The 115,343-nt window shown below is 31.3% G+C and carries 83 protein-coding genes and 1 pseudogene; 61 read left to right on the top strand and 23 right to left on the bottom strand.

The features are described 5' to 3' along the window. Positions 1 to 26: 26 nt before the first annotated feature. The 4 genes from Q0662_RS00420 to Q0662_RS00405 form a co-directional block, all read right to left on the bottom strand. Entirely contained in the window at positions 27 to 2,402 is a 2,376-nt protein-coding gene (locus Q0662_RS00420) for an outer membrane beta-barrel protein (RefSeq protein ID WP_298945929.1), read from the bottom strand. A gap of 174 nt (positions 2,403 to 2,576) precedes the next feature. Beyond that, positions 2,577 to 2,999 carry a hypothetical protein gene (locus Q0662_RS00415; RefSeq protein WP_298945927.1) on the bottom strand — a complete coding sequence of 141 codons (423 nt, stop codon included), beginning with the start codon at positions 2,997 to 2,999 and terminating at the stop codon, positions 2,577 to 2,579. A gap of 4 nt (positions 3,000 to 3,003) precedes the next feature. Then, the gene (locus Q0662_RS00410) at positions 3,004 to 3,366 is read right to left on the bottom strand and encodes a DUF2237 domain-containing protein (protein ID WP_298945925.1); all 363 of its coding nucleotides are present in this window, start codon (positions 3,364 to 3,366) and stop codon (positions 3,004 to 3,006) included. 122 nt (positions 3,367 to 3,488) lie between these two features. Next, positions 3,489 to 4,187, bottom strand: a complete 699-nt coding sequence (locus Q0662_RS00405; protein WP_298945923.1) for a zinc metallopeptidase — start codon at positions 4,185 to 4,187, stop codon at positions 3,489 to 3,491. Positions 4,188 to 4,334: 147 nt separating this feature from the next. On the opposite strand from Q0662_RS00405, the gene Q0662_RS00400 reads away from it, so the two are divergent. From Q0662_RS00400 to Q0662_RS00375, 6 genes are all read left to right on the top strand, one after another. Beyond that, a complete protein-coding gene (locus Q0662_RS00400) occupies positions 4,335 to 5,372 on the top strand; it encodes an asparaginase (RefSeq protein ID WP_298945921.1) in 1,038 nt (345 codons plus the stop codon). Between the two features lie 207 nt (positions 5,373 to 5,579). After that, positions 5,580 to 6,302: a MotA/TolQ/ExbB proton channel family protein gene (locus Q0662_RS00395; protein WP_298945919.1), complete on the top strand. Its 723-nt coding sequence runs from the start codon at positions 5,580 to 5,582 to the stop codon at positions 6,300 to 6,302. A 9-nt stretch (positions 6,303 to 6,311) separates the two neighbouring features. Beyond that, the gene (locus Q0662_RS00390; protein ID WP_298945918.1) at positions 6,312 to 6,773 is read left to right on the top strand and encodes a hypothetical protein; all 462 of its coding nucleotides are present in this window, start codon (positions 6,312 to 6,314) and stop codon (positions 6,771 to 6,773) included. Between the two features lie 4 nt (positions 6,774 to 6,777). Beyond that, entirely contained in the window at positions 6,778 to 7,404 is a 627-nt protein-coding gene (locus tag Q0662_RS00385) for a biopolymer transporter ExbD (RefSeq protein ID WP_298945916.1), read from the top strand. Between the two features lie 17 nt (positions 7,405 to 7,421). After that, the gene (locus Q0662_RS00380) at positions 7,422 to 7,886 is read left to right on the top strand and encodes a biopolymer transporter ExbD (protein WP_298945914.1); all 465 of its coding nucleotides are present in this window, start codon (positions 7,422 to 7,424) and stop codon (positions 7,884 to 7,886) included. 118 nt (positions 7,887 to 8,004) lie between these two features. Then, a complete protein-coding gene (locus tag Q0662_RS00375; protein ID WP_298945912.1) occupies positions 8,005 to 8,682 on the top strand; it encodes a porin family protein in 678 nt (225 codons plus the stop codon). Here Q0662_RS00375 and Q0662_RS00370 read toward each other — a convergent pair. From Q0662_RS00370 to rplM, 10 genes are all read right to left on the bottom strand, one after another. Then, entirely contained in the window at positions 8,677 to 9,279 is a 603-nt protein-coding gene (locus Q0662_RS00370; protein ID WP_298945910.1) for a hypothetical protein, read from the bottom strand. The genes Q0662_RS00375 and Q0662_RS00370 overlap by 6 nt on opposite strands. Next, positions 9,279 to 10,736 carry an RNA polymerase factor sigma-54 gene (gene rpoN / locus Q0662_RS00365; protein WP_298945908.1) on the bottom strand — a complete coding sequence of 486 codons (1,458 nt, stop codon included), beginning with the start codon at positions 10,734 to 10,736 and terminating at the stop codon, positions 9,279 to 9,281. Before rpoN ends, Q0662_RS00370 begins: the two co-directional genes overlap by 1 nt. Positions 10,737 to 10,818: 82 nt before the next feature. After that, positions 10,819 to 12,252: an asparagine--tRNA ligase gene (asnS, locus tag Q0662_RS00360; RefSeq protein ID WP_298946343.1), complete on the bottom strand. Its 1,434-nt coding sequence runs from the start codon at positions 12,250 to 12,252 to the stop codon at positions 10,819 to 10,821. Between the two features lie 106 nt (positions 12,253 to 12,358). Continuing rightward, positions 12,359 to 14,731, bottom strand: coding sequence for an efflux RND transporter permease subunit (locus tag Q0662_RS00355; RefSeq protein ID WP_298945905.1), 2,373 nt, complete (start codon positions 14,729 to 14,731; stop codon positions 12,359 to 12,361). Between the two features lie 92 nt (positions 14,732 to 14,823). Continuing rightward, on the bottom strand, positions 14,824 to 15,378 hold the full coding sequence (gene frr / locus Q0662_RS00350; protein ID WP_298945902.1) for a ribosome recycling factor: 555 nt from the start codon (positions 15,376 to 15,378) through the stop codon (positions 14,824 to 14,826). 24 nt (positions 15,379 to 15,402) lie between these two features. Further along, the gene (gene pyrH, locus Q0662_RS00345) at positions 15,403 to 16,113 is read right to left on the bottom strand and encodes a UMP kinase (protein ID WP_298945900.1); all 711 of its coding nucleotides are present in this window, start codon (positions 16,111 to 16,113) and stop codon (positions 15,403 to 15,405) included. A gap of 143 nt (positions 16,114 to 16,256) precedes the next feature. Beyond that, positions 16,257 to 17,222 (bottom strand): translation elongation factor Ts, encoded by a 966-nt coding sequence (gene tsf, locus Q0662_RS00340; RefSeq protein WP_298945898.1) that lies wholly within the window; start codon positions 17,220 to 17,222, stop codon positions 16,257 to 16,259. Between the two features lie 46 nt (positions 17,223 to 17,268). Continuing rightward, positions 17,269 to 18,051 carry a 30S ribosomal protein S2 gene (gene rpsB, locus Q0662_RS00335; protein ID WP_298945896.1) on the bottom strand — a complete coding sequence of 261 codons (783 nt, stop codon included), beginning with the start codon at positions 18,049 to 18,051 and terminating at the stop codon, positions 17,269 to 17,271. 156 nt (positions 18,052 to 18,207) lie between these two features. Then, positions 18,208 to 18,594: a 30S ribosomal protein S9 gene (gene rpsI / locus Q0662_RS00330; RefSeq protein ID WP_298945895.1), complete on the bottom strand. Its 387-nt coding sequence runs from the start codon at positions 18,592 to 18,594 to the stop codon at positions 18,208 to 18,210. Further along, entirely contained in the window at positions 18,594 to 19,049 is a 456-nt protein-coding gene (rplM, locus tag Q0662_RS00325) for a 50S ribosomal protein L13 (protein WP_298945892.1), read from the bottom strand. The genes rpsI and rplM overlap by 1 nt, the downstream gene beginning before the upstream one ends. 394 nt (positions 19,050 to 19,443) lie before the next feature. On the opposite strand from rplM, the gene Q0662_RS00320 reads away from it, so the two are divergent. Next, positions 19,444 to 19,656 carry a hypothetical protein gene (locus tag Q0662_RS00320; protein WP_298945890.1) on the top strand — a complete coding sequence of 71 codons (213 nt, stop codon included), beginning with the start codon at positions 19,444 to 19,446 and terminating at the stop codon, positions 19,654 to 19,656. 2 nt (positions 19,657 to 19,658) lie between these two features. Here Q0662_RS00320 and Q0662_RS00315 read toward each other — a convergent pair whose 3' ends face one another. After that, complete coding sequence (locus Q0662_RS00315; RefSeq protein WP_298945888.1) at positions 19,659 to 20,615, bottom strand: L-threonylcarbamoyladenylate synthase; 957 nt, start codon at positions 20,613 to 20,615, stop codon at positions 19,659 to 19,661. Between the two features lie 75 nt (positions 20,616 to 20,690). On the opposite strand from Q0662_RS00315, the gene Q0662_RS00310 reads away from it, so the two are divergent. Next, on the top strand, positions 20,691 to 21,230 hold the full coding sequence (locus Q0662_RS00310; RefSeq protein WP_298945886.1) for a hypothetical protein: 540 nt from the start codon (positions 20,691 to 20,693) through the stop codon (positions 21,228 to 21,230). 118 nt (positions 21,231 to 21,348) lie between these two features. On the opposite strand, the gene Q0662_RS00305 is transcribed toward Q0662_RS00310, so the two are convergent. Beyond that, positions 21,349 to 21,720, bottom strand: a complete 372-nt coding sequence (locus tag Q0662_RS00305) for a response regulator (RefSeq protein ID WP_298945884.1) — start codon at positions 21,718 to 21,720, stop codon at positions 21,349 to 21,351. Positions 21,721 to 21,789: 69 nt separating this feature from the next. Between Q0662_RS00305 and tnpA the strand changes: the two are divergent. The 3 genes and pseudogenes from tnpA (at position 21,790) to Q0662_RS00290 (ending at position 27,017) form a co-directional block, all read left to right on the top strand. Next, positions 21,790 to 22,212, top strand: a pseudogene (gene tnpA / locus Q0662_RS00300) (IS200/IS605 family transposase). A gap of 168 nt (positions 22,213 to 22,380) precedes the next feature. Further along, positions 22,381 to 25,431 (top strand): TonB-dependent receptor, encoded by a 3,051-nt coding sequence (locus Q0662_RS00295; RefSeq protein ID WP_298945883.1) that lies wholly within the window; start codon positions 22,381 to 22,383, stop codon positions 25,429 to 25,431. Between the two features lie 11 nt (positions 25,432 to 25,442). Beyond that, positions 25,443 to 27,017, top strand: a complete 1,575-nt coding sequence (locus tag Q0662_RS00290) for a RagB/SusD family nutrient uptake outer membrane protein (RefSeq protein ID WP_298945881.1) — start codon at positions 25,443 to 25,445, stop codon at positions 27,015 to 27,017. Positions 27,018 to 27,457: 440 nt separating this feature from the next. On the opposite strand, the gene Q0662_RS00285 is transcribed toward Q0662_RS00290, so the two are convergent. The 3 genes from Q0662_RS00285 to Q0662_RS00275 form a co-directional block, all read right to left on the bottom strand. Beyond that, positions 27,458 to 29,044, bottom strand: a complete 1,587-nt coding sequence (locus Q0662_RS00285) for a solute:sodium symporter family transporter (RefSeq protein ID WP_298945879.1) — start codon at positions 29,042 to 29,044, stop codon at positions 27,458 to 27,460. A gap of 69 nt (positions 29,045 to 29,113) precedes the next feature. Continuing rightward, positions 29,114 to 30,430, bottom strand: a complete 1,317-nt coding sequence (gene xylA, locus Q0662_RS00280) for a xylose isomerase (protein ID WP_298945877.1) — start codon at positions 30,428 to 30,430, stop codon at positions 29,114 to 29,116. An 8-nt stretch (positions 30,431 to 30,438) separates the two neighbouring features. After that, complete coding sequence (locus Q0662_RS00275; protein ID WP_298945875.1) at positions 30,439 to 31,929, bottom strand: FGGY family carbohydrate kinase; 1,491 nt, start codon at positions 31,927 to 31,929, stop codon at positions 30,439 to 30,441. A gap of 178 nt (positions 31,930 to 32,107) precedes the next feature. On the opposite strand from Q0662_RS00275, the gene Q0662_RS00270 reads away from it, so the two are divergent. The 29 genes from Q0662_RS00270 (at position 32,108) to Q0662_RS00130 (ending at position 86,324) form a co-directional block, all read left to right on the top strand. After that, on the top strand, positions 32,108 to 33,502 hold the full coding sequence (locus tag Q0662_RS00270; protein ID WP_298945873.1) for a cellulase family glycosylhydrolase: 1,395 nt from the start codon (positions 32,108 to 32,110) through the stop codon (positions 33,500 to 33,502). An 18-nt stretch (positions 33,503 to 33,520) separates the two neighbouring features. Beyond that, positions 33,521 to 36,121 carry a glycoside hydrolase family 2 TIM barrel-domain containing protein gene (locus Q0662_RS00265; protein WP_298945871.1) on the top strand — a complete coding sequence of 867 codons (2,601 nt, stop codon included), beginning with the start codon at positions 33,521 to 33,523 and terminating at the stop codon, positions 36,119 to 36,121. 206 nt (positions 36,122 to 36,327) lie between these two features. Then, a complete protein-coding gene (locus tag Q0662_RS00260; protein WP_298945869.1) occupies positions 36,328 to 37,233 on the top strand; it encodes a T9SS type A sorting domain-containing protein in 906 nt (301 codons plus the stop codon). A gap of 258 nt (positions 37,234 to 37,491) precedes the next feature. Then, positions 37,492 to 39,672, top strand: a complete 2,181-nt coding sequence (locus Q0662_RS00255; protein WP_298945867.1) for a BNR-4 repeat-containing protein — start codon at positions 37,492 to 37,494, stop codon at positions 39,670 to 39,672. A 1-nt stretch (position 39,673) separates the two neighbouring features. Next, positions 39,674 to 40,381: a fibronectin type III domain-containing protein gene (locus Q0662_RS00250; RefSeq protein WP_298945865.1), complete on the top strand. Its 708-nt coding sequence runs from the start codon at positions 39,674 to 39,676 to the stop codon at positions 40,379 to 40,381. 120 nt (positions 40,382 to 40,501) lie between these two features. Beyond that, the gene (gene rhaM / locus Q0662_RS00245; RefSeq protein ID WP_298945864.1) at positions 40,502 to 40,816 is read left to right on the top strand and encodes an L-rhamnose mutarotase; all 315 of its coding nucleotides are present in this window, start codon (positions 40,502 to 40,504) and stop codon (positions 40,814 to 40,816) included. A gap of 265 nt (positions 40,817 to 41,081) precedes the next feature. After that, positions 41,082 to 43,823 carry a family 78 glycoside hydrolase catalytic domain gene (locus Q0662_RS00240; RefSeq protein ID WP_298945862.1) on the top strand — a complete coding sequence of 914 codons (2,742 nt, stop codon included), beginning with the start codon at positions 41,082 to 41,084 and terminating at the stop codon, positions 43,821 to 43,823. Next, entirely contained in the window at positions 43,816 to 46,566 is a 2,751-nt protein-coding gene (locus Q0662_RS00235) for a family 78 glycoside hydrolase catalytic domain (RefSeq protein ID WP_298945859.1), read from the top strand. The genes Q0662_RS00240 and Q0662_RS00235 overlap by 8 nt, the downstream gene beginning before the upstream one ends. A 4-nt stretch (positions 46,567 to 46,570) precedes the next feature. Continuing rightward, a complete protein-coding gene (locus Q0662_RS00230) occupies positions 46,571 to 47,554 on the top strand; it encodes a family 43 glycosylhydrolase (RefSeq protein WP_298945857.1) in 984 nt (327 codons plus the stop codon). Positions 47,555 to 47,577: 23 nt separating this feature from the next. Continuing rightward, positions 47,578 to 49,056, top strand: coding sequence for a sulfatase (locus Q0662_RS00225; protein WP_298945855.1), 1,479 nt, complete (start codon positions 47,578 to 47,580; stop codon positions 49,054 to 49,056). A 14-nt stretch (positions 49,057 to 49,070) separates the two neighbouring features. Next, positions 49,071 to 50,516: a sulfatase gene (locus Q0662_RS00220; RefSeq protein ID WP_298945853.1), complete on the top strand. Its 1,446-nt coding sequence runs from the start codon at positions 49,071 to 49,073 to the stop codon at positions 50,514 to 50,516. Between the two features lie 121 nt (positions 50,517 to 50,637). Continuing rightward, entirely contained in the window at positions 50,638 to 51,678 is a 1,041-nt protein-coding gene (locus tag Q0662_RS00215) for a GntR family transcriptional regulator (protein WP_298945851.1), read from the top strand. Between the two features lie 139 nt (positions 51,679 to 51,817). Further along, positions 51,818 to 55,867: a two-component regulator propeller domain-containing protein gene (locus Q0662_RS00210; RefSeq protein WP_298945849.1), complete on the top strand. Its 4,050-nt coding sequence runs from the start codon at positions 51,818 to 51,820 to the stop codon at positions 55,865 to 55,867. A gap of 94 nt (positions 55,868 to 55,961) precedes the next feature. After that, positions 55,962 to 58,991 carry a sugar-binding domain-containing protein gene (locus Q0662_RS00205; RefSeq protein ID WP_298945848.1) on the top strand — a complete coding sequence of 1,010 codons (3,030 nt, stop codon included), beginning with the start codon at positions 55,962 to 55,964 and terminating at the stop codon, positions 58,989 to 58,991. A gap of 36 nt (positions 58,992 to 59,027) precedes the next feature. Beyond that, positions 59,028 to 59,417, top strand: a complete 390-nt coding sequence (locus Q0662_RS00200; protein ID WP_298945845.1) for a hypothetical protein — start codon at positions 59,028 to 59,030, stop codon at positions 59,415 to 59,417. A gap of 88 nt (positions 59,418 to 59,505) precedes the next feature. After that, positions 59,506 to 60,696, top strand: coding sequence for an alginate lyase family protein (locus Q0662_RS00195; protein WP_298945843.1), 1,191 nt, complete (start codon positions 59,506 to 59,508; stop codon positions 60,694 to 60,696). Then, entirely contained in the window at positions 60,696 to 64,073 is a 3,378-nt protein-coding gene (locus Q0662_RS00190; protein ID WP_298945841.1) for a glycosyl hydrolase, read from the top strand. The genes Q0662_RS00195 and Q0662_RS00190 overlap by 1 nt, the downstream gene beginning before the upstream one ends. Positions 64,074 to 64,076: 3 nt before the next feature. Continuing rightward, a complete protein-coding gene (locus Q0662_RS00185) occupies positions 64,077 to 67,559 on the top strand; it encodes a glycosyl hydrolase (RefSeq protein ID WP_298945839.1) in 3,483 nt (1,160 codons plus the stop codon). A 47-nt stretch (positions 67,560 to 67,606) separates the two neighbouring features. Next, positions 67,607 to 68,977, top strand: coding sequence for a BNR-4 repeat-containing protein (locus Q0662_RS00180; protein WP_298945837.1), 1,371 nt, complete (start codon positions 67,607 to 67,609; stop codon positions 68,975 to 68,977). A 23-nt stretch (positions 68,978 to 69,000) separates the two neighbouring features. Beyond that, positions 69,001 to 72,156 carry a T9SS type A sorting domain-containing protein gene (locus Q0662_RS00175; protein ID WP_298945835.1) on the top strand — a complete coding sequence of 1,052 codons (3,156 nt, stop codon included), beginning with the start codon at positions 69,001 to 69,003 and terminating at the stop codon, positions 72,154 to 72,156. A gap of 23 nt (positions 72,157 to 72,179) precedes the next feature. Next, complete coding sequence (locus Q0662_RS00170) at positions 72,180 to 73,508, top strand: sulfatase-like hydrolase/transferase (RefSeq protein WP_298945833.1); 1,329 nt, start codon at positions 72,180 to 72,182, stop codon at positions 73,506 to 73,508. Positions 73,509 to 73,560: 52 nt separating this feature from the next. Then, positions 73,561 to 75,402, top strand: coding sequence for a glycoside hydrolase family 2 protein (locus tag Q0662_RS00165; RefSeq protein WP_298945831.1), 1,842 nt, complete (start codon positions 73,561 to 73,563; stop codon positions 75,400 to 75,402). Between the two features lie 6 nt (positions 75,403 to 75,408). After that, positions 75,409 to 76,893: a sulfatase gene (locus Q0662_RS00160; RefSeq protein ID WP_298945829.1), complete on the top strand. Its 1,485-nt coding sequence runs from the start codon at positions 75,409 to 75,411 to the stop codon at positions 76,891 to 76,893. A gap of 45 nt (positions 76,894 to 76,938) precedes the next feature. Continuing rightward, the gene (locus tag Q0662_RS00155; protein ID WP_298945827.1) at positions 76,939 to 78,264 is read left to right on the top strand and encodes a family 43 glycosylhydrolase; all 1,326 of its coding nucleotides are present in this window, start codon (positions 76,939 to 76,941) and stop codon (positions 78,262 to 78,264) included. 68 nt (positions 78,265 to 78,332) lie between these two features. Further along, positions 78,333 to 79,751 (top strand): sulfatase, encoded by a 1,419-nt coding sequence (locus Q0662_RS00150; protein ID WP_298945825.1) that lies wholly within the window; start codon positions 78,333 to 78,335, stop codon positions 79,749 to 79,751. Between the two features lie 6 nt (positions 79,752 to 79,757). Continuing rightward, positions 79,758 to 81,224, top strand: a complete 1,467-nt coding sequence (locus Q0662_RS00145; protein WP_298945823.1) for a sulfatase — start codon at positions 79,758 to 79,760, stop codon at positions 81,222 to 81,224. Between the two features lie 12 nt (positions 81,225 to 81,236). Beyond that, positions 81,237 to 82,679, top strand: a complete 1,443-nt coding sequence (locus Q0662_RS00140; RefSeq protein WP_298945821.1) for a sulfatase — start codon at positions 81,237 to 81,239, stop codon at positions 82,677 to 82,679. A 15-nt stretch (positions 82,680 to 82,694) separates the two neighbouring features. Then, positions 82,695 to 83,765, top strand: coding sequence for an alkaline phosphatase family protein (locus Q0662_RS00135; protein WP_298945819.1), 1,071 nt, complete (start codon positions 82,695 to 82,697; stop codon positions 83,763 to 83,765). A 108-nt stretch (positions 83,766 to 83,873) separates the two neighbouring features. Further along, complete coding sequence (locus Q0662_RS00130; RefSeq protein WP_298945817.1) at positions 83,874 to 86,324, top strand: heparinase II/III family protein; 2,451 nt, start codon at positions 83,874 to 83,876, stop codon at positions 86,322 to 86,324. Between the two features lie 42 nt (positions 86,325 to 86,366). Here Q0662_RS00130 and Q0662_RS00125 read toward each other — a convergent pair whose 3' ends face one another. Continuing rightward, positions 86,367 to 87,413, bottom strand: a complete 1,047-nt coding sequence (locus Q0662_RS00125; protein ID WP_298945815.1) for a GntR family transcriptional regulator — start codon at positions 87,411 to 87,413, stop codon at positions 86,367 to 86,369. 318 nt (positions 87,414 to 87,731) lie between these two features. Here Q0662_RS00125 and Q0662_RS00120 point away from each other — a divergent pair, with 318 nt between their 5' ends. The 6 genes from Q0662_RS00120 to Q0662_RS00095 all read left to right on the top strand — a co-directional run bounded on the left by Q0662_RS00120 (position 87,732) and on the right by Q0662_RS00095 (position 96,911). After that, complete coding sequence (locus Q0662_RS00120; protein WP_298946341.1) at positions 87,732 to 89,828, top strand: bifunctional aldolase/short-chain dehydrogenase; 2,097 nt, start codon at positions 87,732 to 87,734, stop codon at positions 89,826 to 89,828. A 90-nt stretch (positions 89,829 to 89,918) separates the two neighbouring features. Further along, on the top strand, positions 89,919 to 91,199 hold the full coding sequence (locus tag Q0662_RS00115) for a sugar isomerase (RefSeq protein WP_298945813.1): 1,281 nt from the start codon (positions 89,919 to 89,921) through the stop codon (positions 91,197 to 91,199). A 10-nt stretch (positions 91,200 to 91,209) separates the two neighbouring features. Continuing rightward, positions 91,210 to 92,589 carry an FGGY family carbohydrate kinase gene (locus Q0662_RS00110; protein WP_298945811.1) on the top strand — a complete coding sequence of 460 codons (1,380 nt, stop codon included), beginning with the start codon at positions 91,210 to 91,212 and terminating at the stop codon, positions 92,587 to 92,589. 277 nt (positions 92,590 to 92,866) lie between these two features. After that, the gene (locus tag Q0662_RS00105) at positions 92,867 to 94,015 is read left to right on the top strand and encodes an alpha-hydroxy acid oxidase (RefSeq protein ID WP_298945808.1); all 1,149 of its coding nucleotides are present in this window, start codon (positions 92,867 to 92,869) and stop codon (positions 94,013 to 94,015) included. A gap of 709 nt (positions 94,016 to 94,724) precedes the next feature. Continuing rightward, positions 94,725 to 96,122, top strand: coding sequence for a hypothetical protein (locus tag Q0662_RS00100; protein WP_298945806.1), 1,398 nt, complete (start codon positions 94,725 to 94,727; stop codon positions 96,120 to 96,122). Positions 96,123 to 96,758: 636 nt separating this feature from the next. Continuing rightward, a complete protein-coding gene (locus Q0662_RS00095) occupies positions 96,759 to 96,911 on the top strand; it encodes a hypothetical protein (protein ID WP_298945804.1) in 153 nt (50 codons plus the stop codon). Positions 96,912 to 97,134: 223 nt separating this feature from the next. Here Q0662_RS00095 and Q0662_RS00090 read toward each other — a convergent pair whose 3' ends face one another. Continuing rightward, a complete protein-coding gene (locus Q0662_RS00090; RefSeq protein WP_298945802.1) occupies positions 97,135 to 97,722 on the bottom strand; it encodes a riboflavin synthase in 588 nt (195 codons plus the stop codon). A gap of 56 nt (positions 97,723 to 97,778) precedes the next feature. Between Q0662_RS00090 and pdxA the strand changes: the two genes are divergently transcribed. The 14 genes from pdxA to Q0662_RS00020 all read left to right on the top strand — a co-directional run bounded on the left by pdxA (position 97,779) and on the right by Q0662_RS00020 (position 112,097). Beyond that, positions 97,779 to 98,816 (top strand): 4-hydroxythreonine-4-phosphate dehydrogenase PdxA, encoded by a 1,038-nt coding sequence (gene pdxA, locus Q0662_RS00085; RefSeq protein ID WP_298945800.1) that lies wholly within the window; start codon positions 97,779 to 97,781, stop codon positions 98,814 to 98,816. Between the two features lie 84 nt (positions 98,817 to 98,900). Next, positions 98,901 to 99,437, top strand: a complete 537-nt coding sequence (locus Q0662_RS00080) for a DUF177 domain-containing protein (protein ID WP_298945798.1) — start codon at positions 98,901 to 98,903, stop codon at positions 99,435 to 99,437. A 1-nt stretch (position 99,438) separates the two neighbouring features. Further along, a complete protein-coding gene (gene rpmF / locus Q0662_RS00075; protein WP_298945797.1) occupies positions 99,439 to 99,633 on the top strand; it encodes a 50S ribosomal protein L32 in 195 nt (64 codons plus the stop codon). 151 nt (positions 99,634 to 99,784) lie between these two features. Further along, positions 99,785 to 100,780 carry a beta-ketoacyl-ACP synthase III gene (locus tag Q0662_RS00070; RefSeq protein ID WP_298945795.1) on the top strand — a complete coding sequence of 332 codons (996 nt, stop codon included), beginning with the start codon at positions 99,785 to 99,787 and terminating at the stop codon, positions 100,778 to 100,780. A 28-nt stretch (positions 100,781 to 100,808) separates the two neighbouring features. Continuing rightward, a complete protein-coding gene (accB, locus tag Q0662_RS00065) occupies positions 100,809 to 101,291 on the top strand; it encodes an acetyl-CoA carboxylase biotin carboxyl carrier protein (protein ID WP_298945793.1) in 483 nt (160 codons plus the stop codon). 81 nt (positions 101,292 to 101,372) lie between these two features. Further along, on the top strand, positions 101,373 to 102,710 hold the full coding sequence (gene accC, locus Q0662_RS00060; RefSeq protein ID WP_298945792.1) for an acetyl-CoA carboxylase biotin carboxylase subunit: 1,338 nt from the start codon (positions 101,373 to 101,375) through the stop codon (positions 102,708 to 102,710). A 179-nt stretch (positions 102,711 to 102,889) separates the two neighbouring features. Then, the gene (locus Q0662_RS00055; protein ID WP_298945790.1) at positions 102,890 to 103,210 is read left to right on the top strand and encodes an Hpt domain-containing protein; all 321 of its coding nucleotides are present in this window, start codon (positions 102,890 to 102,892) and stop codon (positions 103,208 to 103,210) included. Between the two features lie 15 nt (positions 103,211 to 103,225). After that, on the top strand, positions 103,226 to 103,921 hold the full coding sequence (locus Q0662_RS00050) for a LytTR family DNA-binding domain-containing protein (RefSeq protein WP_298945789.1): 696 nt from the start codon (positions 103,226 to 103,228) through the stop codon (positions 103,919 to 103,921). A gap of 427 nt (positions 103,922 to 104,348) precedes the next feature. After that, the gene (locus tag Q0662_RS00045) at positions 104,349 to 105,962 is read left to right on the top strand and encodes a T9SS type A sorting domain-containing protein (RefSeq protein ID WP_298945787.1); all 1,614 of its coding nucleotides are present in this window, start codon (positions 104,349 to 104,351) and stop codon (positions 105,960 to 105,962) included. A gap of 29 nt (positions 105,963 to 105,991) precedes the next feature. Further along, on the top strand, positions 105,992 to 106,174 hold the full coding sequence (locus tag Q0662_RS00040) for a hypothetical protein (protein WP_298945785.1): 183 nt from the start codon (positions 105,992 to 105,994) through the stop codon (positions 106,172 to 106,174). A gap of 222 nt (positions 106,175 to 106,396) precedes the next feature. After that, positions 106,397 to 107,557: an FISUMP domain-containing protein gene (locus Q0662_RS00035; protein WP_298945783.1), complete on the top strand. Its 1,161-nt coding sequence runs from the start codon at positions 106,397 to 106,399 to the stop codon at positions 107,555 to 107,557. Between the two features lie 359 nt (positions 107,558 to 107,916). Then, positions 107,917 to 109,206 carry an FISUMP domain-containing protein gene (locus tag Q0662_RS00030; RefSeq protein WP_298945782.1) on the top strand — a complete coding sequence of 430 codons (1,290 nt, stop codon included), beginning with the start codon at positions 107,917 to 107,919 and terminating at the stop codon, positions 109,204 to 109,206. 54 nt (positions 109,207 to 109,260) lie between these two features. After that, the gene (locus tag Q0662_RS00025) at positions 109,261 to 110,328 is read left to right on the top strand and encodes an FISUMP domain-containing protein (RefSeq protein ID WP_298945780.1); all 1,068 of its coding nucleotides are present in this window, start codon (positions 109,261 to 109,263) and stop codon (positions 110,326 to 110,328) included. A gap of 401 nt (positions 110,329 to 110,729) precedes the next feature. Next, positions 110,730 to 112,097, top strand: coding sequence for a peroxiredoxin (locus tag Q0662_RS00020; protein WP_298945776.1), 1,368 nt, complete (start codon positions 110,730 to 110,732; stop codon positions 112,095 to 112,097). A 163-nt stretch (positions 112,098 to 112,260) separates the two neighbouring features. On the opposite strand, the gene Q0662_RS00015 is transcribed toward Q0662_RS00020, so the two are convergent. Then, positions 112,261 to 113,544 carry a HAMP domain-containing sensor histidine kinase gene (locus Q0662_RS00015; protein ID WP_298945774.1) on the bottom strand — a complete coding sequence of 428 codons (1,284 nt, stop codon included), beginning with the start codon at positions 113,542 to 113,544 and terminating at the stop codon, positions 112,261 to 112,263. Positions 113,545 to 114,112: 568 nt separating this feature from the next. On the opposite strand from Q0662_RS00015, the gene Q0662_RS00010 reads away from it, so the two are divergent. Further along, complete coding sequence (locus Q0662_RS00010; RefSeq protein WP_298945772.1) at positions 114,113 to 114,850, top strand: LytTR family DNA-binding domain-containing protein; 738 nt, start codon at positions 114,113 to 114,115, stop codon at positions 114,848 to 114,850. Positions 114,851 to 114,969: 119 nt separating this feature from the next. On the opposite strand, the gene Q0662_RS00005 is transcribed toward Q0662_RS00010, so the two are convergent. Next, positions 114,970 to 115,343, bottom strand: a 374-nt coding sequence (locus tag Q0662_RS00005) for an integrase core domain-containing protein (protein WP_298945770.1), incomplete at its 5' end; no start/stop codon positions are given.

Genomic DNA, 115,343 nt, shown 5'->3' with positions numbered 1-115,343 from the left:
AATTTCATGTTCATTAAACAAATATATTAATTACTGTCATTAATTCTGTTTTCTTCATCTCTATTCCTATTACGTTTAGATTTTTTCTTACCAAACTTAGAACCAAAACTATACACCATTCTTAATTGAATATTTTGTCTAGAGCCATTACTTTCTACTGCAGCAATACCATTACCATAATCTATATTACCTACAAAACCTCTGTTAAGCATTTTATTAAAACCTAAATTTACTTTTAACTTATCATCTAAAAACTTTTTTCCAAAAGAAAAATCTAATTCTGTTAACCAATCTACCTCAATTTGTCCTTCTAAAGCACCTGTACCATAATTTCCACTTACTTCAAAATTCACATCCCAAGGCAATTGATAACTTGCTTGTAAAAACCAAATTAAGTTCCATTTATTTAAATCTACATTATATGTAGAAGACTTAAAATCGGTATTGGTAACAATAATACCAGTGTAACCTTCCAATCCTTTTACAAAATTTACGGGTGCAAATAGTCTAAAGTTCCAATTAGCATTATTTTCTACATTTACTTCTTGCTGTCGTATTTGTGCTGTAGAATTATCTTGTTTTATCAATTGAAAAATAACATCGTCTGTTTTGCTATAACCTACTGTAAAAAAAGGTTGTCCTTCGTAGGTTAAATTAAATTGATAATTATTTGTGTAAGAAGGTGTTAAATTGGGATTTCCTTCACCTGCAGAAAACGGGTCTAAAAATTGTTGAAAAGAGTTTAAACTGTTGTAAGAAGGTCTTTGTATTCTGTAACTATAAGAAATACTTGCGCCTAAAACCTCTGTTAATTCTCTACTTAAAGAAGCGCTTGGAAATAGTTTTTTAATGGGTCTTTTCTGAACTACAGTTTTTAAAACTCCGTTCTCTAAAAAGGTTGAAGTTCCATCTGTGTTACTATCTTCGTAACGCAAACCACTAGAAAAAGACCATTTTCCCATTTTTGCATTTATTTTTCCATAAAAAGCCAATATGGTCTCATCTATTACAAAGCGACTACTTGCTTCGTTAACTTTGTCAAAATTCCCAGAGTTGTTTTCTTCAAAAGTTTGTAAGTCGTTGTCTGTTTTTACATCTGCAAACCTAGAACCTGCGCTTATTTTTAAATTGTCTGAAATGGTTTTTGTATAATCTGCCCTATATGTTTTTATATTATAAGTTCCATCTTGTATATATCTTCTGTCTACAAAAGAAATTGTACTTCCAGCAACATCATATAATGTATTTGTGTTATCATTAGTAAAATCAACATAATTAAAATCTAAAACTAATTTATCTTTTTCTGTTTTGTATTCGTAATATGGGTTGATATTAAAAGTTTCTCGATCTCTATTAAAATAGTTTTCAGAAAACAATGTATTTGTAGTATTTACATCAGAAATAATGGTTTCGCTTTTTGAAGTTCTTGTAGATTTTCTGGTGTTTAATCTACCTCCAATACCTATAGAATGGTTTTTTGCTATGTAATAATCTAAACTACCAGCAATGCTAAAATTATCTGGATCGTAAGGTTCTCTTGTAGCTTGATTGTAAGTTTCTCTTCCTACTGTTCTCATTAAAAATAAATCGTCTCTCCAAGTTGGTTGCGAGTAATTTACGCTTGTTTGCCAATTTAATTTGTTTTTATAACTGGCAATAGAAAAACCAGATCCCCACTCAAAACCTTGGTCCTCACCAATCCAAGAGTTTACAGCGCCATGTGTACCTAAACGCACATTTTTCTTTAATATAATGTTGATGATAGCACCTGCACCAGAAGCTTCATATTCTGCACCAGGTTGTTCTACTACTTCTATTTTAGAAATATTATCTGCAGGAAAATCTCTTAAAAGCGTTTCAACATCCATATATTCTGTAGTTTTACCATTTATAAGGATTCTTACACCACTATTACCAGCAATTGAAATGCCATTATTAGTTACTAAAACACCTGGTATTTTTCGCATTACATCTTGCAGATTGGTGTTAATCATTTCCGATTTTTCTAAATCTACAATTAGTTTTTCTGCAGTTTGTTTAATTACGGGTCTTTTACTTTTAATTACTACTTCATTAAGCGTCTGGCTTTCTTCTTTTAAAGTAAAGTTGAAGGTTTTATTGCTACTTAAATCAAACTCTTTTACTTTTTGAGTTTCGAAACCCAACATAGAAATTTCTAGTTGATACTTTCCTGAAGCAAGGTTTTTAATTTCGTAAAAACCAGTATCAGTAGAAACAGTTCCTTTTGGGGTTGCTTTACTACCAATTTTATACAAAACAACATTTGCAAAAGTTAAAGGATTATTTTCTGTATCTATTATTTTACCAGAAATAGTATGCTGTGCATTTATTGTTAAAACGTTAATAAAAAAGATCAATAGTAATGTTGTTAAAAATTTCATTTTGGTTGATGTTTTAATAATACACTGTAAAAGTGCCTTGTTTGTTACAAGAAAAAAATTAAAATCTGACGAACTGGGATATTTTACCGACGAATAAACTTTTTTTTCTTACAAAGTACAGACGCTTAAAAACCTAAAAAGGTTTACTGAAAAGAATTAAAACTGAAGTTTTTATTAAAAAAAGAAAAGATGAAAAATGAATAAAAGAGACCATAATAAGGTACGTAGCCAATTTCTATTCACAAGAAGTTGTAAAGTGTTTTGTGTTATTTTTTCTTCTGAAATTTTAAAATGTAGCGGAGCAAAGCCCCAAAAAGTAAAAATCCACAAAAATAAAACGATACTAAAATACGGTAAACTAAAAGATAGTGATTTGTAAAATAAAGCTAAAAAAGCAAATGCTAACTGACTTGTCATTAAAGGAATAACAATAATTGCAATGCTATGGGTGTATTTTTTATGCCATAAAAATAAGTTGTCTTTGTTAAAAAATAAAAAACTAGGATACACTATTAATTGCACCATCCAAATTAAAATAACCAAACCAGCATCTATTAAAAGAGCTATTAATTCTATTTTATCCCAATAGTTTTCCATTTAATTATTCTTTAAAAGCATATTTTTTTAGCATTTCTAAAGAAGTATATTGTAAAGATTTTTTGTGTGTTGCTTCTAAAATTATAAAAGGAGCTTTGCCTGCTTTTTCTGCTTCTAACCATCTAGAAATACATAAACACCATTTGTCTCCAGGTTGTAGTCCTGGAAAATTCCAATGCGGCATTGGGGTCATTAGGTTATTTCCTCTGGAGGCAGAATACTCTAAAAACTCTTTAGTAACTATAGCACAAACAGTGTGTGTACCATAATCATCTGCGGTTGTTTTACAAAATCCATCTCTAAAATAACCCGTTAATGGTTGGTAACAGCAACTTTGTAATGATGTATTTAGTACGTTTAAATCCAATTAGTAATCATTATATCGGTAAAGGTACAAAATGTATCACCTTTTTAAAAAGAGAAAATACTCCAATTAAAATTGCAGTATTTTGTACACTAAAAATTTATTATTTACTAATCTAAAAAATATTAATCTCTACCACTTAAAATTTGCAATCCCCAATATAAAAGCATTGCTAAAGAACCTAAAGCAGCTACCAAGTAGGTTCTTGCGGCCCATTTAAGAGCATCTTTAGAACTAGCATATTCTTCTTTAGATACCATGTTTTTGTTTTTTAACCAAGCCAAAGCCCTGTTACTTGCGTCATATTCTACAGGCAAGGTTATAAAACTAAATAATGTTGCAAAACCCATACAAACCAAACCAGCAATAGCTATATAAAAACCAATGCTAGTAGCGCCAGAAGCAGCACCTAAAATTAATCCACCAATTACTAACCATTGAGAAAATTTAGAAGTAACACTTACAATAGGTACTAATTGAGAACGCATACTTAAATAACTATAGGCTTTTGCATGTTGAACAGCATGCCCAACTTCGTGCGCAGCCACAGCAGCTGCTGCTGCATTTCTTTGGTTGTAAACAGCTTCACTTAAATTTACAGTTTTGTCTTTTGGGTTGTAGTGGTCTGTTAATTTACCAGGAGTAGAAATTACTTTTACATCAAAAATACCATTGTCTGCCAACATTTTTTGAGCAATTTCTGCACCAGACATTCCGTTTCTTAACTGAGTTTGAGAGTATTTTTTAAATTTACTTTTAAGTTGATTGCTAACCAGCATGCTCATTAAAGAGATAACACCAATTAAAATATAGAAACCTATCATAATTTATAAATTTTTAAATTGTATTTCGTTTTTTGTTTGATAAATTTACAACATAAAGTATTCCATTTTATTTATAAATGCTTTTTTTTGATGTTTTTTCTGCTGAAACATTAAAATTTAATAGAATATTTAGAATTTAATGACAAAATGACAAACAAGCCCAACATACTCATCATATATACAGGAGGTACCATTGGTATGGTTAAAGACTATAAAACAAATGCTTTAAAAGCTTTTGATTTTAGTGAGATTGTACAAAATATACCAGAATTACAGCAATTAAACTGTAATATAAAGAGTATTTCTTTTAAAGAACCTATAGATTCTTCTAATATGAATACACAATATTATATTGATATTGTAGAGATAATAGAGTCTAATTACACAAAGTTTGATGGTTTTGTTATCCTTACAGGTTCAGATACCATGTCTTATATATCTTCTGCGGTAAGTTTTATGTTAGAAAACTTACAAAAACCTATCATTTTTACCGGTTCTCAATTACCCATTGGAGATATAAGAACAGACGCAAAAGAGAATTTAATTACCTCTATAGCAATTGCCTCTGTTAGAAAACAACATCAACCTTTAATTAAAGAAGTATGTTTATATTTTGAGTATAAATTATATAGAGCTAATAGAACAACAAAAATTAGTGCAGAACACTTTGAAGCTTTTGCATCGATGAATTACCCTGCACTAGCAGAAAGCGGGGTGCATTTAAAGTTTAATGAAGCGTTATTATTCAAACCAACAGAAAAAGACAAACCTCTAATTGTTAGAAAAAATTTGATATCAGATGTGGTAATTTTAAAATTATTTCCTGGAATTACAAAAGCAACTGTAGAGGCAATTTTAAGCATACAAAATTTAAAAGGGGTTATTTTAGAGAGTTATGGTTCTGGTAATGCACCTAATGAAACCTGGTTTATCGACTTACTTAAAAAAGCCATAGCAAAAGAAATTAAAGTTGTAAACGTAACCCAATGTTCTGGAGGCAGTGTAATTTTAGGTCATTATGATACTAGTGTAAAATTAAAAAAAATAGGTGTAATTAGTGGTTTAGATATAACAACAGAATCTGCGGTTGCAAAATTAATGTACTTGTTAAATGAAGATTTATCTTTAGAAATGTTTAAATACCACTTTCAAAAATCATTAAGAGGAGAAATTACTAAAAAATAGTTTTTATTAAAATTATACATCTAGAAAAAAAAACATTATTTTTACATAAAATAGATTAAATTTTTTTGAGGGACAACATTTTTTTTGTTACTTGCCACTCCATTTCAAAGAAAAAAAATTAAAATTAAATTGATATATTTTTATTTAATTTGAAATGAAAATTTATATATTTAACCCGTTAACTATTAAAAATTAATTATAACAAAGATGAAAAAAGTAGTAAATGTCCTATCTGTAACAGGATTAATGTTTTTTGGAGCTATTCAATCAACTTTCGCACAAGAAGCAACTGAAGAATCAAGAACTTTCCACCAAGAGTTAAAACTTCGTTTTATTGAGGGTGACCCACAATTTATGGGAATTGTATTAGTAGCCTTAATATTAGGTTTAGCCATAGCAATAGAAAGAATTATTTATTTAAACATGGCAACTACAAATACTAAGAAATTAGTAGCAAACGTAGATGATGCTTTAAGTTCTGGTGGTGTAGAAGCTGCAAAAGAAATCTGTAGAAATTCTAAAGGGCCTGTAGCATCTATTTTTTATCAAGGTTTAGATAGAGTAGATGAAGGTGTAGATGCAGCTGAAAAAGCAGTAGTTTCTTATGGAGGAGTACAAATGGGTCTTTTAGAGAAAAACGTATCTTGGTTATCATTATTTATTGCATTAGCACCAATGTTAGGTTTCATGGGAACTGTAATTGGTATGATTGATGCCTTTGATAGAATTGCGGTTGCAAATGATATTTCTCCAGCAGTAGTAGCAGGTGGTATTAAAATCGCATTATTAACTACAGTATTTGGTTTAATTGTTGCAATTATTTTACAGATTTTTTACAACTATATCGTTTCTAAAATCGATAGCATTGTAAACAATATGGAGGATGCTTCAATTCAATTAATAGATTTATTAGTAAAATATAAAAAATAATAAGACAAGATGAAAAGCAATAAAATTTTAAATATTTTAATTGCAGTCATCGCCATTATAGGAGCATTTCTTTTCATAAGAATATTTATGGAGGATGCTGATCTTTTAAAAGAAGATGGTGACTTGCAAAATAAAGTAATTAGTCCAATAATTTATTTCTCTACTTTCTTGTTCTATGCAGCAGTAGTAATAGCAGTATTACTATCTCTATGGAGTTTGATAAGAAATCCGCAAAACCTTAAAAAAACTTTACTTGGCATTGGTGTTTTAGCTGTTGTTTTAATAATAGCTTACGTGATGTCTGATACTCAAGCAGTTTTAGATACACAAGGTGTTGTATTAGAAGGAGGAGAAGAAGGATCTACAACTAATAAATGGGTTGGTACAGGTATTCTATACAGTATTATACTTGGTGGAATAGCATCGCTATTTTTTGTATACGATTTAGTTAAAGGATTAATAAAATCATAAAATTATGGCAAGAAGAGAGAATCCAGAAATTAATGCAGGTTCTATGGCAGATATTGCTTTCTTGCTATTAATTTTCTTTTTAGTAACTACCACTATGAATGTAGATTCTGGTATTTCTAAAAAGTTATCAGAAAAACCACCACCAGATTATGTACCTCCAATTATTAAGGAGAAAAACATCTTCGAAGTAAATATTAATAGAAATAACGAACTTCTTGTAGAAGACGCTCGTATGGAAATTAAAGAATTAAAAGAAGCTGCAAAAGCTTTTATAGATAATGGTGGAGGTGAAGGAAAAGTAGAAAATGGTATAGCAACTGGTCCTTGTACGTATTGTAAAGGAGAAAAGAGTGAATCATCTTCCGATCATCCCAACAAAGCAATTATTTCTGTACAGAGTGATAGAGGTACTGATTATGGTACCTACTTAAAAGTACAAAATGAACTTTTAAAAGCTTATACAGAATTACGTAATAGGTTGGCAATGGAGCGTTATGGCATATCTTTTGATGAGCTAGAAGAAGCATATAAGAAAGCAAGAACTGACGAGTCTTTAAAGAAGAAAGTTGAAGATATAAAATTAGCATATCCTCAAATTATTTCTGATGCTGAACCAACGTCTGCTAATTAATTTAAAAATATAATAATATGTCTAAGTTTAGAAAGAAGAAAAAAGGAATGCCAGCAGTAAATACAGCGGCATTACCAGACATTGTATTTATGTTATTATTTTTCTTTATGGTAACTACTACCATGAGAGAAACAGATTTAAAATTAGAAGCTCCTAGGTTACCTTCTGCAACAGAAGTTAAAAAGTTAGAGCACAAAAGCTTAGTTACTACTATTTATGTAAGTAAAGCTAAAGACTCTAAATATGGTGTAGGGTATAATAAAATTCAATTAAATGATAAAATAGCATCTGCAGATGATGTACCTGCTTTTATTATGAACTCTAGAGAAAAAGTTTCTGAAGCTGAAATACCTTTTATGACAACTTCTATTAAAGCTGATAAAGAATCTAATGTAGGTACAATTACAGATATTAGATTAAAGTTAAGAGATGTGAATGCACTTAAAATTAGTTATTCTGCTTCTAAAGGAGGTGGTAATTAATTTTATATACAGTATTTAAAAAAGGGATAATTCTTAGAATTATCCCTTTTTTTTGCTTTTAATTTTAATTATAACATATTTTTGAAATATTGTATCTTTATACTACGTTACACTTATTATGAAAATCAAAGCTGCTTTTTTATGTTTACTATTCACAGTAGTCAATTCTTTTGCTCAAAAAGACACTTTGCAATTGGGAGATAGATACGCAGAAGATCAATTATATATTTCTATATCATATAGCCAACTAAATGAGCAACCTTCACTTATAAGCAAAAGTAATTTCTCTTATGCATTATCTGCTGGGTTCCTTAAAGATATCATTCTAAACAAACAAGGTAGCGTTTCTTTTGCTGCTGGTGTTGGTTTTGGTTACGATTATTTTAATCACAAACTAAAAGTTGATGAAGTAAATACATCTACAATCTTTAGTAGCGATAATACGATTAATAATAATATATTTAAAACTTACAATTTAGAATTTCCTTTAGAGTTTAGATGGAGAACTTCTAATGCAAAAAAATATAATTTTTGGAGAGTTTACACAGGGGTAAAGTTTATATATAATCTACAGAATACTTTTTCGTATACGGATGCCAATCAACAAAATTTTAAGTATAAGAATTTAAATGCCTATAATAATTTGCAATATGGCTTAACGTTTTCTGCAGGTTATGATGAGTTTAATGTGCACCTTTTTTATGGTTTATCACCAATTTTTAAAGATGCAACTATCAACACAGAAGCTATAAATACCAAGATTTTAAAATTTGGTCTTATTTATTATTTGCTATAGAAATAAGTAAACACTAATTGGTGCTATAAAACCAGTAAAGAAACCTAAATAAACTTCTGTTGTTGTGTGAGCGTTTAAATACAATCTTGCATTACCCAATAATCCTGCAAATAAAAAACCTATTACAATTATTGGTACGTAATTAATAGGATAAACCTCTCCTAAAATTAAGAAGAAACTGGTAGCTATGCCAATAGACATTAAATGTATACTTGTTTTTAAATTAAAACCAAAAAGAAAATAGATTAGAATTAAACCAAAACTAGAAGCGTAAAAAAGTATCCCTAAATCTCTTATTTGAGAAATATTAACAATGGTATTTCCTAAGAGATAGAATAATATAATCATTATTGCTATGGGTAATTTTCTTTCTCTTATACTTTTTGTTTTAAAACTTTTTACTAGTTTTATTTTTTTAAAAATAATTAGAATTAGCAAGGGTATTAAATAAGTAGTTATAAAAACCAAACTTAAAATAGCTAGTTTTTGTTGGCTTTCTAAATTATTTGGTGTTAAAAAAAAGTATAGAAATACACCAATAGTTGGTATGACTATTGGGTGTAAAACTACAGATATTGTTTTGTAGAATTTTTCCACTAGATTTCTTTTCTTAGCCTAGCAACAGGCAAGTCTAATTGTTCTCTATATTTAGCAACAGTTCTTCTAGCAATTGGGTATCCTTTTTCTTTTAAAATACCCGCTAGTTTTTCGTCTGTTAAAGGTTTCTTTTTATTTTCTTCTGCGATTACAGTTTCTAATATTTTTTTAATTTCTCTAGTAGATACATCTTCACCTTGATCATTTTTCATAGATTCAGAAAAGAACTCTTTAATTAACTTTGTTCCATATGGTGTAGCTACATATTTACTATTGGCTACTCTAGAAACTGTAGAAATATCCATATTAATCTTATCTGCAATATCTTTTAAAATCATTGGTTTTAACTTGCGCTCATCACCTGTTAAAAAATAATCATACTGGTAGTGCATAATTGTGTTCATAGTTACTAAAAGGGTTTGCTGACGTTGTTTTATAGCATCTATAAACCACTTTGCTGCATCTAATTTTTGTTTGATGAAAAATACTGCATCTTTTTGAGATTTGGTTTTTATATTAGATTCTTTATACCCCTTTAACATGTTGTTATATTCACTAGAAACATGCAATTCTGGTGCGTTTCTAGAGTTCAAGGTTAAATCTAATTCGCCATCTATAATTTTAACAGAAAAATCGGGTACAATTTGTTCTGCTATTTTATTATTTCCAGCGTAAGAACTACCAGGTTTTGGATTTAATTTAGAAATTTCTACATTTACCTCTTTTAATTCCTCTTTAGATATATGAAATTTTTCTTGTAATTTATTGTAATGTTTTTTTACAAAATGATCAAAAGCAGTTTCTAAAATATCTATCGCTAAACTTCTAATTTTAGTTTTATCTTTTGCTTTTAATTGTATAGTTAAACACTCTTTTAAATCTCTAGCACCAACCCCTAAAGGGTCTAAATTGTGTACAGCTTTTTTTAAAACCGAGATTACTTTTTCTTCCGTTGTAAACACATTTGCAGTAAAAGCCAAATCGTCTACAAGGTCTATAATTTCTCTTCTAATGTAGCCACTATCATCTATACTGCCTACTAAAAACTCTGCAATAGCAAATTCTTCTTCATTTAAACGAAAGGTATTTAATTGGTTTTTTAAAGATTGATGAAAACTAGTACCAGCTGCATAGGGTATGTTTTTTTCTTCATCATCAGCAGAATAATTATTGGCTTGTGTTTTGTAGTTAGGTATTTCATCATCACTTAAATACTCATCTATATTAATGTCTTCAGCCTCAATTTTTTCTGTTCCAGTTTCATCAAATTCATTTGATAAATCTTCGTCAAAAGAATCGCTTTGATCTTTACCAATATCTAAAGCCGGGTTTTCTTCTATCTCTTGTTTTAAACGCTCTTCGAAAGCTTGTGTAGGCAATTGAATTAGCTTCATCAACTGTATTTGTTGTGGAGATAATTTTTGAAGTAACTTGTATTGTAAGCTTTGTTTTAGCATATATACAAATATAACAAATAGGTTAAAATAAAATCGTCATTCTTTTAGGGGAATGACGATTGAATAAAAATTCAACTATTTTTTAAAATTCTGCATTTTGAGGTGTTCTTGGGAAAGGAATCACATCTCTAATGTTGCCCATTCCTGTAGTAAACTGCACTAACCTTTCAAAACCTAAACCAAAGCCAGAATGAACCGCTGTACCAAACTTACGTAAGTCTAAATACCACCAAAGTTCTTTTTCGTCAATATTCATGGTTTTCATTTTTTCTAATAATACATCATAACGTTCTTCACGTTGTGCACCACCAACCATTTCTCCAATGCCAGGAAACAAAACATCCATAGCTCTAACTGTTTTACCATCATCATTTAAACGCATGTAAAATGCTTTGATATTTGCTGGGTAATCAAATAAAATTACTGGACATTTAAAGTGTTTTTCTACCAAATAACGTTCGTGTTCAGATTGTAAATCTACACCCCATTCGTTTACAGGAAACTGAAATTTTTTCTTTTTATTAGGTTTAGAGTTTCTTAAAATATCAAAAGCTTCTGTGTAAGAAACACGTTTAAAGTTATTTTCTGTTACAAATTTTAGCTTTTCTAACAAGCTCATTTCACTTCTTTGCGCTTGTGGTTTTGTTTTTTCTTCTTGATTAAATCGTTGGTCTAAAAATTCTAAATCGTCTTTACAGTTTTCTAACACATAGCTTAAAACTTCTTTAATAAAATCTTCTGCCAAATCCATATTACCATCTAAATCCATAAAAGCAACTTCTGGTTCTATCATCCAAAATTCTGCTAAATGTCTTGTGGTATTTGAGTTTTCTGCTCTAAAAGTTGGGCCAAATGTGTATACTTTACCCAAAGCCATTGCATAAGTTTCTGCTTCTAATTGACCAGAAACTGTTAAGTTGGTTTCTTTACCAAAAAAATCTTTAGCATAATCAATTTTTCCATCTTCTGTAACAGGTGCTTTGTTGTCTTCAAAAGAAGTTACTCTAAACATTTCTCCTGCTCCTTCTGCATCTGAACCAGTAACAATAGGTGTGTTTACATAATTAAATCCATTATCTTGAAAATACTTATGCACCGCAAAAGATAGTTTGGAACGGACTCTCATAACAGCACTAAACGTATTGGTTCTAACACGTAAATGTGCGTTCTCTCTTAAAAATTCAAAACTATGTTTTTTGGGTTGTATAGGGTATTCATCTGGATTAGAATCTCCTAAAATTGCTATTTCTGAAACTTGAATTTCTACAGATTGTCCTTTTCCTTGGCTTTCTGCTAAAGTTCCTTTTATAGAAATTGCAGCTCCTGTTGTAATTCTTTTTAAAGTTTCTTCTGGTGTGTTTTCAAAATCGATAACACATTGTATATTTTTAATGGTAGAACCGTCATTTAAAGCAATAAAACGATTGCTTCTAAAAGTTCTAACCCAACCTTTTAAGGCTACTTCTTGTAAAATTGTTCCTGATTTTAAGATTTCATCAACGTTGCTTTTCATCATCATTAGTGTAAATATTATATTTTAAAATAGGCTTTTGTTAAAAGAGTAAAGATACTTTATTGTTAGGGATTAAACAATCTAACAAAATGCTATATCCTCTTAAAAATTAAATTGTTTTATCCTCATTTGGAGGAAAAATCTTCATTTTAGGTTCTTTAAATACTTTTTTATTAGCTATTTTCTTTTCGAAAGTCAATAGAAGAGATGGTAGCAATAATAAGTTAGAAACCATGGCTAATAAAAGGGTTACAGAAACCAAACCACCTAAAGCAATAGTGCCACCAAAACTAGAGAGTGTAAATACTAAAAATCCGAAAAATAACACGATAGAAGTATAAAACATACTTACACCAGTTTCTCTTAAAGCGGCGTAAACAGATGGCTTTATATTCCAATTATTTGCCATTAATTCTTGTCTATATTTTGCTAAAAAGTGAATGGTATCATCTACAGAAATACCAAATGCAATGCTAAAAACTAAAATGGTAGATGGTTTTATAGGGATGCTTAAAAAGCCCATTAAACCAGCTGTAATTAGTAAAGGAAGCATGTTTGGGATTAAGGATATAAAAATCATTTGTGGCGACCTAAACATCCACGCCATAAAAATGGCGATTAACAAAATAGCCAATGACAATGAAATTACTAAATTTTTAATTAAATAATTAGTACCTTTTATAAAAACCAAAGCTTTACCTGTTAAAGAAACTTCATATCTATCAGCAGGAAATTCTTTGGTTATAACAGCTTTTAATCGTTCTTGAATTATCTGCATTTTGTCTGTACCAATATCTTTCATAAACGTAGTAATTCTGGCATATCTACCAGTAGAATCTACAAATGTTTTTAACATACTGGCATCGCTATTAGAGTTTTTGGTATACGAAAAAATGTAGCTTTGCTCTTGATTGGTTGGTAGTTGATAATATTTTGGATTTCCTTTATAATAGGCTTGTTTAGAGTATTTTACGATATTGGTTACAGAAATTGGTTTCGATAATTCTGGAAAAGTTTCAATAGCTTCATTTAATTTTTCCATCTTTTTTAAAGTGGAAAGTTTCATGACACCTTTTTCCTTTTTAGTATCAATTAAAATTTCTAAAGGCATAATACCACCAAACTCTTTTTCAAAGAATTTTATGTCTTTATAAAAAGGAAGACTTTTAGGCATGTCTTCTATTAAACTACCAGAAACTCTAATCATATAGACCCCAATAATACCTAAAATAATTACGGTTACAGTGGCAAAATAAATGGTAATTCTTTTATTTTTTACCGTTTTTTCCATCCAATCTACCACATTTTCTATCCACCTTTTTTCTAAGTGATTTAAATGTTTCTTCTTTGGAAGAGGCATAAAACTATAAATAATAGGAATTATTAATAGTGCCAGAATAAAAATACTGATAATGTTTACAGAGGCTAAAATTCCAAATTCTCGTAATAAATTACTTTTTACAAAAACAAAAGTTGCAAAACCAGAGGCTGTAGTAATATTGGTCATTAAAGTAGCATTCCCAATTTTGGCAATTACCCTTTGTAAAGATTTAGCTTGGTTACCGTGTTTTTTTATTTCTTGTTGATATTTATTAATGAGAAATACAGCATTTGGCACCCCAATTACAATAATTAAAGGAGGTATTAAAGCAGATAAAACAGTAATTTCATACCTAAATAAACCAATAAAACCAAATGCCCAAACAACCCCAATAATTACCACTAAAAGTGTAATAAAGGTAGCTCTGTATGAACGGAAAAAGAAAAAGAAAATTACGGCTGTAATTAATAATGCACCTCCTACAAATAGTACAATTTCATCTTGTATGTTTTGTGCGTTTAGCGTTCGTATGTAAGGCATACCAGAAACACGAACGTTTACATTGTTTTCTTTTTCAAACTTTTCTATTCTTGGAATTAATACATCAAATATAAAATCTCTACGTTTTGGTGTATTTATAATTTCTTTTTTTATATAAATAGCTGTCTGTAAGGTTCCTGTTTCTTTGTTATAAAGTAGGTTATCGTAAAAAGGAAGTTTTTCAAAAAGCTGTTTTTTTATAGCATTTACTTCTGCTGATGTTGTTGGTTCTTTCTCGTAAAGTGGTTCTAAAATAAACGTTCTTTTTTTTCTATCTGCTTTTAATTTTTGTACATCTGATATTGAAATGGTAAAATCTATTTCATCTCTATCATCAAATTGTTCTGTTAATTTATTCCAAGCATTAAATTTTTGTGGTGTAAAAACAGTTGAATCTTTAATACCGAGTATTACAAGATTTCCTTCTTCACCAAAGATGTCTAAAAATTTGTTGTAGTCTATATTTGCTTCGTGGTCTTCTGGTAAGAGGTTGGCTTCTGTATATGAAAATTTCATATATTTCATTTGCGAAGCAAGTAAGCTAGTTATTATTGCAATAAAAAGTAGTACCAAATAACGGTTTCGCAATATAATACCAGCAGCTTTTGTCCAGAAATTCATAGAGAAAATTTTATACAAAGGTAACCAAATTACATAGTTCTTAAAATAAAAAAAAGGGCGTTTTAAAAACGCCCTTTTTTTATTTTTCAGTTTTAAACTGTCATTATTTCTTCTTCTTTTATAGCTAGTTTTTCATCTATTTGTTTTACAAAACTATCTGTTAATTTTTGTATGTCATCTTCTGCAATTTTTTTCATATCGTCAGAGATGTCTACTTTTTTAATTTCGTTATTAGCTTCTTTTCTAGCATTTCTAACACCTACTTTTGCGTCTTCTGCTTCTGCTTTGGCTTGTTTAGCTAACCCTTTTCTTCTTTCTTCTGTTAACGGTGGTACATTAATCATAATAATATCACCATTGTTCATTGGGTTAAAACCTAAGTTTGCTATCTGTATTGCTTTTTCAATTTCTTGCAACATGCTTTTTTCCCAAGGTTGTATGCTTAGTGTTCTTGCATCTGGTGTATTTACATTGGCAACTTGTCCTAATGGGGTTTGAGCCCCATAGTAATCTACCATAACTGTACTTAGCATTGCAGGTGTTGCTCTACCTGCTCTAATAGAAACCAACTCTTTTTCTAAATGGGCAATTGCTTTGTTCATTGCCTCTTTAGCCGTGTCTAATATAAATTCTATTTCTTCGTTCATCTTCTTGTAAGTTTTAGTTTTTAATTATTGATTATCAACAACAGTACCAATTTTTTCTCCTGAAACTAATTTTAGTAAATTTCCGTTAGTATTCATATCAAATACAATAATAGGTAATTTATTTTCTTCACTCAAAGTAAATGCAGTCATATCCATTACTTTTAAACCTTTTGTAATTACATCTTTAAAGGTAATTGTTTCAAATTTTATAGCATTTTTATCTTTTTCAGGATCTGTATTATAAATTCCATCAACACGTGTTCCTTTTAAAATGGCATCTGCATCAATTTCAATAGCTCTTAAAACGGCTGCTGTGTCTGTGGTAAAGTATGGGTTTCCTGTGCCTGCACCAAAAATTACTACACGTCCTTTTTCTAAATGACGTATTGCTTTTCTTTTTATATAAGGTTCTGCTACTTCTTTAATTTCTAGTGCGGTTTGTAAACGTGTATAAACCCCTTCTTCTTCTAGAGCACTTTGAAGTGCCAAACCATTTATACAGGTTGCTAACATACCCATGTGATCTCCTTGTACACGATCCATACCATTTGCAGCACCAGCCACACCTCTAAAAATGTTTCCACCACCAATAACTATGGCTACTTCAACTCCTTTTGCTACTACTTGTTTTATTTCTTTTGCATATTCTGAGAGTCTTTTAGGGTCTATTCCATATTGTCTTTCTCCCATTAAAGCTTCTCCACTAAGTTTTAAAAGAATTCTTTTGTATTGCATAGTTTATTTTAAATGTTGCGCAAAATTACGTTTTTTTTTTGATTTTCTTTTTTGTTAAAAAATAAAAAACCTTGCATTTCTAAAATAGAATGCAAGGTTTAAAATTTATAGATTCCTGTTTTTACAGGAGTAACAGTTTTGTCTTATCCTAAAGTTACTCTTTTAAAAGAAGATACTTCAACATCACCATATGTTTTTACATATTCAGCAACATTTTTCTTTTCATCTTTAATAAAAGTTTGGTCTAAAAGACACTGCTCCATATCTAAAGTTGTATTATCAGAAATAAATCTTTCCATTTTACCTGGTAAAATTCTATCCCAGATTTTTTCCGGTTTGCCTTCTGCAGCTAATTCTGCTTTTGCATCTGCTTCTGCTTTTGTTAAAACTTCATCAGTAATTTGAGACATAGAGATGTATTGAGGAACATTTTTTAATGTTTTACCCAATCTACCTAACTCAATATTATCTTTTTCAATCACAGCAATTCTTGCTTCGGTTTCTGCAGCAACATAAGCAGGATCAAAATCTTTGTAAGATAGAGTTGTAGCTCCCATAGATGCAACTTGCATTGCAACGTCTTTTGCTAAAGTTTCAGCATTATCTACCACTGCAGATAATCCTACTAAAGCAGCAATTTTACCAATGTGTGTGTAAGCACCAACATAAGCAGCTTTTACTTTTTCAAAAGCAGTGATGTCTAACTTTTCTCCAATAACACCAGTTTGTTCCACTAATTTATCGGCAACTGTCATTCCATTAAAATCTGCAGCTAAGAAATCTTCTTTGCTATCATAGTTTAAGGCAATGTCTGCAAATTCGCCAGCTAATGCTACAAATTTTTCGTTTTTACCAACAAAATCAGTTTCACAAGCTAATACAATTGCTACACCTTCTGTTTTATCGTCGTTAATTTTAGTTACTGCAACACCTTCTGTAGATTCTCTATCAGCTCTTTTTGCAGCAATTTTTTGACCTTTTTTACGTAAAATATTTATTGCTTCGTCAAAATTACCTTCTGCTTCTACTAATGCCTTTTTACAGTCCATCATACCAGCTCCAGTTGCTTCTCTTAATTTTTTAACGTCAGCAGCACTTACTTTTACCATGTCACTTCCTTTTTTTATGAAACGATTGTTTCTAAATTGATATTAATTATTTTTTTTCTTCTGTTGCAGTTTCAGTAACTTCTGCTTTAGCAGCTTCCTTTTTTGGAGCTTCTTTAGCTTCTTTTACTTTTTCTTTGTCTGCTTTTCTATCAGATAAACCTTCTGCAATTGCTTCTGTAACAAAACCTAATACTTTGTCTATCGATTTAGACGCGTCATCGTTTGCTGGAATTACGTAGTCTACTTGTCTTGGATCAGAGTTTGTATCTACCATTGCAAAAATTGGGATATTTAATTTTTGAGCTTCTGCTACAGCAATGTGCTCTTTTTTAATATCTATTACAAATAATGCACCAGGTAAACGAGTCATATCAGAAATAGAACCTAAATTCTTTTCTAATTTTTCTCTTTGTCTGTTAATTTGTAATTTTTCTCTTTTAGACAAAGCGTCAAAAGAACCATCTGTTTTCATTCTATCAATAGAAGCCATTTTTTTCACAGCTTTTCTAATAGTAACAAAGTTAGTTAGCATTCCACCAGGCCATCTTTCTGTAATGTAAGGCATGTTTACTGCTTTTGCTTTGTCTGCAACAATGTCTTTAGCTTGCTTTTTTGTAGCTACAAATAAAATTTTTCTACCAGAATTAGCAATTTTCTTTAATGCTTCTGATGTTTCTTCTATTTTAGCTGCAGTTTTATACAAATCGATGATGTGTACACCATTACGTTCTGTATAAATGTAAGGTGCCATATTTGGATTCCACTTTCTTGTTAAGTGACCAAAGTGTACACCATTGTCTAATAAATCTTGAATGTTTACGTTTGCCATTTTTAAATGTGTTTACTTTCTGTTTTCGAAATCAATATACAAGTAGCTTTTTGTTAAGGTCTTGTATATTTAGATACTAAACTGTTTAATATTAATGTATTGTAATAATAACAGTTCTCAATTGTAATGTATACTGAAACAAGTTCAGTGTATATATTAACGTTTCGAGAATTGGAATTTTTTACGTGCTTTTTTCTGACCGAATTTTTTACGTTCTACCATTCTTGGATCACGAGTTAATAAGCCTTCTGGTTTTAATACTGCTCTGTGCTCTTCGTTAATAGAAACTAAAGCTCTTGTAATTGCCAAACGAATTGCTTCTGCTTGACCAGTTACACCACCGCCAAAAACATTTACTTTTACATCATAAGATGTTAAGTTTTCTGTTAACATTAATGGTTGTTGTACTTTGTATTGTAAAGTTCCTGTTGGAAAATAATCTTTAAAATCTTTCTTATTAACAGTAATGTTTCCTTTACCTTCCGAAAGATAAATACGAGCTACTGCTGTTTTTCTTCTACCGATTTTGTGTACTGTATCCATTATTTATAATCGTTAAGGTTAATAGCTTTAGGTTCTTGACCTGCTTGTTTGTGCTCTGTACCTGCATATACATACAAGTTTCTAAATAAAGCGCTACCTAAAGTGTTTTTTGGTAACATTCCTTTTACTGCTTTTTCGATTAATCTTGTAGGATCTTTCTCAAACATTTCTGTTGCAGTTAACGATCTTTGCCCTCCTGGATACCCTGTGTGACGAATGTAAGATTTGTCTCTCCATTTGTTACCAGTTAAAACAATTTTTTCTGCGTTGATAATAACCACGTTGTCTCCACAATCTACGTGAGGAGTATAATTTGGCTTGTATTTACCTCTAATTAGCTTTGCTATTTTAGAAGCTAGACGACCCAACGTTTGCCCGTCCGCATCAACTAAAACCCACTCCTTGTTTACGGTAGCGCTGTTAGCTGATACTGTTTTGTAACTTAATGTGTTCATAATTACACTATTAGTTTTTGTTCAATTAATAATTTCATTTTCCTTAAAAAAGGAGTGCAAATGTACTATTATTTATTTTATTGACAAATAGACTTTTAGAAATATTTTTATAAAAATACTAGCTTTTCTTTTTTGGTAAATAATTAACATATTGTTAAGAGAATAGAAAGTTAATTTTGCACTTCTATATACAGATGCCTATAATCTCTTTTTTCAACGATTAAAACAACCCAAAAAAAATCAATGAAAACTTTTACTTTACTAACTTTTTATACCCTATTCATCGTTTTTTCTGTTTATGTACAAGAGGAAACTTTATCTAAAATTCCAAAAAGGATTTATACCACTAAAAGATTGGTTAAACAACCAATAATAGATGGTAAAATTAATGAAGATGCTAGATTTTTCATTTACACAATTACAAACTAATTTAGTTGTAAGATGGGAATATATACCAGGTTCTGAATTGTTTTTAGTTTGGGCAAGAGGCTCTTCTGGCTTACAAAACGTAAACGATTCTTTAACAGAAAGTATTAGTAGACAAGTTTTTGATGCACCAGCACAAGATACCTTTTTAATAAAAGCTACCTACAGATTTGTAAGATAATTTTAAGCAAAAGTAGCACGTTGCAAACGATCGTTTATAGAAGTTCCTAAGCCATTTTCTGGAAAACGTTCTGCTATTATTACATCTAAATGATAGGTGTCTAATAAGTGTAAAGAATTATACAAATTAGAGGCTGCTTCTTGCATAACGCCTTTTTCAGATAAAATAATTTCGGTTACACTATCATTGTTAATAGAATCTTTAAAAACCAATACACCAATTTTTTTATTCGGATGTTTTTTAAGTTCACTCAAAACATCATTTACCAAAAAAGTTTTGGTTTTTGGAGCATAATGTCTGGCTAACATTCCAGGAGCTTCAGGGTTTTGTTCCTTTTTATTTTTGATAGCTATTTTGCCAACTACTGCTTCTATATCTTCTAGAGGTAAAGCACCTAACCTATAAATAATAGGTTCCTCATTTTCGAAACCAATAATGGTAGATTCAATTCCGTTTTTACAGGCACCGCCATCTAAAACCATTTGAATGTCATTTTTAAAATAATTTTCTACATGACTTGGTTTTGTAGGGCTAATACTACCAAAAGGATTTGCACTTGGTGCAGCTAAAGGAAAAGATAACTGTCGTAAAAGTGATAAAGTTACAGGATGATTTGGTACACGAACAGCAACAGTATCTTTGCCAGCTGTAATTAAATCAGGTATTTTACGGTTCTTCTTTAAAACCAAAGTCATAGAACCAGGCCAAAAAGCATCTGCTAATAATTTTGCTTTTTTAGGAATGTGTGTAACCACATTTTCTAAAAATTCTACAGAAGGAATATGTACAATTAACGGATTAAAAAAAGGCCTTTTTTTAGTTGAAAAAATGCTATTGATGGCTTTTTCGCTAAAAATATTTCCTGCTAAACCATACACAGTTTCTGTGGGTATTGCTACCAACTGCTCGTTAGTTAATAATTGAACAGCTTTTTGTATGTCTTTAGAAATAATGCTCATAACTTTGATGCGAAATTACAATTATTTTAAATAAATGGAATAGTTTTTGGTTAATTGCATTAAAAATATGAACTCATGAAAAATATTACTATTACTATTATTCTTTTTTGCACTTTACAAAATTTTGTTTCTCAAGAAAAATTAGGAAAACCTTTTATTACAGGAGATTTTAATTTTACTCTGGGAATTAACGAAAACTATACTCTTTTTGATACAGATGATGGAGAAGGACTCTTAGAACCAGCTGCACTTTTTTTTAGAATAGGCTTTGGGTACGAGTTTAAAAAAAGAGTTGCCATAAGTTTTAATGCTGGCTATGATTTTCATTTTAATTATGCTGTAGATGCTTTTCCTACTTATGGTGGTTTAAGGTTTAATATTGTAGAAAAAGATGATGATGCTTTTTTTACAGAAGTTAGATATGGAAAAATGTGGACACCTTCTTCAGGTTATCCAGATGGTAATTATTATGGTTTAGGTTTAGGTTTTCAAATTGCAGGAGAAAAACGATGGAATACCATTGTTAGAATCGATTTTCATAGAAAAGGGATTGCAGGTTTTGAAAATAATCGATTAGATAGCGTTTCTTTTGGCTTAGGATTTTCGTTTTTTTAGAAATTTTTGCTAACCTTTAATTTTGTGAGTATTTTCAGATTTCTTATTAAACTCTTATGTATTTTGAGTGAGCTACAAGTATGGGTGTTTTATACGTATCCTCGATAGTAAATAATTTTTACCTAAAACACTGCTGTATTTTTTCAAATAGCAACTCTTTCTTTATCGGTTTAGAAATATAATCATCACAACCGGCTTTAAATGCTTTTTCTTTATAGCTTCCAAAGGCATGTGCTGTTTGTATTATTATTTTTACCTCTGTATTAAATTGTCTTATTCTTTTTATCACTTTTATACCATTGAGGCCAGGTAGTTTAATATCCATTAATATGAGATCGAAATTTGAGTTATTCTTGCAAACTTCAACAGCTTCTAATCCATTTTTGACTGTTTGTATTGTTTTAGCACTGCCTTCTAATATTTTTAACAGAATCAATGAACTGATATTGTCATCTTCAACAACTAATATGTTTAATTTCTTTATTATCAAGTTAAAGGTTAAAACCCTGCAATTTTATTGCAGTTACTTTAGTTTCTATAAATGTTTTAGTTTTGTAGAATGCCAAACTATCGTAGGAATTCACATTCGATAATCAATTTGAGTTGCCATATTGTATGGTCAACAAAATACCGATATGCTGTTTTGCGAGGCGATGTTCAAAATCGATGTCGCGATTTACTAATCCAAATATGTAATTCTGAAAATGTTCATATATTAAAAGGAGTTGTAAGCAAGGATCATGTCCATATGCATGTTGAGTTTCCTCCATCTTTGAGTATAAGTGTTTTGGTAAAGAAGCTGAAAGGTCGCTCATCAATAATGTTACAGCAGGAATTTCCCAATTTAAATAAGCAGTATTGGGGTAGGCATTTTTGAGCTGTTGGTTATGGAGCTTGGAGTACTGGTAAGATAACTGATGAAATGGTTCAGGAATATCTTGAACATCATAAGGATAAGCCCAATTCAGAAAAAGGCAACTAGATATTAGAGTAATGTTATGAAAGAATTTCATTCTTTTGTTTAAAACTATGGATTTCAAATCCATAGTGGTTTATTTTTGATTTCTTAAAAAAAACATAATTGTACAGGATAGTATGTAGTATTTTAATAAATAATTTGCAGTAAATTTAATAAAATATATTATAAATTATGGATTTAAAAATTAAACTAAAAATACCACCTAATTTAAAGGGTGTATTTTTTATCGCTATTGTAAGTTTCTTTTCAATAGCTATGGTAAATGCGCAAACAATTACAGGAACAGTTTCAGCAGAAGGAGTTCCACTACCTGGTGCTTCTGTTTCGGTTAAAGGAACATCAAAGGGTTCAACTACAGATTTTGACGGAAAATATTCAATTAATGTAAGCTCAGGAGCAACACTAGTTTTTTCTTATGTAGGTTATGCTGCTAAAGAAGTTCTTGTAGGTAATCAAAAAATAATAAATATTAGTTTAGAGCCTGATAATCAATTGGATGAAATTGTTGTTATAGGGTATGGTACTCAACGAAAATCAGATTTAACAGGATCAGTTTCTACTATTAAAGCAGAAAGTATAACTCAAACACCTGTTGCGCGTGTAGATCAAGCGCTTCAAGGTAGAGCTTCTGGGGTGCAAGTAACACAAGTAAGTGGTGCTCCAGGTGCAGGTACAGTTATTAGGGTTCGTGGAGGTAATTCTATTACTGGTAGCAATGAACCTTTATGGGTCATAGACGGTATTGTGGTTGGAACCAACTTTAACTTGAATAATATTAACAGCAATGATATTAAATCTATTGAGGTTTTAAAAGATGCATCTTCTATTGCAATTTATGGTTCTAGAGGGGCAAACGGTGTTGTATTAGTAACTACAAAAAGTGGGAAAAGTACTGGTAGTGGAAAACCCCAAATTACCTTAAACTTATACAACAGTATTCAATTTTTACCTGAATTACCAGACAGATTAAGTCAAGCAGAACAAATTGCGTTTACAAATGAAAGTGCTGCTTTTAGATCTGCTGCAATTCCATTTCCTAACGATCCTTCTACCTATCCTGATAATGATTGGGTTGATTTAGTATTAGGACCTGCATTAATTTATAATGCTGATATTTCTGTTTCTGGAGCATCAGAAAATGTTAATTATTACAACTCTTTTAATTATTTTAATCAAGAAGGTATTGTAAAGAGCTCTGGTTTAGAAAAATATATTTTTAGATCAAATTTAGATATTAAAATATCTGATAAAGTAAAAGCTGGATTTAGAATAAACTATTCTAGATTAGAACAAGATAATGCTTTGGCTAGCTACAGTCAAGCAGCATTTGGTATTCTTAGAACGCAACCAGCTTATAATGCTGATGGGTCATTTAATGGACGTGATGAGGTTGTAGGGGCTCCTTTTGGTAATCCTTTAGCAGCCATAGCATTAAATACTAATGAAACTTTTACGAATAACTTATTAGCAACTGCTTTCTTAGAGTATAAACCAGCAGAAAACTGGATAATTCGTTCAACATTTAGTCCAGAATTTAACAATACTAAGCAAAATAGATTTACATCTAGTCAACTACCAGGTTTTCTTGCAGATAATGTGCCTGATGGAGGTTCTGCTAGTGTAAGGTCTGTGGCCACCACTGGTTGGAATAATGAAAATACAATTCAGTATAATACAGAAATAAATGATGATCATAGTATTACAGCGCTTGTGGGAGCTTCTTTTCAAAAGGCCTCTACAGAAATTGTACTAGCAGAAGCTGCTGGGATAACTAGTGACGTTACAGGGTTTAATAACCTAGGTTTCTCTAACCCTACAAGATCTGTGGTAAGTAGTTCATTCTCTGGTTTTCAAATTGCTTCATTTTTTGGAAGATTAAACTACACTTACAAAGACAAGTACTTGTTTACTTTAGTAGGAAGAACTGATGGTAGTTCCCGTTTTTCTCCAGGGAACAAATATGAATTTTACCCTTCTGTAGCAGCAGCTTGGAAGATTTCTGAAGAAGAATTTATGGAAAACCAAGATGTTGTTAAAGATTTAAAGTTACGAGCGAGTTGGGGTAGATCAGGAAATCAAGCAATAGGACCTTATAGAACATTTGGTCTTTTAACAGAAGCAAATACTACCCTTAATGGTGTAGAGGTTCCTGGTGTAACATTAGGTAGACCTTCAAATCCAAATTTAAAATGGGAAACTACAAACTCATTTGACATTGCATTAGAAGCATCTTTATTTGAAGGTAGAATTTTTACAGAATTTAACTATTACTATAAGAAAACTGATGATTTATTATTAGATGTTACTATACCAAGACAGACTGGTTTTTCAAGTCAATTGCAAAATGTAGGGTCTCTTCAAAATAAAGGTTGGGAACTTTTAGTGAATACTAAAAATGTTAGAACAGATAATTTTAATTGGAATTCTACTGTAACATTGTCTTCAAATAAAAATGAAATTTTAGATCTTGGAGGTGTAGACTTTATTGATGTTGTTGTAGATCCAATTATTGGATCTGGTAATACTCGTTTAATTGTAGGAGAATCAGTTCCAGTATATACTGGAGTTAACTACTTAGGAACATGGAAAAATCAAGCAGAAATTGATGCATCTGGATTAACAGCTCAAGTAGTTGGAGGGTCAAGATTTGAAGATCGTAATGGAGATAAAATTATTTCAACTGAAGATAATGTAGTTTTAGGAAGTCCTTTTCCAGATTTAATTTTTGGATTTGAAAACTCATTTTCATATAAGAACTGGGATTTTTCATTTTACTTTCAGGGTACTTTAGGAAATGAAGTATTTAACTTAAATATGCGTAATAATTATTTTAATCGTGGTGAATCTGTGAAATTTGGTGATTTACGTGATCGTTGGACAGTAAGCAATCCTTCATCAGATATCCCAAGAGCAGGTGCAGATTCTGTAACAAATACACCACCAAACTCACAATATGTAGAAGATGGATCTCATTTACGTCTTAAAACAGTAAGATTAGCTTACAATTTCCCAGTTGATGAAATGGACTTTTTAAAAGGAGTAAAAAATGCAACTTTTTATATGTCAGGTTCTAACTTATTGTTATTCTCAAAAACTAGATTAATTGATCCAGAAGCAAGTAATTTTGGTAGAACAGGACTAGGAAACATAGCACAAGGTTATTTAAGTGCTCAATACCCAAATCCAAGAGTTGTAACATTTGGATTAAATATAACTTTTTAAAAAACATAGATATGAAAACAAATAAAATATTCTTATATATCTTCATCGTTTTCACAAGTATAAGTTGTGAAAGCTTTTTAGAAGAAGATCCTAAGTCATTAATATCTCCTGACACCTTTTTTGCCTCAGAAAACGATGCAAGACAAGCTGTCCAAGGGATGTATGCTATATTAAAAAACAACTCCATTTATGGGCAAGTAGGTTTAGATCATTTTTACGATAATGGAGCTGATATTATTGAACCAAATCGTGCTGCAAATTTTGTGCAACCTATTGGGAATTACACTTTAAATGAGGCTTTAGCAGATGTGTCTGTACAAAAAATGAGTGTCTCTGATACTTGGAAAGATCTTTACAGAACGATTTTAAATGCAAATGTAATTATAGATAGAGTTACAGGTAATGAAAATATAGGTGTACAAGCAGTGAGAACAGAGATTATTGCAGAAACTAGATTTATCAGAGGATTATGTTATTGGCATATAACAAACCTTTGGGGAGCTGCACCTTATTATACAGAAGTTCTTACTCTGGAAGAGATTAGTAAATTGGGTAGAACTGATGAAGCTACTATAATTGCTGGAACGTTAGAAGATTTACAGTTTGCGCAAGATAATTTAGAAGACACTTATACAGGTAATGAAAGTGGTAGAGCTTCAAAATGGGCTGCAGCTATAATAATGGCAAAAATTTATATGAAGCAAAAACAGTGGCAATTAGGTTTAACGAAGTGTGAAGAAATAATAAATCAATCACCTCATACTTTATTGGCTAATTATAATGATGTTTTTGACCCTTTTAATGAGTACAATGCAGAAATTATCTGGTCTTTAGATTTTGCTAAAGATATAGAAGGAATATTTGATCCAGCTTTCCCAGGACGATCTTTTGCAGGAAATAATAGTTGGAGACCAAGTATGTTTAACCCTCGTTTAAGAGATGAACCTAAAAACTCTGATGAGAGAGATGCTTTAGGAGCAGCTTTAGCAGCAAGAGGTGAAGCTTTTAATGGAACTGGTTTGCAAGTAGCGTCAAAAGATTTTGCAGCGAAGTTTCCTTTAAACGATAAGAGAAGAGAATTAAATATTGTAGATAATTATTTAGGCTTTGATTTGGTTTTTCCATATATGGCTAAATTTTGGAACTTAGAATTAGATCGTTCACCTCGTTTTAATCACTCAGATAATAGAATGGTTTTCCGTTTAGGGGATGTGTATTTAATGGCTGCAGAATGTGAAAATGAATTAAATGGGCCAACTGCAAAAGCTTTAAATTATATGCATGCTATTAGGAAGAGAGCTTATGATGATCAAGCTGATTGGGATATTACTGGTGTAAATCAACAAGAGTTTAGAGAAGCGATGTATGATGAACGTAAATGGGAATTAGCTGCTGAATGTCATAGAAGATACGATTTGATTAGATGGGGAATTCTGTTAGATGTGGTACAAAATTTAGAATACCGTTTCTGGCAGCCAAATGTAAATATTAAACCTTATCACGTTAAATTACCTATCCCTTTACAAGAATTAGAATTAAACCCAGCGTTATTGGAGTCAGATCCAACAAATAATGGATACAGATAGAATTAGTTTGAATTGATTTATTTGGATTAAAACCGAAAGAAATTTTTCTTTCGGTTTTTTTATTCAATCTAATATAGGATAAGTTTAGTCGGTTTTTAATGTTAACTATTAAGCAATACAAATTAGAGTAAGAATTAACAATTAAGGAATTTAATTGGAATTAGACAAATTAAGTGATATCCCTAATTGCATAAGGTATGCAAAACTAGTATCATTAAGTAGAATTCATGATATAATAAAAGAGGATTTAAGAATGATTGTTATCTTTAGATAAATTTGTGTGATAGGGTTTGGAAAAAATAACATCGATAAACAATATAAATTTAGACCTCTAAGTTCTATCTACATCCCACTTTTTTGGTCTGTTTTTCATCCTAATTAAGAACGTCAAATACTTTGTGATTAGGTGTTTAAAACATACTGGTAACTTTTATAGTAAATTAACTGAAAATAAAATAAGTTGATATTACCACTATACAAATTACTACACCTACAACTTTTACATGTTTCCAAGGAGTTACATCTACTTGCCTAGTATATTCTTGAACATAATCTGTTTTTCTTGGTTTTATTTTTGTTATCACTAACATTAAAATTATAGTTAATACAAATGCCGCAAATTGAAAATGCAGAAAATGTGGTAAATCCATTTCGAAACCTTTCGATAAAATAATGTAGGTTACATAAAATACAAATGCAAATATAATACCTGCTTTTGCAGCAATAGCAGGAACTCTTTTTGTTAAAACTCCAACAATTATAACTGTTAAAATAGGTACACTATAAGCACCATTTACAGTTTGTAAATATCCAAAAAGACCATCTGAAGCATAGTATAAAAAGGGCGCTACAAACATAGAAAATATCGCTAAAAAAATACCAAAACTTTTACCAACTGTAACTACTTTTTTCTCTTTTGCTTCTTTATTAATGTATTGCTTGTAAATATCTACACCAAATAAAGTAACACAACTATTTAAAGCAGAATTAAATGAACTTAAGATGGCACCAAACATGACTGCTGCAAAAAAACCAATTAAATATGTAGGCAAAACTTCTGCAACCAATCTAGGGTAAGCAATATCGTTGTTTGTTAAAACTTCTCCTCCCCATTTATGGTATGCAATAATACCAGGAAGTACCACTATTATTGGTCCTAATATTTTAATAAAAGCAGCCAATGTTAACCCTTTTTGACCTTCTGCTAAATTTTTAGCACCTAATGCTCGTTGAATAATTTGTTGATTGGTACCCCAATAAAATAACTGAACTAACATCATGCCTGTAAAAATAGTTGCAAAAGGTATTGATGAATCTGCGCTACCAATCGCATTTAATTTCTCAGGATATTGACTGGTTAGTTTAGAAATACCACCAAAAAAAGTATTGTCGTCACTAATTGAAATTAATCCGAAAAAAGGAATTAATAAGCCTCCAATTAATAATCCAACTGCATTAATAGTATCTGATACTGCTACTGCTTTTAAACCACCAAAAATGGCATAAATAGAACCGATAACACCTATGCTAATTACACAAATCCAAATAGATTGCCATTCTGTTACCCCTAATAACTCTGGTAAATTAAACATACCACTAATACCTAATGAACCAGAATAAAGAACTATAGGTAATAAAACTATTGCATATCCAGAGAGAAATAAACCAGAAGTCATAGCTTTTGTTGTAGTATCAAAACGACGTTCTAAATACGTAGGAATTGTTGAAATACCACCTCTTAAATATCTTGGTAATAAATAAATAGCGGTAATTACCATAGCAATTGCAGCTAAGGTTTCCCAAGCCATAACCAAAATACCATCTGCATAGGCACTACCATTAAGTCCAACTATTTGCTCTGTAGAAAGATTCGTTAATAATAAAGACCCTGCAATTACTGTTGCAGTTAAACTACGACCTCCTAAAAAATACCCATCAGATGTACTTTCATCTGTTTTTCTGGTTGATAAATAGGCGATAATTGCCACAAGTAAAGTAAAGCCAACAAATGAAAAAATTCCTAGCATAGTGTGTTTTGGTTTTTAAATTAGAATTGAAAACCTTCAAATTTAACTAATTTATTTTATAAAATATTACTATATATATTGGTTAATGATATTTTCAAACAATTCCTGTTTTCCACTTTGTAAACTCAATTCTCCATTTTCTTGAGCAATGTTATATAAGTCTTTAAGCTCTAATTTACCAGCTTCAAAATCCTTTCCTTTACCTGAATCAAAAGAGCTGTACCTTTTTTCTCGAAGTGCCTTATAAGAAGAAGATGTCATAATTTTATCTGCAGTAATTAGTGCTCTTGCAAATGTGTCTGCTCCACCAATATGTGCTAAGAAAACATCTTCTAAATCTGTAGAGTTTCTTCTGATTTTTGCATCAAAATTAACACCACCACCTTGTAATCCACCTGCCTCCAAGAAAACCAACATAGCTTCTGTGGTTTCTTGAATATTATTTGGAAACTGGTCTGTATCCCAACCATTTTGATAATCTCCTCTATTAGCATCAATACTTCCTAACATTCCTGCTTTTGCTGCAACTGCTAGTTCGTGTTGCATTGTATGTTGTGCTAAAGTTGCATGGTTTACCTCAATATTCATTTTGAAATCTTTGTCTAAACCATATTCTTTTAAGAAACCAATTGCAGTAGCTGAATCAAAATCATACTGATGCTTCATTGGCTCCATTGGTTTTGGCTCTATAAAGAAAGACCCTTTAAAACCTTGTGCTCTTGCATAATCTCTTGCCATTGTAAGGAATTGACCCATGTGATCTAATTCACGTCCCATATCTGTGTTTAATAAAGACATGTAACCTTCTCTTCCTCCCCAAAACACATAGTTTTCACCACCTAATTTAATTGTTGCATCTAAAGCCAATTTTACTTGTCCTCCAGCTCTAGCAACTACATCAAAATCTGGATTTGTAGCAGCACCATTCATGTAACGTGGGTTTGAAAAACAGTTTGCTGTGCCCCATAACAGTTTCACACCACTTTCTAATTGTTTTTCTTTAATGTAATCTGTAATAGAATTTAATCTAGATTCAGATTCAGCAAAAGTTGCACCTTCTTGTACTAAATCATAATCATGAAAACAGAAATACTCAAAGCCCATTTTGTGGATGAACTCAAAAGCTGCATCTGCTTTATCTTTTGCTGCTTGAATTGGGTCTGAAGATTTATCCCAAGTAAAGTTTTGCGTTCCTGGTCCAAAAGGATCTGAACCTTGACCACAGAATGTATGCCAGTATGCAATTGAAAATTTAAACCAATCTTTCATTTTTCTTCCTGCAACAACTTGCTCAGGATTATAGTACTTAAACGCTAGTGGATTGTCTGATTCCTTTCCTTCAAATTGTATTTTATCAATTTCTTTAAAATATTCTTTATTTGCCATTTCTTTTTTTATTTTGTGTTAAGTATAATTTCTAATTCTTTTTTCCAATCTTTGTACGCTTTTAAATAAGGTTGTTTGTCTTTAGAAGGCATAAACGTCATAACATGGTCGTTATCCATTATTGTTTTGCCAAAAGAAGTAAAATCACCAGTATGTAAATTGGCTGCTCTTGCAGCTCCAATAGCTCCAGTAGTATTATAGATTTCTATTTCTTGTTGAATTAAAGTTGCCACTGTATTTGAGAAAATTTCAGAGCGAAATAAGTTGTCGTTTCCTGCCCTGATTACTTTTGGGTTAATGCCATCTGACTTTAAAATCTCCATTCCGTAATAAAAAGAAAACGCAATCCCTTCTAAAGCAGCTCTACAAAGGTGTCCTTTATGATGATTATTAAGATTTATATTTACAATTCTTGTACCAATTTCTTTATTATTTAGCATTCGTTCTGCACCATTACCAAAAGGAATTATGCATACCCCATCTGATCCAATAGGAATATTCGCTGCTAAATTATTCATTTCTTCATAAGATGATACATCTAGATTATTTAATAACCATCTGTATTGGATTCCTGCACCATTGACACACAACAACTTTCCTATTTTTGTTGATATTCCTTTCTTATAATTTACATGTGCAAAGTTGTTTACTTTAGCACTTTCTTTGACAGATAAATTATCAGTAACTGCATATACAACTCCAGAAGTACCTCCAGTTACAGCTACTTCTCTAGGATTAAAAACATTTAAGGATAATGCATTATTTGGCTGATCTCCTGCTCTGTAATAAATTGGTGTACCTGCTGCAATGCCACTTTCTGCCTCTCCTTTTTTATCGACAACAGATTGAATTCCGAAGGTTTCCACGATGTCTGGAACTAGCGATTTATCTATCCCATAATATTCTAATAAAAAATCTGCAATGGTATCTTTTTTAAAATCCCAAAAAATCCCTTCTGATAATCCCGAAATAGTTGTATTTATTGTGTTTGAAAATTTATAGGCAATATAATCTCCAGGTAACATAAATTTATATATCTGTTTGTAAATAGCAGGTTCATTGTCTTTTACCCATTTTATTTTTGATGCTGTAAAATTTGCTGGTGAATTTAATAATTGATTAGCACATTTTTCTTCTCCAATTTGTTTAAAAGCATTATTACCAATCGAAACTGCTCTACTATCGCACCAAATAATACTTTTACGTAAAGGATTACCTTGTTTGTCAACCAAAACTAAACCATGCATTTGGTATGATATACCAATTCCTTTTATTTGACTTTTGCTAATATTATATTCTTTTTTTAGTTTTGTAATGGCATTGCATATATGCAACCACCAATCGTTCGATTCTTGTTCTGCCCATCCGTTTTTTTGAGCAAACATGCTCATTTCTTCTTTTGGTTCTTGAACAACGCCTAAGCTTTTACCTGTTTTGGTTTCTACTAAAGCTACTTTTATAGAAGAACTTCCAATATCTAACCCTAGATAATAATTCATTTTATTTTTTAATTTGCTAATTTCATTTTTTTTATGAAAATTTATATCCTGTACTGTCATGATAATTTTATCGAAAATTACGAGTTGTTTTTGTGGGTGAATTCTTAAGCCACACAGTAGTGTGCAGGATACTTAAGGTAGCTGATCATTGTATTTTTATCAAAAATTATGATGTATTATGAAGAATTTTCTTTTTAACTTACTGTTCTTAACTTTTACAATAACAAGTTTTTCTCAAATTAAACACGGTTTAAGAGATGATCAAGGTAGACACATTATTCCCAGAGGTTTTGTAATCAACACCAACGATCATAAAGGAGAAGTCTTTTTTAATAGCGATGATTATGCGAGACAGGTAAGAATGGGTGCGAATTATCAAGTTATCCGTTTAGAACTAGGTAGAGTAAGTGAATTTCCAGGAGGACAAGTAGAGCAAAAGTATTTGCAAAAACTAGATGAATTGGTTGCTTTAGGGAAAAATCACGACATAAAAACAGTTTTTAAAATGACGGTTTATGGGGTTGATAAATTTGTTTGGCAAGAGTTTTGGAATAATAAAGAAGACAAACAATATACTACCTACATCAATGCTTGGAAAGTAATTTGGGAACGTTTTGCAGAAGAACCCTATGTGGTAGGTTACGACGTTGTAAATGAACCTAGAAAACTAGAGATGGATATTTCTTACAAAGATTTAACCGATAAATATTTGGTGCCTTTGTATCAGAGAATTATTGATGAAAGCCAGAAAATAAATCCCGATAAAAAGATTTTATTCCAGTCTATTTTTATGAATAAAGGGGAAAAGATAGACAACAATCAATATGCTGAAATTACATCAGCTATAAATCGAAAAAACATTGTTTTTGCGCCACACATTTATCAAAACAACATTAATTATATTCAAAAAAATATGGATCGTTTTGATAAAGAATCAGATATGTTAAAAGCACCAATTTTAATTGGAGAATGGGGTTTTCCAACTTTTGCAAAAACAGATACTACAATTGTTGGTAAATTAGGTCAATTAGAATATAGAAAGTTATATATCAAAACAGCAGAGGTTTTTGATAAAATGGGTGTAGGTTCTATAAAAGCTTGGTTTTTAGGAAACAGAACTATGCAAAATTTTTTACCAGGAGGACCATCAACTTGGTCTATTTTTAGTGATAAAACAGATGCAGGTACTGTTGAACGTAAATATATAACAGATGTCATTTCAAGACCTTTTCCACAAGCAATTGCAGGAAATATTCAATCCTTTTTATTCAATTTTGCAAAAAGAGAATTAAATGTCCATTTTAAATCAGATAATAATAAAGGCGCTTCAAAAATTTTTATTGGAGCCAACAGACATTATCCAGATGGTTTTTCAATTATTGTAAACGACGATTTTGTGATGTACTACAACCCTTTAAAAAATGTAGGTTTAGAAGTTTGTAAAACAACTAAAGACTCTAATCCTGCAGATTTTATTTGGGATACAAAAACCCAAAAACTAATTGTCTTAAAATGGGGTAAAGACAATACAAATTATAAAATTAAAATAGTACCCGGACTTCGAAATTTTTAAATTTATATAAAATTAACAATGATTAAAAAGAATTTAATATTACTTTTTTTAAGTGTTGCATTTTTAGCAAATGCGCAACAAGTAAGACACATAGAAACTATAAACGATGCGTGGCATTTTTATAAAGGGAAAATCGAACATCCTTTTTCTAATGACGCTTCTCGTTCTTGGGAAAAAGTAACCATACCTCATTCTTGGAATACCGAAGATATTTTAGATGATGAAGATGGCTATTATAGAGGTGAAGGCTGGTATAAAAAAACAATGAAAATTCCTCAGGTTTACCAGAATCAACAGGTGTTTATGTTATTTGAAGGTGCAAATCAAGTCACTTCTTTATTTGTAAATGGAAAAAAAGTGGGTAAAGATCATATTGGAGGTTATACCACTTTTGCTAGAGATATTACAACAGCTATAAAAGAAGGAGATAATGACATTACAATAAAGGTAGATAATGCACATAATGATGAAATTGTGCCTCAATCTGCAGATTTTTCTTTTTATGGCGGAATTTATAGAGACATCCATTTGGTGATAACTAAACCAGTGCATTTTGAAGTAGCCAATTTGGGTGCAAATGCAGTTTTTATTAGTACTCCAGAAGTTTCTGAAACATCAGCAAAAGTTATTGTTAAATCTAAACTGGTAAGACCCAAAAAAGGAAGGTATTACGTAAAACAATCTTTGTTTGATGCCAATAACAACTTGGTAAAAGAAGTAAAAACAAAATCTAAATCTGGTAAAGAGGTGTTTAGTGATTTTTCTGTTGATAATCCAAACTTATGGTCACCAGATAATCCGTATTTGTATAAAGTAATTACTGAAATTGTGGATAAAAAAGACATTGTTTATGACAGAGTAGAAAATCCTTTAGGATTCAGATGGTTTAGTTTTGATGCCAAGAAAGGATTTTTTATCAACGGAAAACAAACCAAGTTAATTGGTACATGTCGTCACCAAGATTTTTACGGAAAAGCAAATGCAGTAAGCGATGAAATTCATAGAAACGACATGAAGTTGTTAAAAGAAATGGGTTCTAATTTTTTACGTATTGCTCATTATCCACAAGATCCAGCTATTTTAGAAATGTGTAACAAAATGGGATTTATAGCAACTGTAGAAATTCCTTTTGTAGACAAAGCTGCTGCAAACGAAGCAGGTAAACAAAATAGTGTGAATATGCTAAAAGAAGCGATTCGTTTTAATTATAACAATCCTGCAATTGTAGCATGGAATTTAGGAAACGAAACTACGATGAAAGCACCTGATAAATTAGGGGAAGAATACACCAAACACTTTATAGAAACACATAGAGTTTTAGCAGAAACTATTAAAGAAGAGGACAAAACAAGGAATTCTTATACCGTATTTTTTAGAGAACCAGCCTATCAAGATAAATTAGGAATCAGATATACTGAAATTGTTGGATATAATAAATATTATGGTTGGTATATAGAAGAGTTAGAAGATATTGATAAAAACCTACATAGTTTAGTAGAGCGTACCTTAGCATTAGATCCAGACAAACCTTTAATTTTAAGTGAATATGGTGGTGGTGCAGATCCAAGATTAAGGTCTTACAATCCAACTCGTTTTGATTTTAGTGTAGAGTATCAATTTCTATTACATAAAGCGTACATGAAAGCTATTTTAGAAATACCTGAAATTGTTGGAGCAAACGTTTGGAATTATGCTGATTTTCAGGTAGAACATCGTAAAGATGCAGTGCCACATATCAATAATAAAGGTTTGGTATCTGCCTCAAGAGAAAAGAAAGATGCGTATTATCTGTATCAAGCTTTATTGAAAAAAACACCATTTTTAGCGATAGCTTCTAAAGGATGGACGAAAAGAGCGGGTATTGAAGATAGTGAAAATGCAGATGTAGCTACTCAACCCATAAATGTAGTAGGAAATGGCAATGAAGTAGAACTGTTCATTAATGGGAAAACGCTTGGAAAACAAAAATTTGATTTTGCAACAGCAACGTTTAACGTTCCTTTTCAGCAAGGACAAAATTTAATTGAAGTAGTATCAGAAAAAGAGGGTAAAGTTTTAAAGGATTTTGCAAATATCGAATTTACCCTTCAACCTAAAAACTTAAAAAGTGAAACCAATCCTTTTAAAGAGATTGCCATAAATGTAGGTTCTTACTGTTATTTTATAGAAACTCATAATGTAGATTATTTGTGGATGCCAGATCAACCTTATAAAAAAGGTAGTTATGGTTACGTTGGTGGAGAATTGTTAAGAACCAAAACCAGACGAAGAAACAATATTGGTACAGATGTTAGTGTAAAAGGAACCGAAAACGACCCTGTTTTTCAAACTCAGGTAATTGGTTTAGATGCCTACAAATTTGATGTGCCAAAAGGAACGTATGAGTTGTTTTTATCTATGGCTGAATTAAAATCTAGAGGAGAAAATGTGATGAACATTTTAGTAAATGGTAAAAAAATCTGGGAAAATCTAAATCTTAAGAAACAGTATGGAAAAGACAGAGGTGTAACCAAACGTTTTTTAATTGCTGTTGATGATGAAAACGGAATTACGATCAATTTTAAAGCATTAAAAGGAAAAACCAGATTAAGTGGAATTAAACTGAGAAAACTGAATTAATTATATAAATATATCTCAAAAAAAAGAAGCTGCTAAACTTTTAAGACCACTTAAATGTTTCTAAAAACACTTAAAATTAAACACAAAAACCATTATAAAGTAAACGTTTCAATAAAAAAAAACGGAACAAAACAGTATAGTGCAGGATACTAAAAACTTATAAAAGTTTTTACTTGCAGTTATATTAACTTATAAATTATAATAAAATGAAAAAACAATTACTTAAATTATCATTATTAGCTCTTGTGGTGTTCTTTAGTGCACCAGCATTACAAGCACAAGCGCTTTGGACTACCAATGGAACCTATAAAATTTCAACTTCAGGATTAGATACTAATCTTTATTTGACAATTAATGCTACTTCTGGTGCCTTAGAGTGGGCAGAAGAATTAGAAGGTGATGCTCCAACTCAAGTATGGAACGTAATAGATCATAGAACTCCAGCTTCTACGGGTTACATGGAAATTTGGGCTACTATTCCAGGCGTAGGAGATTTTACTTTAGCTGTAGATAAATCAACTATAGATATAGATGCTACAACAGAAACGTTTGATACTAATGATACAACTATGACACTTACTGTTGTTCCAGGTCAACCAGTTGGTGATGAAACTGACGAAAACTATGGTTTCGACCAGTTTCAAAGAAGAAAAGCTAAAGTTAATGCAGATGGTCTTGCTGATGCTACTGGATCTAACCCCTCAGCTGGAAACAACGCATTATTTGTTAAGCCATCAGGTGCCTCAGGAGCTTCAAGATATGGTGTAGTTCCATCTGCTGCAGGTGACGCTGTTGAGTTTGATGGAGGAGGTATTGATGTAATTCAATTTCATCTTATAGAAGAAGCAGTAGCAAGTGTAAATACGTTTGGTGTAGAAGCGTTTTCTATTTCTAATCCAATAAATAATACATTAACTATTAAAGGGGCTACATCTAAAGTGAGCAAAGTTAATGTGTATTCGGTTTTAGGTAATAGAGTATTATCAAAATCTGTAAATAATATAAATGGAGATATTAGCCTTAACACAAGCTCTTTATCAACAGGTTTGTATATTATAGAAATGGCAGGTAATAATGGTGAAAGATTTACTAAAAAAATTATTAAGCAATAAGTCTTAAATTTTAATAATCTCTAAAAACCCTATTCTTCTGAATAGGGTTTTTTTAGTAAAAATAATTATTTTTCTCACAAATAAAACAAAACCATTTTATTCGTAAAACCTTTACACTTTATTATTAGCAGGACATTACATGACAGTTTTATTATAAATAAGGTGTAATTTCACAGATAGTATTTTAGTAAATAAAAAATTAATATTTTTTGTTTAAATAATTTAAATTTAAAAAAGAGCTAGCGCTCTACTTAAAATATGAAAAAAAAACAGATTAAATTTTTGACTAGTGTTTTCTTTTTACTTTGTTGTAGTTTTTTGGTAAATGCACAAGTTACTCTAGAAAAAGAAGTTAAGATATCCGACTTGGGTTTACATTTTGATGGTAGTAAGGTCTCTGGAGGAGCTTCAAATACGGGAGACAATGCTCCATACGATTTTTTCTTTGGGCGAAATATTTCTGCTCATGGAGATGCCATAAAATCTTTTGGTAATTATGTATTTATGACTTGGTATCGAGGAGGAAAATCAGATCGCCATATGATGTTATCTAGATATAACAAAACAACAGGTGTTGTCTCCACTATCGAGTTTCCACATAGGCATACAGGATATCAAAACCGTTATTGGATAGGTGAATCACATAATACAATAGCAATAGGTATTAGCCCATTAGATGGTACTATTCATTTATTGTATGATATGCATGCATATAGTGCTAACAGACCTTCAGATGGTAGCTTAGCAAACGATTATTTTCGATACTCTTATTCGGTAAAAAATGCTGCAACATTACCAGATGAAGATTTTACCATAGATAAATTTGTTTTAGATAATGGAGTTGCAGGTGATTACAAGCACTTACGTACGCCAGGAAATATATCACAATCAGAGTTCGTGGCATTAACTTATCCTAGTTTCTTTTTAAATGATCAGGGAGATTTGCTGTTTTTTATGCGTGAAGGAGGTAACAACAACGGAATGTATAAATTTAGTAAATATGATGCAAACAAAGGCGAATGGCAGAATTTTACAGATTTTAATAGATTGAATGCAAAAAGTCAAGCTGGTATAACGTATAACTGGGGGTTATATGGAGATATCAAATATGCAAATGGAAAAATAAGAATAGGGTTTCAAAGAAGATTATCAAACAATAATGATAAGTACCAATACCAAAATGGTATTTATTATGCCTATTCAGATGATCCAAGTGGAGCAACACAATGGAAAAATTATAAAGGAGAGTCCATTAACTTACCTTTATTAGATGCAGATGATATAAAAGTAATGGAACCTGGAGATTTTGTAACTACTAACCAGGCAAATAAAGTTCATATAGTTGGTAATTTTGATTGGACAGTAACTGCAAATGAAGACATTCACTTTATTAGTAGAGTTAAAGACAATGAAAATAATGTCACTAAATTTTTACATACCTATAAGCCATCAGGTGCATCAGATTTTATTACATCAGAAGATTTTGCAGGCGGTACAGCATTATATACTTCAGGGAATGATGTTTATCTTATAGGCTTGAATAACGGACGTGTTTTTGTTGAAAAAACAGCAGGAGGTACACACAATTTTGAACGTGTTTACGAACAGACTGGAGGCAGACAATATGATCATGGAGTAGTACATATAAGCAATGGTAAGGCATATTATTATTTAATGGAGAAAAAATCAGGTAATGCACAACCATTATATTTACAAATTATAGATTTAGATATTCCACCAACAGATCCAACATTACCAAATAATTTTACCATTCAAACTAAAGGAGAAACCTGTACAGATTTAGATAATGGTAAATTAATTATTTCTGCAGCAGCTACATATGACTATATTGCAAAAATAGATGGTTTAGATTACTCTTTTAATAAAGATAAAACTATTGAAGGTTTACCACCTGGAGCTTATGATTTATGTATAGAAGTTGTAGGTAAGGATTATACGCAATGTTATCAAATAGTTATAGAGGAAGCAGAACAATTATCCGCTAAAGTAAGTGTAACTAAAAATATTGCTAAAGTAACTATAAATACAGGTTCAGCCCCATTTACTGTTTATAAAAACGGCTTAACAATTTTAGAAACTTACAATTCTAATTTTACAATAGATGTTAACCATGGAGATGATATTCAGATAAAAAGTAAAGAGGCATGTCAGGGAGAAATGTTAAAAACTATTAATCTATTAGAAGATATTCGTGCATATCCAAACCCTTCGAATGGAGTTTATAAGATTTATATTCCAAATGATATCAATAATATTGGTTTAGAATTATATGATATTCAGTCTCGCTTAATAGTATCGAAAACATATAATGTTATTAATGGAACACTTTCAATAGATATACAAGATAAGCCATCAGGTATTTATTTTGCGAAAATAAATTCTAAGAAACCTATATTTATAAAATTAATAAAGAATTAAAATGAAAAAACCTTATTTACACATATTATTAATTACTGTACTAATCTTAATTTCTTGTGGAGGAGGAGATGATGATGCAGGATCAATACCAGATCCAAATGCCAACACAGCACCTACAATTCCTAATCAAGTTTTTCCATTAGATAATACAATTTGTACAGATAAAAATGTAATTTTTGAATGGAATGCCTCTACTGATCAAGAAAGTAATGCGATAAGTTATAGACTTGAAGTTTCTGAAAATAGTTCATTTTCTCCTTTGACGGCCTCAGAAACTAGTTTTGCTGAATCTAAACTAGTTAGTCTAGATAAAGGTAAAGCATATTATTGGCGTATTAAAGCAGTAGACAGTAGAAGTGCAGAAAGTGATTATTCACCTGCAATGAAGTTTGTTACTGAAGGCGAAGGTGAATCGAACCACATACCTTATGCACCAGAATTAGTATCTCCAGCAATAGATTCAGAAATAGATGCCACAAGTATTTCTTTATCTTGGACAGCATCAGATGTTGATGGAGACCCTTTAACTTTTGATGTGTATTTAGATACCAATGAAAACCCAACAACATTAGTTTCTGAAGGTCAATCAGAATCTACGTTCAATGCAACAGGTTTATCAACATCTACCAAATATTACTTTAAAATAGTAGTAAAAGATGATAAAGAAGCAACTACTATTGGGCAAGTTTGGAGTTTTTCTACAAAATAGAGTACTATACCAATTCTTATTTCTAATAGGTAATAGTATTAACTATGTAAAAAATATTAGCTGTTATAATCAATGTGATTTTAGCAGCTTTTTTATATTTAAATTTATAAAATCTTAAAAATGCAAAGACTAGCCTTTAAAATGAAATTAAATCCTGGACAAAAGGAAGCTTATACAAAACGTCACAATGAGCTTTGGCCAGAATTGAAAAAATTACTCAAAGAAAATGGAATAAGCGAATATTCTATATTCTTAGATGAAGAAACCAACACACTTTTTGCTTTTCAAAAAGTTTCAGGAGAAGGAGGGTCACAAGATTTGTCATCAAACGAAGTTGTAAAAAAATGGTGGAATTTTATGGCCGATATTATGGAAGTTAATCCAGATAATTCCCCAATTTCGACTCCTTTAGAAGAAGTATTTTACATGCCTTAAAACAATAAGTCTAAAAATTATTTTTCAGAGAAACAAAACACACAATTTTTTCGGTATACAACAGGACAGTTTTGTTATCAAAAAATAACATATTGCTAATAAAATTAAGTTATTATAGTTAATAAAAATAGATCACTTTATTTTATAAATACTGATAAACCAATTAAATTAACCGTTGAAGAAGGTTTTAAAAATCTAATAGGATTTTATAAAATAAAGCCTATTTTTTATGGTATTTATCATTTTCAAAGTAAACAGGAACCTAATGAATGCTAAATTAAGACAGAAAAAATTTCTAATCACATTTTTAGGCATTATTTTATTGAGTTTATTTTCATGTAAACAAGAAGTAACAAAAGAGAAAGCAAAAAATTTAACAGTCTCAGAAGGTTTTAAAAACCCAGTAGGCTTTTACAACCCAAAACCAACTTTTTCTTGGCAACTACCAGTCTCAGAAAACATAGAATCACAATCAGCTTATCAAATTGTAGTAGCATCTTCTAAAGATTTATTACCAAATAATGCTGATTTATGGGATTCAAAAAAACAAAAAACTTCGCACTCAACTTTTATAAAGTATCAAGGAGCGCAATTACAATCGCGTCAAAAAGTATTTTGGCAAGTACGTTATTGGAATCAAGATAAGAATGCTTCTTTATGGAGTGATGTCAATCATTTTGAATTAGGCTTATTAAAAAACTCAGATTGGAAAGCAAAATGGACAGGTTTAGATACTGCAAAAGATAGTATCAAAGGAGTTCGTAAGTTTTTAATGCACAGACCACAATATTTACGAAAAGGTTTTGAGTTAAATTCTGAGGTTGAAAAAGCTAGATTATACATCACCTCAAAAGGTGTTTTTGATGTGCATTTAAACGGAAAAGACGTTAGCGAAGATATATTAACACCTGGTTGGACGCCTTACAATCATCGCATTGAAACCTTAACGTATGATGTAACAGACTTGTTGGTTTCAGGTAAAAATGCAATTGCAGTAGAACTGGCTTCTGGATGGCATTCAGGTAGAATAAGCAGAGGAAAAGCAGTTTACAAAAATTTTGCCTCGCCAAAAGTTTTATGTCAATTAGAAATTACCTTAAAAGATGGTTCTAAAAAAACAATTATTTCTGATGAAACTTGGAAAGGAACCACAAATGGTCCAATAAGACTAGCAAGTTTGTATGATGGTGAAGTATATGATGCCAATCTAGAAATTCCAAATTGGAATACAGCAACTTTTGAAGATTCATCTTGGCAAAATACAGCAATAGAACCAATAGCAGATAGCGTAAAATTAGAACCAAAACGTCACACAACAGTAAAACAAATGGCTGTTTTAGAGGATGTAACAATTGTATCAACTACAAAATCTTCTGCAATATTCGATTTAAAACAAAACATGGTAGGTGTACCAAAAGTAAGTGTTCCTATGAAAAAAGGAGATACCTTAACCATCCGTTTTTCTGAAATGTTACTGTCTGATAATACGTTTTACACTAAAAACTATCGTTCAGCAAAATCAACCGATTATTATATTGCAGCAAAAGACGGCGTTATAGAATACACACCAAAATTTACATTCCACGGATTTCAATTTGTAGAATTATCAGGTTTTGATGCTTCAGTGAAACCAAGCGTAAGTTGGGTAAAAGGAGTTGTACATCATTCAAATTTTGATAAAAACGGAACATTTACATCTTCGCACGATAAATTAAATCAACTACAAAGCAACATTACTTGGGGTTTAAGAGATAATTTGCTAGACATTCCAACAGACTGTCCACAACGTGATGAACGTTTAGGATGGACAGGAGATGCACAAGTTATTTCGCCAACAGCTATGTACAATTTTAAGATGCACGCCTTTTGGACAGCTTGGTTGCAAAGTATGCGAGAAACACAATCTGAGCACGACAATGGTTTGGTGCCTTTTATCATACCAGATGTACTTCAAAATAACAGAGCAAGTTCTGGTTGGGGAGATGCCTGCGTTATTATTCCTTGGGATATTTATAATACTACAGGAGATAAAAGAGTGTTGGAAGAAAATTTTGAAATGGCTAAAAAATGGGTAGGATATTACCAATCTAAATCAAATAATTACATACCAACCATACATTCTTTTAGAGATTGGTTGCAACCATATCCAACAAAAGGTGGTAAAATGGGAAATAGAGGTGATACACCATGCAGTTTTGTAAATACCGCTTATTTTGCACATTCAGCACATTTGGTCTCTAAAATTGCAGGTGTTTTAGGTTATGTTGATGATGAAAAAAAATATAAAAATTTATATAAAGAAATTGCTTTAGCTTTTGAAAACAAGTTTTTTGATAAGAACGGAAAATATCAAAATAAAAAGCAAACGCAAACCAGTTATTTACTCGCGATATATTTTGACTTGCTAAAACCAGAAACCAAAGTAAAAGCCCAAAAACATTTGCTAGAAACTATTAAAAATGCAGATAATCATTTAGGAACTGGATTTTTAGGAACTCCAATTTTACCCAAAGTTTTAGATGATATGGGCGAGATCGAGTTGATGTATACAATCTTGTTTAAAGAAACCTATCCTTCTTGGTTTTACTCTATAAATCAAGGAGCAACCACAATGTGGGAACGTTGGAATAGCTTTAGTAAAGAAGGTGGTTACAATCCACAAAGTATGAATAGCTTAAACCATTATGCCTATGGTGCTGTTGGCCAATGGATGTACGAACGTATTGCAGGATTATCTGCTTTAGAACCAGGTTACAAGAAAATTAAAATTGCTCCAATACCTAATCAACCATTAACTTCTGCTGAAGCAAGTGTAAACACACCTTATGGAAAAGCATCTTCTTCTTGGAAAATTGAAAATGATGTATTTTACTTAGAAGCAACGATTCCTCCAAATACAACTGCAGAAATTCATTTTCCAGAGATATTAAAAAGCAAAAAACAAGAGATAAAAACAGTAAGTGCAGGTACTTATCAATTTCAAATTAAATTAGAATCTAATGAATAATACATCTCAACAAAAAGCATTTTTAATCACACTTTTATGTGTTGTTTTTTTTAGTGTAACCTCTTGTGATCAAAAAGAAACTTTAGAAAAAGCAAATGATTTAACCATTTCAGAAGGATTTCAAAATCCTTTAGGTTTTTATGATGCAACACCAACATTTTCCTGGAAATTACCTGCCTTAAAAAATAATAAAAGCCAGTTTGCATATCAAATTGTGGTAGCAAGTAACCCAGAATTATTACCCAATAATGCAGATTTATGGGATTCTAAAAAACAAGAAAGTGAGCAATCTGTTTGGGTAAAATACCACGGAAAGGAATTAGAATCTCGTCAAAAAGTATATTGGCAAGTAAAATATTGGAATCAAGATAAAGAAGCTTCTTTTTGGAGTGATATCAATCATTTTGAATTAGGCTTATTAAACAATTCTGATTGGAAAGCAAAGTGGATTGGTTTAGATACCAAAAAAGAAAAAGTTATAGGTACTCAAAAAAATATTCTTCATAGACCACAATATTTACGTAAAGATTTTGAACTTTCTAATAATGTAGCATCTGCAAGGTTATACATTACAGCAAAAGGTGTTTTTGATGTTGCTGTTAATGGAGAGGATGTTAGTAATGATGTAATGCCTCCAGGATATACACCTTATAAAAAACGTATAGAAACCATTACTTACAATGTTACCAATTTAATAGAATCTGGACAAAATACCATTGGTGTAGAATTGGCTGCAGGATGGCATTCTGGACGTTTAGGTTGGATGAAAAAATACTGGCTAGATACTGAAACGCCTAAAATGATTTGTCAATTAGAATTGACAATGAAAGATGGTTCAAAAGAAGTGGTAATTTCTGATGATAGTTGGAAAGGAACCACAAATGGGCCCATACGTTTGGCAAGTATTTATGATGGAGAAACTTATGATGCTAATTTAGAGATGCCAAATTGGACAACCAATAATTTTAATGATAAGAATTGGGAATCCGTAAATGCATTTTCTATTACTAATGATATTCGTTTAGAACCCAAAAGGCATACCACAGTAAAAACAAAAATTCAGCTTCCTACAAAGCAAATAATAGAAAAAGATGGAGCAGTTATTTTTGATTTAGAACAGAATATGGTAGGTGTTCCATTGATAAAAGTACCAATGAAAAAAGGACAAATACTAAAAATTAGATTTGCAGAAATGTTATCTCCTGATGGTTCTTTTTATACTGAAAATTATCGTTCTGCTTTGTCTACAAATTATTATACAGCTAATGAAGATGGGATTATAGAATATGAACCAAAATTTACATTTCACGGATTTAGATATGTGGAATTAAGTGGATTTGATACCTCAAAAAAACCATCTAAAGATTGGGTAACAGGTTTGGTACAATATTCAGATTTTGATAAAAATGGAACATTTACATCTTCAAATGAAAAATTAAATCAACTACAAAGTAATATTGTTTGGGGTTTACGAGGTAATTTCTTTGATATTCCTACAGATTGTCCACAACGTGATGAACGAATGGGTTGGACAGGAGATGCACAAGTGTTTGGACCAACGTCTATCTTTAATGCAAATGTGTATAAATTTTGGGCAAGCTGGATGCAAAGTGTACGAGAATCTCAGTTTGATGATGGAGGAATTCCTTGGGTAGTGCCAGATGTTTTGTTTAATAATAAAGTAAGTGCAGGTTGGGGAGACGTTTGTACTATTATCCCTTGGAAGATCTACCTAAGAACAGGAGATAAAAGAATCCTAGAAGAAAATTTTGAAATGATGAAAGGTTGGGTTGCTTATCATGAAAAAAACACCAAAAAAGGAATCTCTAAAATGGGTTTTTTTGGAGATTGGTTACAACCTTATCCAGAAAATGGGAATAATAAAGGAGATACTAAACAAAGTGTAATTGGAACTGCATTTTTTGCACACTCAGCAAAACTAACTGCAAAAACCGCAAAAATTTTGGGAAAAGAAAAGGAATATCAAAAATATGAGAACCTTTTTAAAGAAGTATCAAAAAAGTTTGCAAATCATTTTTTTGATGAAAATGGAAAAGTAAAAAATGCAACGGAAACACAAACAACCTATTTGTTGGCGTTGGCATTCGATATGTTACCAGAACAAAAACAAAAAGGGGCAAAAGAACAATTATTAAAAAAGATTGAAGAAGCAGATAATCATTTAAGAACAGGTTTTTTAGGAACTCCATTATTATCAGAAGTATTAGATGAAACAGGAGAAATAGGTTTGATGTATAAATTATTGTTTAACGAAACTTATCCATCTTGGTTTTACTCGATAAACCAAGGAGCTACAACTATTTGGGAACGTTGGAATAGTTATAGCAAAGCAGAAGGTTTTAATCCGCAAAATATGAACAGTTTAAATCATTATGCTTACGGAGCTATTGGAGAGTGGATGTACGAGCGTATTGCAGGTATAGCTCCCTTAGAGGCTGGTTATAAAATGATTAAAATTGCGCCAGTTCCAAAATCTCCATTAACATCGGCATCAGCAAATTTAGATACACCTTATGGGAAAGTTTCATCATCTTGGGAAATAAAAGGAGATAAGTTACAATTACAAATTGTTGTTCCTCCAAATACAAAAGCAAAAGTTACAGTGCCAGGAACATTAGAATCTTTTGAAGAATCTAATGATGTAAAAATAATAAGCGATTATAAAGTTAATTCTGAGTTAATCGTAAAACCTGGTACCTATACATTTAATTCTAAACTATAATATAATGAAAGTCATATTATTTAAAACCGTTTTTTCTATTTCAATCATTCTCATTTTAGCGGGATGTAAAAATCAAAATAAAGGAACATCTAAAAAGAATGAAAATGATAAGCAACAAGTTTTAAAGGAAACTAGTTATAATAATCCAGTAATTCGTCATATTAGAACCGCAGACCCATCTGCCCACATTTGGAATGATGGTAAAGTATGGATGTATACTTCTCGAGATGCAGAAGATGCAGTAAATTACAACTCAATGGATGGGTATCGTGCTTTTTCATCAACAGATATGGTTAATTGGACCGATCATGGAGAAGTATTCCATTCTAGAGATATTTCATGGGGAGTTCCTGGTTGGATGTGGGCACCAACTGCCATTTATAAAAATGGCAAGTATTATTTATTGTATCCTCATTCTGTAAAAGGCAATAAAGACGATATGCGATGTGGGGTTGCAGTGAGTGATGTTCCAGAAGGGCCTTTTAAATATGTAGGTTGGATAGAAGGAGTTGAAGGACAATGGTTAGATCCTTGCGTTTTTAAAGATGATGATGGTAAAACGTATTTATATTGGGGTGTTAGAGAACCTAAAGTAGCGTTGCTAAAAGATAATCTTTTAGAATTAGCAGAAAAACCAAGAACTATAGATTATGGGTATAAAAACTTTTTTGAAGCTAGTTACATGCACAAACGAAACGGAATCTACTATTTCTCTTACAATGCGGGTTTAGGCGGGTTTTATGCAATGGGTAACAATCCTTATGGACCATTTGAATACAAAGGCGGGTTGAATCCAAAGCAAAGACAAGATCATCACTCTATTATCAATTATAAAGGTCAAAATTATTTCTTTTATCATTGGCAAGGATGGAATGAGGGATCTAAATTTAGAAGAAATACTGCTATTGAATATTTGTACTATAATGAAGATTGTACAATACAAGAAATTTACGCCACCAAAGAAGGGGTTTCTAAAATTAATCAATAATCAAATAAGCAATCAATTTAAAAATGAAAATCAAAATATTTTCTACGGTAATTTTAATCATTGCAACTACTTTATTCAGTTGTAAAAAAGCAGCAAAATCAGAACAAAAAGTAGAAAAAAAACCAAACATAGTCTATATCCTTACAGATCAATGGAGAGGTTCTGCTTTAGGATATGCTGGTAATCCAGATGTAAAAACACCAAATTTAGATGCTTTTGCAAAAGAATCTGTAAATTTTACAAATACAGTTTCTGTTACACCAGTTTGTACTCCACATCGTGCAGCATTATTTACAGGAAAATTTCCAACAACTACAGGAATGTTTTTAAATGACTTGCACATGCCTGCAGAAGAAGTAACCATGGCAGAAATATTTAAAAAAGAAGGGTATAACACTGCTTATTGGGGTAAATGGCATTTAGATGGCCATGGTCGTTCAACCTATATCCCAAAAGAAAGAAGACAAGGTTTTGATTTTTGGAAAGCGTTAGAATGTTCTCATAATTATACAAAAATGCCTTATTATGATAACGAAAATACCACATTAAAACACTGGAAAAAGTACTCGCCATTTGCAATTACAGAAGATGCAAATCAATATTTAGAAAAGCATTCTAAAGATGAGAATCCATTTTTAGCCTTAATTTCTATTGCTACACCACATTATCCTCATGGTTCTGCCCCAAAGAAGTATAAAGATATGTATCCGCCAGAATCGTTGACATTGAATCCTAATATTTCGGATAAATTTAAAGAAAGAGCTCGTAAAGAATTACAGGGGTATTATGCACACGCAACTGCAACAGATAAAGCTATTGGGAATGTTATTAATAAAATAAAAGAATTGGGTTTATTAGAAAACACCATTATTGTTTTTTCTGCAGATCATGGAGAAATGATGGGGGCACATGGCGTAAAACCTTTTGTAAAACAATTGGCTTGGGACGAATCTGTTAGAGTTCCTTTCTTAATTAGATACCCAAAAATTAAAGGTAATAAAGGGAAAGTTGTAAATGCGCCTTTAACAACGCCAGATATTTTGCCATCTTTATTGGGGTTAACAAATATTGATATTCCAAAAGATATTGAAGGAGAAAATTTAGCAGCATTAATCCAAAATCCTGACCCAAATGCAGATAGAGCAGCTTTGGTAATGAATGTTGCTCCTTTTGGAGCTAATTATAAAGATCAACCCTACAGAGGAATTAGAACGAAGCAATACACTTATGCAGTTACTCCAAAAGGGCCAAGTATGTTTTATGACAATGATAAAGACCCTTACCAACAAAATAATTTATTAGGGAAACCAGAATTTGAAGGAATTCAAAAAGATTTAGATGATAAATTACAGCAACAACTTCAAAAAATTGGAGATGAGGTGAGACCAAGAGCGTATTATATGGAGAAATGGGGTTATAAATTTGACGATAGCAGAAGAGCTATTAATTGGTGGGACTGGAAAGAAGGAACAGGTACAGTACAATCACCAAAAAAACTTTAAAATAAATATTTAAAATGAAAAAATTACTTATATTATTTTGCATTACTTTTTTTGTTTCAAACACTTTTTCTCAAGAAGAAAAACCGAATGTTTTAGTTTTTTATGTTGATGATTTACGAGCAGAATTAGGTTGTTATGGCAGTGAAACAGCCATCACCCCAAACATCGATAAATTAGCAGCAGATGGCGTACAATTTAACAAAGCATATGTGCAACAAGCCATTTGTGCACCTTCTAGAATGAGTACCTTAACAGGTTTGCGTCCAGAAACATTGGGTATCTATAGTATTTTTACACCACTTAGAAAAGTGCATAAAAAGGTAGTTTCTATGCCTCAATTATTTAAAAAAAATGGTTACAAAACGGTTAGTATTGGTAAAGTATATCACCATAGTGTTGATGATAAACAGTATTGGACTTATCATTTTAAAAAAGAAGCTAATAGCTATGTAAAATCAGAAAACATTGCATTAATGAAGCGTTTAAAAGCAGAAGGGGTAAAACCATTAAAAGGACCCGCTTACGAAGATGCCGATGTTGAAGATGAGGCTTATAAAGATGGACGAGTGTCTAAATATGCAATTGAAACTTTGAACAAAATTAAAGATGATAAATTTTTAATGTTTGTAGGGTTAAGTAAACCACATTTACCTTTTAATGCCCCAAAAAAATACTGGGATTTGCATGATAAAAGTAAATTTAAAATTCCTTCAAGAACAAAACCAGAAGGAATGTATCGTTTGGCATTAAGTTCTTGGGGCGAGTTAAAAGGATATTATGGAATACCTAAAAAAGGAGATTTAGATGATGAATTAACACGAACTTTAATTCATGGTTATCATGCTTCAGTTAGTTTTATAGATGCACAAGTGGGTAAGATAATGCAAACTTTAGAAGAATTGGATTTAAGAAAAAACACCATGGTTATTTTTATGAGTGATCATGGGTACAAAATTGGCGAATATGGTGCTTGGTGTAAACATTCTAATGTAGAAATAGATGTAAGAGTTCCTTTAATTATTAGTAGAGAAACCAATTATAAGAAAAGAAAAACTGGTAAAACATCAGATGCTTTGGTAGAAAATGTAGATATTTTTCCAACTTTAGTTGATTTTTGTGGATTAAAAGGACCAAAATCTGATGGGAAAAGTATACTTCCTGTTATAAATAAACCAAATAAAAATTGGGATAAAATAGCTACCAGTGTTTATGCCAGAGGAAAGAAAATTATGGGAGTTACAGCTACTGACGGAAAATGGCGATATACAGAGTGGAGAAATTCGGTAACCAATGAAATTTTACAAGCAGAATTATATGAACATAAAAATAGTTTATTGTCTTTTGTAAACCTTTCTGGAAATAAAAAATATAAGAAAACTGAAGTAAGAATGAAAATGCTTTTAGAAAAACAGTTCCCTAGAGATACCCCTTTTTTACAAAATGATAAACCTAGAAAATAAATAATTGGTTTTAAATTATCAATATAGCATACAAAAGTGTTAAAAAACTTTAAGTTACCCTATTTCAGATTTTTTATTATTCAATCCATTCTAAATTTACCTCAATTAAAAGGTACGTAACATGGTAGACTTAATTAAATTAGATACTGAATCGGTTGTTCCAAAATATTTACAAATTATTAACTCAATAATTACTAATATTTCAGAGGGAAATATAAAAGTTGGCGATAAAATTCCGTCGATCAATAAATTGAGTCAGAAAACATATCTATCAAGAGATACAGTTGAAAGGGCATATAGTATTTTAAAAAAACGTAAAGTTTTAGTTTCTGTTCATGGAAAAGGAACATATATAGCTCAAAACCAACTAATCTCTAAGATAAATATTTTGTTTTTGGTAAATAAATTGAGTCCTTTTAAAATGAAAATTTACAATTCATTTTCTAACGAAATGGGTGCTGATTGTCATGTAGATCTTCATAGTTATCACTGTGATGAAACATTATTTGTAGAGTTAATGGAAAAATATGAGTCTTCTTATGACTATTATGTAATAATGCCGCATTTTAGAACCAAAAACCTAGCCCATATAAGTACAACAGAAAAAGTAACTAAAATAATTAATAAGATACCAAAAGACGATTTAATTATTTTGGATAATAAAGATCATGCCATTGAAGGTAATTTTATTGAAGTCTATCAAGATTATGAAAATGATATTGTTACTGCTTTAGAAAAAGGAATAGAAAGTATCTCTAAATACAATAAGTTAACTATTGTGTATCCTAAGAACTCATTTTATCCTTATCATAAGGACATACTAAAGGGTTTTCAAAAATACTGTAACCAAAATAATTTTAAATTTGAAATTTTAGAAGAGGTAACTAATGAAACTAAATTAGAAGATAAAACCGTATTTATTACTATTGAAGAAAGTGATTTAGTAAATATAGTAAATAAGGTGAAAAGCAGTAATTATAGCTTAGGAACTGATATTGGAGTAATTTCCTACAATGACACTCCATTAAAACAATTGTTAGGTATTACAGTTTTATCTACAGACTTTGATAATATGGGGCAACAAGCCGCAAATATGATTATCAATAATAAAAAAGAAAAAGTTAAAGTACCCTTTAACCTCATAGAAAGAGAATCTATTTAATATAGTATTTGAACTTTATTTAAAAGAAAGTCTTTACGAAAGACTTTGTTTTATTTTTAGAATAAGATGTTATTTTAAAATCTATTTTTTAACTTCGAAAAAAATAATTCTTTTATAAAAGTTCAATTAGGTTTAATTAATGAAGTTGAAGTTTCTTTTACTAGTACTCTTTTACTCAACTTGTATATTATCGCAAACAAGTGATTTTAACTTTAGGGATATAAATATTTCTGATGGTTTATCAAACAATAACGTATCTTCTATAGTACAAGATAAACTAGGGCAAATGTGGTTTGCAACCAGTAATGGATTGAATAAATTTAACGGAAAAGAGTTTACTGTTTATAGAAACATCCCTGGAAATTCAAATAGTATTAGTAGTAGTGAAACTTTAAATCTTCTAGAAGATAAAGAAGGAAATTTATGGATAGGAACTTTTAATGGACTAAATAGATATAATCCTAAAACAAATACGTTTAAAAGGTTTTACAAACGACCAACTGTAAAATATTCTTTAAGTAGTAGTTTGATAAAATGTAGTTTAGAAATACCAGGTGGAAATATTTGGTTCGGTACAGAAAATGGAGTTTCTATTTATGAAAAAAATAAAGATAGATTTATAAGGTTTTTACAACGCAACCCTAAAGTTGGCTTTAGATCTATTAATAGTATGGTTACTGATCATAAAAACAATGTATGGTTAGCTACAAATAAAGGGATTGTAGAGGTAGATAGACAGGGGAAGTTTAAAATTAGAGAATACAGCTTAACTACATCAAAAACTAATTTTATAGTAAATAATGTATTAGAAATAACACCAGGCGTTATTGGTGTTGCCTCTAGGTATCATGGGTTTTTACACTTTAATACAGTTACTAAAAAATTTAGTCGTCCAAAGGGAATAGATATTCCAGAAAATATAGATGTCAGAGATGTTGAAATAGATAATGATAAAAATACTTGGTTAGCTACAACCAATGGTCTGTACTTTATAACACCTTCTAAAAAAGTTACATATATAAAAGAAGACCGTTTAAATAGCAATAATACTATCCAAAATTTTATAAAAACCATTTACAAAGATAAAAATGGAGTAATGTGGTTAGGAACTGAAAATGGTGGCGTATATACTTGGGATAAATCATATCAAAACTTTTTACATAATAAAAATTATAATTTATATAACAATATCACAAATAGTATAATAGCAGGTAGAGACTCTAAGATTTATTTTGCTACTGAGGGAGGTGTAATAAATGCATTAGACAATCAAGGTAAGGTTGTAAAGTTTTTTGAAATTAAAAGTTTAGAAAAAAATATAAACCAACCAATTAAGTCATTATGTTATCAAAAACCAAACTTGTTATTTATAGGAACCTTAAGTAAAGGTTTGTTAGTTTATGATCTGAATACAAAAAAGATTCGAAATGATGTTATAACAGATGAACTCAATAATCAGATTGGTACCTCAAATATTTATGATATAAAAAAAGATTCAAAAGGAAGTTTATATATAGCTACTTTTGGGAAAGGTCTTATTAAGTTTAATCAAAAAACAAAAAGAATTCGTGTCTTTGGTAAAAGTAAATTAGCTACCAAAATTGTTAAAACAATTTATATTGATAAAGATGATAATTTAATTGTTGGAGGTCTTGGAGGTATTACAGCATTAACTTTTAATAAAGTAGGCAAAGTTAGCCATAAAAACTATTTTAAGAACAAACCCTTTAAAACGTTTAATATAAATGCTGTTTATAAAGATAAACAAGGAGTGGTTTGGGCTGGAACCAATACACGAGGTTTGTATAAATTAGAACAAAATTATTTTAGAAAAGTACGTATTTCTAAAAAAAATAGGTTTTCTACAGTATACTCAATTTTAGGGGGTGATAAAGGAATTTTATGGTTAAGTACAGATAAAGGCATTGTAAAGTACAATACAATAAAAAAAACTAGTATTGTTTATGATCAAAAGGAAGTTTTTTCAAACAATGATTTTAGGCAAAATTCTAGTTTAAAAATTGGTGACCAAATCTATTTTGGAGACCTTCAAGGATTTACTTCATTTAATCCTAGAAAAATTATAAAAAAAACAGAAGTAGCAAAAGTCGTTTTGGCAGAACTTAAAATTAAAAACGAAATTGTACCCATAACTAATATTGATGGTATTTTATCTAAAAGTTTAAATGATATAGATGTATTAAAGTTAGATTATAATAACGCTAATTTTTCTATAAGTTATGCATTGCCAAATTATATCAATTCAAAAGAAAACAGATACGCCTATCGTTTAAAAGGTTTAGATGATACTTGGACCTTCACCAAACAAACAGAAGCTTTTTTTACACTTCAAAACGCAGGTAAATATACTTTTCAAGTTAAGGCAGCTAATCATGATAATGTTTGGACAAAAAAAGCGACAAATCTTAGCATTATTATCAACCCTGATCCATATAAAACTTGGTGGGCTTATGTAATATATTTTGCTTTAATTTTTGGTTTTTTATTTGGCCTTTCTTGGATTCTGCAATCTAAAAAAAGATTAAAAGATAAGTTAGAGTTAGAACTCATTTCTAATCAAAAAAATGAAGAATTAAACAAAGCAAAGCTTCAGTTTTTTACCAATATTTCGCACGAATTTAGAACGCCTTTAACTTTAATTATTGGCCCTCTTCAAAATATTTTAAATAATTATACAGGCTCTAGAGAGACCTTTAAAAAATTAAGGATTATAGAAAGTAGTACAAATCATTTATTACGATTGATAAATAGATTAATGGACTTTAGAAAGTTAGAAAGTAATCAGCTTCAGTTACAAGCTGCAGAAGGTAACATTGTAAACTATTTACAAGAAATTTTCTTGTCTTTTACAGAACATGCCAAAGATGGAGATTACAATTACCAATTTTTACCATCAGAAGAAGAAATTTTAGTTTATTATGATAGATATAAACTAGAACGAGTTTTCTATAATTTAATTTCAAACGCCTTTAGATATACAGAAAAAGGAGGAACTGTTTTAGTAAAAATAAAAATAAAAAAAGAAAAAGAACAAGTTATTATTGAAGTTGAAGATTCAGGAGTAGGAATCTCAGAGGAGTTTTTAGACAAAATATTCGATCGTTTTTTCGAAGTTGCTGTTCATAAGCAAAAAGAAAAAAATCATGTAAAAGGAACTGGTATTGGGCTTTCTATAGCTAAAAATATTGTAAAACTTCATCATGGAGAAATCTCTGTAGAAAACATAAAACCAAAAGGATCAAAGTTTACAGTAACTTTAAAATTGGGTAATAATCATCTTTCTGAAAAAGAAATTATTAAAAATTTTAAAACAAGTGACGATTTATCCCAGTATGTAACTCAAATAGATCTTCCAAAAGATGAAACCAAAGATCTTGAAGGTTTAATTTTGCAAGAAAAAAAATACACTATTCTTATTGTTGAAGATAATGTAGTGTTGCGATCTTTTATGAAAGAAATTTTAAAAGAAAAGTACAATGTTTTAAATGCTAAAAATGGAAAAGAAGCTTTAAATCTTGCAATTAAATATTTGCCAGATTTAATTATTAGCGATGTTGTTATGCCAGAAATGGTGGGTACAGAATTATGCTCAAAAATAAAAACTACAATAGCAACTAGCCATATACCTGTAATACTATTAACCTCAAGGTCGTCTTTAATTTACAAGTTTGAAGGTCTAGAAAGTGGTGCTGATGATTATATTACAAAGCCTTTTAATTTAAAAGAATTCAAACTGAAAATTAAAAACATTTTAGATTCTAAACAAAGTTTAAAAAACAAATTTATTTCAGACACCAGTTTAGCGTCTTTAGATGTTTCTTTAACCTCTTTAGATCAAAAATTATTAGAAAAAGCCTTTCAAATTGTTAAAGAAAATATTGCCAATCAAGAGTTTAATATTACTCAATTTTCAGAAGACTTAGGGGTTAGTCGTTCTATGTTATTTACAAAGATAAAAGCTTGGGCAAATGCAACTCCAAACGAATTTATTCAAGAAATTCGTTTAAAACATGCTGCCAAACTTATAGAACTAAATAAATTAAATATTTCAGAAGTTAGTTATAAAGTTGGTTTTAAAAGACCAAAATATTTTAGCCAATGTTTTAAGAAAAAGTATAACCTTACACCTTCAGAATATTCAGAAAAGTTCTACAAAAATGATATTTAAAAGAATAGTTTTTTGGCCCATAACACTACAGGATTATTTATTGGTTTTTTAAAGTTAAGTTTGATAATTATTTACATTACAAACTTAATAGAAAATGAAAAATATTTTTTTTACAATACTTTTTTTATTTGCATTTTTTGTAACAAATGCCCAACGTATTGAAACCAATTTCAACAATAACTGGAACTTTATATTAGAAGATAGCTCATCATTTTCAAAAGAAAATATCGATGATTCCTCTTGGAAAAACTTAAACGTTCCTCACGATTGGTCTTTTGAAAAAGGTGTAAGAAAAGGTGGCGATCAAGGTCAAGGTGGTGGTTATCACGATGGAGGCATTGGTTGGTACAGAAAATATTTTAATGTAAAAAAAGAAAGTCTTTCTAAAATTACCTACATCAATTTTGATGGAGTTTATATGAATTCCGAAGTTTGGATAAATGGCAATCACTTAGGCAAAAGACCTTATGGCTATATCAGTTTTAGATACGATATTTCTAAATACTTAAAAGAAGGAAAAAACACAATTGCTGTCAGAGTAGATAATAGTTTAGAACCTTCTGCACGTTGGTATCATCCATGTGGAATTTACGCTCCTGTAAAATTAATTGAAGTGAACCCAATTCACTTTAAACCCAATTCAATTTTTATAAAAACACCTTCCATTTCGGATAAAAAAGCAATAGTTACAATTGACGCTGAAATAACTAATATCAAAAAAAGATTAAAATATGATGTAAAATTATTCTCGCCTTCTGGAAAGCAAATCAATAAAAATTGTGATAAGCTAAAAACAACAACTCCTTTTGTGGAACTGGAAGTTAAAAACCCAAAACTTTGGAGTCCTGAAACACCAAATGTTTATAAAGCAGTCACTCAAATTTTAGATGGTAAAAAGGTTATTGATGAAATTGAAACTACTTTCGGATTCAAAACCGTAAAATGGGAAACCAAAACCGGTTTTTGGCTAAATGGTGAAAACGTAAAACTAAAAGGCGTTTGCGAACATTGGGAGGGTGGCCCAGTTGGAGGAGCTTGGACAAAACCCATGTTACGTTGGAAATTACAGAGTTTAAAGGATATGGGCATTAATGCCATTCGTCCTTCTCATAATCCAACACCACCTATGTTTTATGATATTTGCGACGAAATTGGTTTGTTAGTAATGGATGAGATTTTTGATGGTTGGCATAAAAAAGCACCACAAGATTATGGGAAACAAGCTTTTGATGAATGGTGGCAAAGAGATGTTACAGAATGGATTACCAGAGACAGAAATCACCCAAGTATTTTTGTTTGGAGTTTAGGAAACGAAACGCATAGTCCAATTGGACCTGAATTGGTAAAGTTTGGGAAAAAATTAGATCCAACACGTTTGTTTACATCAGGTGCAGGTAACCCAGAAGATATGGATATTACTGGGGTAAATGGTGGTTCTGAAACCAAATCGTTCATAGAAGGTAGAACCTTTGAAAAACCATTTATTTCTTCAGAAGCACCACATACATGGCAAACAAGAGGCTATTACAGAACACAAACTTGGTGGAGAGATAATGAATTACCAGGAACGTATGAATTGCCAAATTTAACGGAAAAAGAAATCTTTTTTTATGAAGGAATCAACCCTAAAAATTGGAGAAACAGAAAACAAAGTTTCAATTCATCTTATGACAATGCAACTGTAAGAGTATCTGCAAGAAAATACTGGGAAGTTGTTCGCGATCATCCATGGCATAGTGGAAACTTTAGATGGACAGGTTTTGATTATTATGGAGAGGCTGGTTTGGTGCATGGAGGTTTGCCTTTCAATTTATTTATGGGTGGTGCTTTAGATGTTGCAGGATTCAAAAAAGATTTATTTTATTTTTATCAAAGTCAATGGACCACAGAACCAATGATTCATATGTTACCTCATTGGACACATCCAAGAATGAAAAAAGGCACTGTAATTCCAGTTTGGGTATATTCGAATGCAGATGAAGTAGAATTGTTTTTAAACGGAAAATCTTTAGGAAAAGACAAACCAGGAACCGTTTGGAATGAAATGCAATGTGAATGGATGGTACCTTATCATGAAGGAAAATTGGAAGCTGTAGCGTATATTGATGAAAAGGAAGTAAAAAGAACATCGTTTAGCACAAGCAAGCAACCCTCAAAATTAAAAACAAGTCTTCAAAAACTACCAGCTGAAGGTAGTTTTGAAGCAAGTTATATCATCACTTCAGAAAGTTTAGATGCAAACGATAATTTATACCCTTATGGAGAAAATAAAGTTTACTACAATATTCTAGGTGATGTAAACAAGATCTCTATGGAAAATGGAAATCCTATTGATCCTACAAGTAGAACAAAATCAGATTATAGAGCTTTGTTTTTTGGGAAAACAAGACTGTTTTTAAGAGAACAACCCAATGCAAAAAAAGCATCTATAATTACTGGGTCAATTTTGGGTGATAAAGCTTTATACACTTCAAACAAAATTTCTATTGAAGCGAAACAATTTAATTTAATTGGAAATTCAGATTTCTCAAATTTAGAAATTTTATACACCACAAATGGAGACAATCCTGCAACAAAAGGAATTGTTTACAATAGAGCTTTTGAAATTCAAGATAACACAACAGTCAAAGCCATTGTAAAACAAAATGGTAAAATTGTGTTAACAATGAAGGAAACTTTTGGTAAAAACGAAGGGTTGTTTTGGGGTGATGAACATTCTAAAGATATGTGGATTGGTAGAGGTGTAAATATTTCTGCCGAAGACGGAATTTTAAAAGGAAGTACCACAGCAAGTAGAGCTGCAAGACGTTTTAAAGGAAGTGGTTTTGTAGATTTTAATGGCAAAGAAGGTTCTGTAGAATTTTACCAAGAAAACGATGGAGAAGAAGGCGATTACAGTATCCGTTTTAGATATATGCACAATAACAAAGGAGAATTACATCCTATGAAGTTGTATGTAAATGATGAATATATTAGAACGCTAGAATTTAAAGCAACTGGAGGTTGGGAAAAATCTTGGAGATTTGTACCAACTATTATCAGGCTTAAAGCAGGAGCCAATAGTATTCGATTACAAACAACTGGAAAAAGTGGTCCTTTTTTAGATGAGTTGTTTATTGATTAAATAATTAAGGAAACACTAAATTCAATTAAAAACAATATGGACAAACAATCATTTAATTTAAACACAGAATTTTTAGGCGGACATACTGGAGTTTTTGTCAAGATTTTCGTAGCAATCATTCTAATGTATGGATTTATCATTTTAGTCAACTTTTTCAGAGACAAATTTGTGAATACAGATTCAAAAACTAAAAATCCAGAAATTATAGATTTGTTAACAATTTTAAATAAACTGTTTTTTATATCTGGATTTGGGTTTGTTCTATCCAATATAATTCAAATGCTTTTTAAACAAATTAGCCGAAACAATCGTGTTAAATTGTTAGGAGGCGATTGGGATTATTTAACTTTTGGAATCATCCTAATTTTTATGGGGATTGCTTTTAAAGTAGCTAAAAAAGTTATTTTAAAAGAAAGGCAAAATTAGGTATTGAGGCAAATACAATTAAATTAAAAAGCCAAAAGTAAAAGGTGGCTTTTTATTGATAAAATGTTTTTGGACTAAAATTTCATGTATGAAAAATAAAGTATCACTTTTTAAAAGAATAATTGTTTTACTTCTAGTAGGTCAAAGTAGTATTGCTTGTGCTCAAAAAATCAATCAAAAAGTTTATATTATAGAATATGAAGTGTTAAAAACTCAAAAAGCACTTATTAAAAAAGGTGATAAAAAAGCTATTGAAAATTACAATAAACTAATAATAAAAGCAGATAATTTACTTAATGTTGATGGTTTTACTGTAGTAAATAAAACAGGTGTACCTCCAAGTATAAGCAAACATGATTATATGAGTATTGGCCCTTATTGGTGGCCAAATCCTAAGACTGATGATGGTTTACCATACATTAGAAAAGATGGAGAAATTAATCCAGAGACAAGAAATAACTTTACAGATTATGTTGAAAAGGACAACTTTTTTTCAGCAGTAAAAACATTAAAAAATGCTTTTTACTTAAGTAATGATAAAAAATATGCGCTCAAAAATTTAGAGTTTATAAGCAAATGGTTTATAAATAATGATACAAAAATGAATCCCAATGTAAATTACGGACAATCCATACCTGGAAAAAATAATGGACGATGTTTTGGAATCATAGAATTTGGAGGACTTACTGGAATCATAGAATTTTTAGAATTAGCCAGACATAAAAACATCCTTAGTAAAGAAATTGAAAATGGAATGTTTAACTGGTTTACAGCATATGCCAATTGGTTGCAAAACAGTAAGCTTGGTAAAGAAGAAGCTACAAGGAAAAATAACCACGCTACACATTATGATGTGCAATTATTAAGCATTTTAGTGTATTTAAATAAAATAGAAGAAGTCAAAAACTATCTTTCTACTACAACAAAAGCTAGAATTTTTAATCAAATAGAACCTGATGGAAGTCAACCTTTAGAACTGGCGAGAACAAAATCATTTTCCTATTCAGTAATGAATTTACATGGCTTTTTAGAATTAGCAATATTGGGTAAAAAAGTTGGAGTAGATCTTTGGGGAATGGAATCTGAAGATGGAAGAAGTATAAAAAAAGGTTATGAATTTATGTTGCCTTATGTAATCAAAGAAAAAGAATGGAAATACAAGCAAATTAAAGACAAAAAGCATTCTAAAGAAAAATTAATAGCAGATTTAAAAAAGGCTCGCAAACTATTTAAAGAAGATGCTTTTGATGTTACTCTAGAAAAATTAAATAAAAAATAATGAAGAATTTAGGTTACATTTTGTTAATAATGCTTTGCTTTTGTTTCAGTAATTGTAGTGAAAAGAAAAAGGAGCGTCAAAATTTAACATTAGAAGAAGGTTTTAAAAATCCGCCTCAAGCATCAAAACCCAGAACTTGGTATCATATCAATAGCGGAAATGCTTCTAAAGAAGGCTTTACCAAAGATTTAAAAGCCATAAAAGAAGCAGGTATTGGTGGTGTCTTGGTGTTTAATGTATCTATGGGATTGCCAGAAGGCGATGTAGCATACAACTCGAAAGAACATCGAGATATTTTAGCACATGGTGCCAAAGAATGCGAAAAACTAGGCTTGAGTTTTGGAGTGCATAACTGCGATGGTTGGACGTCTAGTGGCGGTCCTTGGGTTACCCCAGAAAACGCAATGAAAGTTGTGGTGAATAGCCAAGTAATTACAGAAGGAGGTAAACAAATACAGCTAAAATTACCACAACCACCTGCGAGACATAACTATTACAAAGATATTGCTGTAGTAGCTTATCCAACCTTAGAAACCGAATTGATTGACGAAAATGTTAAACCTATAATCACATCTTCAGATAAAGCATTTAATGTAGAACTAGCAACCGATAAACAAACCAATACACATGCAGATTTAAAAGCAAAAGGTTGGGTACAATATGATTATGGAAAACCGCACACCATTCAATCAATGAATGTTTTTATCAATAAACGTAAAGGGCGATTGACTTTATTAAAATCAAACGATGGTGTCAATTTTACAGTAGCTCACAAGCCAAGAGAAGAACGTATTGGGAAAGACGAGTGTTATTTCTATGAGAGCTTTAAACCTGTTACAGCACGTTATTTTAGAATAGAAACCGAAATGGATGCTGGATTTTATGAGATGCAACTTTCTGCAAGTCTTGTTTTAGGAAATATTATGGAATACACTTCTTACAGAAAAAATAGACGTTCAATTAGAAATTCTTCTAAAGAAGCATTCATTAAAAAAGAAGACATTCTTGTTTTAACAGATAAAATGGATGGCAATGGTGTTTTAAAAACAACATTACCAGAAGGAAATTGGACGATTATGCGTTTTGGATTTACAGCTTCAGGAGCTACAAACGAGCCTTCATCGAAAGAGGGTAAAGGATTGGAAGTAGATAAATTTAGTAAAAAAGCGTTGAAAATTCATTACGATGCTTTTGTTGGTAAATTGGTAAAGCAAGCAAAAGTTGATGCACCAAACGCCTTACAATATGTAGAGATTGATAGTTACGAAGTGGGACCACAAAACTGGACTAACGACATGGAAAAGCTATTCAAAGAACGTTTTGGTTACGATTTTACACCGTTTTTATTGATGTACGCAGGTAAAAGCATAGAAAATAATGAAACTGTTGAATCCGTTTTTTGGGATATGAAACAATTGGTAAGCGATTTAATGGTTACCAATTATTTCGATTATTTCACAGAATTATGTCATCAAGATGGTTTAATATCCTATATAGAACCTTACGGATTTGTAGGCCCTTTTAATAGTTTGGATGCAGGGAGAAATGCAGATATTCCAATGGGTGAATTTTGGTTAGGTAAACCAAATAAGCATAAGAGAGCAGCTGTATCTGCTGGTCATATTTATGGTAAAAATGTAATTTCTGCAGAAGCCTTTACAAGTACTAAATTGAATTGGGGATTTCATCCTGCTTTAGCCAAACAAAAAGGCGATTATGAGTGGACTAATGGAATTAATGAATATATGTTTCATCGTTTTGCACACCAGCCAAATACACATGTAAAACCAGGAATGAGTATGAGTTTTGTAGGGTCTCATATTGATAGAACACAAACTTGGTGGGACAATGCAGGTCCAGAATGGTTCAATTATTTGGCAAGAGGTTCATATATGTTACGTCAAGGAAATCCTGTGTTAGATGTATTGGTTTTTGTAGGAGATAGAGCGCCAAGTCATGTTGTTCATGCAAACCAAATGCGACCTAAACTTCCAGCTGCTTATAAATACGATTGTGTAAATTCTGATGTAATTGTAAATCGACTAACAGTAGAAAACGGAAAATTAAAATTACCTAACGGCATTACCTATAATGCTTTGTCTTTACAGAGAAATGATATTATCAATTTAAAAACTTTAAGAGGGATTCATAAATTATCGCAACAAGGCGCTTTAATTGTTGGTAAAAAACCTAAAAAATTAGGAGGTTACAATATAACTAAAGAAATGAAAGCTGAATTTGACACACTTGTAAAAGAGATTTGGTCAAATACAAAAACATACAGCACTGGCGAATGGGAACAAATTTTTGAAGAAAAAACAATCCAAAAAGATGTAATTGTTGAAGGACAACCAGATTTTAATTTTTACCACAGACGAACCCAAAACGAAGATATTTACTTTGTGTACAATCATAATTTAACAGAAAAGGAAGTACTAAACTGTAGTTTTTTAGTAGAAGGTAAAGTACCAGAATTATGGAATGCAAAAACTGGAGAGATTACCAAATTAGTAGAATACTCAACTAAAAGCGGACGAACAAATATTGCTATTCCAATGCATCCTCAAGAATCGGTTTTTGTGGTTTTTAAACCAGCAAAAGCAAATCAACCTAAAGTTACGTTTACGTCAGTTGATAAAAAATCAAAACCTACATTCAGTTTAGATGATGAAAATAATTTACAGGCCGAAGTTTATGCAAATGGAAACTACACTGCAAAAGTAAATGATGCAGAAAACTGGACTATGAATGTAAGTGATATTCCTAGTCAAGTTGAAATAAAAGGCAATTGGGAAATCAATTTTAGAGCAGAAGATTTTTACGAAGCAACCCTAAAAACAGATGAATTGTTTGATTGGACAACAAGTAAAGTAGAAGAAATAAAACACTATTCAGGAACCGCAATTTATACAACAACATTCAACATAAAAAAAGAAATGTTGCAATCCGATAAACAATTTCAGCTCAATTTAGGAGAAGTTAGTGTGATTGCAAAAGTGCTTGTAAACGGAAAAGATGTTGGGTTAAGTTGGATAGCGCCTCACGCTTTAAATGTAACAAATGCTTTAAAAACGGGAGAAAATACTTTAGAAATTCAAGTAACCAACCAATGGACAAACCGTTTAATTGGTGATGAAAAATTACCCAATCAAACAGAGTATGATGTTAGAAGATCAAAACAAGGTTTTGGATCAGAAGATTATAGAGGCAAATACAAAAAAATGCCAGATTGGTACAGAAATAATCAACCACTTCCAGAAGGTCCTCGTAAAACATTTAGTGCCTATTCATTCCAAAAAGCAACGGATGATTTATTGCCTTCAGGTTTATTAGGACCTGTTACGATAATGACTTCAAAAATTATAAAAAGAAAATAACGAATGAAAAAGTTAGTCATTTTAGTTGTTCTGTTTTTAGGTTTGGGATGCAATTCACCTATAGAAAAAGAAGCACAAACCTTAACCTTAGAAGAAGGATTTAAAAATCCGCCAAATGAAGCAAAAGCCAGAACATGGTGGCATTGGATAAGTGGTAACGTCTCTAAATCTGGGATTACAAAAGATTTAGAAGCTATGAAAGCTGTTGGTATTCAAGAAGCACAATTGTTTAACGTGCATTTAGGGTTTCCAAAAGGCCCAGTAAAATATTTAAGTGAAGATTGGCTAGATTTATTCAAATTCTCGGCAGAAGAAGCCAAACGTTTGGGGCTAGAATTAGCGTTTCATAATAGTGCAGGTTGGTCTTCTAGTGGTGGGCCTTGGGTAACCGAGAAAAATGCAATGCAAACCGTAGTTTTTAGTGAATTAAATATTAAAGGCGGGAAAGAAATTAAAGTACAATTACCAAAACCTAAAACAAAATATGAATACTATAAAGACATTGCAGTTTTAGCATTTCCAAAACCCAAAGCAACTCAAAAAATAAAAGGTTTAGATTATAAAATATTGTCAGAACGTATTCGAAATCATTTATTACCAGATACCAAAGTAATTCCACAAGAATCAATTATTCCCAAAGAAACTGTTATCGATGTAACTTCTAAAGTATCTGAACAAGGAATCTTAGAATGGAAAGCTCCAGTTGGAGAATTCGTTATTTTAAGATTTGGACACACACCCATTGGAACTACAAATCGTCCTGCACCACCAGAAGCCAAAGGTTTGGAAGTGGATAAAATGAGTAAAACAGCAGTAGATGCCTATTGGGCAGGTGGCGTACAACCTATCATTGATAAACTGGGAGATTTAATAGGAACCACCGTTAACAATTGTTTAATTGATAGTTATGAGGTAGAAACCACCAATTGGACAACTGGTTTTGAAACACAATTTGAAAACTTAAGAGGTTACGATTTAAAATCCTTTTTACCAACTTTAGCAGGCTATTATATAGAAAGTGGTGAAGTATCCGAACGTTTTCTGTGGGACTTTAGAAGAACTATTGGCGATTTAATTGCTGAAAATTACTACGCACATTTTGCAGAATTATGCCATAAAAACGGAATGAAATTCTCTGTTGAACCTTATTGGGGACCTTTTGATAATATGCAAGTAGGTGCAACAGGAGATATTGTAATGTGTGAATTTTGGAGTGGAGGATATCCGTTTTTTGATTCGGCAAAATTTGTTTCTTCAATTGCACATTTAAATGGAAGTGCTATTGTTGGTGCAGAAGCATTTACAGGAATTGGTGGTTGGGACAAACACCCAGCAGACATAAAATCAATTGGAGATCAAGCTTGGGCACAAGGCATTACACGTTTTATTTTTCATTCTTATGTACATCAACCTTGGGATGTTGCACCTGGTTTGGCATTAAGTTATCACGGATTTGATTTTAATAGAAATAATACTTGGTGGAATCAAGGAAAAGGATTTTTAGATTATATAGCACGATCTCAATTTTTATTACAACAAGGAAAAAATGTTGCCGATGTTTTAGTGTTTACTGGAGAATCATCACCAAATACGGCTTTTCTAAAACCAGAAATTAAAAAAATGGGTTTTGATTATGATTTGATTGGCGCCAATAAATTGAAAGACTTAACTGTTAAAGATGGAATAATTTACTCTTCAGTTGGAAATGCTTATAAAATTTTGGTATTGCCAGAATCTAGTTTTATAAAATCAGAAACCTTACAAAAAGTAAAGGAATTGGCTGAAGGTGGAGCAATAGTTATTGGTAAAAAACCAACACAATCGCCAAGTTTAACTGGTTATCCAAATAATGATAAAGTTGTTGAAAATTATGTTGATGAATTATGGGGAAAAGATTTGGTAAAGGAGAATTCAATTGAAGCTGTGTTAAGCAATCAAATACCAGATTTTAAATTAGAAACTAGCGATAACTCAGATCTAAGTTTCATCCACAGAAAAACAGCTAATGCTGATATTTATTTTATCGCCAATGCTAGAAAAGAGGCAAGAGATATTGTAGCGCGTTTTCGAGTTTCAGGAAAACAACCAGAACTTTGGAATTCGGAAAAAGGCACTATGAAAGATTTGGTGGTTTTTAAAGAGAACAAAGATGGCACAACTACAGTTCCGTTATCTTTAGGTGTGGAAGAATCGGTTTTTATAGTATTTAAAAAGCCTATAAAAGCAAACCATTTAACATCCGTTAAAATGGAATTAGAACAACCAAAATCGGAGGCTCTTTCGAATTTAGAAATCATAAAAGCTGAATATGGTACGTTTCTTCAAGAAGGTTTAATAGATATTACAGATAAAGTAAATGATGCCATAAAAGATGGCAAATTAGACTTTAAAATGTCTCGAGCGTTTTGCGATTGCGATCCTGCAATGGGCTATAAAAAAGAGTTTAGAATGGAATACCAAATAGGAGAATCTATTCATCAAATTTATGCAGAGGAACGCGAGCATATAGAAATTGATGCAGAAGGTAAAACTTTAAAAGTGTTAAAAGCTGTATTCGGGAAGTTTAAAGCGGAAACCAAGGGTATTCCTCAAAATTATAAAACCCATGAGGTTACAAATAAAATTAAAGAACTAGTTGCAAACAATACTTTTGATATTCTGATTTCTGATACATTGATAGATAATCAAATTCCAGAAGGTAATAAAACCACCTTAAAAATTACTTACAAAACTGATGGTGAAGAACGCACTATGTTTATTCCTAAAGGACAAATTCTAAAACTATCAAAAGACACATCAAAACCTGAGTTAATGTATAGTGAAGATGCTATAAATTGGATAACACTAAATACAGGTAAAATTACTTATACCAATGCATCAGGAAAAACAAAAACTGCAGCAGTAAGTGCAATACCAGAACCCATTGATTTGTCAAATTCTTGGCAGGTTGATTTTCCATCAAACTCAGGTGTTCCAGAAAACGTAAAATTTAAGGAACTAATATCGTGGTCAAATCATAAAGACGAAAATATTCAGCACTTTTCTGGAACTGCATCTTACAAAAAAGAATTTACGATTTCTGATGATTTATTGCAATCAGATAAAAGTTTAGAACTCTATCTAGGAAGCGTAGCTGTAATTGCAGAAGTATTTATCAACGAAAAAAAGGTAAGTACTTTATGGAAAGCACCTTTTAGAGTTACTATTGATGGCTTTGTAAAAAAAGGAACAAACACTATAAAAATTAAAGTAACCAATTTATGGCCAAACAAACTAATTGGTGATGAAGGTTTGCCTTTAGATTATGAACGAAGAGGAGATAAACTAAAAAAACTACCAGATTGGTTGTTAAATAACACAAAACGATCATCAAAACGAACCACATTTTCATCTTGGAGACATTGGAGAAAAAACGATGAATTACTAACCTCAGGTCTTCTTGGTCCAGTTAAATTAAGAGTTTCAAAAATAATACCCATAAAATAATGATAAAAAAAATAATAATTCTCAGTATCTGTTTTTGCTTTTTCCTAGTGGGATGTAATGGCAGTAAAAAAGTAACTTCAGAAGAGAAGAATAAAGACATAATGGTAGATTATTTTGCTGATAATGGTTTTGGGAATACAGTGGCTATTGTGCAACACCCTTCAGGAGTGTATCACAAAGGAATTACGTATGTGGCGTATCAAGGTCCTTTAGAAGATCCTTATGTAGTATCGTACAATCATAAAACCAAAGAATGGAAAGGTCCTTTTAAAGCCGGTATTAGTGAAATGGGTAAAGACCCGAATCGTAAAAAGAAAATAGATAATCATGGTAAACCTGCATTACTTATTGACAATGAAGGCTATATTCATATTACTTTTGGAGGTCATGGAGGTATGCGTAAACATGGAGAAAATCCCTTAGGAAACCATGGTTATGGTAAAAATTTACATGCAGTTTCTAAAAAACCTTTAGATATTTCTAGTTGGGAAACCTTGGATAATGTTTCATTGTTTGGGACCTATAGCCAGTTTGTAAAAATGGACAATGGAGACATCTACTTTTTTTATCGCCATGGAGCTCATAGAAGTGATTGGGTGTATCAAAAGTCAACTGATAATGGAAAAACATTTGGAGAACCGGTTTCCTTTTTAAAACACAAACGCAGAACAGATATAGAAGCCGAAGATTCATGGTATCCTTGGGTGAGTAGAGGTAATGGAGGTGATATTATTGTTGCATTCGATTACCATATTTGTAGAGACAAAAATAACCCTCAAGATACACGTGGGCACATTCCAGAACGTCACAATTTGTATTATATGCTTTTTGACACCAAGACAGGCGAATGGAAAAATGTTAAAAATGAACTTTTAGAAATACCTTTAACCAAAGAAATGGCAGATGAAAAAACTCTGGTTAAAAAAATACCTGATGATTGGACTTTTCAAGCAATCACTGATGTAGATCCAAATGGAAATCCACATGTAGGTGTCTTAGTTGGTCCAGATATTGGAGCAAAAAGAAGCGGACCAAAGCGCATGCAACATTTTAGGTGGAATGGAAAAGAGTGGTTACAAAGTAAGAATACTAACCTTCCAAGAGGAAATGGAGATATAGAAGTAACATCAGCAAAAGAAGTTAGTATTTATTTAGAGAGTGAAACCAATAATGATGTTGGAGAAATTGCTAGGTGGGATAGTTTTGATGGTGGTGATACTTTTAAAAAGAACAAGGTTTTTTTACAAAGAGAAAACTCTGGCTTTGTGATATCTGCTTTGATTGATAACCCTCACCCTGATGCTAGAATCATTGTAGGAGAAAAAGAAAAAGGTTCAGATTTTAGAAAAATGTATTTGTTAGGAGATAATGGACCAATTAAAAGAGTTAAGAAGAACTTTGGTAAAATTAAAAAATAAAAAAAATAAAAAAAATAAAAAAAATGAAAAAAATACTTGTAGGAATAGTTTTGTTCAAAGTTTTGTTCTTGTCAGCACAATCTTTACAACACCCTATCATTCACATAACTACTGATGAACGTACAGAGGTACTAGATAAAATAAGTAAATATGGTTGGGCTCAATTTGCACAGAATGAACTAAAGAAAAATGTAGATGCTAAGGTTGCTGGTCATAAATCAAATCCAGCACAAACCATAAATGCAATTATTGCTTTGGCAAATGATGATAATTTAAGTGAATCTCAAACTAGTAGTGCAAATTCAGCCCATTTTAAAGTATTGAGTTCAGCAGCACATGCAGGGATGCTTTATTATTTAACAGAAGATGAAGATTATGCTCAATATGCAGCTGATATAATTTGGCATTATTTTCAAGAATTAGCACCTAGAACTCCAGAAACTACAGCAATTTGTGGTAACTACTTTTACGATCCTAGAAGTACGTATCCTCATTTGGCATATGCCTATGATTTTATTTATAATTTTTTGAATACACAAGGTAGGCAAGTTTACGATAAAACTGCAGGAAAACGTATACCTTACAATAATGAAACAGCTCAAAAAGCGATGAAAAACGTTGTAGGAAATGCATTGTTAGAATCTGGAGGGAGAGATACTAAATATGGTAAATTGGTTTCCAATCACCCAATTCTTACAGCTCCTGGAGCTTTAGCAGCAATTTTATGTATTGATGATGATACAGAACGAGAGCGTTTATTTAATGTGTTTTGGAATACAGGTACAAGAAGACAAAATTCTTTCACCAAAACTGTAATGCCAATCTTTGGAGAGCAAGGTATTTGGCCTGAGTCTACAAGCTATAGCTTTATGTCTCGAATTCAATTGGTGTTAAATATGGTAGATCGAATTAAGCCGGAATTAGACGTTATTACGAAATACAGAAATGTTTTAGACGGTGTGTTTTTGTTTGAAAACCTTCGTCATCCAAATAGATCTTATGTTCGTTATGGCGACTCAAAACGTTATAACGATGGTTCTAAATCTTTATATAGATATGTATTAAGTATTGCTAAAAGAAAAGGATTAACGGATTTACAAGATAAAGCAGAAACAGCATTAGCACAATATTACAATGCCGAAGGTGGACGAAATCAAGCTTTTGGTACATCAGCCTTTGGTGGTCTAGATCATCTTGGTTTATTTTGGGGAGAAGAATTTCCATTGAATTCAACTCAGGAATTTGATTATAAACCTACTGTTATCGTAAAACATGCTGGTGTAGCACTTCAACGAAACTATACAGAAAATAATAACGAGTTATACGGTTTGTGTGGTATTATTGGTGGCGCACATTATGTCCATTCACATGCAACAGGTATAACAATGGAGTTGTATGGATTAGGTGATATTATGGCGCCTAATGGAGGTATGCCTAAAACCGTTGCAGAACGTAAAATACCAATGCACACCAATTATTTTAGGCTTTATGCTGGGAACAACACTGTAATTGTGAATGGTACTTCTAAAGGAAGACAGCAAGGGTCTTGGGCAAGCAATTCTTATGTATGGCAAAATACTACTGTCAATATTTCTTCAGAACCAGCACATCTTGAAGACCCATTAAGTCCAAATTTTAGTTTCGCAACTCAGTTTTTAGATGATAACATAAATAATAGCGACCAACAACGGACGTTAAGCGCGATTAGAACCAGTCCAACAACGGCTTATTATTTTGATATGTTTCGTTCAAAGTCATTAAATACAAATAATTTTCATGATTATGTTTATCATAATATAGGCGATGCTACAACTATTAAAACCATAGATGGTTCAACCCTTCCAGTTTCCGCAACGAACCGTTATCAAAATGATATAGGAGATCCAGTAGAATCTCCTGGTTGGCGCTTTTTTGAAAATACCAAAGTTACAGAACCAACTAGTGGTGCTTTGTACATTCGTTTCGATTTAGAGGCAACTAATTCCTATATGAATATGTTTGCGCCAGCAGGAGTTACTCGTGAATATACAAAGGCATTAGGGCCTGCAACTCGAGAAGCACTAAATGGATATGTAAATAAGAAAACACAAATTGTTGCTGTAAGGCAACAAGGAGAAGCTTGGGATAAACCTTATGTGTATATTTTTGAACCTTCAAAATCTACGAATACTAGTGTTAAATCTGTTTCACATATTATGAATGGTGATGTTATTGCTGGAGCAAAAGTGGTTTCAGAAGTGAATGGTTCTAAAATAATAGATTATATATTTTCTAACGATTCCAATACCTCTGTTTCTCATCTTGATATAGATTTTACAGGTGAATTTGGAATTGTGCGTACAGAATTAAAGGATGGAAAAACTAATGTTTATTTGTATCTAGGAAAGGGAAGTTCTTTACAATTTCTTAATGAAACGATAGTAGGAGATGCAGATGGAAAAGCATATAAAGAGTACACATTAGACTTTGAATATTTTTCTGATATAGCAACTAATAACTTTACCATTGAGACAGTTGGTGAAACTTGTCAAGAAAAGAATAATGGTAAAATAACCATCAACGCCTTAGAAAAGTTTAATTATCAAGTTACAATTAACGGTGTAGATTACAATTTTACTGATGAAATTACAATTGAAGATTTAGCTCCAGGAACCTATGATTTTTGTATTACTATTAAGGATTCAGATTATAAACAATGTTATCAAGTAATTATTGAAGAGGCTATTAAACTTTCTGGTAAAGTTAACATAAATAATGGTAAAGTAGCTATTATAGTAGATAAAGGAATGGCACCATATAAAGTATTTAAAAATGGAAAATTGGTTTTAGAGACCAATGCAAATCAGTTTTTAATAGATGTAACTCAAGGAGATGAAATAGAAGTAAAGACAAAAATAGAATGTCAAGGATCTATGTTCTCAAAAATAGATTTTCTATCGTATATTAAAGCTTATCCAAACCCTACAAAGAATTCATTTACAATACAATCAGGCAATGCTTTTTGGAGAAACTTAACCATTTATAACACATTAGGTGTAAAAGTGTATTCAAATAACACCGTTCAAAACAAGTTGACCATCAATGCCAAAGATTACAAAATGTCAAGTGGATTATATTTTATAGTGATTAGCGATGATAAAGGGAAACAGTACTCACAAAAATTAGTAATTAAAAAATAATTAAACTAATAAAACATATAAAAATGAAAAATAAATATTTAGTATTAATTGCATTAAGCATTTTAATTTCCTGTGGAAAAGGAACTAAAAAAGAAACAGAAACAGGTTTAGTAAAAGCTGAAAATCAACCAAACATCGTTTTTATCTTATCTGATGACCAATCTTGGACAGATTACAGTTTTATGGGCGATGAGAATATTGAGACTCCAAGAATAGATCAATTTGCAAAAGAAAGTTTAACGTTTACAAGAAGCTATGTGCCAACACCTTTATGTTCGCCTTCTTTGGCAACAATTATAACAGGTTTGTATCCAAAAGATCATGGTATTATAGGTAATGATAAAGTTTACAAACGTGTAAAAGGTGATCGTTCAGCAAGTAAAAAAAATAGAGCAGAAGCCTACAAACCTGTTATTGCAGCTTTTGAAAAGCAAACAACATTGCCAGATATGTTAAAAGAAAAAGGCTATTTGTCTTTTCAAACAGGAAAATGGTGGCATGGAAACCACAAAGTAGGTGGTTTCGATTATGGAATGACACATGGAGACCCTAAAAGAGGGGGTCGTCATGGAGATTATGGTTTAAAAATAGGAAGAACAGGGCTAGATACTATTAACAATTATGTAGACTTGGCATTAAAACAAAAGAAACCTTTCTTTTTATGGTACGCACCTTTCTTGCCTCACAGACCACACACGCCACCAGCACGTTTGTACGAAAAATACAAAAAGAAAACAGACTCTGAACACCTAGCAAAATATTGGGCAATGATAGAGTGGTTTGATGAAACTTGTGGGCAATTATTTGATATGTTTGAAGAAAAAGGTTTAACTGAAAATACCCTTTTTGTATATGTTTGTGATAACGGATGGAGACAAAACCCTAACAAAAGTGGTTATATGTCAGACTCTAAACGTGCACCTTATGATATGGGAATTCGTACACCAATTATGTACAAATTGGCAGGTAAAATAAAACCAGAAATGAATAATACCACTATAACAAGTAGTATAGATATGGTACCTACAGTATTGGATATTTTAAATATAGAAAAACCTAAAAACTTACCAGGTGTTAGTGTGTTAGATAAAAAAGCATTAGAAGCTCGTAAAGGAATTTTTGGAGAAGTATACGCGCACGATTTTGATACTATAGAAAATAGTATGTATTACAACATGGCAATTTTTCCTCCTTATAAAATTATTGTTCCAGACCCAGTAAGAAAACCAAAAGAAAAAGTACAGTTGTTTAATATTGATGCAGATCCTTTTGAGAAGAATAACATTGCTAATGAAAACCCTGAAATTGTTTTGAAATTAAAAGATAAAATAAAAGCCTTTAGATCTAAATAATATCGTTTTTTTTTGATAAAAATGATATAAGTACTAGCAAAAAATTCAAGATATGAAACCATATTTTAGAACATTACTTTTTTTAACACTCTGTAGCTTTATTACACCATCTTTACTTTCTGCAAACGATTTGTTGCAAAATAGTTATTTAAGAAAAGGTATGAGTTTAAACGGAAGGTGGCACTATATAGTTGATGTTTATGAAACAGGATACTTTAACTACAGAATGGAACCTCATGATGGTTCAGAAAACCCGGGTTCTAGTGCTTATTTTTTAAATAAAAAACCAAAAAATAAAACAGATAGAGTAGAATACGACTTTGATACTGCCCCAACGATGTTAGTGCCAGGTGATTGGAATTCTCAAAAAGAAAAACTTTTTTATTACGAAGGTACAGTTTGGTATAAAAAATCTTTTAATATCGAATATTTTAATAGCTCTAAACGTTATTATATACATTTTGGAGCAGTAAATTACAGAGCAGATGTATATCTAAATGGTGAAAAATTAGGAGTTCATAAAGGCGGGTTTACACCATTTAATTTTGAAATGACACATCTTTTAAAAGAAAAAGACAATTTTATTATTGTAAAGGTTGATAACAAACGTGCTGCAGATGAAGTACCAACATTGAGTACAGATTGGTGGAATTATGGAGGTATAACAAGAGATGTAACAGTTTATGAATTGGGTAACACCTTTATAGAGGATTATAAAATTCAATTAGACAAATCAAATAACAAATATGTTACAGGTTACGTGCAGTTAAATGGAAGTACAAAAGCTTCAAAAAGGGTAACTATTGAGATTCCAGAGTTAAAGCTTCAAAAACAAGTTACTACAGATACTAATGGGTATGCTAAAGTATCTTTTCCTATCAAAAAAGTAACGTATTGGAGTGATAAAAATCCAAAATTGTACGAAGTCAAAATTTCTACCGTTGAAGATCAAGTAGTAGATAATATTGGATTTAGAACCATAGAAACAAAAGGTACAAATATTTTATTAAATGGCAAGAAAGTCTTCCTTAAAGGAATTTCAATACATGAAGAAAATGTAATACGAGGTGGTAGAGCTTGGTCTATAGAAGATGCTAGAGTTTTATTAGGTTGGGCTAAGGAATTAGGATGTAATTATGTGCGTTTAGCACATTATCCTCACAATGAAAATATGATACGTTTGGCAGATCAAATGGGCATACTCGTATGGGAAGAAATACCCGTATATTGGACCATTCAATGGACAAACCCAGAAACATACAAGAAAGCAGAGACGCAGTTAAAAGAGCTAATTCATAGAGATAAAAATAGAGCATCGGCTATTATTTGGTCTATGGCAAATGAAACCCCAACTTCTAACGAACGTCTCGTTTTTTTAACCAATCTTGCTAAAACTGCAAGAAAGTTAGATGATACAAGGTTAATTAGTGCTGCTTTAGAAGATCATGGTAGAAAAGACAATAAAAATATTATGATTGTGGAGGATGAATTTGCTCAAGTAGTCGATATTTTAAGCTTTAATCAGTATTATGGCTGGTATGGTGGTACAGTAGAGAATATAAAAAATATAAGATGGGAAATAGATATTAATAAGCCTGTAATTATTTCGGAGTTTGGTGCAGGGGCATTACAAGGCTATCACGCAGATAAGATGACACGATGGAGTGAAGAATTTCAAGAATTATTATACGAAGAAACCTTACCAACTTTAGCTAAAATTCCTGGAATAAGTGGCATGACTCCTTGGACTTTAGTTGATTTTAGAAGTCCACGTAGAATGTTAATTCCTTATCAAAATGGGTGGAATAGAAAAGGATTAATATCGGAAACAGGAAATAAGAAAAAAGCGTTTTATACACTTCAAAAGTTTTATAAAAACGTAAAACAAAAATAGATGACAATGAAAAAAATAGTTCTAGTTTTAACTGCTATAAGTTTAGTGTTGAGTTCTTGTAAATCAGATGATAAAAAAGCTAAAGCAGCTAAACCTAATGTACTTTTTATAGCTGTTGATGATTTAAACAATTGGATTAGTCCAATTCAAAATTTTTCAAATGTAAAAACACCGAATTTTGATAGACTTGCAAAAATGGGAGTTACGTTTACTAACGCCCATGTACAAGCTCCTTTGTGTGGTCCTTCACGAGCATCCTTAATGACGGGTTTGCGACCTTCAACAACGGGTATCTATGGCATGACACCAGATAATAAAATCCGAAGAGCAGGAAATAAAGCCACAAACGATATTACATTTTTGCCAGAATATTTTGAGCAAAATGGATATCACACTATGGGTATTGGAAAATTATTTCATATTCATGCTCCTGATAGCGTTTTTAATGAATCTGGAGGACGTGTTAGAGGTTTTGGTCCATATCCAAAAAAACGTTTTGTTTGGGATGGTTTTGGAACATCAAAATCTAAAAAAGAGAAATATGGCAGAACCAGTACAGATTGGGGCGCCTTTCCAGAAAAAGATTCATTAATGCCAGATCATCAATCTGTAAATTGGGTTACAGAACGTTTACATAAAGATTATGACAAACCATTTTTTATGGGCCTTGGTTTTTTACGTGTGCATGTACCATTATATGTGCCTCAAAAATGGTTCGATTTATATCCTTTAGAAGACATTCAAACACCACCTTATAAATCAGATGACTTAAATGATATTCCGCCTGTTGGAATGCAAATTAACGATTTACCCATGATGCCATCTACAGAATGGGCAAAAGAAAGTGGTGAATGGAAAAAAATTGTGCAAGCATATTTGGCATGTATCAGTTATGTAGATTATGAGTTGGGTAGAGTTTTAGACGCTTTAGAAAATAGTAAATATGCAGATAATACTGTAATTGTTTTATGGTCTGATCATGGCTACAGATTAGGAGAAAAAGGTACGTTTGCAAAACACGCACTTTGGGAAACTGCCACAAAAGCACCATTGATTTTTGCTGGACCAGACTTACCAAAAGGAAAGAAAATTGACGCTCCTGTAGAAATGCTTTCTATTTATCCAACTTTATTAGAATTAAGTGGATTACCTGCTTACCAGAGAAATGAAGGGTACAGTTTAGTGGATATGATGCAACAAGATAAAGGACTTGTAGAAGCTAAAGCCATTACAACTTTTGGAATGAATAACCATGCTATTAAGATGAATGGATATAGATACATTCAATACGAAGATGGAAAAGAGGAATTTTACGACCATAATTCAGATTCAAATGAATGGAATAATGAAGCAGGAAATCCAAAATATAAGACTCAAATAGAAAAGATGAAAGGTTTTTTACCTAAGGTAAACTCTAAATGGGATGCTAGTTCTAACTACACATTTCAACCTTATTTTGTTGAGCAAAAAGCTAGAGTTAATGGTAAATAGGTATCTATAAAAATAGCAATAGGATTAAAAAATTAAATAAAGAAAATGTTCATTCAAAAAAAACACATAAAAAAGTATCTCTATTTTTTAAGTGTTTTTTTGTGCAATAGTTTTTTAGCTCAAAACCCAATTTTAAAAGGTTTGGGTGTTTCAGATCCTCATGTTCGCGTTTTTAATGACACACTTTATTTGTATTCGGGTCATGATGCAAGTCCCAAAGATAAAACTTGGGTAATGAAAGATTGGCGTGTATTTTCATCTACAGATTTGTTGATTTGGACTTTACAGAAAACCATAAGCCCAAAAGACAACTATATGGACGATAATAGTACAGATTGTTGGGCAAGTGATGCAGCCAGCAGAAACGGAAACTATTATTTTTACTTCTCAGACAGAAAACGTGGAGTTGGGGTGATGTCTGCTAAATATCCCGCAGGAAATTTTAAAGACGCTTTAGGAAAGCCATTGGTAGCTCCAATGCATGATCCTACTATTTTAATTGATGATGATGCTCGTAAAACTCCCTATTTAATTTATGGCGATAAAGAAGGAGGAGGCTTTCATATTACAAAATTAAATGAGGATATGATTTCTGTAGCAGAAACGCCAAAACCAATCCAAATTATTGGTGATGCTTGGAATAAAGCACCACATTGGATGGATAAAAACTACATCTTTAAACACAAAGACACCTATTATTTAAGTTGGGGAAGAGATTATGCAATTTCTAAAAATATTTATGGACCTTACCATTGTGTTGGAACTGTTGGAAATGGATACAATTTAAGTGAGTATGCTCATGGAAGTTTTTTCAATTGGAAAGGACAATTTTATCATATTTGGTGTTATTACCTCAAAAAAGGATTCAAATTTAGAGAGTCTATCATTACCTATTGTCATATAGATGATGATGGTGAAATTGTAACAGATACTAATTTTTTAGATCAACATTTTAAAAATGGAGTGGGGCAATACAATGCTTCTTGGGATAAAATTGAAGCAGAGTGGTTTTATGAAAAATCATCTGCTGCAATGCATAAAACAGGAAATAAAGAAAACGGATTTACCCTTTCTAATATTAAAAATGGAGATTGGGTAAGGTTTTCAAATTTAACTTTTGACAAGAAGTATCAAAACATAATTGCAAAAATTGCATTTAAAGGTACCAAAGGAACCTTAGAAATAAGAACTAAAAGTCCAGAAGGAAAGTGTATTGGCACGTTACAATTATCAACTAAAAATCAATTGAATACTTTTCAAAAAGTAGCATCTAAAATAAATAATAGTATAGAAAAAACAGATATTTATTTAGTTTTTAAAGGTACAAGAAATAGTTACCTTCTATTAGATTGGATTCGATTTAAAGAATAAATAGCTATTAATCTTATAAAAGTTTGGGTGTAAAGTTTGGGTTTGTAATTTATCAAAAATAAAAAAATATGAAATTTGTATTAAAATGTTTTGGAGTATTTTTAACAGTATTCTTAATCTCAGCATGTAGCTCTAATAACGCACAAAAAAAAGATGACAAAAAAAAGAAGCCCAATATCTTATTTATTGCTGTTGATGATTTACGTCCAGAGCTCAATTTTTACGGAGCTAATCATATCAAATCGCCAAACTTAGATCAACTAGCAAATGAAAGCTTAGTATTTAACAAGGCGTATTGTAATATTCCTGTTTGTGGAGCTTCAAGAGCAAGTTTATTAACAGGTATGAGACCAACTAGAAATCGGTTCATAACAGCACATACCTCAAAAGATAAACAAGTACCTAATGCAAAATCTCTTCCTTTTCTTTTAAAAGAGAATGGCTACACAACCATTTCTAACGGTAAAATTTATCATTATAATAAAGATGATGTTACTGCTTGGGACGAAATGTGGCAACCAGATAAACTTTGGAGTTATGCATTGCCAGAAAGTCAAGAAATTAGAAAAAACACAAAAAGAGGATTGCCTTTTGAAGTTGCAGAAGTGCATGATTCTGTATATAGAGATGGAAAACTAGCGTTAAAAGTAATTCAAGATTTAAAAAAACTAAAGCAATCAAATCAACCCTTTTTTCTAACAATGGGTTTAATGAAACCACACCTTCCATTTACAGCCCCAAAAAAATATTGGGATTTATATGATAGAAATCAAATTGAATTACCTGAAAGCTATATTCAACCAAAAACAACTCCAAAACAAGCATTTCACAGATATGGGGAGTTAAGGAATTACGAAAATATTCCTAAAAAAGGGCATTTGCCTGATGATTTAGCAAAAGAATTAATTCACGGATATTATGCTTGTGTAAGTTATATAGATGCACAAATTGGTTTAGTTTTAGACGAATTAAAACGTTTGGAATTAGAAGACGATACTATAGTAATTTTATGGGGAGATCATGGTTGGAATTTAGGCGACCATAAATTATGGTGTAAACATGTCACCTTTGAAACTGCTTTAAGAACGCCTTTAATCATTAAAGTTCCAGGAAAAACTAAAGGAACAAAAACAGAAGCCATTACAGAATATATTGATATCTATCCAAGTTTAGCAGAATTGGTTGGCTTAGAAGTTCCAAAAACAGTAGAAGGAAAAAGTTTTGTACCCATTTTAAATGGCGAAAAACCTCAAAAAGATTGGGCAGTATCTAAATTTAAAGATGCTGTAACTTTGATTAAGGGCGATTTGTTTTATACAGAATGGACTAAAGACGATGGTATTGCGTATGCAAGAATGTTGTTTGACCATAAAACAGATCCTTTAGAATTGGATAATTTAGCTGAAAAACCAGAAAATAAGGAACTGGTAAATAAGCTTTCAATAGAATTAAGAGAAAAATGGGGGAAGGATTTTTTAATAAAATAAATACTAATGAAGAACTCCTTTAAATATTTCGTTTTCATAAGTATCATTTTAACTTCTTTTAGTTGCTCCAGTAACAAAAATGTTGATACAACTGATGTTAAAGAAAAACAACAACCTAATATCATTTTTTATTTAGCAGATGACCAAGATGTTTACGATTATGGCTGTTATGGAAATGAAAAAGTAAATACAGCTGCTGTAGATAGACTTGCAAAAGAAGGAATGTTGTTTACCAATGCGTTTACTGCACAAGCTATTTGTGCACCAAGTAGGTCTCAGGTTTTTACTGGTAAATACCCTGTTAAAAATGGATGTTTTGCAAATCATACAGCTACAAGACCAACTATTGAAAGCGTAACTACTAAAATGAAAAAGTTGGGTTATGAAGTGGTACTTGCAGGAAAAAGTCATGTAAAACCTTCTAGTGTTTACCAATGGGATAAAGAATGGTTGCCAGTTCCTACAAAAGGTGTTCCAAGAGATTATATTCCATTGGACAGTATCAAACACTATTTTAAAACCGGAACAAAACCGTTCTGTATGTTCATTACCTCAAAATATCCACATGGAAAATATTTTGATGTAGAAAACGCGAAAACTGAAGATATTAAGTTTTATCCTTTTAATGAACATAAAAAAAATGATAAAGCCTTTATCAAGAAAAAGGCAGGATATTATAGAAGCATTAATGAAGATAATACCCAAATAGAAAAAGTATTGGAATTTGTAGATGAATATTTAGATGATAATACCTTGTTTATTTACACTGCAGATCATGGTGTTTCAGGGAAATTTACAGTAAAAGATATTGGGTTAAAAGTGCCTTTTGTGGCAAGATGGCCAAAAGTGATTAAAGCAGGAACAACCTCAAATCAACTGATACATTATACAGATGTTTTACCAACTTTTATGGAAATTGCTGGAGGGAAATCTACAAAAGATATTGATGGAAATAGTTTTTTAGCATTGTTGCATGGAAAAGACGTACAAATCAATAAATATGTTTATGGAGTAAGAACCAATCAGAATATTTTAAATTCAGAAGTTTTCCCATCAAGAATGATACGTAATCAGCGTTATAAATACATTCGTAACTTTAATTCCTTAGAAGTTGTTGAAGAAAATTTGACAGGAAAATCAAATGTAGATTATTTTATCAAAAGAGGAGCTAATGCTTTTAAAAATGAATCTTTTGAAGAATTATATGATTTAGAAAAAGATCCTTTTGAGCAAAATAATTTGGCTAAAAATTCTGAATATAAAGCTATAAAGGAACGTTTAATGAAAGATATGTTTGTTTGGATGAAAGGGCAAGGAGATTTTTTAAATGAAGAAAAAGGAAACATGCCTTTAATTACGGCAAAAGGAAACAGAGGTTTTAAATTAGATAAAGATACACCAAGACGAAAAATTCCTGATTCGATAAAAAATACATTATCAGAAGAAGATTATAAGATTATAAAACATTGGTAATAAATCAGATATATGAAAATAATAACTAAACTTTTTTTACACTATTTAATAATTAGTGTTCTATTAATTTCTTGTAAAACTGACAAGAAAGAAGTTGCAATAAACACAAAAAATACACCAAAAAACATCTTATTTATTGCCGTTGATGACTTACGTCCAGAACTCAATTTTTACGGAGCAAAACACATCAAATCGCCAAACTTAGATCAACTAGCAAGTGAGAGTTTAGTATTTAATAAAGCGTATTGTAATGTGCCAGTTTGTGGTGCATCAAGAGCGAGTTTATTAACAGGTATGAGACCTACAAGAAATCGTTTTATAAACTATAAAACGAGGGCAGATGTAGATGTGCCTTATGCCATTTCCTTACCAAAGCTATTAAAACAAAATGGTTACACAACAATTTCAACAGGTAAAATTTACCATACTAATGAAGATGATAGCCTTTCTTGGAATGAAAGATGGTTCCCAAAAGGAAATATTCGAAACTATCAATTAGAAAAAAATATAGTAGAAAACGGTAAAGCCAATTTAGCTATGGGAGGTGCCAGTGCTTTTGAAATGGCAGCTGTAAATGATACTGCTTATTTTGATGGTAAAATAGCTCAAAAAGGAATTGCTGATTTAAAGAAACTTAAAAATAGTAAACAACCTTTCTTTTTGGCATTGGGTTTTATGAAGCCGCATTTACCATTCAACGCACCAAAAAAATATTGGGATTTATATGATAGAAATCAAATTGAATTACCAGAAAGTTATCTCCAACCAAAAACGACACCCAAAAAAGCATTTCACAACTTTGGGGAGTTACGTAATTATGGAAACATACCTAGAAAGGGACAAATTTCTGATGATTTGGCGAAAGAATTGATTCACGGTTATTATGCCTGTGTAAGTTATGTTGATGCTCAAATTGGTTTGGTTTTAGACGAATTAAAACGTTTGGAATTAGAAGACGATACTATTGTAATTTTATGGGGAGATCATGGTTGGAATTTAGGTGACCATAAATTATGGTGTAAACATGTCACCTTTGAAACTGCTTTAAGAACGCCATTAATCATTAAAGTTCCAGGAAAAACTAAAGGAACAAAAACAGAAGCCATCACAGAATATATAGATATTTATCCGAGTTTGACAGAATTAATTGGTTTAGAAACTCCAGATACTGTTGAAGGGAAAAGCTTTGTGCCAATCATTAATGGTAAAGACTCAGATAAAGATTGGGCTGTATCTAAATTTAAAGATGCTGTCACCCTGATTAAAGGCGATTTATTTTACACAGAGTGGACAAAAGATGATGGTGTTGCTTATGAAAGAATGTTATTTGACCATAAAACGGATCCTTTAGAATTAGATAATTTAGCTGAAAAGCCAGCATATCAAGAAAAAGTAAAAGCACTGGCTTTAGAATTAAGAGAAAAATGGGGAAAAGATTTTCTTTCTAAAAACTAAAAACGATCTTTAAGAATGAGAAATATAGTTGCACTAATACTATTAACAGTACTGATAACAAATTGTAATTCATTAAAAACAAATAAAATACGATCTAAAGAGGTTGTTAAAAAATCAAAAGAAAAACAACCCATTGTCATACAATTTATTATAGATGGATTGATGAAAGACGCTACAGAAACTGCAATTAAAGCGGGTGCAAAAAATTTAAAATATTTTGCAGAAAACGGAGTTGTTGTTGAGGATGCCTATTCTAATAGTCCAGTAGGTAGAGTTAAACTACCAGATGGAAGTGAACCTTGGAGAGGAGCATCACCCCCAAATATTGGCATGCATACAGGAACGCATGTTTTTGAAACTCAAGAATTAGATGATATCTTTTTATCAGCCAAAAGAGAAGGAATAAAATCGGTTTATGTTGGAGGACATACTTTATATGATGTTTTTACAACCTCAGATATTCATTATGCTGAAATTATGCCAGATCAAAAAGTTGTAGATCTTGGGATAAAGCATATTAAAGAAGATGGAGTAAGGTTGGTGCGTTTACATTTGCAAGAAATTAGAAGCTCTTGGAAAGGACCAGAAGGGAAAACCAATCCAGATTCTAAATACATTAAAGCCATTTTAAATGCAGATGCACAGTTAGGAAAATTGGTAACCTTCTTAAAAAATGAAGGCCTATGGGAAACAGCATATTTCATCATTTCTGCAGATCATGGAATGGGAACTTTAAGAAAAAGCAATCACCTTTCAGAGCAATTGTCTTCATGGCAAATTTATATGAATTTTTATGGACCTAAAGTAAAAAAAGGATCCCTAATTCCATACGCAGAATCTCCAGACATCGCTTTAATGACCAATCATTTTATGGGTCTAGAGCCATTAAAAGGATATACTAGAAACTTAGAAAGTCTTAAAAATTTAAAAACTACAGGTATTTTTCTAGAAAATATTTTTGAAGGAAATTCTGATAATTTAGAACATCCACAATGGATAAAAACCTACCTTGATAAAAATGCAGGCTCTCCTCCAAATGATTATTTACATTATAGAGAGGCGATGCTAAAGTTTATCAATGATTAAAAATTCTGAGAGAGATAGTACTATATTGGGTTAAAACTTATAATAACAAATTTGAAAAACATGAGATTACTAGTATACAAGAGATTATTTTTTAAATATATTTTAATAATGAGTATATTTTGTAGTGTCACTTTTTTAAAGGCACAAAATTTACAACGCCCATTTATTTTAGTAAAAAATTCTGATAGAACTGAAATTTTTAACAAAATAAAAACAAAAACTTGGGCGAAAGAGATTTATGAAAATTTAAAAACAAGAACAGATTTACAAGTTGTTAAATTTGATCAAAATCCAAAAGACTACATCAAAAATTTGCCTTTTAATTGGTCTGAAGGACAAAAAAATAACTTTCCACCATTTTACAAAACTGACCATGTAGAAAATGGTAAACATAGAAACTTAGATAACGCTACAGACAAAGAGTGGGAACCAGCAGAAAAATTAATTACCTATTTGCAAATAGCTTTAGATTGTGGTTATCTATACTACATTACCCAAGACGAAAAATACGCGTATATGGCCAGTAGTATCGTGTATTCATTTGTAAAATCTGTACAGAAATCTAAGTTATCTAATTGGCATGGTAGAGGTGGCTGGCTGTTTCCTTATGATGGTTTTAGAGAAGTACGTGTAATTGGCTACAGAGTTCCATTAATTTACGATTTTATTGCACCCTATCTTAAAAAAGAAGGCAATGCTTTTGATATCATTCAAAATAAAAAAGTAGTTTTTCCTGTTGATGAACTCCAGAATGTATGCAAAACCTATGCAGATATTACCATTAATTACGGACAAACTGGTTCTAACCATCCAGTACTAGAAGCACCAAGTTTAGTCTATAATGCTTTGGCAATGGACGATGAAAAGGAACGTAAAAAATTACTGTCTTACTTTTTATCAGAAAGCACAAAAAATCAAGATGCGTTGCCAGTAATGGCAAAAAACTATCAAAATCAAGGTGATATTTGGCCAGAAACATCTCAATATTTAAATCATTCAACAGAAATTTTAGGAAAATTATTATTGGTAGTTAATAGATATAATCCATCCTTAAAATTAGGAGCTCAATATCCAAATATATTATTTGCTTTACCAAGATTAGATGATTTGGTATATCCAAACAACGAGATTATACGTTGGGGTGATGGACATAGAAGACAACATGGTTCCTATCAGGCATATGAAAATGCTTATGTTTTGGCTAAGATGGACAACCTAACTTTTTTACAAAATAAATTTGCACCACTTTTGACAAAAGCTATGGAAAGTGGAAAATATTCAAGAAAAAGTATCGAGGCTTTATTCTGGTATGATGATGATATTTATGGGAGTTCAAAAAAAATAGAGTTACCAAGAACGGATAGAGTATATCATGCAGGAATTGTATTACAAAGAAACTTAAGTACAACAAAGAATCCTAAAGATGGGTTAATGGGCTTTGTTGGTGGCGCGCACATGGTACATGGTCATTCAGAAGGAATGAATATTGAATTGTATGGAGAAGGACAGGTTTTAGGTGTAGATCATGGAAGAAAAAAGTACGGAAAAGACTTGCATGAAAATTATTCAAGAATTTTTGCAGCCCACAATACTGTAATTGTTAACGGAAGTTCCCAAGGAGAAGGTGGTTGGGTAAATTTAGGAATCAATTCTGTAAAGGTCATCTCAATGGAACCAAAAGTAAGAGAAGCTGGAGTTTCTCCTAATCATTCTTTTAGTCAAACAAGTTTTTTAGATGATAAAGGATATAAAGCAGAAGCAACTCAAGAAAGAACTTTAGGTTTGATAAGAACATCGCCTACAACAGGATATTATGTAGATGTTTTTCGTTCAAAATCAAAATTACCAAATGAATATCATGATTATTTGTATCATAATATAGGCGATAAGTTGGTGTTTGAAAATAAGGATATGAACTTTAAAAAAACACCCAATAGATATATGAAAAATGCAAATTCTGAATGGATTCATAATAAAAAATATAGAAACCCTGGGTGGCATTTTTTTAAGAAAGTAAAATCATCAAACACATACAATAAAGATGTAAAAGCTACATTTAATATCAAAAAATTAAAAGGAAATGACGTTTTCATGAAATTATATATTTCTGGATTTAAAAATAGAACTTATACCAAAGTAAAAGCACCTATAACGTTTGAGTCTCCAGAACCTTATGATAAAAAACCTACACCAACTTTAGTAATTAGAAATAAGGGCGAAGCTTGGCAAAACCCTTTTGTAGTCGTTTTTGAACCTTATAATAGTTCAGAAAAACCAACCATACAATCGGTTTCTAAAATTGAACAAGATGGAATTTATAAAGGATTGATTATAAAAAGTAAAACACCAAATGAAGAGTTAATTCAGTATGTAATTACACAATCTAAAAATCAAGTTTTTAAAAACGATGCTATTTATTTTGAAGGTTCTTATGCAGTGATTACCTTACATAAAGATAAAAGTATAAAGAGTATTTATATTGGGGAAGGAGATAAATTAATTTATAACAATAAACTTATTACAACAAGCTCATCAAAATCTTATTTTAAAGAATTTTAAATATTTAAAATACCTTACAGGTTACTTAGAAAAACAATAAAACTAAAGAGATTCTCTATCAATAAAATTAAAGGGTACTTTTACTTTACCTTTAGTTTTATTTAGAATCATTTCTGCCGCAGTTTCCCCCATAGATTTAAAATCTGTAGACATTACTGTAATACCTAATAATTCTTTTAAAGGAGTATCGTTATAAGATATTATTCCAATATCTTTACCTAAAATAAACTCATCTTCTCTAGCTTGTTTTACTAAATTTACTAAGTCAGACTCTTCAATAGTAACAAATAAATCGCCTTTTTTTAAAATCATATCTTCGTAGACTTTATCAAGTATTTCAAAATCTAGTTTATGTTCAATACAATATTTTCTAAACCCATGAAGAATTCTTTTAGGATAGGGGTAAACAGCTTTTTCAGGATATACTAATATTATTTTTTTGTACTTCTTAATTTTTTGTATCCCTTGATTTAGAGCATGATAAATATCATTTTCGAAATCTTGATAAATCTGAATTGCTGAATTATCAATATTTTCTTTAATGTTGTCTAAAATAATTAATTTGTCTTTTTGAATTTTTTGTAATGCCTTTAAAACGTCATCAGGTAAACTTACATGTTTTGAATTTTCGGTTTTAAAATGAGGCATAATTACATAATAGTCATAAGCCGCTTTGTTTTTTTCTAATAAGTTTAGAAAAAGAGTTTCATCACAATGATAAATATCTAGATCTGTATGAGAGTTAGCACCTATTTTGTCAATAAAATAATTGTAAGTCCTTAATTTATATGAGCTTAGTTTATTAACTAAAAACAAAATATTTACTTTAGAAATTAGTTTTGTTCTTGAAATGTAAAAACCTTTACCTCTAATAGAAGTAATTATTTTTCGTTCTTTTAAAATACTATATGCTTTTTCAACAGTATCTCTAGATAAATAAAACTCTTCACTAAACATGTTTATTGAAGGTATCTTTTGATCCATTGTAAGGTTACCTTGTGAAATGTTGTGAATAATAGAATCTATAATTTGTTGATATTTTGGTACTCTAGAATTTTCATCTATTTTTATAAGCTTTATCAGTTGCATATAATATAAATTTTATTTATATATAAATATTAAAAACCAAAAGTAGTAAAAGGGATATTAATAAACCAATCATTTACAAAAAGAACTTTTTTAAATTAAAATAATTTGTAGTTAAGTGCACCTTAAAACTGTTTATAAGACTAAAAAAACAAATTCTTATACTTATTAAGTTTTTAAGATTAAAACTTCCTTAAATTTTTACAAAATATAGAATACTTAAAAATATTATTACTGAATACGGTATAGTACAGGATACAAAAGTTTAAATTCAAATTTACTTTTGATTCAAAATTTATTACTAACAGAATAATGAAAGAAATGACACAAAGCTTCAAGTACGTAGATTATTTATGGGACGAAGAAAAAGCAGCAACACTAGGAGATAATCAAGTAGAATTATTTTTATATCGCTCAAATATTTTGGGTGCAGATTTAAGAATAACAAATTATGGAGGGGGAAACACCAGCTGTAAAACAATAGAAAAAGATCCTTTAACTAATGAAGAAGTTGAAGTAATGTGGGTAAAAGGTTCTGGAGGAGATATTGGAACTTTAAAACGTTCTGGGATTGCTGGTTTATATACAGAAAGGCTTCGTGATTTAAAAAATGTTTATCAAGGTTTACATGATGAAGATAGAATGGTTGGTTTATTTAATCATTGTATTTATGACTTAGATAGTAAAGCACCATCTATTGATACGCCTTTACATGGTTTATTGCCATTTGCACACATAGACCACTTACATCCAGATGCTTTAATTGCTGTTGCAGCAGCAAAAGATAGCGAAAAAGTAACCAAAGAAATTTGGGGAGACACAATGGGTTGGGTACCTTGGCAAAAACCAGGATTCGATTTAGGTTTACAATTAGAAAAATGTTTAGCAGATAACCCTGGAATTAGAGGAATTGTTTTAGGTAGTCATGGTTTATTTACTTGGGGAGATACTTCTTTCGAGTGTTATATGAATAGTTTAGAGGTAATTGAAATGGCTTCTGAATATATAGAACAAAAATTAAAAGAGCAAGGTGAAGTTTTTGGTGGTCAAAAAGTAGAAAGTTTACCTAAAGAAGAGCGTTTAGGAAAAGCTGCTCAAATTATGCCTTTATTAAGAGGTTTATGTTCTTCAGAAAATAGAATGATTGGTCATTTTTCTGATTCTGATGTTGTTATGCAATACATCAATAGTAATGACTTAGAAAGATTAGCTCCAATGGGAACCTCTTGTCCAGATCACTTTTTAAGAACTAAAATTCAACCATTAGTTTTAAGTTTAGATAAAAGTGAAGATTTATCTAATGCAGACGCTATTTTAGCAAAGTTAGAGCCAGCATTTGAGGCTTATCGTCAAGAATATGTAGATTATTATAATACTTGTAAAAAAGATAATAGCCCAGCAATACGTGATGCAAATCCAGTAATTATTATTTATCCTGGAGTGGGTATGTTTAGTTTTGCTAAAAACAAGCAAACTACACGTGTAGCAAGTGAGTTTTATATCAATGCAATTAACGTAATGCGAGGTGCAGAAGCTATTACAGAATATACTTCTTTACCAAGACAAGAAGCTTTTGATATTGAATACTGGTTATTAGAAGAAGCAAAGTTACAACGTATGCCAAAAGAAAAACCATTATCAAGAAAAGTAGCTTTAGTTACTGGAGCTGGTGGAGGAATTGGTAAGGCAATTGCAGATAAATTAGCTGCAGAAGGAGCAAATGTAGTATTAACAGATATTAATGAAGATGCCTTAGTAGAGGCTAATGCAACTTACGCTAGAGATGTTTCTTCTTATGCGGTTTGTGATGTAACCAATACAGAATCTATTGCGAGTGCCTATAAAAAAGCAATTATAGAGTTTGGTGGTGTCGATATGATTGTACACAGTGCAGGTTTAGCTATTTCAAAACCTTTAACAGAAACTACAGATAAAGACTGGAATATTTTACAAAACATTTTAGTAAAAGGTCAGTTTGACTTGGCAAAACAATTTGCATTAATCGTTCGTAAACAAGGTTTAGGAGGAGATTATATTGCAATTGCAAGTAAAAACGGCTTGGTTGCAGGACCAAACAACGTTGCTTATGGTACAGCAAAAGCAGCACAACAGCATATGGTACGTTTATTAGCAGCAGAATTAGCTAAAGATAAAGTAAGAGTAAACACAGTAAACCCTGATGGAGTTATTGTAGGAAGTAAAATTTGGGAAGGTGCTTGGGCAGAAGGTAGAGCAAAAGCAAACGGTATTACTGTTGAAGAATTACCTGCTTTTTACGCAAAGAGAAACCTACTCAATGAAATTATAACGCCAGATGATATTGCAAATGGGGTTTTCTCTCTCGTAGGGATTCTAGACAAATCAACAGGAAATATTATAAACGTAGATGGTGGAATGGCTAATGCGTTCGTAAGATAAAAAATAGTAGTAGTTTGTAATTTGAATTAAGAAAACTTCTATAGATAATATTTTATAGAAGTTTTTTTTAATTTACAACAGCCAAAAATAATGAAAATACAACAGGAGAAAATCTCAGATTTCAACAAAAAAGAATTAGAAAATCATAAAGATAATTTTGATTTTTTAGCAAGTAATTTAACTAAGAATGGGCATAATTTAGATACTATACTTTCTAAATTATCAGAATTTCAAGTAGCCATACCAAGTTGGGCTTTAGGGGCTGGTGGTACTCGTTTTGGACGTTTTGGATTCTATGGAGAACCTTCTAATTTAGAAGAGAAAATAGATGATGTAGGAATTTTACATAGTTTAACCCAAACAGCAGGAGCAGTATCTTTACATATTCCTTGGGATATTCCTTCGGATTATGCTGCAATTAAACAAAAAGCAGATGCTTTAAATATAAAGTTTGATGCTGTAAATTCAAATACTTTTCAAGATCAGCTTGGTGCCAAAGAGAGTTATAAATATGGATCACTAAGTAATGTAAGTAAAGCGGTTAGAGAACAAGCCATTCAACATAACCTAGACGTTATAAAGATAGGAGATAAATTAGGTTCTAAGGCATTGACGGTTTGGTTAGCAGATGGATCTTGTTTTCCAGGCCAAAACAACTTTCAAACAGCATTTCAAAATACTCAAGATAGTTTAATTGATATTTATAAAGGTTTACCAGAAGATTGGAAAATGTTGGTTGAATACAAACCTTATGAACCTAATTTTTACAGTACTGTAATACAAGACTGGGGAGCATCTTTAATGTTAGCAAATGGTTGTGGAGAAAAAGCTTATACACTTGTAGATTTAGGACATCACCTACCAAACTCTAATATTGAACAAATCGTCTCTATTTTACAATTAAAAGGTAAACTAGGTGGTTTCCATTTTAATGATAGTAAATATGGTGATGATGATTTAACAGTTGGTAGTATCAAACCATATGCTTTGTTCTTAATTTTTAATGAATTGGTATATGGTATGCAAAACAATCCACAAAATCCGGATTTAGCGTGGATGATTGATGCGAGCCATAACGTAAAAGACCCTTTAGAAGATTTAATTCAATCTTTAGAAGCCATTCAAGAAGCATATGCAAAAGCCTTGTTAATTGATCAAGATGCTTTAAGAGAAGCACAATTAAATAATGATGTTGTAAAATGTCAAGAGATTTTACAGGGAGCATACAGAACAGATGTGAGACCTCTTTTAGAAAAAGCACGTATAAATGCTGGGGCTGTAATTAACCCAATTAATGCATACAGAGCTTTAGGTGTAAGAGAACAATTAATTAAAGAAAGAGGAAAAAATACTGTAGCAACAGGTCTTTAAAAAATATCTAATGAAACAAAAAGTAACTGCGGTTTTTGATATTGGTAAAACAAATAAAAAGTTTTTTTTATTTGATAAAAATTTTACAGAAGTTTATAAAGAATACACTTCTTTTGATGAAATTGAAGATGAAGATGGTCATCCAACAGAAGACATTAATGCACTACAAAATTGGATAAAAAAAGTTTTTCATACGATATTAAAATCAGATAAGTTTAATGTAAAAGCGATTAATTTTTCAACTTACGGAGCAAGTTTTGTCCATTTAGATCAAAATGGAGAAATCCTTACCCCTTTATACAATTACACAAAAGAAATTGACCAAGATATAGTTGAACAATTTTACAATAAGCATGGTAATGATCTTGAGCTAATTAGAACAAGTGGTTCATCAAAGTCACCAGGTTTATTAAACTCAGGATTACAATTGTACTGGTTAAAATACAAAAAACCAGAGGTTTTTAAGAAAATAAAATATTCATTACACTTACCTCAATATTTAAGCTATATTTTTTCTGGAGTTCCGTTAAGTGAATTTACAAGTATAGGTTGTCACACAATTTTGTGGAATTACGAAACAAAAGATTACCAAGATTGGGTTTATAAAGAAGGGGTTCACAATATTCTACCACCAATAGTTTCTACAGAAACAAGTTTAAACATGAACTACAATGGTAAAAGAGTTAAAATAGGTGTAGGGATTCATGATAGTTCATCTGCACTATTACCATATGTTAGAAGTGTAAAAAAACCCTTTGTTTTAATATCTACAGGTACTTGGAGTATCGCTTTAAATCCATTTGTTGATACACCATTAACAAATGAAGATGTAAAGGCAGATTGTATAAATTATATGCGAATCAATGGAAAACCAGTTAAATCTTCAAGACTTTTTTTAGGTAATGAATACAAAATTCAAGTAACTAAATTAACAGAAAAATTTGGAGTAGATAAAGACTACCACAAAACAGTAGAATTTAATTATGATGTTTACTTCGAAATCTTACAAGATTTTAACCATTCATTTAAATGGGAGTCTTTTGAGCATAAAAATATGCCAGTAAAAACAAATTATTTATATAACAATTTTGAACACGCTTATCATCATTTGATGGTAGAATTGGTAATGTTACAGGTAGAGAGTGTAAAAAGGATAGCGAATGCAGAAAAAATAGATAGACTATACATAGATGGAGGGTTCTCTGATAATGATATTTATATAAAACTATTGTCTCATTATTTAAGAGGTATGAAGTTAAGAACAACAAAAGCATCTTTAGGTTCTGCTCTAGGTGCAGCAATTGCAATTTCAGACACCAAATTAAATTCAAAATTTCTAAGAAAGAATTACGCATTAAAAAAACACGTGCCTTTTATAGTAAATGATTAAATTTAAATATTTAAAACAAAAAATTAAACATACAAACAAATAATAATGTCAAAGGATATAAAATTAATCCACCCAAGAGATCTAATTACAGTATTAATTATAGAGAATGATTCTGTAATAATTACAGGTGATAAATTACTATAAACTTTTGAATATTTAGTAGTTGCAGCGTTTAGTTCAAAATAAATAGTTTTAGGACACACCCTAGTAAAGATGGTTCCTATTAACGACGAACAAGTAAAAAATTTAAAAAAAAAACCAATCATAAAAAAAATATATGGCTTTATCCTTTGATACTAGATACCCTTCTGTAGACGATTTACGTAAACGAGCTCAGAAAAAAATACCAAAATTTGCTTTTGAATATTTAGATGGTGGTTGTAATGAAGATGTGAATTTAGTAAGAAACACATCAGAATTAAGAGAAATACAATTAAAACCTAATTATTTAAGAAACCACCATGGCTCTTCATTAAAAACCAACTTATTTGGTATTGAATATGATGCACCCTTTGGTATAGCTCCTGTAGGTTTGCAAGGTTTAATGTGGCCAAATTCACCAGAAATTTTAGCCAAAGCTGCATTTGAGCATAATATTCCTTTTATACTAAGTACAGTAACAACTACAAGTATAGAAAGAGCTGCAGAATTAACAGAAGGTAAAGCTTGGTTCCAATTATACCATCCAACAGAAGATAAATTAAGAAACGATATTATTAATAGAGCAGCAGCAGCAGAATGCCCAGTTTTGGTCATTTTATGTGATGTACCAAGTTTTGGTTTTAGACCAAGAGATATTAGAAATGGTTTGGCAATGCCTCCAAAAATGAATTTGAGTAACATTTTACAAGCTTTTGGAAGACCTCATTGGAGTTTACAAACCCTAAAACATGGTATTCCTAATTTTGCAAATTTATTACCATACATGCCTAAAAACTTAGATTTAAAACAATTAGGAAAATTCATGGATCAAACTTTTTCAGGAAGGTTAAATGAGGAAAAAATTAAACCTATTAGAGATATGTGGAAAGGAAAATTGGTTATAAAAGGGGTGGCGTCAGAATACGATGCTGAACAAGCTATTAAATTAGGTTTAGACGGAATAATTGTATCAAATCATGGAGGTCGTCAACTAGATGCAGGTGAGTCTACGATAAAACCACTTTCTACAATAGCAGAAAAATATGGAGATCAAATAGAAGTGATGATGGATAGTGGTATTCGCTCAGGACCAGACGTGGCAAGAGCTATGGCTAGTGGAGCTAAGTTTACATTTATGGGACGTTCATTTATGTATGGTGTTTCTGCGCTAGGTAAAAAAGGTGGAGATCATACAATATCCTTATTAAAAGCAGAATTACAACAAGTAATGGAGCAGTTGTGTTGTGAGAAAACTTCAGACTTTCCAGAGCATTTAATCAAATAACATAATAAATTACCTACATAATTCTTTCTGCATAATTACAAATTTACTCGCTAAAAATAACCTCTGATACAATTAAAGGGTTTATGGCTAAATCTAATTTAGATTAGCATAAATAATTTCTAGATACTTTTGTAATCTTTTAAAATGCTGTAGTTATTACTTTTTGAAAGCTACTAATAGTGGTTAGTATTTTGTTGTAACGTATGAAAATAGAGGGTATTTTAAAGCTATTCAAGTTTTTTATATAGGTTAGAAATAATTGGTGTAGTTGGTACAAATGGTCAACATGGTACGGAAGAGTACTTACATACTAAATAATTTACGCAAAATACTATTTTAGGACGTGACATAGCATCAAATAAAAAAACTTCGATCAATTTTTTAACGGAGTTTTTATAAAGAAACATATTAACTTAAAAGAATAATTAATTTTATTTCTCTATTAGGATAATGTATTGGTAACTAAAACTGTATTGTTTTAAAGAGATATTAAAATAGAAATATTTCTTTTATCTTTCATATTTACAAGTAAATACAATCGTAATCAGAAATTATTTTAATATTTTAGTGATATATAAAACCATACAGTGCAGGACACATAATCTTTGTTGATATTATATTTTCGTTTATTTGACATGTGTCAAAAACTTTAACAAGTTAGACTAAACAAGCAATAACAATCTTTAATAAATAAATAAACTAATTAATTATGTCTGAAAATCATGAAGGGGAATTAACTCTAGAAAGAAATGATGGAGGAGAATTTGAAAGAACTCCTGTTCCAAGTTCGAAACTTAAAGGATGGAAATCTTTTTTAGGTATGTATGCAGGTGAACATGCAGCAGGCACCGAATTTATGATTGGACCCTTGTTTTTGGCTGCAGGTGCAAGTTTAAAAGATTTATTAATAGGATTATTTATTGGTAACGTTTTAGCGATTCTTACTTGGAGGTTTATTGTAGCACCCATAGCTGTATCTAAAAAACTAACATTATACTATCAATTAGAAAAAATTGCAGGAAAACACTTAGTAAAAGTGTATAATGTGGTTAACGGGGTGCTTTTTTGCTTTTTAGCTGGTGCTATGATTACGGTTTCAGCAAGTGCAGTAGGTATTCCTTTTGATATTAATTTTACTGTACCAAAAGGTATCTTCGGATTAAGCACACCTTCTTTTTCAATGATTGTAATTATTGTAGGTGTTGTAATGACAATTGTAGCTGCAGCCGGGTACAATACAGTTTCTAAATTTGCTAATATTGCTGCACCTTGGATGATTGTTGTCTTTGCAGCTTGTGGTATATCTGCATTAACTCAAATGGAGGTTACTTCATGGGGTAGCTTATTAACAGAATGGGATAATGGTGTAAATGTGGTACAATCTGTTAGCGGGAAAGTAGATTTTGGTTTTTGGAAAATTGTAATTTTTTCTTGGTTGTGTAATGCAGCAATGCATTTTGGAATGGCAGATTTATCTATCATGCGTTTTGCAAAAGATTCACGTGCTGGTTGGGGGCCTTCAATAGGAATGTTTTTAGGTCATTATATGGCTTGGATCTGTGCTTCTTTTATGTTGGCTGCTCAAATAAAACTAACAGGAGATATTTCAGCAAATCCAGGTGCTTTAGCTTGGAGTGCTGTTGGATGGACTGGGATTATTTGTGTTATTGTTGCAGGTTGGACTACCGCTAATCCAACTATTTACAGAGCAGGTTTAGCTTTTCAAAGCTTATTTCCTTTAAAAGCAAAATCTTATTCAGGAGTAATTTTAGCTGGTTTAGTAGCAACAGCAGCAGGGATATTCCCTGCTCTTTCAGCAAAACTTCTTGATTTTGTAGGTTTATACGGAACAATCTTGGGACCTATGGGTGGTGTGATTTTCGTGAACCATTATCTTGCAAAGAAGATGAATTTTACACAAAACTACGCAGATGAAAAAGGATCAAGTTTTAATATGGCTGTTTTATTAGCTTGGGTTATTCCTGTAGCTTTAGGGTTGTATTTTATTTTTGGAGAGCAACAGTTATTTGCTGCATACGCAGTTATACCTTGTTGGATTGCTTCAAGCTTATTGTACGTTATTATTATGAAATTTCAAAAATCTTAAAAATATGAAAATGCTAAAATTAATAAGTACTTTATCAATAGGTGTTTTAATACTGTTAGCTAGTATATTTTTATTCTTAGGAATATTAGATGCAACTAAAGTTAATATCTCTATGTTAATTGGTACAATTATATGGTTTATAGTTACACCTTTGTGGATGAAAGAAGAGTGATAATTAAACACGTATTAGAATAGTATTCGAACTAAAATAATAGAATTAAAGAGAAAGTAATTTTAGAATAAGATTTTAATAGGTTTTTCTACCTTATTTGACAAAGTAAGATATATGCCTCTTGTGTTTCATTTTTACTATATATAATTCCTGTTTTATTGTTATAAACAGATTTTTTTTCAATTAGTAAAATTAAATAAATGTTTAAATAGTAGTTATAAAGTTGTTTTTATTCAAAAAAGTAAAAGATTCTACTGTAATTATATTTTTAATTATTAGCCGTCCATTAGAATTCATAAAAGGTAAAAAAAAAAGAAGGTGAAAAAAATTAAAACCTGAGTTTGATTAATGAAAAGTCAACTAATTAGCCTTTACAGTTTGATATTTTATAGAGATTTTTTTTGTAAAAAACTATATGTAATGATGATTGCAACGATATTTGACAGAAAGTTAGTAAAGCTTCTATGTCAAGAATTTTCGATTTACATAATCAAAGAGTAATCACATTGGATGATATTGGTCTTGGTCAAACAGATCTAAACCCAAACCAAGTGTCACAAATTCAATCAGAAACCATACCAACAAAACTAGATATTCCACGTTTTTGCTTTACATAAAATATAATAGATGATTTTTGTGATCAAATAAGTGCACCAAAATTTTAATCTAGGAAGTTTAAAATCAACAACAAGATATTTATAACACTTTTTTTGGTGTTATTTCTTGTTTAGGCCAATAGTGGGCAAATTGTGCCACCACGAGATTTGCTTATAATGTAGGCTTGTTGTTTTAGTTGGCATTAGGATTATTTATGGTATTCAAAAAATTAAGTAGTAATTTTTAATCCCTTATGGTAAGTCTACTTACATATTTTCCAATTACATCAAACTCTAAGTTTACAACATCATTTTCAGATAATGTTTTAAAACATGTATTTTCTAATGTGTAAGGTATAATTGCTACACTAAAAGAGTTTTCTTTAGAGTTTACAACGGTTAAACTAACACCATTTACAGTTATAGAGCCTTTTTCTATTGTTATGTTATTGTTTGCAGAATGATAGTTAAATGTAAAAACAGTACTTCCATTTTCATTTTTAATATGGGTGCAAGTACCCGTTTCATCTACATGACCCTGTACAATATGGCCATCTAATCTATCACCAAGTTTCATAGCACGTTCTAAATTTACTATAGAAGAAACTTTAAGATTACCAATATTTGTTTTGTCTAAAGTTTCTTTAATAGCAGTAACGGTATACTCATCATTATTTATAGCTACTACAGTTAAGCAAACACCATTATGCGCTACACTTTGGTCTACTTTTAGCTCGTTAGTAATGCTACTTTTAATGGTGATGTGTAAATTATCTAGTTCTTTAACAACTTTTGTTACAATACCAAGTGTTTCTATAATTCCCGTAAACATTTCTATAAATTTAGTTACTTTTGTAGTATTGCAAATTTAAGCATATTATAAGAGTTATGGCAGACAAAACAGATAAAATAATTGTAGGGATTTCTATTGGAGATTTAAATGGAATAGGTGTAGAGGTTATTTTAAAAACATTTTTAGATAAGAGAATGTTAGATTTTTGTACACCAGTATTATTTGGGGCAACAAAAGTAGTTTCTTACCATAAAAAAGCACTAAAAACAGAAGTTCCTGTGCATGGTATTACCTCTGTAAACCAAATAAACCACAACAAAATTAACATCTTAAATATATGGAAAGAAGAGGTCTCTATAGAGCTGGGAAAACCTACAGAGACATCTGGTAAGTACGCGGCAAAATCTTTAGAAAGCGCTTTAAGTCACTTAAAAGAAGGTACTATAGATGTTTTGCTAACAGCACCAATAAACAAAGAAAATATACAGTCAGAAAATTTTAATTTTCCCGGGCATACAGAATATTTAGAAGCTGGTTTAGAAGGTAAAAGTTTAATGATTTTAATGACAGACCAGTTGCGTATAGGTTTAATTACAGGACACATACCAATTGCAAAAATTGCAGCAACTTTAACTCCAGAGTTAATTACAGAAAAAGTAGAAACCATGTATACTTCTTTAATAGAAGATTTTGGTATCAATAAACCCAGAATTGCAGTTTTAGGTTTAAATCCACATTGTGGTGATAATGGTGTAATAGGTAAAGAAGATGATGATATTATAAGACCTACAATACAACAAATAAAAGAAACAGGAAAGCTTGTTTTTGGGCCCTATGCAGCAGATGGTTTCTTTGGTTCAGAAACCTACAAACAGTTTGATGGTGTTTTAGCAACCTATCATGATCAAGGTTTAGCCCCTTTTAAAGCATTGTCATTTGGCAATGGTGTAAATTTTACGGCAGGTTTACATAAAATTAGAACATCCCCAGACCATGGAACAGGGTATGATATTGCAGGTAAAAACCAAGCAAATCCATCTTCTTTTAAAGAAGCTTTATTTACCGCAATTAAAATTTTTAAAACAAGAAAAGAATATAAAGAACTTACTAAAAACCCACTGTTAGTAAAGTAAAAATAAAATATTTTCTTTTTTTTAAAGAAAACAGTGTATAAAAACATTTTTTTATATCTTTGCACGCTCAATTGATGTTTGATAATGAAAGACTTGAAAGAATTCAACATACCGTTTGTAGGATTAAAAGAAGGAAAGCATTTATTTGAATATGCAATTAGTAATACGTTCTTTACGTTTTTTAATTTTGATGAATTTAAAAGTACTGATATTCAGGTAACTTTAGAATTTATTAAAAAAAGCACATTATTTGAGCTTGTTTTTAATACAAAAGGTACCGTAGAAATACCTTGCGATGTTACAAACGAGTTATACAACCAAGAAATAACAGCTCAATTACCATTAGTTGTTAAGTTTGGGCCAGAATATAATGATGATAATGAGGAAATTTTAATACTTCCACATGAAGCGTATCAATTTAATATAGCACAATTTATTTATGAAATGATTGTGTTGGCGGTTCCTAACAAAAGAGTGCATCCAAAAGTAGTAGACGGCACAATGAAGTCTGAAGCCCTAGAAAAGTTAAAAGAACTAGAAATAAAAAAAGAAAAAACTGTAGAAATTACAGACCCAAGGTGGGATAAATTAAAGAATTTAATAACAGAAAAAAAGACATAAAATGGCACATCCTAAAAGAAAAATATCTAAAACAAGAAGAGATAAAAGGAGAACACATTATAAGGCATCTGCGCAACAAATTGCAACAGACCCAACAACGGGTGAAGCACACTTATACCATAGAGCTCACTGGCACGAAGGTAAATTATACTACAGAGGTCAAGTAGTATTAGAAGCTGTTTCTGCAGAAGCTTAAAAATTTTCAAATTTTTAAAAAAACCCTCATTTTTGAGGGTTTTTTGTGTTTTTATGCCAAATTTTACCGTTTTTGATAAATTTTAATTCAAAAAGTAAAATAAATTTCATTTCTTTGAACTTCCTTAACATTTGGAAAACAAATAACTATTATGACAAAAATCACTGCAGCAATTTCAGCAGTAGGAAAATATGTTCCTGACTATATACTAACAAATAAAGAGTTAGAAACCTATGTAGATACAAACGATGAGTGGATAACTACTAGAACAGGAATCAAAGAAAGAAGAATCTTAAAAGGAGAAGGATTAGGTACTTCATATATGGCCATAAAAGCCTCAGAAGATTTGATAAAAAAAGCTCATCTAGATCCTAAAGAAATAGATCTGGTTATTGTAGCTACAGCAACACCAGATTTACAAGTAGCCTCTACAGCAGCCTATGTTGCTTCAGAAATTGGTGCTACCAACGCATTTGGTTACGATTTGCAAGCAGCATGTTCTAGTTTTTTATACGGCATGTCTACAGCAGCAAGTTATATAGCTTCTGGTAGATACAAAAAAGTACTGCTAATTGGTGCAGATAAAATGTCTTCTATTATAGATTATTCAGACAGAGCCACCTGTATTATTTTTGGTGATGGCGCAGGTGCAGCTTTATTTGAACCAAATTTAGAAAACTTAGGCTTACAAGATGAGTACCTAAGAAGCGATGGCGTAGGTAGAGATTTTCTAAGAATAGAAGCAGGAGGATCTATGATGCCAACAACTTTAGAAACCGTTCAACAAAAAAAACACTTTGTGTATCAAGAAGGTAAAACCGTATTTAAATATGCGGTTTCTAATATGGCAGATGTAGCAGAAAAAATGCTTACTAGAAACAATTTGTCAGAAAGCGATATACAATGGTTAGTTGCACATCAAGCAAATAAAAGAATTATAGAAGCAACCGCTAATAGAGTTGGTGTTGCTGCAGAAAAAGTAATGATGAACATTCATAGATATGGTAACACAACCTCTGCAACTTTACCGTTATTATTAGCAGACTATGAAAAAGAATTAAAAAAAGGAGATAATTTAATTTTTGCCGCATTTGGTGGTGGTTTCACTTGGGGAGCTGCATATCTTAAATGGGCGTACAATTCATAAAAAAACAAACAACTAAACAATAGGAAAAATGGATATTAAAGAAATTCAAAATCTTATAAAATTTGTAGCAAAATCTGGCGCAAGCGAGGTAAAACTAGAAATGGAAGATGTAAAAATTACTATTAGAACAGGATCTGAAAAAACAGAAACTACTATTGTGCAAGCCGCACCAATGCAAGGAGCACCACAAATGGCAGCACCTTTAGCACCCCAACAGCCAGTTGCAGAAGCACCTGTAGCACCAGCTAAAGAAACAGAAGACAATTCTAATTTAATTACAATTAAATCTCCAATTATTGGTACTTTCTACAGAAAACCATCTCCAGACAAACCAAACTTTGTAGAAGTTGGTGCAGAAATTGGGGTTGGAGATACAGTGTGTGTGATAGAAGCTATGAAATTATTTAACGAGATAGAATCTGAGGTTTCAGGTAAAATTGTTAAAGTTTTAGTAGACGATTCTTCTCCAGTAGAATTTGATCAGCCATTATTTTTAGTAGATCCATCATAATAAAGAGTATCGGTTTTTAGAGTTCAGATTTTAGATTTTCTAACTCACAACTCATAACTCATCATTTAAAACTCTTAAATTATGTTTAAAAAAATATTAATTGCCAATAGAGGGGAAATAGCACTACGTGTTATTAGAACCTGTAAAGAAATGGGTATAAAAACGGTTGCGGTATACTCTACTGCAGACGAAGAAAGCCTACATGTAAGATTTGCAGATGAAGCAGTTTGTATAGGTCCTGCTCCAAGTGCTGAGTCTTATTTAAAAATGTCAAATATTATTGCAGCTGCAGAAATAACAAATGCAGATGCCATTCATCCAGGGTATGGTTTTTTATCTGAAAACGCAAAATTTTCTAGACTTTGCGAAGAACATCACATAAAATTTATTGGTGCTACCGGAGAAATGATAGACCAAATGGGAGACAAAGCAAATGCGAAAGCTACCATGAAAGCAGCGGGTGTACCTTGTGTGCCCGGTAGTGAGGGGGTTATAGAAAACTTTGAAGAATGCGAAAAGTTAGCTTTAGAAACGGGCTATCCTGTTATGTTAAAAGCATCTGCAGGTGGTGGTGGTAAAGGGATGCGTGCTGTTTGGAAACCAGAAGATTTAAAAGAAGCTTGGGACTCTGCAAGACAAGAATCTAAAGCAGCTTTTGGAAATGATGATATGTATATGGAAAAGCTCATAGAAGAGCCAAGGCATATAGAAATTCAAATTATTGGAGATTCTTTCGGAAAAGCATGCCACTTATCAGAAAGAGATTGTTCTGTTCAAAGACGTCACCAAAAATTAACAGAAGAAACTCCCTCTCCCTTTATGACAGATACATTGAGAGAAGAGATGGGTAATGCCGCTGTAAAAGCAGCAGAATATATAAAATACGAAGGAGCAGGTACTGTAGAGTTTTTGGTAGATAAACACAGAAACTTCTATTTTATGGAGATGAATACACGTATTCAAGTAGAGCACCCAATTACAGAAGAAGTTGTAAACTACGATTTAATTAGAGAACAAATTTTGGTGGCTGCTGGTGTACCAATTTCTGGTAAAAACTACTATCCACAATTGCACTCTATAGAATGTAGAATTAATGCAGAAGACCCATATAATGGTTTTAGACCTGCACCTGGTAAAATTACCACTTTACACACTCCTGGTGGTCATGGAGTAAGAATGGATACTCATGTTTATGCAGGTTATATGATACCACCAAACTACGATTCTATGATTGCAAAATTAATTGTAACAGCGCAAACAAGAGAAGAAGCAATTAATAAAATGAAAAGAGCTTTAGATGAATTTGTAATTGAAGGTGTAAAAACAACGATTCCTTTTCACAGACAATTAATGGATCATCCAGATTATGTTGCTGGAAACTACACAACAAAATTTATGGAAGAATTTACAATGGAGTAAATTTTTAGAAAGATAAAAAAAGAGAATACATTTTGTATTCTCTTTTTTTTATTTAAAATTGTAGATACCTGGTTAAAATAAATTCTTTAGTAGTAATATGCAACCCTTACCTAATGGACTTAGAACAGAAATAGTTATATCTTTAGAACAACAAATGAAGCGACAAATAAAACTTTAATATGTTAGAAAAACCAAATTTAAATTATATTAAAGATATTTCTGAAGGAGATAAAAATTTTGAAAATAACTTACTATTATCTTTAAAAACAGAGTTTCCTAAAGAATATGAAATTTTAAAAAATAATTTTAAGCAACAAAATTACCTTAAAGTAGCTTTAAATTTGCATAAATTAAAACATAAAATAAGTATACTAGGCATCCCACTAGCTTTTGAGATAGCCTCTGATTTTGAACAAGATATAAAAAAAGGCCATACAGAACGATATGAAACTTTACTTGTGGTTTTAGATAAAATTAATGTATATTTATCCTCTATATAGCCCCTACCAAATATTATGACTTGTATTATTATTGATGATGATGAATCTTCAAGATTAATCATAAAGCAGCTATGTAAAAAATATTCATTAACTGTTAAGAAAGAGTTTTCTTCTGCAATAGAGGCTATTAAATATTTAAATACCAAAAAAGTAGCGTTAGTTTTTTTAGATATTCATTTGCCTACATTTTCTGGTTTCGATTTTATTAAAACCATTAATAATTCACCAAAAATAATTATTACTACCTCAGATAAAAACTATGCATTAGAGGCTTTTGAATATAAAAGTGTTATCGATTATTTAGTAAAACCAATAACTCAAGATAGATTTAAAAAATTTCTAGAAAAAATAAATGCAAATACGGTTAAAATTTCAAAAAATAAAAGCCATCTACAGAAAGAAAATTTTATTTTTATAAATGTAGAAAAAAGGCTTACTAAAATTTTGATTTCAGATATTTTACTGATTGAAGCAAAAGGAGATTACATTAATATTAAAACCGATGAAAAAAATTATACCGTATATGCTACACTCAAAAAAATTAAAGATAAATTACCAGAAAGTTTATTTTTAAGAATTCACAGATCCTTTATTATCAACACTTCAGAAATTATAGATATAGAAGATAATAGTGTTTTAATTAGAAAGTATGTTATTCCTGTAAGTAAAACTTATAAATCAGAATTAATCAATAGATTAAACTTATTATAGTAACTTATCGTGTAAAAAGTATCTTTTATCTTGTTTTTTACTATTTTTATCGAAATTTATAAAACGCTAAGCTATTTAATCATACTTTTACCAATAAAACGAATATTAAATTAATCACATAAATATTATAAAGAAATCGATCGTAAGTTGGGGGACTTATTGATTGTACGAAAAAGTCAAAATTAATTTTTTGACTTTTTTTGGATTAGTTTTTTCATTGTTAAATTCTTTTTCCAGACATAGCCAAAACCTTTTTTCGTACGCTGCCTCAACTTCTAATTAAGATAAGTTACCACTTATACCGCTATTAGACCACTTATTGATTTACTTTATTAGATAGTAGTTAAAAGTAAGAAAATTGCAGTATATCAGCTATTTAGTTAAAAAATCAATCTAATTATTTAAAAACAATTAAATCAAATAAATTATGAAGAAAATTATATTTTCAATCTTTACTGTGTTTATGAGCTATGTTTCATGGTCACAATCATTAAATGTAGCCTCTGGGGGCTCTGTTTATATTTCTCCTAAAAGCTTTATGCATGTAGAAGAAGATTTGGGGGTTGATGCCCAAGGCGCACTTACGGTGCAATCAGATGCTACAGATAGTGGCTCCGTTATTGTAAACGGTACTGCTACTGGAGATATTAGTTATGTGCGTCATATAAATAGTACAAATTGGCATTTTGTATCTGCGCCAGTCATTGGTCAAAGTATCGCAGATTTTGCAGCTAGTAAAGATGTAGGTTCTAGTACCTATACCGTTGATGGTGTAGCTGTTGTTAATGATGTAACTAGAAGTGGTACTGGCGAAACAGGAGATAATTATGGGGTATCTATATATGAGAATGCAAATAATGCAGGTACTCGTTGGGAGTATTACACAATACCTGGAGGAAGTAATCCTGCATCAGTTAATTTTGAAAACGGAAAAGGATATTCTATGAAAAGATCTTCTGTAGGTACCTATTCATTTCAAGGAACAATGCCCACAGGAGATGTTACAATTACAATACCTGCTAATGCTATTACGCCAGAGGTATCTACAAACCATTTATGGAGTGTAGTTGGAAATCCATATCCATCATTTTTACCTGCTAACGACCCTGATAATCAAACCACCAGTATTTTAGATCTTAACATAGATAATTTAGATCCAAATAATGCGTATTTACAAGTTTGGAACGGTACAAGTTATCAAATTATAAACAATGCAAGCCCTTTAACTTACTTAGCGCCAGGGCAAGGTTTTATGGTAGATCCTAAGGGTAATAATATAACTTTTACATTTCCAGAAAACCTGCAAGTACCACAGGTAAGTACACCTGCTACGTTTTATAAAACAGCGGTAACGCCAACTTTAGTAGTACGTATGTCTAGTGATAAAAAGACAGCACATACCACCCTAAAGTATTTTAGTAAAACTACTACAGGTTTAGATATTGGTTGGGATGCTGGTGCGTATGTAGATGTAGCGCCAACTTTTGCGCTTGATACACATTTAGTTTCAGACAGTAAAGGGGTTAATTTTACATTACAATGTTTACCCAACACCAACTACGAAACTTCTATAGTGCCTCTTTCTGTAGTGGCAGCTGCCAAAGAAACACTTACATTTTCTTCAGAGGCGGCTGGTTTGCCAGAAAATATAAAAATTTACTTAGAAGATAAAATAGAAAACACCATTACAGATATTACAACCACGGCTCATCAAGTTAATATAAACACCGCTTTAAACGGTATAGGTCGTTTTTATATACACACAACAAGTAATGTATTAAGTGTAGAGGAGCCAAATATGGCAAATACGTTAAGTATCTATAAAACAAGTAATGCGAATGTAAGAATTACCGGTTTACAGCAAAAAGGCACTGCCACTGCAAAAATCTATTCCATTACTGGTAAAGAGGTACTTTCTCATACATTTTCTATGCAAACAGTTTATGATATAGCCTTACCTACCAATTTAAGTACAGGGGTATATGTAATACAATTAAATACCAATAATTCTAAACAATCTAAAAAGATAGTAATCGAATAGTAATTCATACTAAATATTTATCAAACAATATGAAAACAACAAAGAAAACAACTGCACAAGAAGATATAACTCGAAAAGAGGCCTTACTAAAACTAGGTAGCTATGGTAAATATGCAGCTTTAACAGCCTTGGGTACCTATATGATTTTAAACCCCCAAAAGGCGCAAGCTTCTAGCCCTGCAGATAACCCTGGTACAGGTTTTGGTTCTTAACCAAACAATAATCATATAAAAATTAAAAATTAAAACAACAATTTAAAAGTCAATCCTGCAAAGGCAGGAATTTAAAACCATATAATTATGAAAAAAATAGTAGTAAGCGTTGCACTTATTGCAGCATGTTTTACAAGTTTTGCCTAAATAGGTATAGGTACAACCACCCCAGAAGGGGCTTTAGATGTCGTATCTAGCAACAGTGCACTTATATTGCCACGTGTGGCAAATACAGCAGCCGTAGCAACACCCGTAAATGGTATGCTTGTGTATGATTTATCTACCAATTGTTTTAAAGGCTACCAAAATGGTGGTTGGTCAGATTGTGGTTTTGCTCCATCTGCAGCAGCCGTAGCAGCAAGTACTAGTGTTTTGTCTCAAATAGGGAGTCAGGCAGATAGCCCAGATACAGAAAACGCGGTTGTAACTGCAGCAGATTTAAGCAATATTTTACCTGCAATAACAGGGGTAATAGCAGCTAACCAAACAGCTTACCAAGATTATATAGATGCCAACCCAGGTGCTTTTTCATCACCTGCCACACAGGCCGAAGTACAAGCCATGGTAGATGCAGTAAATGCAGTAGCAAGTGATGCTGTTTTGACGCAGATAGGAAATGAGGCAGACAACCCAGATTCCGTAAATTCTGTAGTAACTGTAGCACAGTTAGGTTATATTTTACCAGCGTTAACGGCTATAGAATCAGCGCATGAAGCATCTTATCAAAATTATATAGATGGTAATCCAGATGCTTTTTCATCACCTGCCACCCAGGCAGAAGTACAAGCCATGGTAGATGCTATAGCGCCTCAAGATGTGGTTTCTACCACAGGTAAAATTTGGATGGACAGAAACTTAGGAGCTACACAAGTAGCAACAAGCAGTGCAGATGCAGCTGCTTACGGAGACATGTACCAATGGGGTAGAGCTGCAGATGGGCACCAACTTAGAACAAACACTACAACAACAAGTACATTGGCTACAACAAGTACCCCAGGACATGGTGATTTTATAACTAGCGTAACATTACCTACTGATTGGTTAGAAGACCAAGACGATACTTTATGGCAAGGTGTTAGTGGTACCAACAACCCCTGCCCAAGTGGTTACCGTTTACCTACAGCAACAGAGTTTAATAATGAGGTTTCATCTTTCGGGTCTTTGAATCTGGCTGGCGCATATGCGAGTGTTTTAAAACTTCCTGCAACTGGCTCTCGTAGCTATGGTAGTGGTACGATTAACCCTCCGGGTGAAGTGGGTAACTATTGGTCAAGTACGGTGAGCGGAGATTACTCAAGATCGCTAGGTTTCAATAACAATTCTGCTTCTGTTGGAACTAGCAACCGTGGATTTGGTTTGTCAGTGCGTTGTATTAAAGATTAGACATTATAGTACTTTATCTGCCATCTTAAAGGATGGCAGTTTTATTAATATAAATACCGCTAATACCATAGCAAATTTTAAAAGCGTTTTTGCTTTAACATCTTTTACAGGTGTTAACAGAGAACTTAAGAATTAAAATTTAGGGTTTAGCACTAAATTTGGTGATAGGTGGTTTCTAATATTTGTATAGAAATTCATAGATATTTACTGATAGATATCATTTATAAATACGAATAAAAAGTTATTGCGAGGTACAAAGCAATCTCTTTAATGATAAACCAAAACAGTAATGATATAAAAATTAAAAAAACAATTTAAATCTCATTCCTGCAAAGGCAGGAATCTAAAACCATATAATTATGAAAAAAGTTTTATTAAGCGTTGCACTTATTGCGGCAAGTTTTACAACCTTTGCCCAAATAGGTATAGGTACAACCACCCCAGAAGGGGCATTAGATGTCGTGTCTACCAACAGTGCACTTATATTGCCACGTGTGGCAAATACAGCAGCCGTAGCAACACCCGTAAATGGTATGGTTGTGTACGATTTATCTACCAATTGTTTTAAAGGCTACCAAAATGGTGGGTGGTCAGATTGTGGTTTTGCACCATCTGCAGCAGCCGTAGCAGCAAGTACTAGTGTTTTGTCCCAGATAGGGAGTCAGGCAGATAGCCCAGATACAGAAAACGCGGTTATAACTGCAGCAGATTTAAGCAATATTTTACCTGCAATAACAGGGGTAATAGCAGCTAACCAAACAGCTTACCAAGATTATATAGATGCCAACCCAGATGCTTTTTCATCACCTGCCACACAGGCCGAAGTACAAGCCATGGTAGATGCAGTAAATGCAGTAGCAAGTGATGCTGTTTTGACGCAGATAGGAAATGAGGCAGACAACCCAGATTCCGTAAATTCTGTAGTAACTGTAGCACAGTTAGGTTATATTTTACCAGCGTTAACGGGTATAGAATCAGCTCATGAAGCGTCTTATCAAAATTATATAGATGGTAATCCAGATGCTTTTTCATCACCTGCCACCCAGGCAGAAGTACAAGCCATGGTAGATGCTATAGGGCCTCAAGATGTGGTTTCTACCACAGGTAAAATTTGGATGGACAGAAACTTAGGAGCTACACAAGTAGCTGAAAGCAGTAATGATGCAGCTGCTTACGGAGACATGTACCAATGGGGTAGAGCTGCAGATGGGCACCAACTTAGAACAAACACTACAACAACAAGTACATTGGCTACAACAAGTACCCCAGGACATGGTGATTTTATTACGAGCGGGACTGGTGATTGGTTAGCAACCCAAGAAGTTGATTTATGGCAAGGTGTTAGTGGTACCAACAACCCTTGCCCAACGGGTTACCGTTTACCTACAGCAACAGAGTTTAGTAATGAGGTTTCATCTTTCGGGTCTTTGAATCTCGATGGTGCATATAAAAGTGTTTTAAAACTTACTGCAACTGGCTCTCGTAGCTATGGTAATGGTTCGATTAACCCTCCGGGTGGAGCGGGCAACTATTGGTCAAGTACGGTGAGCGGAGATTATTCAAGATCGCTAGGTTTCAGTAACATTTCTGCTTCTGTTGGAACTAGCAACCGTGGATTTGGTATGTCAGTGCGTTGTATTAAAAATTAAAACAACAATTTAAAAGTCAATCCTGCGAAGGCAGGAATTTAAAACGATATAAGTATGAAAAAAGTTTTATTAAGCATTGCACTTATTGCGACAAGTTTTACAACAGTAGCCCAAGTGGGTATAGGTACAACCACCCCAGAAGGTGCTTTAGATGTCGTATCTACCAACAGTGCACTTATATTGCCACGTGTGGCAAATACAGCAGCCGTAGCAACACCCGTAAATGGTATGCTTGTGTACGATTTATCTACCAACTGTTTTAAAGGTTACCAAAATGGTGGTTGGTCAGATTGTGGTTTTGCACCGTCTGCAGCAGCCGTAGCAGCAAGTACTAGTGTTTTGTCCCAGATAGGGAGTCAGGCAGATAGCCCAGATACAGAAAACGCGGTTGTAACTGCAGCAGATTTAAGCAATATTTTACCTGCAATAACAGGGGTAGAAGCAGCTAACCAAACAGCTTACCAAGATTATATAGATGCCAACCCAGGTTCTTTTTCATCACCTGCCACACAGGCAGAAGTACAAGCCATGGTAGATGTTGTAGCACCACAAGATGTGGTTTCTTCTGACACAGGTAAAACTTGGCATGACCGTAATTTAGGGGCAATGCAAGTAGCAATAAGCAGTACAGATGCAGCCGCTTATGGAGACTTGTACCAATGGGGTAGAGCTGCAGATGGGCACCAATTTAGAACAAACACTACAACAACAAGTACATTGGCTACAACAAGTACCCCAGGGCATGGTAGTTTTATAATACCCTCAGCAGAGCCATACAATTGGTTAACAATACAAGACAATAGTTTGTGGCAAGGTGTTAGTGGTACCAACAACCCCTGCCCAAGTGGTTACCGTTTACCTACAGCAACAGAGTTAGAGAATGAGCTTACAGCTTGGGGGGGTAACCATGCAGCTAGCGCATTTGCAAGTGCTTTAAAACTTCCTTTGGCTGGTATGCGCAACCGTTTAGGTTCACTTGTTGCTGTTGGAAGTGCCGCTAACTATTGGTCAAGTACGGTGAGCGGTACTAACGTAACTCGCCTATCCTTTGGTGTTTCTACTTCAGGTATGTATGATCTCAGTCTTGCATCTGGTATTTCAGTGCGTTGTATTAAAGATTAGACATTATAGTATTTTATCTGCCATCTTAAAGGATGGCAGTTTTTTTTATATAAATACCGCTAATACCATAGCAAATTCTAAAAGCGTTTTATCTATAAGATCTTTTACAGGTATTCATAGTTAGCTTAAGAATTCTAATGTAGGGTTTAGCACTAAATTTAGTGATAGGTTGTTTCTAATGATTGTATAGAAATATACAGATATTTACTGATAGATATCACTTATAAATACTAATAAAAAGTTATTGCGAGGTACAAAGCAATCTCTTTAATGATAAACCAGAAAAAGTAATGATATAAAAATTAAAAAAACAATTTAAAAGTCAATCCTGCAAAGCAGGAATCTAAAACCATATAATTATAAAAAAATAGTAGAGAGAAACAAAAAAAACAATCATAAAAATGAGAAAAGTAGGGATGCTTATTACACTCATGTATAGTGTATTAACAACAGCACAAACTCTAAAAGGCACACTAAAACAACACAAAGGGCAAATAATAACCTTAACAGGTTTTAACTATTACCAACCTACACAACTGGCAAAAGATACTATAGATGCATCTGGGAATTTTACGCTAAACTATCCAAAAAAATATAAGGGTATGGCTGTATTAAATACCCAAGATAATAGTAGCTTGGTGTTTGTTTTAGCAGAACCAACATTACATTTAAAAGGCACTCATTTAAATGAAAGAGATAGTTTGCAATTTACAAATAGTACAGAGAACAGCAACTTTATACAATATGCTAAAGACCAAAGTTTGCGAGGCAATGCCTTATCTGCGCTTGCTTTTTTGCAGCCATTGTATAAAAACCAACCTTTGTTTGCTAAACAAAAAAAGCTATTAAAGCAACTAGAAAAAGAGCAAACACGTTTGCAACAAGAAGATACCCAATTTATAGCTAGTTTACCCAAACAAAGTTATACACGTTGGTTTATACCTTACCGTAAAATGGTACAAGAAATGCCAGTTATTGTTAGAAAAAAAACTGCCCAAATACCCAATGCTATTTCTTTTTTTAGAAATACCAATTTTAACCACCCTAATTTTAAAACCAGTGGTTTGTTTAAAGAATTGATAGAAGGGCATTATTTGTTGTTAGAAAACATGGGGCAATCTTTAGATAGTAGTAATGTGCAAATGAATTTAAGTTCTAAATATTTAATAGACAATTTACAAGAAAATGATAGTTTATTAAATAAGGTTGCAGATCATTTATATACTTATTTTGAAAAACGTAGTTTAATTAGAGCTTCTGAATACTTTTCTATAAATTTATTAGAGCGTAGCCAATGTTCTTTAAAAGAGGATGTAGCTGCAAAACTAGAAAGCTATAGAAAAATGAAACTAGGCAATAAGGCCCCAGAAATTGTATTTGCAAACAATAAAAAATTAAGCGATCTAAAAACCCATAAATTAGTGGTTTTTGGAGCTAGTTGGTGTCCACATTGTACAAAAGAGATTCCTAAATTGATAGAAAACTATAAAAAGTGGAAAGCTAAAAATGTAGAAATAGTATATATAAGTTTAGATAAAGAATCAGCTGCATTTACTACAACCTATAAAAATATGCCCTGGCAACAAACTCATTGCGATTTTAAAGGTTGGGATACCCAAGCTGCAAAAGAGTATTACATTACAGGCACACCTACTTATTATTTATTAGATGCTAACAATACTATTTTGCTACGTCCAAATTCTGTAGAGCATGCCAATGTTTGGATTATGAGTAAGTTGGTTGCAACATCACAAAACACAAAAAATTGATAAAATTTACAATTCTTTTTAAAAGTAGCACATAAAAAAGGCAACATATATCTTAGAAACAATCTTAAAAATAAGATATTATAAAGTTTTTGGAGTCATCATTAATAAACTAGGCTAATAAGCTCGCTTTAGAGCAGAGTTAAGGCTTTATCAAAATTATCTTTTAAAAAACCAGGTTAATGGTTGTGCCAATTCCAACAGCGCTATTTATTTCTAGTTTACCATTCAATAGCTCAATAAATTCGTAACAAACCATTAAGCCTAAGCCAGTACCTTTTTCTTTATCTGTTCCTCTAACAGATTGTGTAAGTACATTTTTATTAGATAAATTTTGTATAAGTTCTTCAGACATTCCTACACCAAAATCTTTTATTGATATAACGTTCCTTTTATTTTCGTCTATAAAAGAACTTATTATAATTTGCTTAGTCGCATAAGAAAATTTTACAGCGTTCATAAAAAGGTTAGCAATAATGGTTTTTAAAAGTGTACTATCAGTTTCAATTTCTGTTACTTCTAAATTAAAATTAATTGTATTTTCTTTATTTTTTGCATAGAACATGAAAGGGGCTATTGCATGCTCTACTAAATCTTTAACATTATAGTTTTTTTTATCTACAGTTATGCTATTTTGTTGGGTTCTAGCCCAATCTAATAAATTTTTTACAAGATGATACGTTACTGTAGACGATTTGTTTATAGTAGCAATAATTTCTTGTCTTTGTGTTTCACTAAAATGATCATAATCACTTGCTAATAAATTGGTATAACCAATAATAGCATTAAAAGGATTAATAAGTTCATGAGAGATTACACTAAAAAGTTTGTTTTTTGTTTGGTTGGCAATATCAAGATTTCTTTTTTGTTTAGTAATTGCTTTATTCTTAATTGTTAACATTCGAGCTAATTGACGTTTCGAATTGTATTTATAAAACAGAAAAAGAGCAATAAGTGCAAAAATAACAGTAGTTGCTATTAATATATTTCTGGTGTTTTTTTGTTTTTGTATAATTAACTCATTTGTTTTAATAGTTTCTTTATCTTTTTGTTCAGATTCATATTTAATTTTTATTTCTGCACGTGCGTTGTTTTCCATAAAAATAGTGTCTTCGTATTTTTTGTCAATAGAATGATGAGATACAACACCAATATTTTTTAGAACTTTGGCTTTACCTGAAGGATAATTATTGTCTTTTGTACCTTGCAATGCGCTTTCTGTATAAACTTTTGACGTATCTAAATTGAGACACCAATAGTTTTCTGATAAGTTGTTATGTTTATTTATGTAATTGTTTTTTGGCAGTTTTTTGGTTATATCGATTTTTAAGCGATTTAAAGCAACATATTCTTTTTGTGAAAATAAATTAAAACTAAGTAGATTGTTAAAAAGTAAAAGAGTAATAATTAACCAATTTACTCTACAAAATTTAATATTTGAGTTTTTCATTTTATTAGCAGTAATGTTTGTTAGATTAATATCAAAAAAGATATATATTGCCCAATACTTTTAAAGTACAGAGCGTTTTGGGTTCATTTATGTGACCAAAATTAATCTTCAAAAAAAAGTACAGATTAGCTTATAAAGTAAAGTTACTTATAATTCTGAAGTAAAAAAAATAAGTATTTTAAAAGGCATGGTGTAAACACCTTTAGCATCAAAATAAAAAAACCGATTAACTTATATATTTACCGTTTATTACAATAATTTGATGTTTGTTACAAAAAAAAATGAAAAATAATAAGTGTATTATAATTTAATTTTTCTACTTTCGTCTTTATAAATGTAGTATTTTTTTGTAAACCTACACTGATCCTTCCCCCATTTTATAGTTAAGCATTAATTCATATTCAATTTTTAAAATTGAGTTTGAAAATAATAATGTTATTCTAAGACGATACTTTTAAATAAGTTTCTCTTAAGGTTGTGTTATAACGTTTTTATTACAATTCATAAAAAAAATCAAACTGAATTAGTGTATTTCTTAAGAAAATAGATGTATTAAATTAACTTTATAATGATGATAAAAAAATTTACAGCAATAGTAGTTGATGATGATTTAGATAATTTAAATATTCTAAAAATATATTTGCAAAGATATTGTCATAATATAGAAGTAATCGGGGCTGCAACATCTATAGATAAAGCTATAAGTTTATATAATGATCTTCAACCAGAAATACTTTTTCTAGACATAGAGTTAGACAATTCAAATGCATTTTATTTAATTGATCATTTAGATAATCTCTCCAGTCAAATAGTATTTGTAAGTTCACATGAAAAATTTGCTCTAAAAGCAATCAAGTATCAGGCTGTAGATTTTGTAAAAAAACCAATTGAAATAAATGATTTAATTGCAGCTTCAAACAGAGCTGTTTCAAGAATTTTAAAGAACTCTAACATAATAGAAAAACCTTCTGTAAAATTAGATTTTTTAGCTATTGCAAGTACAAAAAAAATTGAATTATTAAAATTATCAGATTTAGTTTATTGTGAAGCAGATGGTAGATATACCAATTTTCACCTCTCAAATAATGAAAAAAGAGTTTCCTGTAGAAATTTAAAAGAGTATGAAGCCTTACTCTCAAATAATAAAAACTTTTTTAGAATACATCATAAGTATATTATTAACCTAAAAAAAATAAAAAATATTAATAAAACTTCAGGGAATTATTGTGAGTTTGAAAACAATCTTTCTTTACCAATTGCTAAAAGGCGTCAAGAAAAGCTTATAAGACATTTAAACCTTAAATAAGGTTTTAAAATATTCTATTATACTGATATAGGTTGACCTTTTTTTAGGTTTAATTAATACATTCAAACGATATTTTTAAGCCGTTTAGAAGGCAAAAAATAGCTTGAACTGCTTATTGTTTAAATTTCGAGTTCAGTCAAACTTACATTATTTTTTCTATACGATTTGTATTTTATATTGGGATTGAGATGTACTTCAGCAGGTTTTCTTAAATCAAGGCTAAAATGGGTTCTTAAATTATTATAAATATATACTGCTTGTTTAGTTATTTTATGAGCTATCTCTGTATTTTTAATAGATTCTAAAAGTCCATATTCATATTTTAGGGTTCTATTAATTCTTTCAGCAATAGCATTTTCATACGGGTCATATTGTTCAGTCATACTCATCATAATTCCATTTTTTTCAGCGAATTTAGTGTACTTAGGATTGCAGTATTGGAATCCCCTGTCAGAATGATGAATGAGTTTTTTATTAGGGTATTTTCTATTTT

It is taken from the genome of uncultured Polaribacter sp. (assembly GCF_947503855.1).
Lineage (GTDB): Bacteria > Bacteroidota > Bacteroidia > Flavobacteriales > Flavobacteriaceae > Polaribacter.
This window is presented reverse-complemented; position numbering and strand designations above follow the sequence as displayed.

Excerpts from the sequence above, each read along its gene's own strand:
- Q0662_RS00225 (WP_298945855.1), top strand. The coding sequence starts at position 47,578 with ATGAAAATCAAAATATTTTCTACGGTAATTTTAATCATTGCAACTACT.
- Q0662_RS00315 (WP_298945888.1), bottom strand. The coding sequence starts at position 20,615 with ATGAGCATTATTTCTAAAGACATACAAAAAGCTGTTCAATTATTAACT.
- frr (WP_298945902.1), bottom strand. The coding sequence starts at position 15,378 with ATGAACGAAGAAATAGAATTTATATTAGACACGGCTAAAGAGGCAATG.
- Q0662_RS00390 (WP_298945918.1), top strand. The coding sequence starts at position 6,312 with ATGAAAAGCAATAAAATTTTAAATATTTTAATTGCAGTCATCGCCATT.
- Q0662_RS00020 (WP_298945776.1), top strand. The coding sequence starts at position 110,730 with ATGAGAAAAGTAGGGATGCTTATTACACTCATGTATAGTGTATTAACA.
- asnS (WP_298946343.1), bottom strand. The coding sequence starts at position 12,252 with ATGATGAAAAGCAACGTTGATGAAATCTTAAAATCAGGAACAATTTTA.
- Q0662_RS00385 (WP_298945916.1), top strand. The coding sequence starts at position 6,778 with ATGGCAAGAAGAGAGAATCCAGAAATTAATGCAGGTTCTATGGCAGAT.
- rhaM (WP_298945864.1), top strand. The coding sequence starts at position 40,502 with ATGCAAAGACTAGCCTTTAAAATGAAATTAAATCCTGGACAAAAGGAA.
- Q0662_RS00050 (WP_298945789.1), top strand. The coding sequence starts at position 103,226 with ATGACTTGTATTATTATTGATGATGATGAATCTTCAAGATTAATCATA.
- Q0662_RS00405 (WP_298945923.1), bottom strand. The coding sequence starts at position 4,187 with ATGATAGGTTTCTATATTTTAATTGGTGTTATCTCTTTAATGAGCATG.
- rplM (WP_298945892.1), bottom strand. The coding sequence starts at position 19,049 with ATGAACACATTAAGTTACAAAACAGTATCAGCTAACAGCGCTACCGTA.
- Q0662_RS00210 (WP_298945849.1), top strand. The coding sequence starts at position 51,818 with ATGAAGTTGAAGTTTCTTTTACTAGTACTCTTTTACTCAACTTGTATA.
- Q0662_RS00215 (WP_298945851.1), top strand. The coding sequence starts at position 50,638 with ATGGTAGACTTAATTAAATTAGATACTGAATCGGTTGTTCCAAAATAT.
- Q0662_RS00115 (WP_298945813.1), top strand. The coding sequence starts at position 89,919 with ATGAAAATACAACAGGAGAAAATCTCAGATTTCAACAAAAAAGAATTA.
- pyrH (WP_298945900.1), bottom strand. The coding sequence starts at position 16,113 with ATGCAATACAAAAGAATTCTTTTAAAACTTAGTGGAGAAGCTTTAATG.
- Q0662_RS00175 (WP_298945835.1), top strand. The coding sequence starts at position 69,001 with ATGAAAAAAATACTTGTAGGAATAGTTTTGTTCAAAGTTTTGTTCTTG.
- Q0662_RS00130 (WP_298945817.1), top strand. The coding sequence starts at position 83,874 with ATGAGTATATTTTGTAGTGTCACTTTTTTAAAGGCACAAAATTTACAA.
- Q0662_RS00250 (WP_298945865.1), top strand. The coding sequence starts at position 39,674 with ATGAAAAAACCTTATTTACACATATTATTAATTACTGTACTAATCTTA.
- Q0662_RS00185 (WP_298945839.1), top strand. The coding sequence starts at position 64,077 with ATGAAAAAGTTAGTCATTTTAGTTGTTCTGTTTTTAGGTTTGGGATGC.
- Q0662_RS00235 (WP_298945859.1), top strand. The coding sequence starts at position 43,816 with ATGAATAATACATCTCAACAAAAAGCATTTTTAATCACACTTTTATGT.
- Q0662_RS00155 (WP_298945827.1), top strand. The coding sequence starts at position 76,939 with ATGTTCATTCAAAAAAAACACATAAAAAAGTATCTCTATTTTTTAAGT.
- Q0662_RS00080 (WP_298945798.1), top strand. The coding sequence starts at position 98,901 with ATGAAAGACTTGAAAGAATTCAACATACCGTTTGTAGGATTAAAAGAA.
- Q0662_RS00395 (WP_298945919.1), top strand. The coding sequence starts at position 5,580 with ATGAAAAAAGTAGTAAATGTCCTATCTGTAACAGGATTAATGTTTTTT.
- Q0662_RS00240 (WP_298945862.1), top strand. The coding sequence starts at position 41,082 with ATGAATGCTAAATTAAGACAGAAAAAATTTCTAATCACATTTTTAGGC.
- rpmF (WP_298945797.1), top strand. The coding sequence starts at position 99,439 with ATGGCACATCCTAAAAGAAAAATATCTAAAACAAGAAGAGATAAAAGG.
- Q0662_RS00275 (WP_298945875.1), bottom strand. The coding sequence starts at position 31,929 with ATGAATTATTATCTAGGGTTAGATATTGGAAGTTCTTCTATAAAAGTA.
- Q0662_RS00200 (WP_298945845.1), top strand. The coding sequence starts at position 59,028 with ATGGACAAACAATCATTTAATTTAAACACAGAATTTTTAGGCGGACAT.
- Q0662_RS00320 (WP_298945890.1), top strand. The coding sequence starts at position 19,444 with ATGCTAGATTTTTCATTTACACAATTACAAACTAATTTAGTTGTAAGA.
- Q0662_RS00045 (WP_298945787.1), top strand. The coding sequence starts at position 104,349 with ATGAAGAAAATTATATTTTCAATCTTTACTGTGTTTATGAGCTATGTT.
- Q0662_RS00105 (WP_298945808.1), top strand. The coding sequence starts at position 92,867 with ATGGCTTTATCCTTTGATACTAGATACCCTTCTGTAGACGATTTACGT.
- Q0662_RS00400 (WP_298945921.1), top strand. The coding sequence starts at position 4,335 with ATGACAAACAAGCCCAACATACTCATCATATATACAGGAGGTACCATT.
- Q0662_RS00195 (WP_298945843.1), top strand. The coding sequence starts at position 59,506 with ATGAAAAATAAAGTATCACTTTTTAAAAGAATAATTGTTTTACTTCTA.
- Q0662_RS00135 (WP_298945819.1), top strand. The coding sequence starts at position 82,695 with ATGAGAAATATAGTTGCACTAATACTATTAACAGTACTGATAACAAAT.
- rpoN (WP_298945908.1), bottom strand. The coding sequence starts at position 10,736 with ATGCTAAAACAAAGCTTACAATACAAGTTACTTCAAAAATTATCTCCA.
- Q0662_RS00030 (WP_298945782.1), top strand. The coding sequence starts at position 107,917 with ATGAAAAAAGTTTTATTAAGCGTTGCACTTATTGCGGCAAGTTTTACA.
- Q0662_RS00170 (WP_298945833.1), top strand. The coding sequence starts at position 72,180 with ATGAAAAATAAATATTTAGTATTAATTGCATTAAGCATTTTAATTTCC.
- accC (WP_298945792.1), top strand. The coding sequence starts at position 101,373 with ATGTTTAAAAAAATATTAATTGCCAATAGAGGGGAAATAGCACTACGT.
- rpsI (WP_298945895.1), bottom strand. The coding sequence starts at position 18,594 with ATGGATACAGTACACAAAATCGGTAGAAGAAAAACAGCAGTAGCTCGT.
- Q0662_RS00100 (WP_298945806.1), top strand. The coding sequence starts at position 94,725 with ATGTCTGAAAATCATGAAGGGGAATTAACTCTAGAAAGAAATGATGGA.
- Q0662_RS00120 (WP_298946341.1), top strand. The coding sequence starts at position 87,732 with ATGACACAAAGCTTCAAGTACGTAGATTATTTATGGGACGAAGAAAAA.
- Q0662_RS00070 (WP_298945795.1), top strand. The coding sequence starts at position 99,785 with ATGACAAAAATCACTGCAGCAATTTCAGCAGTAGGAAAATATGTTCCT.
- rpsB (WP_298945896.1), bottom strand. The coding sequence starts at position 18,051 with ATGGCAAACGTAAACATTCAAGATTTATTAGACAATGGTGTACACTTT.
- Q0662_RS00415 (WP_298945927.1), bottom strand. The coding sequence starts at position 2,999 with ATGGAAAACTATTGGGATAAAATAGAATTAATAGCTCTTTTAATAGAT.
- Q0662_RS00025 (WP_298945780.1), top strand. The coding sequence starts at position 109,261 with ATGAAAAAAGTTTTATTAAGCATTGCACTTATTGCGACAAGTTTTACA.
- Q0662_RS00260 (WP_298945869.1), top strand. The coding sequence starts at position 36,328 with ATGAAAAAACAATTACTTAAATTATCATTATTAGCTCTTGTGGTGTTC.
- Q0662_RS00380 (WP_298945914.1), top strand. The coding sequence starts at position 7,422 with ATGTCTAAGTTTAGAAAGAAGAAAAAAGGAATGCCAGCAGTAAATACA.
- pdxA (WP_298945800.1), top strand. The coding sequence starts at position 97,779 with ATGGCAGACAAAACAGATAAAATAATTGTAGGGATTTCTATTGGAGAT.
- Q0662_RS00205 (WP_298945848.1), top strand. The coding sequence starts at position 55,962 with ATGAAAAATATTTTTTTTACAATACTTTTTTTATTTGCATTTTTTGTA.
- Q0662_RS00090 (WP_298945802.1), bottom strand. The coding sequence starts at position 97,722 with ATGTTTACGGGAATTATAGAAACACTTGGTATTGTAACAAAAGTTGTT.
- Q0662_RS00375 (WP_298945912.1), top strand. The coding sequence starts at position 8,005 with ATGAAAATCAAAGCTGCTTTTTTATGTTTACTATTCACAGTAGTCAAT.
- Q0662_RS00040 (WP_298945785.1), top strand. The coding sequence starts at position 105,992 with ATGAAAACAACAAAGAAAACAACTGCACAAGAAGATATAACTCGAAAA.
- Q0662_RS00310 (WP_298945886.1), top strand. The coding sequence starts at position 20,691 with ATGAAAAATATTACTATTACTATTATTCTTTTTTGCACTTTACAAAAT.
- Q0662_RS00160 (WP_298945829.1), top strand. The coding sequence starts at position 75,409 with ATGAAAAAAATAGTTCTAGTTTTAACTGCTATAAGTTTAGTGTTGAGT.
- Q0662_RS00230 (WP_298945857.1), top strand. The coding sequence starts at position 46,571 with ATGAAAGTCATATTATTTAAAACCGTTTTTTCTATTTCAATCATTCTC.
- Q0662_RS00285 (WP_298945879.1), bottom strand. The coding sequence starts at position 29,044 with ATGCTAGGAATTTTTTCATTTGTTGGCTTTACTTTACTTGTGGCAATT.
- accB (WP_298945793.1), top strand. The coding sequence starts at position 100,809 with ATGGATATTAAAGAAATTCAAAATCTTATAAAATTTGTAGCAAAATCT.
- Q0662_RS00095 (WP_298945804.1), top strand. The coding sequence starts at position 96,759 with ATGTCAAGAATTTTCGATTTACATAATCAAAGAGTAATCACATTGGAT.
- Q0662_RS00110 (WP_298945811.1), top strand. The coding sequence starts at position 91,210 with ATGAAACAAAAAGTAACTGCGGTTTTTGATATTGGTAAAACAAATAAA.
- Q0662_RS00125 (WP_298945815.1), bottom strand. The coding sequence starts at position 87,413 with ATGCAACTGATAAAGCTTATAAAAATAGATGAAAATTCTAGAGTACCA.
- Q0662_RS00290 (WP_298945881.1), top strand. The coding sequence starts at position 25,443 with ATGAAAACAAATAAAATATTCTTATATATCTTCATCGTTTTCACAAGT.
- Q0662_RS00265 (WP_298945871.1), top strand. The coding sequence starts at position 33,521 with ATGATTAAAAAGAATTTAATATTACTTTTTTTAAGTGTTGCATTTTTA.
- Q0662_RS00270 (WP_298945873.1), top strand. The coding sequence starts at position 32,108 with ATGAAGAATTTTCTTTTTAACTTACTGTTCTTAACTTTTACAATAACA.
- Q0662_RS00165 (WP_298945831.1), top strand. The coding sequence starts at position 73,561 with ATGAAACCATATTTTAGAACATTACTTTTTTTAACACTCTGTAGCTTT.
- Q0662_RS00420 (WP_298945929.1), bottom strand. The coding sequence starts at position 2,402 with ATGAAATTTTTAACAACATTACTATTGATCTTTTTTATTAACGTTTTA.
- Q0662_RS00015 (WP_298945774.1), bottom strand. The coding sequence starts at position 113,544 with ATGAAAAACTCAAATATTAAATTTTGTAGAGTAAATTGGTTAATTATT.
- tsf (WP_298945898.1), bottom strand. The coding sequence starts at position 17,222 with ATGGTAAAAGTAAGTGCTGCTGACGTTAAAAAATTAAGAGAAGCAACT.
- Q0662_RS00355 (WP_298945905.1), bottom strand. The coding sequence starts at position 14,731 with ATGAATTTCTGGACAAAAGCTGCTGGTATTATATTGCGAAACCGTTAT.
- xylA (WP_298945877.1), bottom strand. The coding sequence starts at position 30,430 with ATGGCAAATAAAGAATATTTTAAAGAAATTGATAAAATACAATTTGAA.
- Q0662_RS00150 (WP_298945825.1), top strand. The coding sequence starts at position 78,333 with ATGAAATTTGTATTAAAATGTTTTGGAGTATTTTTAACAGTATTCTTA.
- Q0662_RS00145 (WP_298945823.1), top strand. The coding sequence starts at position 79,758 with ATGAAGAACTCCTTTAAATATTTCGTTTTCATAAGTATCATTTTAACT.
- Q0662_RS00140 (WP_298945821.1), top strand. The coding sequence starts at position 81,237 with ATGAAAATAATAACTAAACTTTTTTTACACTATTTAATAATTAGTGTT.
- Q0662_RS00295 (WP_298945883.1), top strand. The coding sequence starts at position 22,381 with ATGGATTTAAAAATTAAACTAAAAATACCACCTAATTTAAAGGGTGTA.
- Q0662_RS00010 (WP_298945772.1), top strand. The coding sequence starts at position 114,113 with ATGATGATAAAAAAATTTACAGCAATAGTAGTTGATGATGATTTAGAT.
- Q0662_RS00190 (WP_298945841.1), top strand. The coding sequence starts at position 60,696 with ATGAAGAATTTAGGTTACATTTTGTTAATAATGCTTTGCTTTTGTTTC.
- Q0662_RS00055 (WP_298945790.1), top strand. The coding sequence starts at position 102,890 with ATGTTAGAAAAACCAAATTTAAATTATATTAAAGATATTTCTGAAGGA.
- Q0662_RS00255 (WP_298945867.1), top strand. The coding sequence starts at position 37,492 with ATGAAAAAAAAACAGATTAAATTTTTGACTAGTGTTTTCTTTTTACTT.
- Q0662_RS00220 (WP_298945853.1), top strand. The coding sequence starts at position 49,071 with ATGAAAAAATTACTTATATTATTTTGCATTACTTTTTTTGTTTCAAAC.